Here is a 115343-nt window from a genome sequence, read left to right as displayed (position 1 = left end):
GTTGCGCTGCTCTTGCACAGCGACACAGCCAATCTGATGAAGCAGGCCGATAACCAGGCCTTCTTGAGCCGCAGTGTGGAGTTCCCGCTGGATGTCGAGCGTGAGCTGGCGCAATTCGCCAGCTGGTACGAGCTGTTTCCGCGCTCGATCACGGATGACAAGGCCCGTCACGGCACCTTCAATGACGTCCACTCGCGCTTGCCGATGATTCGCGACATGGGCTTCGACGTGTTGTATTTCCCGCCGATTCACCCCATCGGTCGTGCGCATCGCAAGGGGCCGAACAATTCCCTGACCGCCGGGCCGGATGATCCGGGCAGCCCTTATGCCATCGGCAGCGAAGATGGCGGCCATGAGGCTATTCATCCGCAACTGGGCAGCCGCGAAGACTTCCGTAACCTGGTGAAGGCCGCGGCTGAACACGGCCTGGAAATCGCCCTGGATTTCGCCATTCAGTGTTCGCAGGACCACCCGTGGCTCAAGCAGCATCCAGGCTGGTTCTCGTGGCGTCCGGACGGCACGATTCGTTATGCGGAAAACCCGCCGAAAAAGTACCAGGACATCGTCAACGTTGATTTCTACGCGCCCGATGCGATTCCGGGCCTGTGGCTGGAGCTGCGTGACATCGTGCTCGGCTGGGTCAAGGAAGGCGTTAAAATCTTCCGTGTCGACAACCCGCACACCAAACCGTTGCCGTTCTGGCAGTGGATGATCGGTGAGGTGCGCAGTCAGCACCCTGAAGTGATGTTCCTGGCGGAAGCGTTCACCAAACCGGCGATGATGGCGCGCTTGGGCAAGGTCGGTTACACCCAGAGCTACACCTATTTCACCTGGCGCAACAGCAAGGCCGAGCTGTCGGAGTATTTCACCGAGCTGAACGAAGTGCCGTGGCGCGATTGCTACCGCCCGAATTTCTTCGTCAATACACCGGACATCAACCCGCGCTTCCTGCATGAGTCGGGTCGCCCGGGCTTTTTGATCCGCGCGGCACTGGCAACCATGGGTTCCGGGCTGTGGGGCATGTATTCCGGCTTTGAATTGTGCGAAGCGGCACCGATTCCGGGCAAGGAAGAGTACCTGGATTCAGAGAAGTACGAGGTTCGTGTCCGGGACTATGCGGCCCCCGGCAATATCATTGCCGAGATCGCCCAGCTCAATCGCATTCGCAGGCAGAACCCTGCGCTGCAGACGCATTTGGGGCTGAAGCTGTACTCCGCTTGGAACGACAATATTCTGTACTTCGGCAAGCGCTCGGCGGATGGCAGCAACTTCATTCTGGTGGCCATCAACCTGGACCCATTCAACGCACAGGAAGCGGATTTCGAGCTGCCACTGTGGGAAATGGGCCTTGCGGATGACGCCGCGACGTCTGGCGAAGACCTGATGACCGGGCACCGCTGGACCTGGTACGGCAAGTATCAGCACACCCGTCTCGACCCGTCGCAACCTTTTGGAATCTGGCGTATCCAGGCCGCGCACTAATACTCCCAAGGAGTCAGCAATGGCTAAGAAGCCCGATGCCGCGACATTCATCAAAGACCCGCTCTGGTACAAGGATGCGGTGATCTATCAGGTTCATGTGAAGTCGTTTTTCGACGCCAACAATGATGGCATCGGCGACTTCGCCGGCCTGATCGAAAAGCTCGACTATATTGCCGCGCTGGGGGTCAACACGATCTGGCTGTTGCCGTTTTACCCGTCTCCGCGCCGGGACGACGGCTACGACATTTCCGAGTACCGCGACGTCCATAGCGATTACGGCACCATGGCCGACGCCAAGCGCTTCATCGCCCAGGCGCACAAGCGCGGCCTGCGGGTGATCAGCGAACTGGTCATCAATCACACGTCCGACCAGCATCCTTGGTTTCAGAAGGCGCGCAACGCCAAGCCTGGCTCCAAGGCCCGTGATTTCTACGTGTGGTCGGACACCGACCAGAAGTACGACGGCACGCGCATTATCTTTCTCGACACCGAGACATCCAACTGGACCTGGGACCCGGTCGCCGGCCAGTATTTCTGGCACCGGTTCTACTCGCACCAGCCGGATCTGAACTTCGACAACCCGCACGTGCTGGATGCGGTGCTGGAAGTCATGCGGTTCTGGCTGGACCTGGGTATCGATGGGTTGCGCCTGGATGCTATTCCGTACCTGATCGAACGCGATGGCACCAACAACGAGAACCTGCCGGAAACCCATCAGGTGCTCAAGCGTATCCGCGCCGAGATCGATGCCAATTACCCGGACCGCATGCTGCTCGCCGAGGCCAATCAATGGCCGGAAGACACGCAGCTGTATTTTGGTGACAGCAAGGGGCCGGACGGTGACGAATGTCACATGGCGTTTCACTTTCCGCTGATGCCGCGCATGTACATGGCGCTGGCGCAGGAAGACCGCTTTCCGATCACCGACATTTTGCGCCAGACGCCGGAAATTCCGGAAAACTGCCAGTGGGCGATTTTCCTGCGCAACCACGATGAACTGACCCTGGAAATGGTCACGGATCGTGAGCGTGATTACCTGTGGAATTACTACGCGGCCGACCGGCGTGCGCGGATCAACCTCGGCATCCGTCGGCGTCTTGCGCCACTGGTCGAGCGTGACCGTCGCCGCGTCGAACTGCTGAACAGCATGTTGCTGTCGATGCCCGGTACACCGACGTTGTATTACGGTGACGAAATCGGCATGGGCGACAACATTTATCTGGGCGACCGCGACGGTGTGCGCACGCCGATGCAGTGGTCGATTGACCGCAATGGCGGTTTCTCGCGTGCCGATCCGGCCAGCCTGGTGCTGCCACCGATCATGGACCCGATGTATGGTTTCCAGTCGGTCAACGTCGAAAGCCAGGAGCGTGACCCGCATTCGCTGCTCAACTGGAACCGCCGCATGCTTGCCGTGCGCAAGCAGCAGAAGGCGTTCGGCCGCGGCACACTGAAAATGCTTTCGCCGTCCAACCGGCGCATTCTGGCCTACACCCGTGAGTACACTGCGCCAGACGGTCACAGTGAAGTGGTGCTGTGTGTGGCCAACGTGTCCAGTGCGGCCCAGGCGGCAGAGCTGGATCTGTCGGGCTACGCCGGCACGGTCCCGGTGGAAATGCTTGGCGGCAGCGCCTTTCCGCCTATTGGCCAGTTGAATTACCTGCTGACACTGCCGCCGTACGGCTTTTACTGGTTTCTATTGGCTACGGAGAATCAAATGCCCAGCTGGCACGTTGAACCGGCGCAAAGCATGCCGGACTTTCCGACCCTGGTGCTCAAGAAGCGTCTTGAAGAGCTGCTCGAAGAGCCGCTGCGCAGCACCATGGAAGACACCTCGCTGACGGTCTATCTGCCCAAGCGCCGCTGGTTTGCGGGAAAGGACAAGGCCATCGAGAAGGTCAACATCGCCTATGCAGTTCGTTTTGGTGACGAGGCGCACCCGGTGCTGCTCAGTGAAATAGAAGTGACCGCTGGCGGGCAGACTGATCGCTATCAACTGCCGTTCGGCCTGCTGGGCGAAGACGACATCAGCAGCGCATTGCCGCAACAACTGGCACTGGCCCGCGTGCGTCGCAGCCGCGATGTAGGGCTGATCACCGATGCCTTCACCCTGGAAACCTTTATTCGTGCAGTAATTCAGGGTATGCAATCTGACACGGTCATCCCGTGTGCCGACGGCCAATTGCGTTTCGAGCAAAGTTCGCAGCTTGCGCCGCTGGGCCTGACCCATGAGTCCGAGGTTCGTTATCTGTCTGCCGAGCAGTCCAACAGTTCGGTGGTGGTCGGCAGCAGCCTGGTGCTCAAGCTGATTCGCAAAGTCAGCGCCGGCACGCACCCTGAGCTGGAAATGGGGGCATTTCTGACCCATGCCGGCTTCAAGAATATCTCGCCATTGCTGGGTTCACTGGTGCGCGTCGGCAACGACGGTCAGCCGAATCTGTTGATGATCGCTCAAGGCTACCTGAGCAATCAGGGCGATGCGTGGGAATGGACGCAGAACAACCTGGAACGTGCGGTGCGCGACGAGTTGGCGCACGGCGTTTCCGGTCAGGAGCAGCATTACAACGCGTTGCTTGAACTGGCGGACTTTTCGCGCAGCCTGGGTCAACGCCTGGGGGAAATGCACCAGATTCTCGCATCGCCAACCGATAACGCAGATTTTGCGGTCGAAGTCACCAGCGCTCAGGACAGCAAAGCCTCCGCCACCAGCGTCAACGCTCAGCTTGAGCGAGCCTTGCAGCTGCTTGAGCAGCGCAAGGGCGATCTGGACAAGGACGATCAGCAACTGGTCAGCGACCTGCTTGCGCACCGCAAGCAGATTCGCCAGCGTGTCGAAGGCCTTGCCAAACGCTCGGCCGGTGGCCTGCGCATTCGTGTGCACGGTGACCTGCACCTGGGCCAGGTGCTGGTCGTGAAGGGTGATGCCTACCTGATCGACTTTGAAGGCGAGCCCGCCCGTGCGCTTGAAGAACGCCGCGCTAAGCACAGCCCGTTCAAGGACGTCAGTGGCGTGCTGCGTTCATTCGACTACGCTGCCGCGATGGCCGTGCGCAGTGCGCAAAGTGTCGATACCTCGCCGCAAGCTGCAGCTGCCCGCAAACAAGTCGCCGAGACGTACCTGTCGCAGGCCCGAGAAGCGTTTATCGAGGGCTATCGCTCGGCAACCTCCGGCATCGCGCACGCCTGGAAAGATGCAAAAGGGGAAGACGCCGCACTGGAGCTGTTCACCCTGGAAAAAGCCGCTTATGAAGTGATCTACGAAGCCGAGAATCGTCCAGCCTGGTTGGCCGTTCCTTTGCAAGGCTTGCGTGGGTTGCTGCAACCGTCTGATGGAGAACCGATATGAATGCGCCTGACAAAACCGGCACGGATCGCCGTGCGGTTCCCGCTGCTGTGGACCTTGATGCGCTGATTCGTGCAGAACACCGTGACCCGTTTTCGATTCTTGGCCCGCATGACGACGGCAAAGGCGGGCAATATGTTCGTGCCTATCTGCCCGCAGCGCTGAGCGTACGCCTGCTGGCCAGAGATGACGGCCGCGAACTGGCCGAACTGTACATGAGCGACGTGCCGGGTTTTTTCGTCGGTCATCTTGAGCAGCCACAGCCGTATCTGTTGAAAATCAACTGGGCGGGCGGCGAGCAGATCACCGAAGACCCCTACAGCTATGGTCCGCTGCTGGGCGAAATGGACCTTTACCTGTTTGCCGAAGGCAATCACCGCGACCTGAGCAGTTGCCTGGGCGCGCAAGTGACCAGCGTTGAAGGTGTCGAGGGTGTGCGCTTCGCTGTCTGGGCACCGAACGCCCGCCGGGTTTCCGTGGTCGGCAGCTTCAATGGCTGGGATGGCCGTCGCCACCCGATGCGTCTGCGTCACCCGACCGGCGTGTGGGAGATCTTTGTTCCGCGTCTGCAACCGGGCGAGGTCTACAAATACGAGATTCTGGGTGCTCACGGGATTCTGCCGCTCAAGAGCGACCCGATGGCCCTGGCCACTACGCTGCCGCCCGATACGGCGTCGAAGATTTCTGCGCCACTGAAGTTCGAGTGGCATGACCAGGACTGGCTGCAATCCCGGGCCGGGCGTCACGACGTTGCTGCGCCATTGTCGATTTATGAGCTGCATGCCGGTTCGTGGCAGATGGAACAGAACGATGAAGGCCAATGGCGTCAGTACAACTGGCGTGAGTTGGCTGACCGCCTGATTCCGTACGTCAAAGAGCTGGGTTTCACGCACATCGAGCTGATGCCGATCATGGAGCACCCGTTCGGTGGTTCATGGGGCTATCAATTGCTCGCCCAGTTCGCGCCGACCGCCCGCTACGGTTCGCCTGAAGATTTCGCCGCATTCGTGGACGCCTGTCACCAGGCAGAAATCGGCGTCATCCTCGACTGGGTGCCTGCGCATTTCCCGACCGATACCCACGGGCTGGCACAATTCGACGGCACTGCGCTGTACGAATACGCTGACCCCAAGGAAGGCTTTCATCAGGATTGGGACACGCTGATCTACAACCTGGGGCGGACCGAAGTGCATGGCTTCATGCTGGCCTCGGCGCTGCACTGGCTCAAGCATTACCACATCGACGGCCTGCGTGTGGATGCGGTGGCGTCGATGCTGTATCGCGACTACTCGCGCAAGGCGGGCGAGTGGGTGCCCAATCGCTTCGGCGGCCGCGAGAACCTGGAGGCCATCGACTTCCTGCGTCACCTCAACGACGTCGTTGCGCTGGAAGCGCCTGGCACTATGGTCATCGCCGAAGAATCGACGGCCTGGCCGGGTGTCAGCGAATCGACGCAAAAAGGTGGTTTGGGCTTCAACTACAAGTGGAACATGGGCTGGATGCATGATTCGCTGCAATACATGGAAGAAGACCCGATCAACCGCGAGCATCATCACGGCAAACTGAGTTTCAGCCTGGTATACGCGTGGTCCGAGCGCTTTGTGCTGCCGATTTCCCACGATGAAGTGGTCCACGGCAAGCACTCGCTGATCGACAAGATGCCGGGTGATCGCTGGCAGAAATTTGCCAACCTGCGCGCCTATCTGGCGTTCATGTGGACGCATCCGGGTAAAAAGCTGCTGTTCATGGGCTGCGAATTCGGTCAGTGGCGTGAATGGAACCACGACCAGCAACTGGACTGGTACCTGATGCAATACGCCGAGCACGTGGGTGTGAAGAAGCTGGTCGGTGACTTGAACCGCATTTACCGCGAAGAAAAGGCTCTGCACCAGCGCGATGCCGACCCCACTGGTTTTCAGTGGCTGATCGGTGACGACAAGGCCAACAGCGTGTTTGCCTACCTGCGCTGGAGCAATGATGGCGAACCGCTGCTGGTGGTCGCCAACATGACGCCCGTGCCGCGTGAAGGCTATCGCGTTGGGGTGCCGTTGCAGGGCGCGTGGACAGAACTGCTGAACAGCGATGCAGAAACCTATGCCGGCTCCAACATCGGTAACGGTGGGGAAGTAATCAGCGAAGACGAGCCGGTTCATGGCATGTCGGCTTCTCTGACACTGAATCTGCCACCATTGGCCGTGCTGATTTTCAAGCCCAAAAAAGGCTGATAAAGCCAATGCATCATCACGTTCAACAGTGACAACCGCGTCACCACGCCAGCCTGACGCCCAGGCTGGCATTTGCTCCGCTTGAATCGTGGCTATTCAGATCACGGTTGTAGTCAGCGCCCCAGTACACGCTGGTGTCGCTGGCGACTTTGATAACCATTCCTCCGCCCAGGCTTCCCGTCGTCGATCGATGGGCTGTCCTGACGCGTTCTGTGTGATCGAATGTCACCGTGTCATGCCCGCCTGCATTGCGCCACAGGTTAACCCGAAGGTAGGGCTCGATGGGCATGCCTGCCAGTGCGTAGCGGCCCTTGAACCGTATGCCCAGACGCCCGGTGTTGTAGGGCTGACTGTCAAAACCCACGTGTGAAATACCGTCGTGCTGATCGTCAAGGTCAATGCGCTGATGAATGATTTGTACCTGCGGTTCGGCGACCCATCGCGGCGTTAGCACAAACGGGTGACCGGCTTCCACAGAAAGGCTTAGCGCATGGCCTTGCGTGTCGATGCGCAGGCCCCGGTCGGAGCGGCTATAGCCATCCAGGCGCGTGCTCATCACCAGCGCATCGACGTAGCTTGCGGTGGGCGAGGAGAGCGTCCAGTAGGCCCCGACGCTGTCGCCATGCAGTTTGATCCGCCCGGTGTGCCGCGCATGGAATCCGCCAGCAAAGCCCTGCACCTTGCCGTCCAGACGGTTTTGGGCGACGAACAGCCCTACGCGCAGGGTCTGCTGTCCATCAAGTGACCAGGCATACACGTCATGGCCAATCTGATAGCCCTTGAGCGATGCGTCCAGGCCGGGGCTCACCGTGCCTGACCATTGTTGTTTGAAGTCACTGCCGAACACCCGCGCCCAGCCAGCCGGCGCTGCCCCGGATTGTGCCAGCAGGCTCTGATCGCCCTGACGCTCGTGGAAGGTACCCAGCGAGGTCAGCGCCAGCGTCGCGGCGGCGGGCGGTACAATCGCGTAATTGGCAACTTCCGGTCGGTACAGCGGCACAGGGGTCGCGCCGCGAATCGGCTCCGGCAGCGATGGTGTGCCGATTGCCGCTACGGGAAGAGTGGTTGCCGGAAGTTGTGCAGGCGTAGGTATGGGGTCAGTTGGAGGAGGTTGGGCCGGGGGCACGGTGGGTTCGGTTGGCTCCGGTGGAGTCGAGGGCGATGGTGCCGGCTCGGGCGCAGGTTCCGGCAGCGGTGTTGGTATGGGCTCAGGCACAGGAACAGGCTCAGGAACAGGTTCACTTGGGGGCGGCGTTTCGGGCAATGGTGGTGCAATCACCGTCGAGCGCAGAAACCAGCTGTTTTCGCTGCCAGCCGTAGCGCCACCCTTGAACAGGTAATAGTCATAGGCGCCTGCGGACAACGAGTTCTGCAACGAAAATGCAGTCACCTCGCTGGTAGCGCCTTGGGTGGCCTGCACCACCTCGATGCCGTTGCCCTGAGTAAGCGCCCCCAGACCATCGACATTGCTGACCCGCATGCTGGTCGTGCCGCCGATGGTGCCCTGTGACACTACCAGTTTATCGCTGGGCGAGGTTTCGTCTCCCAGTGTCGATTGCAGCAGCAGTCGTCCTGCCCGGCCGTAGTAGTTGCCGTTGACGGTAAGGGTATCGGTCACCGAACTACCATTGCCGGTCAGGTCCAGCGTCCCGGCGTTGTCGAGGGTCGCACGCGACGAGGTGTTGAACGCGACAACGCTGCCGGAGGTTGAACGCAGGGTGCTACTGGCGTCGATATTCAGGATGCCGGTAGTGCTGACGCTGTCGCCGAGGGTCAACGCCCCGGCCATGTTCAACTGCGATGCATTGAACAGGTTGACGGTTTCCCACCGGGTGTAGTGCTCTGGCCGAGACACCACGCTGTTGCCGAACGTCAGTACGTCATCGCCAGGGCCGCCATCGAGCAGGGGGTTGCTGCTCGTCAGGTACTCGCTGAGGTTGTACAACTGCGCGGTGTCGTTGCCATCGGCCATCAACACGTTACTGCGTACGTAGCCGCCATTGAGCCACTCAAAGCTGTCGTTACCGAAGCTTGCGCGTATTTCTCCACGAACTTCGCCGCCACTGACGGTTATCCGGTCGTCACCGCCACTGACGCTGATGGCGCCACCAATGCTGCCGCCCGACACTGTAATCGTGTCCCGGCCAAACCCGGCGACCAGATTGTTGATAATGCTGCCGCCAGAAAGCTCGAAGACGTTATTGTCCAGTTTCATGTCAACCCTGCCGATGCTGCCGCCGGTCATCACTGCCCGGTCGCCGTCCTCGAAGGCGCGGAGGATTGTACCTCCGGTCATCAGAAAGGTGTCCAGCCCGTCACCCTGAGCAAGCGAACCGAGCGTGCCGCCACGCATGACAAAATCATCGGGGTTAGCGCCCTGGCTGATCTCGCCGGTGATCTCACCGCTTGAAAGGATGAATGTATCGCTGCCCGCCCCCTGATTGACGTTGCCCAGTATCCGGCCCGAACCCATGTCGATGCTGTCCGCTTCCGCCCCGTAGGTAATGGTGCCAATGACGGTGCCCGTGCCGCCCGCTGGAAATACCAGCGTGTGACTGGTAGTGCTCAAGTCGGTAAACGGGCCGCTGTTGCCGCTGTCGCAGACCTGAACGGCGTTGCCGGGCGTTGGTGCCAGGTTGCAGGCGCCTTCGGCCGGGTGCGGGAAGATTGCCAGAATGAACACTGGCAGGGCCTTGCTAGTATGACTCAGAGAATGGCGGCGAATTCTGATGACGGCTCTCCCGGTCAGGCGGACAGAGAGGCCGTTGAAAAGGGGGTAAAGCGCCAGACTGCCGCGCAGGTGACGTCGCATTCACGCGGGCGACGGCTGCTTCACGAGCCTGTTTAGAGGCTTGCAGCATCAAGTCAAGAGCCCAACAGGAGCGCCGTCAAGAACTTGACCGACCGGCGGCTTTATTTCAGCTTCAGCTACTAACTATTGGAACAATAAGCGAAAAGCTTATACCGAAAACCTGCTGTTCAAACGCTTTGCGCCTGCTGACTGGCCCGGCGTGACAACCAGAGCGTCAGGCCTAGCGCGCATACCGACAGCACTGCCGCATAGAAAAAGATCCAGTCATAACCTTGCCCCAGGGCAATCGCGCCCATCACCGGGCCTGCGATGGCCAGGGCCAGGTCGAAGAACACGGCATAGGCACTCAGGCCTGCGCCACGGCTGGGCGTCGGCACGCGTTTGATCGCTTCCACGCCAAGCGCCGGGTACACCAGCGACAGCCCGACACCGGTCAGGCCGGCCCCTGCCAGTGCGAAACCGGTGTTGGGCGCAAGCCAGAGCATGACCAGACCGCAGATCTCAACGGCCATGCACAGGATGGCGGCGTTGTAGCCACCAAGCCGATTGATGGCACCGATTAACAGCAGGCGGGCGAGGATAAAACACACGCCAAACATGCTCAGGCAATACGCCGCACCTTGCCAGCCACGGCTCAGGTAAAACAGCGTAATAAAAGTGGTCAGCGTGCCATAGCCGATTGACGACAAGGTCAGGCCCAGCCCGTAAGGTGCTATACGGCCAAACACCGACCAGTAGGGTAGGCGCTCGCCTGCAATGATGGGTACCGAAGGCTTGTTGCGGATCAGCACCAGCGCCAGGCCTGCCATCACTATCAGGGCCACACCCAGGCTGTTGAAGCCAACCGCGTCGATGACCACCACCCCCAGCGGTGCGCCGATGGCGATTGCGCCATAGGAGGCAATGCCGTTCCAGGAGATCGAGCGGGCCGTGTGTTCTGCACCGACCTTGCCGATGCACCAACTGATGGTACCAACCCCGATCAGCCCTTGAGACACACCGAGAAACAGCCGTGCCACGATCAGAATCGACAGGCTGAGCGTCGCAAAATCCTCAAGCAGAGTTGCCAGCAGTGTCATCACACCGCTGATACCGATGCCCCACAGCCCGAACACGATAGAGCGTTTGCTGCCCAAAGAGTCTGTCGCCCGACCGGCAAACGGCCGGCTGAGCAGGGTGGCGAGGTACTGCGAAGCGATGGCCAGACCGGCAATCAGCGGGCTGAAACCCAGTTGATCATGGACGTAACCGGGCAGTACCGCGATAGGCAGACCGATGCACAGGAAGGCGATGAACGTGTAGAAGACGATGGAGACGATTTGCAGGGTAATCGTCGTGGAACCGGATTGCGCGGCAGGCATTGGACTCTTCGCTGGCAGGCGGTTGGAGTGCCTCATCATGGCTCGGGCTGTCGGGAAATGAAAGCAGGCTAACGTTTTTATGCGGACTGTTTATCACGCAGTTGCTGTTATCTGAATATGGTCATAGGATGACTGATCACACTGGTATTTACATCGCTACTCGTCACACCGCTCACCTCACAAGACTCGTCCCACGGATTCACCCCACAACAATAAAAAGGTTCACCATGAGAAAAGTTCTGTTGCTGGCCGCTGCAGTTGGATGTTCGTTCGGTCTGCCTGTGCAGGCAGCTACCTTCGCTTATATTTCCAGCCCCGCAGATGGGCTCATCTCCCAATATCGCCTGGATGAGCAGAGCGGGGCGCTCAGCCTGGTCGAACAGACCAAGGCCGGTGACCAGGTCAATCCGATGGCCATTTCGCCGGACGGCAAGGCACTGTTCGCGGCACTGCGTTCCAAGCCTTATCAGGTGCTGAGTTTCAGCATAGAACCTGCAACCGGGCACCTCAAGCCGTTGAGCCAGGCACCCTTGGCGGAGAGTCTGGCGTACCTGTCGACCGATCGCAGCGGGCGCTTCCTGTTCGGTGCCTCGTACGGCGCGGACCTGCTCAGTGTTCAGCCCATCGATGCGCAACACCGCCCCAGCGACAGTATCGAAACCTACAAGACCGGCATGCACGCGCATTCGGTACGCACCGACCCGAGCAATCGCTTTGTCTACGCGGGCAATCTGGGGGTTGATCGTGTCCTGCAATACCGGCTTGAGCCCAAGGACGGCAAGCTCGTGCCCATCGGTGAAGGCTTTGTGGCTGTTCCCGACAATACCGGCCCGCGCCACCTCGCATTCTCGTCCGATGGCAGGTTTCTGTATGTGGTCGGCGAGATGAGCGGCACGGTTACCGCCTTTTTGATCAACGAAAAGACCGGCGCGTTGAAGCAGGTGAGCCAGGCAGACGGTATTCCCGCACGCCTGAAGCTTGCGCCCGGGCAGGCTCGCGATGCGCGCAACAACGACCTCAAGGATGACCCGACGCCGCGCATCTGGGCCGCAGACATACGCCTGGCGCCGGACGGCAAGTGGCTGTTCATCAGTGAGCGCACTACCAGCAGCGTGTCGGTGTTCAAGGTTGATCCGGCCAAAGGCAACGTGACGTTCGTTGAAAACTACCCGGTCGAGGAAAAACAGCCGCGCAATATCGCCGTATCACCCAATGGACGTTGGTTACTGGTCAGTGGAGAGAAAAGCGACAAGGTCGGCAGTTACGCCATTGGGGCGAGCGGTGCCCTCAAGCGGGTCAGCGAAGCGCCCTCGGGCAAGGGTGCTCTATGGATTGAAATGCTCAGCCAGCCGGACAAATAGGCTGCAATCAAAAAAGCCCTGTCGCAGGACAGGGCTTTTTGGGTACCGCAAGCCGGCGAGGCTTAGAACGTAACGCCCTGACTGCGCAGGTAGTCATCGTAGGTGCCGCTGAAGTCGACCACGCCGCTAGCGCTGAGCTCGATGATGCGGGTTGCCAGCGAGGACACGAACTCGCGGTCGTGGCTGACGAAGATCAGCGTGCCGGGGTAGTTCTCCAGCGCCAGGTTCAGCGCTTCAATGGATTCCATGTCCAGGTGGTTGGTAGGTTCATCCATTATCAGCACGTTCGGCTTTTGCAGGATCAGCTTGCCGAACAGCATGCGGCCCTGTTCACCACCGGAAATCACTTTTACCGACTTGAGAATCTCGTCGTTGGAGAACAGCATGCGGCCAAGGGTGCCGCGCACCACTTGCTCGCCGCCCTGAGTCCACTGGCCCATCCAGTCGAACAGGTTGCAGTCGTCTTCAAAGTCGTGAGCGTGGTCCTGAGCGTAGTAGCCCAGTTCCGCAGCGTCGGTCCACTTGACAGTACCGGCATCCGGGGTCAGTTCGTTGACCAGAGTGCGCAGCAGGGTGGTCTTGCCAATACCGTTCGGGCCGATGATCGCAACGCGTTCGCCCGCTTCGACCTGGAAGCTGAAGTCCTTGAAGAGTGTCTTGCCGTCAAAGCCTTTGGCCATGCGATCGACAATGACTGCCTGACGGTGCAGCTTCTTGGTTTGCTCGAAACGGATGAACGGGCTCACACGGCTCGAAGGTTTGACCTCGGCCAGCTGGATCTTGTCGATCGCCTTGGCGCGGGACGTGGCCTGCTTGGCTTTCGAGGCGTTGGCCGAGAAGCGGCTGACGAACGATTGCAGTTCGGAAATCTGTGCTTTCTTCTTGGCGTTATCCGACAGCAACTGCTCGCGCGACTGGGTCGCTACGGTCATGTACTCGTCGTAGTTGCCCGGGAACAGGCGCAACTCGCCGTAATCCAGGTCAGCCATGTGCGTGCACACGCTGTTCAGGAAGTGACGGTCGTGGGAGATGATGATCATCAGGCTGTTACGCTGGGTCAGGATGTTTTCCAGCCAGCGAATGGTGTTGATGTCCAGGTGGTTGGTCGGTTCGTCGAGCAACAGCACTTCCGGATCGGAGAACAGCGCCTGCGCCAGCAGAACGCGCAGTTTCCAGCCGGGCGACACTTCGCTCATCGGGCCGGTGTGCTGTTCGATGCCGATACCCAGGCCCAGCAGCAGTTCACCGGCACGGGATTCGGCGGTGTAACCGTCCATTTCGGCGAACTCGGTTTCCAGTTCGGCAACGGCCATGCCGTCGTCTTCGCTCATTTCCGGCAGCGAGTAGATGCGGTCGCGCTCGGCCTTGACCTTCCACAGCTCCTCGTGACCCATGATCACCGTGTCGAGCACAGTGAATTCTTCATAGGCGAACTGATCCTGGCGCAGCTTGCCCAGCCGCACGTTCGGCTCCAGCATCACCTGGCCACCCGAAGGCTCGAGATCGCCGCCGAGGATTTTCATGAACGTGGATTTCCCGCAGCCGTTCGCGCCGATCAGGCCGTAACGGTTACCGGCACCAAACTTGACCGAGACGTTCTCGAACAAGGGTTTGGCGCCGAACTGCATCGTGATGTTAGCTGTGGAGATCAATTACTTTACCTATCAATAACTTGGGCAATAACTTGAGGAGCGCTGGTGCCAGCAGGTGTCGTGTCCGAGACCCGACCGGAGCTGTTCAGCTTGCTCCGCCTGAGCATGAGCTGATCCAACGGGCATACGTCTACAGCAACAGCAGTCTGCCGTGACTGCGTTGCCGGGATATGAATGTGGGGGTTCATGCCAGACATTGGCGCGCATTGTCGCATAGGTAGGACGGCAGGGGTATGGCGGGCAGTGCCGGATTAGCGAGTTTGCGGGGTGACCTGCCACCAGCAGCGCGTCGGGGTGTCGACTCCCGGCATTACTGCGTGTCAAGGGGCGACGCGTTTGTCGGGGCGGGGTGGCACAAACAAGATGACTGTTTAATGACCGATTACTGCGTCTTGCACAGTATGGTTACGTGCGGCACGCACGATATGACGCGTTTCATCAATACTTAATCGGGGAATGACTTCATGTGGAACTCGCGAGTTTTCAGACAGATTGAATACCTCGAAATCAGCGCTGACTACATGCTTTGCCATCAATTCCAGAGACGGAAGAATCCGCGATTCGTAGTGCTGATCCAGTCCGCAGGGTGAGCATTTATCGGTAGGCGATTCATAGAAGCGACCAGCAGACTGGTTCAAATCAAAACCGACGAGAAACACTTTCTCAAAACCCAGGTGATAGGACAGTTGCAGTGCCAGGTACATGACGGTGCGCGCATCGAAGAAACCCAGTTCAAGGTTCTTGCTGAAGCCTATGTCTCGGCTTCGGCTGCTCCACAGCGACAGCTTTCTGACCAGTGCTTCTTCTCTTGAGCAAAGGGCTGCCACTGTCGAAGATCTGGGGGATTTCTTCAGCGCATAGGCGCGTCCGGCAGGCTCTGGGAGGCCGGACTGGAACTGGTCTTCCCAGAGACCGACGTTTTCGCTGCCGCGCAGGGCGGCGGCAAAGAGTTCGGGTTGCTGATTGGGGAAGTCCCGGTCAGAGCACACATAGAAGAATGGCTTGATGCCGGTTCCGGAAAACATCGAGAACGCACCGTTCATGGTGATCATGGGGACTTCGGAAAACTCCCCGATCGGGAAGTCTTTGGCCGAGCTGCCTGAGCCGATCAGGAAGACCGGGCCTTTGCGGGTGGCTTTGCATCTGCTGAAATCAAGCACGCGCGTCGGGTTCGGAGCGTGGTTTTCGACTGCTTTGCGGCGGTAGCCGGTGGCAATGATAGATGGACTAGTCATGACTACCCTGTGAGCACTAGTGGCAAATTAGTTTGTAAATTTATGCAACATGTTATGGGCTAGTGGCCATTAGTTCAACATCAAAGAGTTTCAGAAGAGTACCACACTGGAAACATCTAGCCACAAGAAGTGATTGATTTTTGAGAATCTACGTTAATCGGAGCAATAGCGGGGCTAAGTCGATACACATATTATTACAATAATATTGTTTGGCCACTAGTTGTACCCAGGTTGATACCTGGACGTGCCTGCCTATTTGAAATGGCACTAAAACCGGGCGTCAGAAACTCAAATCGATGCACATTTTTTCAGTGCGCACTTTTTTCGGGCGTTGAGTGGGGGCGCGGCAACGACATTGCGACGTGGCCATTGTGCATTTCCTTCAGATAGCCCGGAATGACCGGGCTTTCCTTGCCTTTGGGTAAGCAAACCAGCGATGAACTGGCTACTGCCCGGATTTTCGCTCCTGTTTCTTCTTCCTGAACCAGCTTCCCAGCGCATGGAAGGGGTGAATGAACATCGCGATCGCTCCAAGCAGAAAGACGATGAAAATGAAGATCAGGCCCAGGCCTTCGTGTGCAAACATCGTGATTGACTCCTGTTGTTCACTTTGTCGGTCCATGAAAGGCTAGTCGCTGAAACGTTTCAGTTTATGAAGAATTGTTAAGGAACTTTTGGCCGGGATGCGTCGGAGTGCGCAGCGCGGGTCTCGCGGCGACGTCGGTGGGCGCTGCTTTACGAGCAATACCCGTGCGCGTGGCCTGCGATTCTCACAGGTATCTTTACCGCCACCACGGAACTAGATGATGTCATCACGAGACTATAAGCACGCTCGCGTTCGGTAGATCTTCCAGCTGACCGCGCATTCTTATGATCTCGGAGGTTCATGACATGAAGTCCCTTTTTCGTCCAGGCTTGCTGCTGGCTGTCGCTTTACCCTTGTTGCTGGCTGGTTGCGGAGACAAGGAGCCTGAGCAGCGCACCGCGTTCTCTCAGTTCCTGCAAACCCGGATAATCGACAAGCCTGGCGTGCATGTTCCCAAACTGACGGACGAAGAAAAGAAAGCCTTCGGTGATTACACCTCGCACTACGCCGTGATTTCCGACTTCGGCTCGGGCATGGACACCGCTGTTCAGCCGCTCGCCGGGTTGATGCAGAAGGGCTCGTTCCGTTCGGTGAGTGATGTGATCGAACGTCGCGCTGATCTGGCCTCTGTGCAGAAAGGCCTTGATGAGGTCGGTGAAAAGCTGACGATCGAACAGGGCAAGGCCGATGCGGCGCATGCCAAGCTCAAGCAGCCTGATGACCTGAAAGTCGTCTACGACAAGGCCTATGACAGGACGGTCAGCGTGCCTGCCAACACGTTCCGCGAAGTATTGCCGCAAGTGAAGGGCACCTTTGCAAGCAGCCTGAAGGTTGCTGATTATGTGGAAGCGCACAAATCGCAAATCGACATTTCGGGTTCGGCGATCACCGTCAAGGACCCAGTGGTGCAAACCGAGCTTAACAAGCTGCTGCTGGAGCTCAATGAGCAGGGCAAAAATGCCCAGCAAGCCCAGGCTCGTCTGCAGGCGCTAATGACCGGGCGTTGATGCCGTTGCCCGGCGCTATTGCCGGGTGTGTTTGTCTGTCAGGTATGATCCGGGTTTCCCGCCACTGGCACCCGGATCAACTGCCCGATGATCACCACCCCACCTTTGACGATCACCCAGCGCGACGCATCTTCAGCAGATGCCATTTGCCTCAGCGCACTGGGCATGCAGGTCTTTCTCGACACCTACGCGACGCAGGGCATTCGGGAATCCATCGCACGCGAAGCCCTCGACGCTTTCTCTCCGCAGGCGTTTGCGCATCTGCTTGCCGAACCGGCAACGCTCATCATTGTGGCTGAATCCCAGGGGCACCTGATTGGCTTCGCCCAGCTCGCCTTGCGCACAGATCACCCGATGCTTGGCATCCCGACAGCCGCCGAGTTGCAGCGCTTATATGTACAAGAGCGCTTCACCGGGCGTGGCGTGGGGCGGCTGTTGCTCGAAGCTGCCGAGCAGCGTGCAGCCGCAGGGAATGCGACGCTGCTGTGGGCCACTGTATGGGTTGGCAACCCTCGCGCGTTGGGGTTTTATCCTCGTCAGGGCTACGAGGTGAAAGGCTCCCCACGCTATGTGTTCCAGGGCGAAACACACGAGAACTGCCTGTTTGCCAAAGCAATCGTCAAGGCGGTGCGATAGAGGCTGCGGCGTACTGCACTATGGCCGCAACGGAACTCCGTGACTCTCTACAAGCTGCCCGTTTATCCTGCCGCATCATCCTGAGTATTGTTGTCTGTAAGGAGTCGTTGCAGTGACCACCATCAAAATTACGGCCGGCGGGTATGAGTTTCTGGCTGTGGCCAATCCGGATGCACCGCAGACGGTCGAGGCGTTCCTGAAGTTGTTGCCTTATCGGCAGAAATTCATCCATGTGCGCTGGAGCGGCGAGGGCTGCTGGGTGCCGCTGGATGATTATCAACTCAAGCTCGATGACAAACTCATCGGTTTCGAGAATGCCACCAGTCATCCTTCGGTGGGCGACATTCTGTTTTATCCGGGTGGTTACAGCGAAACCGAGATTATCCTCGCGTACGGCTCGTGCTGCTTTGCCAGCAAGATGGGGCAGTTGGCGGGTAATCACTTTCTGACCATCACGGAGGGCAAAGAAAACCTGCGCAAACTGGGCGTGAAAACCCTATGGGAAGGTGCTCAGGACGTGGTTTTCGAGCTGGCTTGAGCCTGTCTTTATCGCGCAGTGGTTATTTGCCAGCATTTGTTGGAACTGCTGATCTTCGCCAGGGGTCTAGTCCACAACGCTTCCATCTCCCGGAAGCCGACCTGGAGACCAGACCGTGAATATTTTCGAAGCGCTGCGCGAAAGCCATGACCGTCAACGCGGCTATGCCGATGCACTGATCAAGACCAGCGGCGACAGTGCTGAACGCGAGCAGGCGTACAAGCAGCTCAAGGATGAACTTCAGGCCCACGAGACCGCTGAAGAGCGCCACTTCTATATTCCATTGATGGCCCACGACAATGGCGTCGACCTGAGCCGCCATGCCATTTCCGAACATCATGAAATGGACGAAATGATGGAAGAGCTCGACGAAACCGAAATGTCCAGCCCGGCGTGGCTGGCCACCGCGAAAAAGCTGTCGGAAAAAGTGCACCATCATTTGAAAGAAGAAGAGCAGAAGTTCTTCCAGATGGCCGGCAAGCTGCTTGACGATAAACAGAAAGAGAGCCTGGCTGGCGAGTACGTGAAGGAATACAAAGAGCAATTGGCCGAGGGCTGATACTCTGCTGCAATGCTAGAATCGGCTTTTTATCAGCGTGGGCATGAGATGAAGTTTCTGTTTTTGACGAGCGCTACTGTGATTGCAGCAGTAGCGCTAAGCGGGTGCGCGGCGCCATCCAGTTCGGCACGCTCGGCAGGGCCTTCAAAGGTATTGTCCAGCGCCAAGCAGGCCAGTGCCGTTGCACAGTGCATTCAGGTGACATGGCAGAACGAAGCCATGTTCGGCACCTCGTCGGATGTGTTCCTGCATGACCTGGCAGGCGGCGGCTTTACTGTGTTCACCACCGAATCGAAGTATTTCGCTGACGTGCAGAGCAAAGGCCCGGCCACCGCCGTCGAATTTTATGCCCCGCAAGGCGATGCTCAGGCAGCGTTGCGATCTGCGGCAATCGCTACCTGCCTCTGACTCCCTCCGGGCAGAAGCCTGAAAGCTCCGTGTTCCGAACTCTTCAGGACTTGTGTCGCCCTGAGCGCCCGGGCCTGCACCCATAACCGCACACACGCACAAGAGTGGGGCCATCCCACTCAGCTGTGGCAATGGGTAGCAGCATTTCCAGGGTCAGTGCTCACGCTACCGTTCACCCCCCGTTTTTCAGCCCGTTGATTTATCTCGGCTTTTTTTTGCGGTGTTTTCCGGCTACCTCTTGTGGCACACTTTCTGCTGTCTATTCCGTTGTTACATACCAGTATCCGCTATAGCGGAATAACGAATACCTCGGCGGAGTTTATGTCATGCATCGCGGACCTTCTTTTCTGAAAGCTTGTGCATTTGTGCTTGCAGCCTCATTCAGCCTCGCCAATACGGTGCAGGCGGCTGAGGGCAGCAAACTGGATGCGGTATTGAAACGCGGCAACCTGGTCGTCGGCACGGGGAGCACCAATGCGCCGTGGCACTTTCAGGGCGCAGACGGAAAGTTGCAGGGATTCGATATCGACATCGGCAGGATCATCGCCAAGGGATTGTTCAATGACCCGAGCAAGGTCGAGTTCGTGGTGCAGTCTTCTGATGCACGGATTCCCAACCTGCTGACCGACAAGGTTGACATCAGTTGCCAGTTCATCACCGTCACCGCCAGCCGCGCTCAGCAAGTGGCCTTTACTCTGCCGTACTACCGCGAAGGCGTGGCGCTGCTGTTGCCTGCCAACAGCAAGTACAAGGAAATCGATGACCTGAAAGCCGCAGGTGATGGTGTCACCGTCGCTGTGCTGCAAAACGTCTACGCCGAAGAACTGGTCCATCAGGCGCTGCCCAAGGCCAAGGTCGATCAGTACGACAGCGTCGATCTGATGTATCAGGCGATCAATTCCGGTCGTGCCGATACCGCCGCCACCGATCAGTCTTCGGTGAAATACCTGATGGTGCAGAACCCTGGCCGCTACCGCTCACCGGCGTTTGCCTGGAGCCCGCAAACCTACGCCTGTGCCGTCAAACGTGGCGATCAGGACTGGTTGAACTTCGTCAACACCGCCTTGCATGAAGCCATGACCGGTGTCGAATTCCCGGCATATGCCGCGTCGTTCAAACAGTGGTTTGGTGTGGACCTGCCCGTGCCGGCAATCGGTTTTCCGATGGAATACAAATAAGTCCATTCAGACCTTCAAGGGCAGGGCAGGCCGCTGGGCCTACCCTGCCAGGTACGGGCAAGCATGAATTATCAACTGAATTTTGATGCTGTATGGCGCGACTTTCCCAACTTGCTGGCCGGGTTGGGGCTCGGTCTGGAACTGGCGCTGATCTCGATCGCCATCGGTTGTGTGATCGGCTTGATGAACGCCTTCGCATTGTTGTCGCGTTACCGGGCGCTGCGAATTGTGGCCTCGATCTATGTGACGGTGGTGCGCAACACGCCGATTCTGGTGTTGATCCTGCTGATCTACTTCGCTTTGCCCGGCCTGGGCATTCGCCTGGACAAACTGGCGTCTTTTGTCGTCACGCTGTCGCTCTATGCGGGCGCGTATCTGACCGAAGTGTTCCGCGCCGGGTTGTTGAGCATCCACAAGGGGCAGCGTGAAGCAGGGCTGGCCATCGGTCTGGGTGAATGGCAGGTGCGGGCCTACATTATCGTGCCGGTGATGTTGCGCAACGTGTTGCCAGCGCTCTCCAACAACTTTATCTCACTGTTCAAGGACACATCGCTGGCGGCTGCCATTGCCGTGCCGGAGCTGACCTATTACGCGCGCAAGATCAACGTCGAAAGCTACCGGGTGATCGAAACCTGGCTGGTCACTACCGCGTTGTATGTGGTGGCCTGCTACGTGATCGCCATGCTGCTGCGCACCCTCGAACAACGTCTGGCGATTCGCCGCTAGGAGGCTGTCATGTATCAACCCCCTGGCTGGTTGCAGGAATTGTGGACTGCGCGGGAAGTGCTCTGGGCCGGCTTTCTGACCAGTATTCAGTGCTCGGCGCTGGCGATTGTGGCGGGCACGCTGATCGGCATGCTGGCCGGTCTGGTGCTGACCTACGGCGGGTTTTTCGCACGCTTGCCGATCCGGCTGTACGTCGATCTGATTCGCGGCACGCCGGTATTCGTTCTGGTGCTGGCGGTCTTTTATATGGTGCCGGCGCTGGGTTGGCATATCAGCGCGTTTCAGGCCGGGGCGATAGGCTTGACCCTGTTCTGCGGCTCACATGTTTCGGAAATCGTGCGCGGTGCGTTACAGGCCATCCCACGTGGGCAAATCGAGGCGGGCAAGGCGATTGGCCTGCGCTTCAATCAGACGCTGCGCTATGTGCTGCTGCCTCAGGCCATGCGCCAGATTCTGCCGACCTGGGTCAATTCCTCGACCGAGATCGTCAAGGCCTCGACCCTGTTATCGGTGATCGGCGTGGCCGAGTTGCTGCTGAGCACCCAGCAGGTGATCGCCCGCACGTTCATGACCCTGGAGTTCTACCTGTTCGCAGGTTTTCTGTTTTTCCTCATCAACTACGCCATCGAGCTTCTTGGGCGACACATTGAAAAACGGGTGGCCTTGCCATGACACAGACTCATACCGCAACCCCCGGCCCGGCGCTGCTGAGCATCGAGGGCCTGCATAAATCCTATGGCGAAGTGGAAGTGCTCAAGGGTGTCGATCTGCGTATGCAGAAAGGCAATGTAGTGACCCTGATCGGCTCCAGTGGCTCGGGCAAAACCACCTTGCTGCGCTGCGTCAACCTGCTGGAAGAGTTTCAGGGGGGGCGCATTCAGCTGGAAGGCCAGGACATCGGTTACAGCCATGTGGATGGCAAGCGCACCCGCCACCCCGAACGTCTGATCGCGCAGCACCGGGCCATGACCGGCATGGCGTTCCAGCAATTCAACCTGTTTCCGCACCTCAGCGCCCTGCAGAACGTGACCTTGGGCCTGCTCAAGGTCAAGAAGATGCCCAAGGATCAGGCGATTGCGCTGGCCGAAAAGTGGCTGGACCGGGTCGGGCTGCTGGAGCGGCGCAATCACTTTCCCGGTCAATTGTCCGGTGGCCAGCAACAGCGAGTGGCCATTGCCCGCGCGATTGCCATGAACCCCAGCCTGATGCTGTTCGATGAAGTCACCTCGGCGCTTGACCCGGAACTGGTCGGCGAAGTACTGAACGTCATCAAGGACCTGGCCGAGGACGGCATGACCATGCTGCTGGTGACGCACGAAATGCGCTTTGCCTACGAAGTCTCGGACCAGATCGTATTCATGAACCAGGGCCGCATCGAAGAGCAGGGCGCACCGAAAGCCCTGTTCGAGCAGCCGAAGTCAGCGCGCTTGAGCGAATTTCTCAAGAACATCCGTTTTTAACCGTTCACACTCACGTTTCAAACCAGGGAGAACCTCATGACTATTACCCGTTATGGCGCAGGCAGCACCGCAGGTGGCGGTCAGCCGCGTCCATTCGCCCGAGCAGTCGAGGCAGACGGCTGGCTGCACGTTTCCGGCCAGGTTCCGGCGCTGGATGGCGAGATCATCGTGGGCGGTATCGTCGAGCAGACGCACCAGACCATGCGCAACCTGATCGCCATTCTCGAAGAGGCCGGTTACGACATCAAGGACGTGGTACGCGTCGGTGTATGGCTGGAAGACCCGCGGGACTTCTGGAGCTTCAACAAGGTATTCGGCGAATACTTCAGCCCTGAACACGCCCCGGCACGCGCTTGCGTACAGGCCAGCATGATGGTCGACTGCAAGGTCGAAATCGACTGCATAGCTTATAAGCGTAAGTAGCAGCGGCAAGCTACAAGCAGCAAGCTATAAGCCAGATCAAATGAGGCTTTTGGCTTGAAGCTTGAGGCTGCAGCTTCCCAAGGAACCTTTCATGACCGAAGACTTGATCAAGCGTCGGGCGCGCGGGTTGGACCGGGCGTTCGATATTCTGGATTTTCTCAAGGAAAAGGCCAGGCCCATGCGCCCCAATGAAATTGCCAGCGGGATTGGCAGCCCCAAATCGACTGTCTATGAGCTGGTGGCGTCGTTGCTGGAGCGGCGGATTCTGGAGTCGGTCGGCAAGGACGGGCATGTCTACCTGGGCCGTCAGCTGTATTTCCTCGGCCAGGCACACTTGCGGCATTTCGATTTGACCCGCGAGGCCGAGGCCTGTCTGGGCGATATCGTCAGCCAGACCCGGGAAACCGCGCAGATGTGCCTGCTTAACGGGCGCAAGTACACGGTGGCGCTGATGAAGGAGGGCGAGCGACATTTCCGGATTTCTTCGGACATCGGTGAAAACGCGCCCATCCCCTGGACGGCTTCCGGCCGCTTGCTGCTCAGCCACCTGACCGATCAACAGATCGTCGACCTGATCGACCCCGATGACTTCATTTTGCCGGGTGGCGAACGCCTGCCGCTGGAAACCTTCCTGCGGGAAATCCGCACGGCGGGCGAAGAGGGCTTCTTTTCGTTCGATAGCGTGGCCGACACCTTCACCCATTGCTTTGCCGCGCCGGTCAAGAATGAACAGGGCCAGTGCATTGCAACCCTGTGCATCGTCGCGCCGCGTGCAGACGCCAAAACCCATTACAACGACTATCGGCGGGTGCTGATCGACAGCGCCAATGGCCTGGCTCGCCGAATCAACGAATAACTGCAAGGGGCTACCGAATGAGCACCGTCGTCATGGACACCGCTGTTATGAACATCGCGGTTATGGAAAAAGGGGCTGCTCAGCCGGGTGACCGTCTGCTCAGTGATGTCAGTCTGCCTGCACTGGTCATCCACAATCAGGCGCTGGAGCACAACATTCGCTGGATGCAACAGTTTGTCACCGACAGCGGCGCCGAGCTGGCGCCGCATGGCAAGACCAGCATGGTCCCCGCGCTGTTTCGTCGCCAACTGGACGCGGGTGCCTGGGGCATGACGCTGGCGACGGCCATCCAGACTCAGGCCGCGTACGCCCACGGTGTGAAGCGCGTGCTGATGGCCAACCAGTTGGTGGGTGCGCCCAACATGGCGGTGATCGCCAGTCTGCTGGCCGATCCGATGTTTGAATTCCACTGCATGGTCGATCACCCCGACAACGTCGCGGCGCTGGGCGAGTTTTTTGCGGCGCACGGGCTGCGCTTGAACGTGATGATCGAATACGGCGTGCCAGGTGGGCGCTGCGGGTGCCGCAGCGAAGCCGAGGTGCTGGCCCTGGTGGATGCCGTTCAGGCGCAACCGGCGCTGGCGCTGACCGGAATCGAAGGTTACGAGGGCGTCATTCACGGCGATCAGGCGATTGCCGGCATCAAGGCCTTCGCGGCATCGCTGGTCAGCCTGGCGGTCAACCTGCAGGACAAGGGCGCGTTTGCGCTTGATCGCCCGATTGTCACTGCGTCGGGCTCGGCCTGGTACGACCTGATCGCCGAAGCATTCGACGCCCAGGCGGTTCGCGATCGGTTTCTCAGCGTGCTGCGCCCCGGCAGCTACGTGGTGCATGACCACGGCATCTATAAAGACGCGCAATGCTGCGTGCTGGACCGACGCGCCGAGTTGAGCGAAGCGCTGCGTCCGGCGCTGGAGGTCTGGGCGCATGTGCAGTCCATGCCTGAGCCGGGCTTTGCCGTGATTGCCATGGGCAAGCGCGATGTGGCCTACGATGCAGGCTTGCCCAACCCGTTGTTGCGCTACACACCGGGCGTATCGTCAGCACCGGGCGATGACGTCAGCGCCTGCAAGGTCACGGCGGTGATGGATCAGCACGCCTTCATGACGGTCGCTGCGGATTGCGAATTGAAGGTGGGTGACATCATTTCCTTCGGCACCTCACACCCGTGTCTGACCTTCGACAAGTGGCGTTCAGGTTGTCTGGTGGATGATGACCTGCGGGTGATCGAGCCTTTTCATACCTGTTTCTAGTCCAAGCGTACGCAGGAGTCATCGCGCCATGAGCCTTCCACGTATCGCCCTGATAGGCGAATGCATGATCGAATTGCAGCAGCATGCCGACGGCAGCCTGCACCAGAGCTTCGGTGGCGACACGCTGAACACGGCGGTCTACCTTTCCCGCCTGCTGGGTGAGCGGGCCAAGGTCGATTACGTCACGGCGCTGGGTGACGACAGTTTCAGCGATGCCATGTGCCGGGCCTGGGCGGACGAGGGCATTGGTCTGGGCAAAGTGCAGCGTATGCCGGGTCGGCTGCCTGGGCTTTACTGCATCCAGACCGATGCCAGCGGTGAGCGGCGTTTTCTCTACTGGCGCAACGAGGCCGCCGTGCGTGACTGCTTCATGACGCCGGCTGCCGAGCCAATCCTCGCAGCACTGGCCAGCTACGACGTGCTGTACTTCAGTGGCATCACCCTGGCAGTGCTGGGTGAACAAGGCCGTGCCCGATTGCTGGAAGCGCTGGGCCGCGCACGCTTGCGCGGGGTTCGGGTGGCCTTCGACAACAATTACCGCCCACGGCTGTGGGCCAGTGTCGAGCAGGCGCGTGAGGCCTATCAGGCGTGCCTTCCGCATGTGGATCTGGCGTTGCTGACCGAGGACGATGAGCAGGCCCTGTATGGCTACGCCGACAGTGAAGAATTGCTGGCGGCCTATCGGGACCGTGGCATCGGTGAAATAGTGGTCAAGCGTGGCGCGCAGAGCTGCCTGATCGAGGCGGGCGGCGAGCGCTTCGAGGTGGCCCCACTGAAGGTAGAACAGGTTGTCGATACCACTGCGGCAGGTGACTCGTTCAGCGCAGCGTACCTGGCTGCAAGGTTGATGGGCGAACGCCCGCAGCAGGCCGCCGAAGCCGGGCATCGCCTGGCCGCTGTGGTGATACAGCACCCCGGTGCGCTGATCGCAAAATCCGTCATGCCGGTTTGATAGCACTTGCCAGATTGCATGCAGTTGATCGGCTAACGCACTGACCGCAAAGCATTTCGCTGGAACCTGCGGTCGAATGCGGCCACCATAGGCGCCTATTCTGCCTGCAAGCCACCCAACGGAGTCTGCGTGCCCGACGATCTGCCCTCTGCGCTTCCTCATGACCTGGATGTCGATCTCACCCCCCCGCGCCAATTGCCATTCATCAGGCGGTTGTTGGCACGCCTGATAGGGCGTGGCCTGACCCGGCTGGGCTCGCAGCACACTCCGTCGTGGTCCCAGGGGCATGCCGACGGTTATCTGAACGGGCACATCGAAGGCGTCCGCGAAGGCTACGCCGACGGTTTTCTCGACGGCCAGGAGCAGGGCCGTCACGTGCTGGTGATCAACGACACGCGCCCGACCCTTCATCGCGGACCCAAGGTGGATGATCACCTGTTCGATGACTGGCGATTGGCCCTCACGCCCGAACTGAAAAAACGCATCAAGAGCGACGTTGGCGAGAAACTGCCAGCCCACGCACAGCCCAGTGCTGCGCAATGGAAGATGATTTTCAGCGACACGCCCTCCACCTACGTGATTGCCGGGGCCGGCGCGGGCAAATCCACCTCGCTGGTGTTGCGCATTCTGCTGCTGCATCACTACCTGGGCTTTGAACTGAATGCGATGACCGTGGTGACCTTCACGCGCGAGTCGCGCAAGGACTTCATCAACAAGTTGATCGACGTCATGGCGCTGTGGGGCCACACGCTGGAGCAAAAGCAGGCCAGGGACTTGGTGCGTACCTTCCACTCACGCATTCTGCCGCTGGTGCGCAGCCTGCCTGGGTATGAACAACTGCGAGCGTTCGAGAACCTCAGCAGCCAGTCATCGGGCCAGGAAGACGCGGACAGCAACCCGTTCGATTTACGCATCAACGATGCGCAACGTCAGCAATTGAACCTCTGCTACCGTGATCTGTACGCCAGCAATGAGCGTTTTCGCGAAGTCATGGCGCCGCTGTATCGCCATGCCTTGCAGCTCAAGGAACTGGACCGCGATCACCCCGACGTGCAAAAACGCGTTGCCGTGACCGAGCTGTCCTCGAAACGCGATGAAGAGTGGTGCGACACCGTCGAAGACCTGTGGATTCGCGCTGGCGTGTGGCCTATAAAAGGCATTGAGCCTATGCGCCAAACCGTTGAAATAAATGGATTTCCTTTCCATTTCCACGGTTATATCGCCGAGCTGGATGCTTGGGTTGTACTGGGTCTGGATGCCAGTGAAGACCAGCAACTCAAGCGTCCAGGTGCCAAACTGCCGGTCTGGGCTGAAGGCGTCATAAAGCGCACCCTGTTTCAAGCTTTCTGCAATAAGCCGTTGATATGGATGGATAATTATCAATCGGCTGGCAAGGTCTTGCAGTCGTTGTCAGGCTCGGCTGTGGCCGGGCCGGGTTTCGATTACCGGGTCAAGGGCGAGCTGGGTGCCGCGCCCTTGCTCGACTGTTTTGTCACCGCCGCAAGCTTCATCGAAAACCTTGGGCTCGACGTGCCGAATGCGGTGGCCGACATGAGCTTTGCCAGCGACGACCCGGACCGCTTCTTTTTCGAAGGGCTCAGCCTGTTCTGGAAAGCCTTCGAAAGTCACCTGCTGGCCCAGACCCCACCGATCATGACCTACAACCGGATGTTTGCGCTGTTCGGTGAAACATCACCGGAAAACCTCAGGCAGGTCAGCGATCCGATGTTGAGGCCGTTGTCGCATTTGATGATCGACGAGTTTCAGGACGTGTCGCCACAGATCGTTTCCTGGATTCGCGCCAGCCTGCGAGAAATCCGTCGGCGGGGGCCTGCCCTGCACGTGGGACGTATCGCGCAGCGCTCATCGTTGCTGTGTGTGGGTGACGACTGGCAGTCGATCTACGGCTGGCGTGGCAGTTCGCCGAAGTACTTCATGGAGTTTGCCAAGGAGTTTTCTTCACCGGCGACCACCAAAGTCATGCTCAGCGAGAACTTTCGCAGTCATCAGCACATCATTGACGCCGCCGAGCATATTGTTCGCGCGGCCCCGGCCATTGCCGGCAAAAAGGCTCGCGCCAGCGGCGCACCTCAGGAGCTGCTGGCGGTCAAGGTGCTGGACCGCGACGAGGATGAGCTGGCCGAGCGCGTTGCCGAGCACTACAACGACGGTGACTCGATTCTGCTGCTGTACCGCAAGGGCAGCGAGAAAGCCCGTTTTGCCGAGCGGCTGCAAGCGCTGATCGACTCCGACGCAGCAAGGGGCGCGCAGGGTCGCCGGATCAGAACGCTGACCTATCACAGCTCCAAGGGCTTGCAGGCCGATGCCGTGTTCTTGCTGGGCGACTGTCAGCACCTGACCGTCTCGCCTTACAAGAATCAGGTCTACCGGCTGGCAGGGTTGGGTGATGCGAACGATCTTCAGCCGTTTGACACGGCACAGAAAGATGAAGTCTTGCGGCTGGCTTATGTGGCCATCACTCGCTCGGCGCGGCACTGTTATTGGTATATAGACGAGAATGCCGGCGCGGGAGAGAGTGCTCACATGCCCAAGGCATCGGACCGGGTTGCCCGTGACAAGCCTTTTTTCGAAGACCTGCGCAGCAAGGCCCGGATGGGCTGACGCTGTCAGTTCAGGAAAAGCCGGCGACCTGCTGAGGCGTATGAGCGCCAAACAGCTCCAGCTCATCTTCGATCGCTTCGATGATGCGCTCCACGTCTGCGGCGTTCATGACGGTGGAACAGGGCAGGCCGGCAATGGCGACCACTGTTTCACCGCTGGCGCGATCAAACAGGCGCGCAATCATGCTGCCGGGCGCATCCATCGTGGCTTCGAAACCCACCGGGTGGAAATGCCAGCGCATGAGTTGGCAGGCGTTGGGGAACGTGACTTTGGTCATAGCAATGGCCCACCTGAATCAATCGAGCACTTCCTTTGCTCCAAGGGGTAGGCAGACCAGACAGAATTCATTCGGTAAAGCAGGAATGACAAGGCGATGAACCCGTAAACTCACCTGTCGAGTCGTGCTGCTTTCCAGCAGGATTGCCGAGCGGTCTGACGAGTAATGAAAATAGCACTTGCCAGCACTTTTCTGGAAAAATTTTTTATGACGCTGCATGAAAAAATCTATTACATGATCTGCATCATTAAAGGGTATTCATAGGCACATTTCGTGCTGTCGCCAATCAATGGGTGAAGCGCTTCTACAGACCTTATTTGCTTAAAACGAAGGTGGTTTTCATGCACGCTCTGGCGCAAGCTGTCGGCATTGACCCGAGGAACTGCGCATGCTGAAAAAATCCCTTGCCGCACTGATGTTGCTGGCCTCGACCAGCCATGCGGCAGAGACGGTCAATATCTACAACTGGACGGACTATATTGCTCCGGACACCTTGAAAAATTTCGAAGCAGCCAGCGGTTTCAAGACCACTTACCAGACCTATGAGAGTAACGAGGCGCTGAACGCCAAACTGATCGCTGGGCATTCCGGCCACGATCTGGTCTTCCCGTCCATTCACTTCATGGGGCGGCAGATCGAAAAGGGCCTGCTCAAGACGCTCGACAAGAAACAGCTGCCCAACTGGAAAAACCTCAATCCGGTCTTGCTCAAGGCGCTGCAGGGCAGCGACCCCGGCAATCAGCATGGTTTTCCTTATTTGTGGGGCAGCACCGGGATCGGCTACGACGTGGCCAAAGTCAAGGCGGTGCTGGGCAAGGATGCACCGCTTGATTCCTGGGACCTGGTTTTCAAGCCGGAAAACATGAAAAAACTCGCCCAGTGCGGCGTCGCCTTTCTGGACAGCGCGCCCGCGCTGCTGCCGATCACTCTGAATTACCTGGGCCTGCCGCCGCACAGTGAAGTGCCGGACGATTACACAAAGGCCAAGGCGGTGCTTGATGGCGTACGGCCGTACGTGCGCAACTTCAGTTCCTCCGATTACATCAACGACCTTGCGGCGGGCAAGATTTGTGTAGCGGTAGGCTACTCCGGCGATATCTCTCTGGCGCAGGAGCAGGCACACAAGGCCGGGAGCAGCGCGAGGATCAATTACGTGGTTCCAAAAGAGGGCGCACCCATGTGGTTTGACATGATCGCCATCCCGGCTGACGCGCCTGATACCAAGGGCGCTTATGCCTTCATGAATTACCTGCTGCGCCCGGAAGTGATCGCCAATATCACCAATAGCGTGCATTACGCCAACGGTAACGAAAAGGCAGACGCTCTGATCAACCCGGGCCTGTGGACGGACACCACGGTGTATCCTGACGAAGACATGCTGAGCCGCTTGTTTGTGATGTCTCAGGTGCCGGTCAATATCGAATCGCTGCGTACCGGGCTCTGGGACGCAGTGAAAGCCGGCCAGTAAGATCCGGCCCTCAAATCACCTGCGCCTGATGCAGTTCAGTCAGCGCCTCGGCTTTTAGCCTGGCCAGCAGTGGATCACGACGATCCCGAGGCGTTTGCAGCCCGATTGGCAGCTCATGGGTGATGGTGCCGGGACGGCTGCCCATCACCAGCACTCGATCACTCAAATACAAGGCCTCGTCGACATCATGAGTCACCAGCAGCAGAGTGATTGCGTGGCGCTCGGCCAGTTGCAGCAGCAGGTCCTGCAGTTTCATGCGCGTGAAGGCATCCACCGCGCTGAACGGCTCATCCAGCAGCAGTATCGTCGGGTGTGAATACAGGCCGCGAGCGATCGCCACGCGTTGCGCCATCCCGCCGGATAGCGCCTTTGGCAATGCATTGGCGAAACCGGACAAGCCCACTTCTTCGATCAGTTGACTGACCCATTTGCGGTCGTAGCCGTTATCGTCACTGAAACCGATGTTCTGCTCGACAGTCAGCCACGGCATCAGGCGCGGCTCCTGAAATACGAACGCGATCTGGCCCTGAATGCGCTCAACCGAACCACGAAAATCCTGTTCCAGGCCCGCGACAATCCTCAGCAGAGTGCTTTTGCCACAGCCGCTGGGGCCGAGCAGGCTGACGATTTCGCCGGTCTGCAGCGACAGGTTTATGTCATGCAGCACCGTATGGCCGGCGAAAGCCTTGCGATCGACACGAATATCCATCAAAGAATCCGACATTGCTCAGTCCTCCCGGCTCTGGCCGTTGAATGTGTCTCGCCAGGCCAGAAAGCGCCTTTCCAGGCCCGCCAGCAGGCCGTCGCTCAGCTTGCCCAGAGTGGCCAGAACGATAATGGCCGCCAGCACGATGTCCGGACGCGAGGTTTCTCGACCGTCACTGAGCAGGTAGCCGAGGCCTTTGGTGGCCGCGATCAATTCGGCAGCCACCAGAAACATCCACGCCAGGCTCATGCCGCTGCGTAAACCGGTGAACAGACCGGGCAGGGCGGCAGGCAGCAAAATGCGCCGGGTCAGGCGGTAACGGCTGAACCCGTACATCTGGCCGACTTCCACCAGCTTGCGATCAATGCCGCGAATGGCCGCCACACCGTTGAGGTAAACCGGAAAAAACGCACCAATCGCAATCAGCACCACTTTCGAGGTTTCACCGATACCCAACCACAGCAGCAGTAGCGGCACCCAGGCCAGGCTGGGGATGGAACGAAGCCCGGCGAACGTCGGTTCCAGATAGGCTTCTGCCTCGCGACTGAGGCCCACCCAGGCGGCAAACACCAGCGCCAGACTGGCACCGATCAAAAAGCCACTGAGCACGCGTAACAGGCTGGCACTGATGTGCTTCCACAGCGCACCGTCAGCCAGATCCCGCAGCGTCAGCACGATTTCGCTGGGTGCGGGCATCTGGTATGACGGCAACCAGCCGATGCGCACGACGATTTCCAGCACGATGATGATCAATGCGGGAACCACCAGCCCCTTGAGTGGCGTCCTGTAGCGCTGCCACAGCGTGCGTTGCGCGCTGTCAGGCAAGGCTGGCTGCACGGCAGCAGGCAAGGACTCGTCTCGGCGGGTCATGGGGCTGCGATCACGGCTTTGGAGAAGTCAGGCGTGATCAGTTGGTCGATGACCTGCTCGACGTTCACGCCTTTGCGCACCAGGTCTTCAGACACCAGAATCGGCGCTGCGGACTTGGACGCTTCTACGTCTTTCGCGCTCAATTGCGGGTTGCTCAGGTCTGTGCGGGACAATTGCAGTTTGGCAACGTCCAGCGGCAGGCCTGATTCGGTAGCCAGCAATCTGGCCAGCTCATCAGGGTTTTTCACGGCCCATTCACGAGCTTTTTCGTAGGCGGTCAATACCGTTTTGATCGCCTGCGGGTGTTCCTTGGCGTAGGTTTCGGTGACGCTCAGCACGCCATAGCTGTTGAAATCCTTGTTGCGGTAAAGCAAACGAGCGCCGGACTGGATTTCACTGGCTGCCATGTGCGGGTCAAGCCCGGCCCACGCATCCACGTCACCTTTCTCCAGCGCTGTGCGACCGTCAGGATGCTGCAGGTGCAACAACTCGACATCATCCTTTTTCAAACCGGCCTTTTGCAGGGCGCGCAAGGTGAACAGGTAAGGATCTGTGCCCTTGGTGGCAGCGATTTTCTTGCCTTTGAGCTCGGCAACCGATTGCAGGGTCGAATCCTTGCGCACTACCAGTGCCGTCCACTCTGCGCGGCTATAGACGTAGACAGACTTGATCGGGCTGCCGTTGGCCCGGGCCAATACGGCGGACAGGCTGGCGGACGACGCAAAGTCGACGCTGCCGCTGTTCAGGTATTCCAGCGACCGGTTACTGCCCTGGCTCAGGACCCACGTGACCCTGGCGTCCGGCAGCGCTTTTTCCAGCCAGCCGAAATGTTTGAGCGCCAGGCTGACCGGCGAGTAGTAAGCGTAATCCAGGCGCACTTCGGAAGGTGGCTTTTCAGCTGCGTGTGCCGCGCCCTGCAAGCTCAAAGCCACTGCGCAGGCCGTGGCCATCCAGCGAAACAGGGCACGTGGTGTCTGCGACCGAAAAGAAATATGGGGTTGTGGCATAGTGAGCGTCCAGATCAGGGGAACGAGGCTGCGACGACCGATCTGTATATTTCAAAATCAGCAGTCCGAAGCATGTGAAATTCACAAATGGAATATTGCACGCTCTGTGCCAAAGCCCAGAGCACTTGGGCGACAAGGACTTGGGCCGTTTGCTGAACACGCTGTGATGTTGATCTGGCAGCAGCCTGTTGATCTGCTGTTGGCTGGGCAACAGTGGGTTGCATTACCTGTTTTTCGACGATTTTCTGGCAGTTTTCTCTGCTTGCCCGCCAGTTTTTTTCATTACGATTGCAACAGAATCGTTTTTTGACACTCCTAATGACCCACATTCTTAATTTCGAAACATGTGCGCACTAAGATTCGCGCGTGATCATGGGTGTGCGCCTACTGCACCTTTGTTCATTGATCCGCAGAAATTCTCGGGACGAACGGCGCAAGCCTGCATATTCACCAGCCAGCTGGCCGATCCCTTCAAATGCGCAACGGACTCAGAACATAATGAATATTCCAAAAATGCCTTTGACCACCCGTCTTCAGCGCCGCATCGCCTGGTTCTTCTTTCCGTCACTGCTGGTGGCTTCAGCGCTGGTTCTGTTCTCCGTGGCTAAAGGTGTGCATGCCGAGCCCAAGAATGGCACGCAAACACTGGTGTTTCTTCGTCACGCTGAAAAGCCGGCGATGGGCCTGGGGCAGTTGAATTGTCAGGGGCTCAACCGAGCCCTGGAATTGTCCGAGGTGCTGCCCAGAGAATTCGGCAAGGCTGACTTCATTTTTGCTGCCAACCCGAGCCGGCATGTGGAGGAGGGTGAAGGCGACCTGTCCTACAGCTATGTGCGTCCGCTGATGACGGTAGGGCCAAGCGCGATCAAACTGGGTTTGCCCGTCAACATCGACTTTGGTGCCAACGACACCAGCGAACTGGCCGACGAGCTGATGCGCGACAAGTACCACAACTCGATCATCTACACCGCCTGGTCTCACGGCTACCTGCCGGAGCTGATCAACAAGGTCGCTGAACAAGCATCCGGCAAGGCCGCCAATCTGGTTGATGACTGGACAGGCGACGATTTCGACTCAGTGGTGGTGGTCACCCTGAAGTGGGTCGACGGCAAGGCCACGCTCGATTACAAGAATCACAAACAGGGCCTCAACAACGGCACCGAGGCTTGCCCCAAATCGACCTGACGCCTCTCAACCGTTGAGAGATTTCATCGATTCAGCGTTGTAGCGCTCGCCTGACACGGCTCCGCTGGCCGGAAAGATCGCATCCAGCTGGGCCAGTTCATCGTGGCTCAAGGTCAGCCTGGCTGCGGCGACATTGCTTTCCAGGTACTTGCGCTGTTTGGTGCCGGGAATGGGGATGATGTCATCGCCTTGAGCCAGCACCCAGGCCAGCGCCAGTTGCGACGCGCTGATGCCCTTGGCGGTAGCCAGCCCCTTGACCTTTTCGACCAATGCCAGATTGCGATTGAAGTTTTCGCCCTGAAATCGTGGGCTGAAACGACGGTAATCATCTTCAGCGAAATCGTCCACAGTGCGTAAGGCGCCGGTCAGAAACCCACGCCCCAGCGGGCTGTAAGCGACGAAGGCAATACCCAGACGGCGGCAGGTGGCGAGCACGTCATCATGCTCCGGGTCACGCGACCACAGCGAGTATTCGCTCTGCACCGCGGCCAGCGGGTGCACCTTGTGCGCTCGCTCGATGGTCGCGGCACTGGCTTCGCAGATGCCAATGTGCCGAACCTTGCCCGCCTTGACCAGTTCGGCCATTGCACCAATGGTGTCTTCGATGGGCACATTGGGGTCTACGCGGTGCTGATAGTAAAGATCAAGGTAGTCGGTGCTCAGGCGCTTGAGGCTACCGTCGATGGACTGACGAATGTACTCCGGGCTGCCGTTCACGCCACGCGCATGCGGGTCGTCGCCCCGTACGATGCCAAACTTGCTGGCCAGATAAATCCCTTCGCGCCTGCCTTGCAGAGCCCGACCCAGCAGCGCCTCATTGGTGTGCGGGCCGTACATGTCGGCGGTGTCGAAAAAAGTGACACCCAGCTCCAGCGCACGGTGCAGCGTGGCAATCGATTCCTGCTCGTCGATCCCCGTGGTGTAAAAGTCCGACATCCCCATGCAGCCCAGCCCGATAGCCGAAACCTGCGGACCGTGGTTACCCAGTTGGCGCGTAATCACAATGAGTGCTCCTGACGTTTTAAAGAGCGGTCAAGTCTCTGCTTTTTGGTTGGCGCAATAAACCGGGTGATTGTGATTTCACTGTTGGGAAATTCCGAATAATCTAGCTGTAGCTGTAGCTGTAGCTGTAGCTGTAGGAGTGGACTTGTCCACGATCTGCCGGGAACCGGCAGCAAAACCAGCGCACAATGTACATCAGACACACCCGCGATCGCCCGTTTCAGGACCGCTTTGCCCCCCATCGCAGCCCTCGTAACCTCCGGAATCTCCTACGCTCTCCTGACAGAAGCCCCGTTTTTGGAATAACCCGAGACTGGGGGTCTTGCACGCTCCAATCCGACCAACCGCGCTAGCCACAAAACACCGAAAGGAGTACAAATGTACTCCATGAGCACATTATCTCCCCGTCGTAGCGCAATCCTTACCTTCATCCGCGATCGCATCGCGCAGCAAGGGCAATCGCCGAGCCTGGCGGAAATTTCCGAGGCCTTCGGCTTTGCTTCGCGCAGCGTGGCGCGCAAACACATTGTGGCCCTGACCGAAGCCGGCCTGATCGAAGTCGTGGCGCATCAGGCACGCGGCATTCGGCTGCTGAACAGTGAACCGCGCCCCGAACTGCTGGAAATTCCCGTGCTGGGGCGCGTGGCGGCAGGCGCACCCATCGGGCCGGATCTGGACATACACACTACCTTGCATCTGGATCGCAGCACCTTTACCCGTGTGCCGGACTACCTGCTGCGCGTGCAGGGCGACTCGATGATCGAGGACGGTATTCTCGATGGCGACCTGGTGGGCGTGCACCGCAACCCGCAGGCCAGTGACGGGCAGATCGTCGTCGCCCGTCTGGAGGGCGAGGTCACCATCAAGCGCTTGCAGCACCGGGGCGATCAGTTGCACCTGCTGCCGCGCAACCCGGCGTATCAACCGATCATCGTCACGCCCGATCAGGACTTCGCCATCGAAGGCGTGTTCTGCGGGCTGGTCCGGCGCGAATGATGGGCGCCGTCGTCAGCCTCGATGCCTTGCTGGATGAACGCAGGGTCTGGAAGGGGCGTCAGCAGAGCACGCCACAGGTCAGCCCGCACCCCAGTGGCCATGCGGCGCTGGACAACGCTTTGCCCACCGGCGGCTGGCCTGCCTCGGCGCTGACCGAAATCCTCATCCCGGCCAACGGCAGTGGCGAACTGCGCCTGCTGTGGCCGAGTCTGGCGCGGCTGTCCGCTATCGGCGAGCGCATCGTACTGGTCGCACCGCCTTACATTCCCTATCCGCAGGCTTGGCTTGCTGCCGGGATCGATCTGCGTCAACTGGTGGTGATCGAGGCGAGCACCCGCGATGCCCTGTGGGCCGCCGAACAATGCCTGCGCTCCGGCAGTTGCGGTGCGGTGCTGTGCTGGCCCGGCATGGTCGATGACCGCGCATTGCGCCGCTTGCAGGTCGCCGCCGAAACCGGACAGACCCTGGCCTTTACCTGCCGCCCTCAACAGGCTGCCGCCAACCCTTCGCCAGCGGCACTGCGCATAGCCGTCGATACCCGGCCCGCACAATTGCGGGTGCTCAAGTGCCGGGGCGGGCTTGCGCCGCCTTTGCCCATTCCATTCCCGACCGACGCTTGAGGTTCTTATGCTGTGGGCCTGTGTCTTGCTGCCGCAACTGGCGCTCGACGGCGTCATGCGTCGTCGCAATGATCCCGACGAACCTCTGGCGCTGATCAGCGGCAGTGCGCATCGGCGTGTCCTGCAAACCGTCAATCCGGCTGCACGGGCATTGGGCCTGAGGGCCGGGCAGTCGCTGACGGCGGCGCAGGCACTGGTGCCCAACTTCGCTACGGTCGTCCACGACCCTGCCGATACCGAGCACTTGCAACAGCTGCTCGCCGCCTGGGCGTACGGGTTCAGCTCCAGTGTCAGCCTCAAGTACCCGCGGGTGCTGCTGATGGAAATCGAGTCCAGCCTCAAACTGTTCGGGCCGTGGCCGGTGTTCGAGGCGCGCCTGCGTGAAGAACTGACCGCGCAGGGCTTTCGGCATCGCATTGTGGTCGCGCCCAACCCGATCGCGGCGCGAATGCTTGCCAATATGCATGACGGGCTGAGCATCGAATGCCCGCATGAACTGCGTCGCACCCTGGAGCAGATGCCGCTGGAGCGCATCGGCCTGAGCCGCGAAACAGCCACTGCCCTGACGCGCATGGGCCTGCGCAACGTGCGGCAAATACTGGCTTTGCCACGCGACACCCTGGCGCGACGTTTTCCGGCCAGCGTCCTGCAGCATCTCGACACACTGCTCGGCGAGCGCCCGGTGGCGCTGGAGTGCTACACGCCGCCTGACTTTTTTGATGTGCGCATCGAGCTGAATTTCGACGTCGAATCGCATCAGGCCCTGCTGTTCCCCCTCAAGCGCCTGACTGCCGATCTGGCCCTGTTTCTGGCCGGGCGCGACAGCGGCGTGCAGCGTTTCGGCCTGCATCTGGAGCATGTCGATGGCCCCGAGACCGTGATCCCGGTCGGGTTGTTGAGTGCCGAACGCGACCCCTCAATGCTTTTCGAGCTGGCCCGTGGCAGGCTGGAACAGGTGCTGGTGGCCTCGCCGGTGCGTGCGGTGCGCTTGCAGGCCCGCGACCTGCCGGACTTTGTGCCGGCGCACCGCGAGCTGTTCGATGAGCGCGTGCAGCAAACCCTGCCCTGGGAGCAATTGCGCGAACGCTTGCGTGCGCGGCTGGGTGACGAGTCGGTCAATGGCCTGCGCGCCCAGGCCGACCACCGCCCCGAATGTGCCTGGCAGCCGCAAAGCACCCGCAAACCGGTCCTGCCGGCGCGAGGCTGTACGCGCCCTGGCTGGTTGCTGCGAGAGCCGCAGCCGTTGCCGGTTCACGCGACGCGCATAGTCGCAGGCCCTGAGCGAATCGAGTCCGGCTGGTGGGACGGCGGCGATGTGCGCCGTGACTATTATCTGGTCGAAACCGCTAATGGTCAGCGCGCGTGGGCCTATCGCAGTGTTGGCGAGCAGGGCGAATTGTTGTTGCATGGCTGGTTTGCATGAATACCGAGTACGCCGAACTGCATTGCCTGTCCAACTTCAGCTTTCAGCGGGGCGCTTCAAGCGCCCGCGAACTGTTCGACCGCGCCTTGCGTCACGGCTATGCGGCGCTGGCAATCACCGATGAGTGCACCCTGGCAGGCATCGTCCGCGCATGGCAGGCGTCAAAAGACACCGGGTTGCCGCTGATCGTCGGCAGCGAAATGCACCTTGAAAACGGCCCGAAAATCGTCCTGCTGGTGGAGAACCTGACGGGTTATCAGGCGCTGTGCACATTGATCACGGTGGCGCGGCGCAGGGCCAAAAAAGGTGAGTATCGGCTGCTGCGCGAGGATTTCGATCACTTGCCGGGCGGTTTGCTGGCCATCTGGCTGGCCGACATCGAAGGCGACGCTCAAGCCTGTCTGGCCCAGGGCAACTGGTTGCGCGAGCGTTTTGCCGAACGCCTGTGGCTGGGCGTGGAGTTGCATCGCGGCGCGGATGACGAGCAGCGTCTGGCCGACCTGCTGGCGTTGGCGCAGTCATTGGCCATTCCAGCAGTGGCCAGTGGTGATGTGCACATGCACGCCCGGGGTCGGCGCGCGCTGCAGGACTCCATCACTGCCATTCGCCACCACACCACGGTGGCCGAGGCCGGGCATCTGCTGTTTGCCAACGGCGAGCGTCACTTGCGTTCGCTGGATGCGTTGGCCGAGCATTACCCGGACTGGCTGCTGGCCGAATCGTTGCGCATCGCCCGGCGCTGCACCTTCACGTTCGATCAATTGCAGTATGAATATCCCCACGAGTTGGTGCCCAAGGGGCAGACCTCCACATCATGGCTACGCGAGCTGACCGAGCGCGGGATTCGCAGGCGCTGGCCAAGGGGATTGAGTGTGGCGGCGCGGGCGCAAGTCGAGAAGGAACTGGCCCTGATCACGGAAAAGAAGTTCGACAGCTACTTTCTGACGGTCCACGACATTGTCGAGTTTGCCCGCAGCCAGCACATCCTCTGTCAGGGTCGTGGGTCGGCAGCCAACTCGGCGGTATGTTACGCGCTGGGGATCACCGAACTGAACCCGGAAAAGAGCAACCTGCTGTTCGAGCGCTTCATTTCCAAAGAGCGCGACGAGCCACCGGACATCGACGTGGATTTCGAACATGACCGCCGCGAAGAAGTCATTCAGTACATATTCCGGCGTTATGGTCGGGGCAGGGCGGCGCTGACCGCAGTGGCCAGCACTTATCACGGTTCCGGCGCACTGCGTGACGTAGCCAAGGTGCTGGGCTTGCCGCCTGACCAGATCAACGCCCTTGCGGATGCGTTCAGTCGCTGGAGCGATTCACTTCCGTCGCCCGAACGCTTGCGCGAATACGGTTTCGATGCTGAAACACCCATCCTCAAGCGCGTGCTGGCCCTGACCGGCGAGCTGATCGGTTTCCCCCGGCACCTGTCGCAGCATCCGGGTGGTTTCGTGATTTCCGAGCATCCGCTGGACACGCTGGTGCCCGTCGAGAACGCGGCGATGGCCGAGCGCACTATCATCCAGTGGGACAAGGACGACCTGGACCTGGTCGGCCTGCTAAAAGTCGACATCCTCGCACTGGGCATGCTCAGCGCTTTGCGCAGGACGTTCGATCTGGTGCACCTGCACCGGGGCAAGCAGTGGACATTGGCCAGTCTCCCCGGCGATGATCGACCCACCTACGAAATGATCAGCCGCGCCGACACCATCGGCGTGTTCCAGATCGAGTCCCGCGCGCAAATGGCCATGCTGCCGCGCCTCAGGCCGGAAAAGTTTTACGACCTGGTCATCGAAGTCGCCATCGTCCGCCCCGGACCGATTCAGGGCGATATGGTTCATCCGTACCTGCGCCGGCGTAATAAAGAGGAAGCCATCACCTATCCGCCCAAACTAAAAAGTGTCTTTGAGCGCACCCTGGGCGTGCCACTGTTTCAGGAACAGGTCATGGAAGTGGCGATCATCGCCGCCGATTACACCCCCGGCGAGGCCGACCAGCTGCGCCGCGCGATGGCGGCCTGGAAGCGCCACGGTGGGCTGGACCCGCATCGCGAGCGCCTGCGCACCGGCATGCTGGCAAACGGCTACGATGCGGATTTTGCCGATCGGATCTTCGAGCAGATCAAGGGCTTTGGCAGCTACGGCTTTCCTGAGTCACATGCCGCCAGTTTTGCTTTGCTGACCTACGCCAGTTGCTGGCTCAAATGCCATGAACCGGCAGCCTTTACCTGCGCACTGATCAACAGCTGGCCGATGGGTTTCTACAGCCCGGATCAGTTGTTGCAGGATGCTCGCCGCCATCACATCGAAATTCGCCCGGTGGACGTGCGTTACAGCCACTGGGATTGCACGCTGGAGCCGCTCGATCACCCCGACAGCACACGTAACCTGGCGATTCGCCTCGGGCTGCGCATGCTGCGCAGCTTTCGCGAAGAAGACGCCCTGCGCATTGAAGCGGCGCGCTCGAAGCGGCCATTCGCCGATGCCACCGACCTGGCTCAGCGCGCCGGGCTGGACTCACGCGCTGCCGAGGCGCTGGCGGATTCCGGGGCCTTGCGCGGCCTGATCGGCCATCGGCACCGGGCGCGCTGGGAAGTGGCCGGCGTCGAAGCCCAGCGCCCGTTGTTCGATGACGTGACCAGCGAAGAAGTCCAGGTGACGCTGCCATTGCCGACGGTGGCTGAAGACCTGGTGGCTGACTACGCCACCCTGGGCACCACCCTCGGCCCGCATCCATTGGCGTTGCTGCGCCGGCAACTGGCGGCCAAACGCTTTCGCAGCTCGCAGGACCTGCTGGCCCTGGAAAACAACCGGACCCTCAGCGTCGCGGGGCTGGTCATCGGCCGCCAACGACCGGGCACCGCCAGCGGCGTGACCTTCGTGACCCTGGAAGACGAATTCGGCATGGTCAACGTGGTGGTCTGGCGCGACCTGGCCGAGCGCCAGCGCAAGGTGCTGGTCGGCTCGCAGTTGCTGCAGGTGTTCGGGCGGCTGGAGTCGAACAACGGCGTACGCCACCTGATCGCCCAGCGGCTGTATGACCTGACGCCGCTGCTGACCGGGCTTGAGGTGCGCAGTCGGGATTTTCAGTGATCGAATCACGCTCGCATCAGGCCCGCAACTTGCAGCGCAAACCGCCCATCCTGCCAACGAGAAGCCCTGAATGTACAAAGACTACCCAGCCGCCTACCAGGTCAGCAAAGGCGCAGCGCTGCAAGTGGACACGGCGTTTTACGAGCGCCTGCGTGCGAATGTGCAACAGCGCACGCTGGTCGAGCAGTTTGAAGTACCGATTCGTACCGGGCGTGCCTGGAAGGTCAAGGCCGGGCAAGTGTTTCGCGTCACCACACCGGCTGGCCCGCAAGTGGGTGATTTCAACGTATGGAATGCCCATGACCCTCGTGAGCGGTTGTGGGCGGCGCGTACGCGGCAGTTGCAGGGCGCGCATGTCAGCACCCATGACCGATTGTGGTCGAACCTGCCGTTTTTACGGCCATTGGTGACGATCACCGATGACAGCCTGGCCAGCTATGGCATCGACGAACATGGCGGGCGCCTGCACGACCTGTTGGGTACGCGCTGCGACCCTTATGTCAACAAGATGCTCACCGGCGAAGACTTTCATCATCATTGCCACTCGAACCTGACCCGCGCAGTGTTGCCACACGGGTTGACCGAGTTTGATGTGCACGACGTGCTGAACATCTTTCAGTGCACCGGCCTGAATCACGACGACATGTATTTCATGAAAGCCTGCCCGGCGCAGAAGGGCGACTACCTGGAGTTCTTCGCTGAAATCGACCTGCTATGCGCCTTGTCGACCTGTCCGGGTGGCGACCTGTCGTTGCCGATGTGGGGGCCGGACGCGCAGGACCCGTTGAGCGTCTGCCGGCCGTTGGGTGTCGAGATCTATAACCTTGACGCCGCGTTGCTGGAGGGCTGGCAGTCGCCCGAGCGTGCCGCGTATAACGGCCTGCATGGGTTGCAGATTGCCAAGGCTGACTGGGAAAAGTAAGCGCTCAGACCGAACGGGCCATTTTGCGTAACCCCCAGACCATCACCGCCCCCAGCCCGAGCATTGCCAGCAACAACGCCGGGTAGGCCACCCACCAGTGCAGCGGGGCGGTCATCATGCTGAATTCGGACATGCCGCCGATCCCGGCGATCAGGTTCAAGGGTAGAAACACCACGTTGATCAAGGTCAGTTTGCGCAGCAGGGTGTTGGTGCTGTTATTGACCAGATTGCCCCGCGCGTCCATCAGCCCGGCGAACACCGTGGAGTAGATTTCCGCCTGTTTGTAGCACTGGTCGTTCTCGATGATCATGTCGTCGATCAGCGCCAGGCTGGCCGCGCCGTATTGCTTGTTTTGCGCATGATTGCGCAGGCGCGTCAGCACCGCGCCGTTGCTGTGGATGGCGTTGATGTAATACACCAGGCTTTCGCTGAGGTTGAACATCTGCAGCAAGTGGCGGTTTTCCAGTGACGAGTTGAATTTGTGCTGCAATTCCCGCGCGACCATCTTGATGACCTTCAGGTGGCCCAAGTAGTGGTGAATGTTGTTGAACAGCAATTCCAGGAGGATATCCAGTGGCTGGTTCAGCGGACGATGAGCCCCCAGCGCGCTCAGGGGCTGATCGTCAGGACAGATAAGCACCAAGTGATGCTCACTCAACAGCACGCCGAATGAAGAGACGTCGAACGAGAAGCTGTCCTTGCCCGAGTAGTTTTCCGGGCGTTTCCAGATCAAAAACAGTGCATCGGGGTGAAACTCGATGCGCGAGATCTCGTCCGGGTCGAGCGCCGAGGCGACAGCGTGTTCATCAAGGTGGAACTGCTCCAGCAACAACCTGCGCTCACCGGCATCGGGTTTGCTGAACCACAGCACCTGAGCCCGTTGCGGATCACAGGCGTGCAAGCGACCGTCATCGAGTTTCAGACCTTGAATCATCGCGTCACCATGCCTGGCCGAGGCGTTTGAGCTCCAGGCGGCGAACGAACTCTTCCAGCACCAGGCTGTACAGGTCGTCCTGTAAGTAAGCGTCTTCGATACCGGCATCCAGATTCGGGTTGTCGTTGACCTCGATCACCACCACCTGCTCGCCGGACTGTTTCAAGTCCACCCCGTAAAGCCCGTCACCAATCAGGTTGGCGGTCTTGAGCGCCAGTTCAACCACCGCGCGGGGTGCTTCATGCACTGCTAGCGTGCGGCATTCGCCAATCACTTCGGCGCCAATGGCCTTGTGGTTGTAGATCTGCCAGTGGCCCTTGGACATGAAGTACTGGCAAGCGAAGATCGGTTTGCGATTGAGAATGCCGATGCGCCAGTCGTATTCGGTGTAGAAAAACTCCTGCGCCAGTAGCAAGACTGAATGCTCGAACAATTGGGTGGTGGCGGTGTGCATCTCCTCGGCCGTGCTGACCTTGATCACGCCTCTGGAAAAACAACCGTCAGGGATTTTCAGTACCAACGGGAAGCCCAATCGTTTCGCAACGTGTTGCAGCTCCTCGGGGCGGTCCTTGTAGAGGATTTCGGTACGCGGCATGCCCAGGTCATGGCTTTTCAGCAGGTCGGTCAGGTACACCTTGTTGGTGCAGCGCAGAATCGAGGTGGGATCATCCATGACCACCAAGCCTTCGCTTTCGGCTTTTTTGGCAAACCGGTAGGTGTGGTTGTCGACGCTGGTGGTTTCGCGAATCAACAGCGCGTCGTATTCGGCCAGACGGGCGTAGTCTTTCTTTTCAATCAGCTCGACATCGATGCCCAGACGCTGACCGACGCGAATGAAGTTAGCCAGCGCCTGGGCATTGGAGGGCGGCAGTTGTTCCTGCGGGTCGTGAAGAATCGCCAGGTCATAGCGTGCCAAGCGGCGAGAGCTGGGTTGTCGCCAGATCTTGCGGCTGAAACCGTCCAGCGCACTGGCAAACTCGTCCTGCTGATCATCGCGCAAACGGGGCAGGGCGCCGGCCTTGACACCGGCGATGTGCCAAGTGTCGCGCTTGCGAAACTCGACCATGAGGATCGGGCAGGGAAACGCCTCAAACAGCTGGCGGGCCAGGTCTTTCAGCGGTTCAAGTGTGGTCTGGCCGAAATACAGCGTCAGGGTAAAACCTTCGGTGTTGTCATAGGGGTGATCCTCAAGTGCGGTCTCCAGCAACTTGTCCAGGTCATCGAGTGCCAGGCCGTAGAGTGATTTTCGGGTCAACTCGCTGATGGTTTTAACCGAAGGGATTACAGTATGCTGGCGCGCTTCGGCCAGCAGCGAACAGTAATAACCGTGGCCCAGGTATTTGTAGTTGCGGCACAGGTTGATGACGTGCACACGCTTGCCGGGCGCGGCTTTCAGCGGTTTTTCCAGATAGTCCTGAGCGCTGATAAAATCTTCGCAGGGGAAGTAAGATGCCCAGTCTTCAAGCCGCTCGACAATAATCACCAGTTGCCGCTGCGTTGCAAAGGGCGTCGTGGGGTCTGCACGTTTGGTTGTTGCCGAACGTGCAAGTTGCGCCGATACTTCATTCATCTTCACCTGTGCCGCTGACATGTGTAATCGATCCGATGGGAAACAAGTCCTTTCTATTAAGCATGTGCTTTTTGAAATGTCCCGTTTCGTTACACAACTTTTACGGCGGTGCAGATGGACTTTATATTTCGTGATGCCGTGGCAGACGATGTCGAGGCGTTGCTGGTTCTGGAGAATGAGTGTTTTGAAGGCGACCGGCTGACGCCGCGCAGTTTTCACTGGATGATTCGCCGCGCCAATGCGTGCCTGATCGTTGCCGAGCACGCTGGCCAGCTAACCGGCTACGCACTGGTGCTGTTTCATCGTGGCACTTCGCTGGGGCGTCTGTATTCGCTGGCGATTGCCGACTCCGCCAGAGGCCAGGGGCTGGGCAGGCAGTTATTGCAGCGCGCCGAACAGCAGGCCGTGGAGCGCGATTGCGCCTACCTGCGGCTGGAAGTGCGCCCCGATAACGTGGCAGCCATCGCGCTTTACGAACGCAGCGGGTATCGCCGCTTCGCTCAGGTTGACGATTATTATCAGGACCATGCCCCGGCGCTGCGTTACGAGAAACGTATCGTCGAGCACGCCCGGCAAGACAGCCGTCCGGTGCCTTACTACCAGCAGACGCTGGATTTCACCTGCGGCCCGGCCTGCCTGTTAATGGCCATGAAATCCCTGCAACCCGAGCGTTCCATGAGTCGGGCCGAAGAGTTGCAGATATGGCGTGAAGCGACCACGGTGTTCATGACTTCCGGCCACGGCGGCTGCAGCCCGCAAGGGTTGGCGCTGGCGGCGTGGCGACGGGGTTTTGCCGCTGACCTGCTGGTCTCGGTGTCTGGTCCGCTATTTCTCGGCGGCGTGCGCAGCGAGCAGAAAAAGCAGGTGATTCGCCTGGTTCACGAGCAGTTCTGTCGCGAACTGGCAGACTCCAGCGTGCAGACACTGCCCAACCGCTCGCTGCACCTGCCACGCCTGCTGGCCGAAGGCGGCAGGCCGTTGGTGCTGATCAGCAGCTATCGTCTGACACGCTCCAAGGCCCCGCACTGGGTGATGGTGACCGGCTGCGACAGCGATTTTGTCTACCTGCATGATCCCGATATCGATCACAGCCTGCACCGTCAGGCAATCGACTGCCAGCACATGCCCGTGAGCCATGCCGACTTCAACCGCATGAGCTGTTTTGGTGCCGACAAATTGCGCGCCGCAGTGATTGTGTTTGCTGCGCGGGTGGATGATCATGCGCCGGTTTGAAAAGCCGCTCAAGCCGTTCACTCAAAGGATCCGGCATCCCGATGAAACCCGTCTTCACCACCCTGTGGATGCTCGGCATCACCTTCAGCCTGACGGCCTGCATCAGTGCGCCGGTCCCGCTGACGGCAGCCACTACCGAGAAGTTGCGTCAGCAGCCGCCGGTTCGCTTTTTGCTGACCTTCGACGATGGCCCGAGCGCCTCGACATTTTACAACCCGACCATCACGGTGCTCGACAGCCTGGCGGACAACCCGCTTGAACCGAACATCAAGGCACTGTTTTTCGTGCAAACCGGTGCGACGGGGGCGGGCAACAGTGATCAGGGGCGGGCGATCATGCAGCGTCAGCATGCAGAAGGTCATCTGCTGGGTTTCCATTCGGCAACGCCGCACCACACCAACCACCGCTCGCTGACCGATGAGGAACTGGAGCAATCGTTGACCCAGGGCTGCGCCATTCTGGCTTCGATCACCGGTGCACCGACGCTCTTGCTGCGGCCGCCATTCTGGAACTACGACAAACGTACATTCAGCGCCTATCAGCGGCACGATCTGCGGGTGTTGCTGACCGACCTGAGCGCCAATGACGGCAAGATATGGGGTTACAATTTCAGCCTGCGCCGCCGCTCGAACATGGTCAGCCAGCTGTCCCAGGTGCGCGAACGTATCGCCGCCGGAGAACTGCCCGCAGTGGATGGCGTGGTTCCGGTGGTGGTGACCTTTCATGACCTGAACCGCTATACCGCGCGCCATGCGCGGGAGTATCTGCAGATTCTGGTCGACAGCGCCCACCAGACCGGTGTGCGGCTGGCGAAAAAACCGTTCTACGACGACACCGCGCAATTGCAGCGCGCAGCCCTGGCGCGCACGGTCAAGGACGATGCGCAACCCGTGCAGCTACCCGGCGTGTGGAACTGGATCTGGGACCACAACGCCGACTGACGGCTGATCAGGCCAGGGTGTTCTTGTGCACATGACCACCCTGAACAATCATCGCCAACTGCTCGCCCTGGCCCACCAGGCAGCTGATATCGCTCAGCGGGTCGCCGTCCACCACCAGCAGGTCGGCAATTGCACCGGCCGCGATGCACCCCAATTCACCTTCGCGTTGAAGTATCTGCGCGGCAACAATGGTTGCACTGCGCAGCGCCGCCAGGTTACCCAGCAACTCCGCACGAATCTTCAGTTCATGGGTCTGGTATTCGTGCATTTCGCCCAAAAGATCAGAGCCATAGCCCATCGGCACGCCCGCTTCGGCGAACAGTAACAGCGCGTTGCGCCCGGCCTGACGCACGTCCTCGATCTTGGCCACGGAGTCGGCAGGCAGGCCAAAGCGTTCGCCGTATTCTGCGAGCATTTCGTAGGTCACCTGAGTCGGCACCGCAAACGCGCCTTTTTCGGCCATCAGCCGAGCCGTGTCGGCGTCCACCAGATTGCCGTGCTCGATGGTCCGTACGCCGCACTCGATGGCGCGTCTAATGGCTCGGGCAGTGTAGGCATGGGCCATGACGTAGGTGTTGGCTGCGGCCGCTTCATCGACGATTGCGCGGATTTCGGCCTCGCTGTACTGGGTATTGGCAATCGGATCGGTCGGTGAAGAAACGCCGCCCGAGGCCATGATCTTGATCTGGTTGGCACCCTGTTGCAGCTCTTCGCGCACCGCCAGGCGCACATTATCGACGCCGTCCACCACGCGGGCGATGGCTCCGGCGCGGAAGCAGCACGAGCACGGTTCGTTGAGCAACAGTTCGCCGCGTGCGCGCATGTCGCCATGCCCGCCGGTCTGCGACAGTGCCTTGCCGGAGGCAAATATTCTTGGTCCGGGAATCAGGCCCATCTGGATCGAACGTGCCAGCGCCCAGTCGGCTCCTCCGGCGTCGCGCACAGTGGTGAAACCACGATTGAGCATTGCGGCCAGAATCGGCAAGGCGCGGTACATGATGATCGCGTTGGGTTGCAACGCGTTCATGCCCAGGTTGGCGTTGGACGCCAGCACATGCACATGGCAGTCGATCAGGCCGGGCATCAGGGTTCTGCCGCCCAGATCGATAACCTGCGCATCTGCCGGGGCAGCTTCACCCTCGGCACGCACTGCTACGATCCGTTCGCCCTCGATCACGACTTCCTGCCCCGGGATCAATCGCCCCTGTTGCAGGTCCAGCAGACGGCCGTTGCGCAAAATCAGGCGGGGGTTATCAGCGGTACTCATGGGTAGGCTCCAGACAAAGGATGATGGCCAGCAGGCGCGCGGTCACGGTAAAGCAACGCGCCGATGCCGCTGACGACGGCGGCAAACATGATGTAGAAGGCCGGTGCCAGGTTGCTGCCGGTCGAGGCAATCAGCCAGGTGATGGTGAAGGTGGCGAAACCGCCGAAGAGTGTTACGGCAAAGTTGTAGGCCACCGATAGCCCGGTGGACAGCACGTGGGTCGGCAGCAACTCACCAAAGGCGGCGAGAATCGAGCCGATATAACCGGAGATCAGCAGGCCGAGCACCAGTTCGAAGATCAGCAGTGAAAACAGCCCCGGCATCTGGTTGATGAACAGAAACATCGGGTAAGCACTGAAAAAAATGGCCACCGCCGAGCCCAGCAACCACGGACGATGCCCGCTACGGTCAGCCAAAGCGCCGACAATCGGTGTGACGATGATCAACACCGCGCCGCCCATCATGCCGGCGCTGAAGCCCATCCATGACGGCAAGCCAAGCACGCGCTGGGCATAGGAGGGGATGTAGAACAGCACCGCGTACGTGCAGACGGTCCACAGCACCACCAGCGAAAAACTGATCAGGGTCTGGCGCGGGTAGGTCTTGATCACTTCGCGCAAAGGGGATTCAACAGGCCTGGCTGCCTCGTACGCCGGGCTTTCATCGACCCGGCTGCGGATGTAAAAGCCCACCGGACCGATCAACGTGCCAATCAGGAACGGCACGCGCCAGCCCCAGCTCTCAAGCTGCGCCTGAGTCAGGTAACTCGACAGGACCGCGCCCAGCGCAGAGCCAAGCAGCACGGCGACACCGATGCTGGCCTGAATCCAGCTGGAGTAGAAGGCTTTCTTGCCCGCTGGCGCGTGCTCGGTCAGAAACGCCGTGGCGCTGCCCATTTCGCCCCCCGCAGAGAAGCCTTGCAGCAGTCGCGCGAAGACAATCAGCACCGGAGCCAGGTAGCCGATCTGCGCGAAACTCGGCGTCAGGCCGATGATCAGCGTGCCCAGCGCCATGAGCAGGATGGTCAGTGATAACGCCGCCTTGCGACCGCGCTTGTCGCTGTAGATGCCCAACACGATGCCGCCCACCGGGCGCATGAAGAAACCGACACCGAAGGTCGCCAATGCCAACAGGTAGGAGGTCAGCTCGCTGCCGGTGGGGAAGAACACCTTGGCGATGATCACCGAAAAAAAGCTGTAGACCGTGAAGTCGAACCATTCCAGGCCATTGCCGATGACGGTGGCGATGACCGCCCGACGGGCTTTTTGATGATGGGTCTGGTCATGGCGGCGTGAGGCGGAGTGTTGTGTAGTGCTCACTGTTAGCTCCTGCATGCGATACACGCAGGGAAGCCCCCTGCAATGGCTGCATTGATAAAGGGGCAGAATGGTTGGGTGCAGCGCAATCAGGTCTTGTGCCCGTTTGCGTCGAGAGTAGGCGCTGGCCGGACTTTGAGAAAACGCTCATTACGCAGGTTTGCATGTGCTGAGCGCATGCAGGATTTGAGTTTATGGGGCTATTTCGTCGCTCAGCCATTTCTCGAAAGCCCGCGCTGCGCGTCGGGGCATCTTGCCGCTGGGGGTCAGCAGGTAATAGCCACCGACTGCGCCGACGCTTGTGCCACAGGCAGGCACCAGCGCACCGGATTGCACATGGCGATCAATCATCGGCTGCCAGCCGAGCACGATGCCATGCCCGGCGACCGCCAGGTCCACCAGCACCGGGTAGAGGTTGACGGTCATGCGCTGGCGTATCAGCGACGCATCGACCCCAAGGCGGGCGAACCAGTCGCCCCAGGACAGCCACTGACGCTGCCCGTCTTCGAGCATCAGCAGGCAATGGTCCAGCAGTTGTGCGGGCTCCAGCACCTGACCTTTCAGATAGCCAGGCGAGCAATAAGCGTTGACCGATTCGGCGAACAGCAAACGACTGTCCAGGCCTGCCGGCGAGGTTTCGCGCAGGAAATACAGCGCCAGGTCGAATTCGGCGCGGATCAATGAATCCAGCCCGTCGACCACCCGCAAACGGATGTCCACCGCCGGGAATGCATCACGATAACGTCCCAAAAGCGGACCGAGCCACAGGGCGGCCACGCCACTGGAGCAGGCCAGGGTCAATTGTTGCTCGCCGCTGTGGGTGATGACTTGCGCGGTGGCTTCTGCGCACAGGGTCAGCATGCGTTGAATCTGCTCGGCGTAGATCTGCCCGGCGACGGTCAGGTGAATGCGTTTGTGCGCACGGCGAAATAACGCCCGGCCAAGAAACTCCTCCAGTTGCGCCACCTGCCGACTGATTGCACTTTGCGTCAGGTTCAACTCGGTGGCGGCGCGGGTAAAACTGCCGTGGCGCACAGCGGCTTCGAAAGCGATCAGGTTTTGCAGCGGCGGCAGGGGTTCGATACGCACGGTGGCTCCTGTTGCGGGCAGGTTTTACAAAGGGTCGGGAAAGGGCGTCGACAGCAGCCAGTCTCTGAACACGCACAACGACGGCAGATTCTGAAAGCGCGTGGCATAGGCCAGATAATAATTGCGTCCGCTGTCCAGCGGCTCGAACAGGGTGACCAGCTCACCGCTGCTGAGCTCGTCCTGCACCAGAATACGCGGCACCAGGGCAATGCCGATCCCGGCGGCTACGGCCTGAATCAGGTGCGAGGTCAACTCGAAGCTCGGGCCGGGACGCATGATGTGGTGGGCCAGTTGATTGCTGTCAAACCAGTCCGACCAGGCATTGGGCCGCGACACCACGCTTAGCAACGACTGCTGGGCAACTTGCGCCGGGGTCATCGATTGATAGCCCGCAAGCGCGGCGGGGCTGGCGATGACCACCAGTTTTTCGCTGACCAGCGGGTGCGCGATATAACCCGGCCAGTTACCGTGGCCCGCACAGATGATTGCGTTCATTTCGCTGGCCGCCGGTGTGAGGTCGGCATGCACGATGCGCGAGTGAATGTGCACCACGTAGCCTGTATGTCGGGTGTAAAAGTCATTCATGCGCGGCAGCAACCACTTGGAGCCAAACGTCGGCAGTACCGCCAGATGCAGCGTACCGCCTTCGGCCTTGTGCGCAATGGTTTGCAGGGTTGCACTGCGGATACGGCCGAGGGCGGCGGCCAGTTCGTGCTGATACAGCGCACCAGCGGTGGTCAGTTCGATGCGTCTGCCGTCCCGTTTGAACAGCTCGACCTGCAGTTGCGCCTCCAGTGCCTGCACCTGGCGGCTGACCGCGCTCTGGGTCAGGGCCAGTTCTTCGGCGGCTTTGGTAAAGCTGCCATGCCGTGCGGCGGCCTCGAAAGCCAGCAGCAGTGACATGGAGGGCGTCAGTCTTCGCGTGTTCATTCATAAAACTCATGGAAAAACGGCAGGTTTTACGTTTGCACTGAAGCATGACAGGCGGGAGAATCCCTGTAACCGTTGATGACGCCATGCATTCGAGCGTTTCAAAGCATACGTGCTTTGCATATAAAACGCCTAGCCAGCCAGGAAGACCACCATGATTGCCCTGTTGAAGCCGACCACCGAGCAGGTGGGCCACTACGACCGTTTCCTCAATGCTTTGACGGAGGGTGGCTTTCGCGGCGAGATCGCCAGGGACCACGGGGCGCGCACGGTGCTGGCTACCGACAACTCCATCTATCAGCGCCTGCCACAGGCGGCGGTGTTCCCGCTGGACAGCCACGATGTGGCGATCGTCGCCCGGCTGGCAGCACGGCCCGAGCACAAACAGGTGGTGCTCACCCCTCGGGGCGGTGGCACCGGCACCAATGGCCAGTCACTGACCGATGGCGTAGTGGTCGATCTGTCGCGGCACATGAACAACATCCTCGAAATCAACGTCGAAGAGCGCTGGGTGCGGGTGCAGACCGGCGTGGTCAAGGACCAGCTCAACGCAGCGTTGAAGCCGCACGGGCTGTTTTTCGCGCCGGAACTGTCGACCTCCAACCGCGCCACAGTGGGCGGCATGATCAACACCGACGCCAGCGGGCAGGGCAGTTGCACTTACGGCAAAACCCGTGACCACGTGCTGGACCTGACGACCGTGTTGCTGGGGGGGTCGTACGTTCACAGCCAGGCGATGGGCGCCGAGCAGTTGACCCGCGAGCAGGCGCGCGTTGACCGGGCCGGTGATGTGTACCGCTGCGCGCAGCAGATTGCCGATACTCAGGCGCAACTGATCAAGGATATCTTCCCGCCGCTCAACCGTTGCCTGACCGGCTACGACCTGGCGCACCTGCGTGAGGAAGACGGGCGTTTCAACCTCAACAGTGTGCTGTGCGGTTCCGAAGGGTCGCTGGGGTTTATCGTCGAAGCCCGGCTCAACGTGCTGCCGATTCCCAGGCATTCGATTCTGGTCAACGTGCGTTACGCAGGCTTCATGGACGCTCTGCGCGACGCCAAGGCATTGATGGCGCACAAGCCGCTGTCCATCGAAACCGTCGACTCCAAAGTGCTGATGCTGGCGATGCAGGACATCGTCTGGCACGGCGTGGCTGAATATTTCCCGCAGGACCCCGCGACGCCGACGCTGGGCATCAACCTGATCGAGTTCAGTGGAGATGAACTGGAGGAAGTGGAGCAGCGCGTTCATTCGTTTGTCGCGCATCTGCAAACAGACACATCTGTGGTGCGCCTTGGCCACACGCTGGCGACCGGCAGCGCTGCCGTGAGCCGCGTCTACACCATGCGCAAACGCTCGGTGGGCTTGCTCGGCAACGTCAAGGGCGAAGCGCGGCCGCAGCCGTTTGTGGAAGACACCGCCGTGCCGCCGGAAAATCTGGCTGACTACATTCAGGAGTTTCGCGCGTTGCTGGACAGCTACGGCCTGCAATACGGCATGTTCGGCCATGTGGATGCGGGCGTGCTGCACGTGCGGCCGATTCTGGACATGAAAGACCCGGCGCAGGCGGCACTGATTCGCCCGATTTCCGACGCCGTCGCCGCATTGACCAAGCGTTATGGCGGCCTGCTGTGGGGCGAGCATGGCAAGGGCCTGCGTTCGCAATACGTGCCCGAGTATTTCGGCGAGCTGTACCCCGCGTTACAAGCGCTCAAGGCTGCCTGCGACCCGTTCAACCAGCTCAATCCCGGCAAGATCGCCACGCCTGCGACGGTGCCCGATGCGCGTCTGACGCAGGTGGATGAAGTGACGCTGCGTGGCGACCTGGACCGCACGATCGACGAGCGTGTGTGGCAGAGCTACGACAGCGCGCTGCATTGCAACGGCAATGGGGCCTGTTACAACTACGACACCGACGACGCCATGTGCCCGTCGTGGAAAGCCACCCGCGACCGCATTCACTCCCCCAAGGGCCGCGCCTCGCTGGTGCGAGAGTGGCTGCGCCTGCAAGGCGAGCAGGACGTGAATGTGCTGACCGCCAGCGCCAGAGCGCGAACTGCCAACGTGCTGAAAAGCCTGGCCGAGCGCACCGTCAACAGCGTGGCCAGAGTGGCGGGGCAGAAGGATTTCTCCCACGAAGTCTATGACGCCATGGCCGGCTGCCTGGCCTGCAAGTCTTGCGCGGGGCAATGCCCGGTCAAGGTCAACGTGCCCGAGTTTCGTTCGCGTTTTCTGGAGCTGTACCACAGCCGCTACCTGCGCCCGATCAAGGATTACCTGATCGGCTCACTGGAATTCAGCATTCCGCACCTGGCGCGCTTTCCGAAGTTGTACAACGCGGTCATGGGCGCAAAACCGGTGCGTTACCTGCTTGAGCACGTGGCCGGGATGGTCGACAGTCCATTGCTGAGCCTGATGGACTTTCGTGCCGCCTGCGCACGCTGGAATGTCGGCATCGCCACACCGCAGCGGCTGGCCGCGCTGACTGATCAGGAGCGCAAGCGCACGGTGGTGCTGGTGCAGGACGCGTTTACCCGCTATTTCGAAACGCCGCTGGCCGTCGACTGGCTGGAGCTGATCTCGCGCTTGGGTTATCAGGTCTATCTCGCGCCGTTTGCGCCCAATGGCAAGCCGTTGCAGGTGCAGGGCTTTCTGGCCGCGTTTGAAAAAGCCGCCAGCTTCAACAGCCAGTCGCTGGGCAAGCTTGCCGGGTACGGCATTCCGCTGATCGGGCTCGACCCGGCCATGACGCTGGTTTATCGCCAGGAGTACAGTAAGACGCTGGGCGAGGAAAACGTGCCGACCGTCCTGCTGCCGCAGGAATGGCTGGCGACCGGGCTTGAGACGCAGAGCGACGTTCAGTCTGGCGAGACGTATTACTTCCTGCCGCACTGCACCGAAAAGACCAACGAGCCGGGCAGCGTCAGCCTCTGGCAGAAAGCCTTCGCCCGTGCAGGCCTCAAGCTGGAAGTGCTGGCCAGCGGCTGCTGCGGTATGTCCGGCACCTATGGACACGAAACCCGAAACGCGAAAACCAGCGACACCATCTACAGCCAGTCCTGGCAACCGCTGGTGGCGCGTCACGGCGGCGAAGGCCGACTGCTCGCCGACGGCTATTCATGCCGCAGCCAGGTCAAACGCCAGGATGGCAAGGTCGTGCAGCATCCGTTGCAGGTGCTGCTGGAGCAGGTGCAGGTGCGGTAACCAGGACACGGAGCGTCCAGAACGGCATGCGACGCGGAGCGTCGCACGATAGTCGTCATGGTGAGATTATTCCAGCTCTCACACCAGGTACTTGTTGAACCACCCCAGCGTCCGCTCCCAGGCCAGTTTGGCGGCGGCTTCGTCGTAGCGCGGCGTCGAGTCGTTGTGGAAGCCGTGGTTGGCACCTGGGTAAATGTACGTTTCGTACGTCGTGCCTGCCGCTATCAATGCTTTCTCGTACGCTGGCCAACCTTCGTTGATGCGCGTGTCCAGTTCGCCGTAGTGGATCATCACCGGCGCCTTGATCTTCACCACGTCCTCAGCATTGGGCTGGCGTCCGTAGAACGACACCGCCGCGCCCAGCTCCGGGTAGGCGACTGCCGCTGCGTTGGTCACCCCGCCGCCATAGCAGAAGCCGGTTATGCCGACCTTGCCGGTGGTTGCGTCATGCTTCATCAGCCACTCGATGGCGGCAAAAAAATCATTCATGAGCTTTTCCGGGTCTACCTTCTGTTGCAACTCACGGCCCTTGTCGTCGTTGCCCGGATAGCCGCCCACCGAGGACAGCCCGTCCGGAGCCAGTGCGATGAACCCGGCCTTGGCGACGCGGCGGGCCACATCTTCGATGTAGGGGTTCAAACCACGATTCTCGTGCGCCACGACAATGGCTGGCACCTTGCCGGTGGCCTTGGCCGGACGTACCAGGTAGCCGCGAACCTGACCATGCCCTTTGGGCGATGGATAAGACACGTATTCGGCAATGATGTCCGGGTCGGTGAACTCGATCTGTGTGGCCAGCGCATAATCGGGGCTCAGCGAGGCAAGTAGCGCGCCTGCGGTCAGCCCCCCCAGCGAGAACAGCGCTGCACGGTCAAGAAACTCGCGCCGGTTGATCTTGCCGTGTGCGTAGTAGTCGTAAAGCTCAAGCAGTTCAGGCGCAAAGTCTTTCGCGGTGAGACGTTCCATCGGCGTGCTTCCTCAGGGATTGGTAGGGCCTGGCAGGGTGATCGACAGTCCGTATTAAAGCAGCCGCGGGCAGCCTTGACATCTGCTCTGAACTCGTCAGCTCGTTGATTAAATTGTGAGTCGATGTATCAAGCGGTACAGACCATTGCCGACAATTGTTCATGAATTCGTTTCGATACTCATGGTCATACCCAACCCGCACCTTCGAGAAAACGTGATGATGACCCTCCAGGCAGAAGACCGCTCCCAGTTGTTCAAGGACACGGCTGCCCAGTTCTGGACACACATCACACCGATGGTCTATCTCGCTCTCGGGATCCACTGCGTGCTGCTGGCGGTGTTCATCACGCTGGACATAACGATCCTCTGGGCAGCGAACATCTTCAGCATACTTGCCTATTGCAACTGTCTTTACCTGATTCGCAGACGCCGCTACCGGCAGACGGGCCAGTTGATGAGTTTCGAGATCATCGCCCATGCGGTACTGGCAACCTGGGTACTGGGGTGGGAAAGCAACTTCAGCTTCTACCTGTTCTGCGTGATCCCGATTATTGCATTCACCTTCCAACTGGTTACCGTCAAGCGTGTGGTGTTCAGTGCCGCGGTACTTTTGGCGGCAGCAGGGTGCTTTACGTTTCGTCGCCACATGGGGCAAGGATCCAGCTTGAGTAGCGAAATGCTGGAGGTGTTTGGCGTCGTCAACATTCTTGCCGCAACCGTTCTGGCGATCTACGCCACGGCTCTGTCAGTGCGTTTTACATCGTCCATGCAACTGAGCCTGTATCACATTGCCAATCGTGACAGCCTCACCAACCTTTTTACCCGCAGACGGGTGCTGCACCGCGTGCGTCAGTTGGAGTCGCGTCGCCAGGGGCTGTCGGCCTCGATAATCCTGCTCGACATCGATCATTTCAAACAGATCAATGACCTGCACGGTCATGAAACAGGCGATGTGGTGCTGCAACGAGTGGCTGAGGTCATCAGTTCAAGCGTGCGCAGCAGTGACATGGCTGCACGCTGGGGTGGCGAGGAGTTTTTGATCCTCATGCCCGATACAGCACTGAGCGACGGGCTGCAAGTGGCTGACCGCATATGGCTGTCCATCCGGGAAAAAGCCGGTCTGATCGACACGCTCGACATTGCTGTAACCGCAACCCTGGCAGTGGTTGCCGTCGGCGAGGGCGAAGCCTTTCAGATCGCCCTCAACCGTGCCGACACCTCGCTTTACCTGGGCAAGCAGCTAGGCCGAAACCGGGTCATGGTCGCTGGGTGAGCCGTCCGTTCACAGCATTCCTCGCGAGCGTGTAGACTTTCGCGCTTTGAGCGGCGGACATCCGTGCGTCGCTCCCTTATCGATTGTGTATTGATCAAGGCATGCTTATGGATCTGCGTCAGCTCGAAGCCTTCGCGGCGGTCATGTCGGCGGGCAGTGTCACTGCCGCCGGGAAAATGCTCGGCCGCTCTCAGCCATCGGTCACTCGGGCCATTCAGGAGCTTGAGCAGGGACTGGGCTTTGCGCTTTTCGAGCGCAGCGGGCCGAAGGTCACGCCTACCCACAAGGCGTTCATGATGTATGGCGAGGTGGAAAGCGCGCTGCTGGGCGTGCGTAATATCCGCCAGCGTGCGCAACACATTGCGCAGGAAGAAAACCATCAGATCAAGCTGGTGGCAATCTCGGCCCTGGCTGCCGGGCTGTTGCCCACGGCCTTGTCCCGGCTGCCCGAGCCGCTGCGCCCGCAGCAGATCCAGTTGCAGAGCATGTCTCCGGAGAATGTGGTTCAGGCGGTTCTGTCGAAGACTATGGATCTGGGGGCTGTAAGCCTGCCGCTGGAGCATCGCGGCCTGCAGATTCACTGGATCGGCGAAGCGTCCTGCGTGGCGGTGTTGCCAGCCGATTCGCCGCTGGCCGCCCATGACGTGCTTTCAATGGAGCTGCTGCGCCAGCAAACGCTGATCACCATGGCCAACCCTTATCGTTTTCGTCGGCGTATCGACAAGGCGTTTCACGATGCCGGCGGCGAGCCACCGCGCATGCTCGATACCAATACCTCGCTGATTGCCATGCAAATGGCCAGAGTGGGGCTGGGCATTGCGCTGGTCGACCCGTTCACCGCCATAGGCGTACCGCTGCAAGACGTAGTGGTCAGGCCGATTGCCTGTTCCATTCCGTTTTTCTTCGGCCTGATTTCAGCTTTCGCCAGCCCGCTATCGGAGGTCGCGAGTGCGCTGGTGGAGGAAATTGCCGTCTGCGCGAAAGTCCTCCTGCCGGAGATGATCATGCACGAAGCCAGTGCTCACGATGCGCTGTTGCAGAGCATTTATGCAGAGTGAGCGCAGCTAAGTTCAGACTATGTAGGAGCGGACCGGGCGACACTTCGCTTGTGTGGGAGCGGACTTGTCCGCGAACTGCCGGGAACCGGCAGCAAAACCGGTGCATACGGTACATCAGGTGCGACCGAGGTAGCCAATTTCAGGGCCGCTGCGCCGCTAACGTTCTAAACACCTCCATAAATTCCATTAAGGAATATCATTATTCTTTTTTGCGCGTTGCGAGAATAAAGAGCGGCTTTTACTATTCGTATTAAGCATTCAATAGCTTTAAGAATTCATTTATTGCGACATTGGAATGATTTTTGAAGTGATTTGAATCAGGCTCGGGCTTTGCGCCTGATCATCTTTCCGGGTACCGATCAATGTCCGATGTAAACGCACCTGCCGGTCTCGCGGCGCTGGAAGCTCGCCTGCAGCAGGATCTGGCGTGGCTGGATCTGCCCGCCAAGCCTTGGGTCAAGCCGAGAACGAACGCCGGGCAGGCTGTGCTCGATGTAGCAATCATTGGCGGCGGCATGGCAGGGCTTGCGCTGGCGGCAGAGCTGCGACATCTGGGCGTGGCGGCGGTGATTTTCGATCAGTCGCCAGCCGGTTTTGAAGGCCCGTGGGCGACCACGGCGCGGATGGAGACTCTGCGTTCGCCGAAACAGTTGACCGGTCCGGCGCTCGGTTTGCCGGCCCTGACCTTTCGCGCCTGGTACGAAGCGCAATTCGGTGCCGACGGCTGGGCAGCGCTGGATAAAATCCCGCGCCTGCAATGGGCCGAGTACCTGCGCTGGTATCGCAAAGCGCTGGCGCTGGATGTGCGCAACGAACACCGGGTAAGCCGCGTCGCGCCGCGAACGGACGGCCTGGTCGAACTGGACATCATGACGCCTGGGCAAACCCGCTTCATGCTGGCGCGCCATGTGGTGCTGGCGACGGGTCGTGATGGTCTGGGCGGCCCCTGGGTGCCGGATTTTGCCCGGCAACTGCCAGATCATCTGTGGACACACTCGGCTGCCGGTTTGCAGGATGACTGGTTCGAAGGCAGGCGCGTCGCGGTGATCGGCGGCGGTGCCTCGGCGATGGACAGCGCTGCCACCGCGCTGGAAGCAGGTGCACAGCGGGTAGATCTGTTGATTCGCCGCGCCGAGCTGCCACGGGTCAACAAAGGCAAGGGCGTCGGCAATCCGGGCATGGTCCACGGCTACTGGCGCCTGCCGGATATCTGGAAATGGCGCATCCGTCACTACCTGAATAGGCAGCAGGTGCCACCCCCACGCGGCAGTACGCTCAGGGTGTCCAACTCGGGCAGGGCGCGCTTTCTGCTCGACAACCCAGTGCTCGCGGTCGAAGCAAACCCGGCGGGCGGGGTCTGGCTGCAAACATCAAAAGCGCGCGTCGAGGCGGATTTTGTGGTGTTCGCCACCGGTTTTCGGACCGACTTCGAGCTGCGCCCGGAATTTGCGCCGTTCTCGTCGCATATTCGTGTCTGGCAGGACCGCTTTGAGGCGCCGGAAGGCGAAGCTGATAGCGAGCTGGAGGTATTGCCAGACCTGGGCAATTGTTTCGAGTTTCAGGAAAAGACCCCCGGCGCCTGTCCGGGCCTGAACCACATCCACTGTTTCAGCTACCCGGCGGCGCTGAGCTATGGTGCGGTGTCGGGGGATATTCCGGCCATCAGCGAAGGCTCCAAACGCCTGGCCCACGCGCTGGTCGGGCTGCTGTTCAACGAGGACATCGCGCTGCATTTTGAATCGATGCGCAGCTATGCCGAGCCAGAGCTGCTGGGCGATGAGTGGGTTGCGAGCGAGCCTGGCACCGAAGAGTTGCGCCCATGATCGGCTGGGCGCTGCGTCGCTTGACCCAGTCGCTGCTGGTCATTTTGCTGATGACGGTGGTGGTGTTCGTCGGCCTGAATGCCATCGGCAACCCGATGGACATTCTGGTCGGTGAAGACCTCAATCAGGCCGAACGCCTGCAAGCCATCGCGCACCTGGGGCTGGACCAGCCGCTGTGGCAGCAATACCTGATCTTTCTCAAAGGCGCCATGCACGGCAATCTGGGCCAGAGTTTCGTTTATCACGAAGACGCCATGCGCCTGATCCTGCAACGCCTGCCCGCCACCTTCGAGCTGGCGTTCAGCGCGCTGTTTCTGGCCGTGGTCATCGGCGTACCGCTGGGGATGTTTGCCGGTATGTACCCCGATCATCCGCTGTCCCGACTGATGATGGCGGCGAGCATCGTCGGCTTTTCGCTGCCGGCGTTCTGGGTGGCGTTGATGATGATCATGCTGTTCTCGATCACGCTCGGCTGGCTGCCAGCCAGCGGTCGCGGCGAAACCCGAGAGTGGCTCGGCGTGCAATGGTCCTGGCTAACCCTCGACGGCTTGCAACACCTGCTGTTGCCTGCGCTGAACCTGGCGCTGTTCAAAATTTCGCTGGTGCTGCGCCTGACCCGGGCGGGCGTGCGCGAGGTCTTGCCGCAGGAGTTCGTCAAGTTCGCCCGCGCCAAAGGCCTGTCGCCGATGCGCGTGATGTGCATGCACGTCATGCGCAACACCATGATCCCGGTGGTGACGGTGCTGGCCATGGAGCTGGGGTCGACCATTGCCTACGCCGTGGTCACCGAAAGCATTTTTGCCTGGCCGGGTGCCGGCAAGCTGATCCTCGACAGCATCAACATGCTCGATCGCCCGGTGGTGGTCGCTTACCTGATGGTGGTCGTGGTGATTTTCGTGGTGCTCAACCTGATCGTTGACGGCCTGTATTACCTGCTGGACCCACGTGTCCGTATCGAGGCATCACGATGAACGTCATCGCAAAGGTCGCGCCTGCCAACACGCTGTTGCAGGCCCAGTCGCCCTGGCGTCGGGTAATGGTCGAATTCATGAGTTCCAGCACCGCGGTGGTCGGTTTGCTGCTGTTGCTGATCATCGTGCTGGTGGCCGCGTTCGCACCGTGGATCGTGGTGCAGAACCCTTACGACCTGATGCAGCTCAACGTGATGGATGCGCGCATGCCGCCCGGCAGCCTCAATATGGACAGCGGCTATTCCTATTGGCTGGGCACCGACGGGCAAGGCCGCGATCTGGTCTCGGCGATTATCTACGGTCTGCGCATCAGCCTGTGGGTCGGCATCGGTTCGGCGTTGATCGCCGCGGTCATCGGCACGTTGCTGGGGCTGGTGTCGGCGTACGCCGGTGGCTGGGTCGATGCCTTGTTGATGCGTCTGGTCGATCTGCTGTTGTCGTTTCCGGTGATTCTGATGGCGCTGATGATTCTCGCCTGGCTGGGCAAGGGGGTCGGCAACGTGATGCTCACCCTGATCCTGCTCGAATGGGCTTATTACGCCCGCACTGCGCGAGGCCAGGCGCTGACTGAAAGCCGCCGCGAATACGTCGATGCGGCGCGCGGGCAGGGCGTTGGTCCGCTGCGCATAGTCATCGGGCACATCCTGCCCAACTGCCTGCCGCCGCTGATCGTGATCGGCGCGTTGCAGATCGCCCGTGCCATCACGCTGGAAGCGACTCTGTCATTTCTCGGCCTGGGCGTGCCGGTGACCGAGCCCTCGCTGGGGCTGCTGATCGCCAACGGCTTTCAGTACATGCTCAGCAATGAATACTGGATCAGCCTGTTTCCGGGGCTGGCTCTGCTGATCACCATCGTCGCGATCAACCTGGTCGGTGACCGTCTGCGCGATGTCCTCAACCCGAGGTTGCAGCGATGAGCCTGCCTGACGTATCGCGCGTGACATCCTCGGTCGAACCGACCCTGGAAGTGCGCGACCTGTGCACCTCGTTTTACACCCGCGCCGGTGTCTTGCCTGCGGTGCGTAATGTCTCGCTGCGCGTGCAGCCGGGACGCATTCTGGGGCTGGTGGGCGAGTCGGGGTCAGGCAAGTCGGTCACCGGGTTCTCGATTCTCGGTCTGGTGGACGAACCGGGGCGCATCAGTGGTGGCCAGGTGCTGTTCAAAGGCCGCGACCTGACAAAACTCTCCACCGAGCAACTGCGCGACATCCAGGGCAATCGGGTGGCGATGATTTTTCAGGACCCGATGATGACCCTCAATCCAGTGTTGCGGGTCGACACGCAAATGATCGAAGCGGTGCGCGCGCACAGTACGCTCGGCAAACGCGAGGCCCGTGAGCATGCCAGCCGCACCCTGGCATTGATGGGCATTGCCAGCCCCGAAGAGCGTCTGCGCGCCTACCCGCATCAGCTGTCCGGCGGCATGCGCCAGCGAGTGGCAATCGCCATTGCGCTGTTGCACGCCCCGGACCTGATCATCGCCGACGAGCCGACCACCGCGCTGGACGTGACCATTCAAGCGCAGATTCTCAGCGAAGTGCAGAAACTGGTGCGCGAACAGGGCACCTCGCTGATCTGGATCACCCATGACCTGTCGGTGGTGGCTGGCCTGGCCGACGACGTGGCGGTGATGTACGCCGGGCGCATTGTCGAGCAAGGCTCGGTCGCTGACGTGCTGGATCGTCCGCAACATCCCTATACACAAGGCCTGATCGACAGCCTGCCGAGCCGCAACAAACGCGGTCAGCGTCTGCGGCAGATTCCCGGCATGGCACCGGACCTGCTGTCGATGCCTGCGGGCTGTGCGTTTGCCGCACGCTGCGCCAAAGCGGCACCGGCGTGCGCGCAAGACCCCGAACCACGCGAGATTCTGCCGGGCCATACGGTTCGCTGCTTTTATCCAGGAGCTGGCGCCGATGTCCAGTAATCAGATTCCCCTCATCGAACTGCATCAGGTCAGCAAGACCTTTGGCAAGCCGGTAGACGAACGTTCTTTTCAAGGCCTGTTGCAGCGCCTGCACCTGGCCCGCCCAAAACCTGTGACCCACGCAGTGGATCGCGTCGATCTGCGCATCCTTCGTGGCGAAGTGGTCGGGCTGGTGGGCGAATCGGGCTGCGGCAAATCGACCCTGGGGCGCATGGTGGCCGGGCTGCTGCCGGTGTCCGCCGGCAGCACCTCTGTGGACGGCAGGCCGCTCGACAGCCTGACCCCACAGGAACGCCGTGCGTTGCGCCTCAAGGTGCAGATGATTTTTCAGGACCCCTCGTCGAGCCTCAATCCGCGCTTGCGGGTCGACCGGATCGTCGGCGAGGGCGCGCTGCTGCATGGCCTGACCGACCGCAAAGGCGCGGATGATTATGTCAGCGCCCAATTGCAACGCGCCGGGCTCAGCCCGCAATTGCGCCAGCGTTACCCGCATCAGTTCAGCGGCGGCCAGCGCCAGCGTATCGGCATCGCCCGTGCGCTGGCGGTGCAGCCGGAACTGCTGGTCTGTGACGAGTCGGTAGCAGCGCTGGACGTGTCGATTCAGGCGCAGATTCTCAACCTGTTCATGGACCTTCGCGATGAGCTGGGCCTGACCTATCTGTTCATCAGCCACGACCTGGGTGTGGTGGAACACCTGTGTGACCGCGTGGTGGTGATGTACCTGGGCCGGGTGGTCGAGACCGCATCGGTCGATGACCTGTTTGCGCGGGCCAATCACCCGTATACCCAGGCGCTGCTGGCGCAGATCCCGCGCTTCGATATTCGCAGCACCCGTTATGACGCGATCAAAGGGGAAATCCCCAGCCCGCTGAACCCGCCTGCCGGGTGTCATTTCCACCCTCGCTGCCCGCGCGCTATGGCGCGCTGCCGTGAGGAAGCTCCAGCGCTGAGGGAGGTTTCGCCGAACCACCAGAGCGCGTGTCACCTAAATGATCAGAGCTGAACGACCAAAGCTGAACGAGCACCTCAAACTCGTCAATTTTTCGCCATTGCGTACAAGGAATCACCCATGAAACCACTCGTTCGTTCGTTACTGGCCTCGGCGCTCGTGCTGGCCGCCGGCAGTGTTTCGGCGCAGGACCTGCGCATCGGTTATGCCGACCCCGTCTCGTCGCTCGACCCGCAACTGAACAACTATGCCGGCGACCGCTCGGTGGCGCTGCACGCCTTTGAATCGCTGGTCAGCCGCCGTGACGACAAGACCTTGCCGGGCCTCGCGAAAAGCTGGAAAGTCACTGACGACACCACTTGGGAGTTTGCCCTGCGCGAGGACGTGAAGTGGCAGGACGGCGCACCGCTGACCGCCGACGACTTGGTGTTCTCTTTCGAGCGAGCGCGCAGCGTGCCCGGTAGCGTCGCGTCTTACGCAGGTGCCATGCGCACGGTCGAATCGGTCAAGGCCAAGGATGATCACACTCTGATCATCAAGACCCGCCTGCCCAACGCCAACCTGCTGCCGGACGTCGATTCCATCTACATCGTCAGCCGCCATGCAGGCGCCGCCGCCAGCAGTGCCGATTACAATTCGGGCAAAGCCCTGATCGGCACCGGGCCTTATCGTTTTGTCTCGTTTGTACCGGGTGATCGCACGATCTTTGCCCGCAACGACAGCTACTGGGGAGCGAAACCGACCTGGGACAAAGTCGATTTCCGCTTTATCGCCAACGCCGCCAACCGCACTGCGGCGTTGCTGGCGGGCGATGTGGATGTGATTGACAAGGTGTCGCCAACCGACGTCGAGCGTCTGCGCAAAACCCCGAGCGTCAATGTCTTCGCCTATCAGGGCTTGCGTGCGCTGATCATTCAGCCAAGCTTCCGTGCAGGTTCCAACGAATTCATTCGTGACAACGCCGGTAAACCGCTGGCTGAAAACCCGTTGTTGGACGTGCGGGTGCGCAAGGCGTTGTCCCTGGCGATCAATCGTCCGGCCATCGACGAGCGCATCATGCAGGGCACCGTGACCGAGGCCAATCAGTGGATGCCGGCCAATACCTTCGGTTACAACCCCGGCATCAAGAACATCCCGTATGACGTCAAGCAGGCCAAGGACCTGCTGGCACAGGCCGGCTTTCCCGAAGGCTTTCAGTTGACTGTGCACGTACCGGGCGACCGTTACCCGCAAGCGCCAGAAGTGATGCAGGCCGTTGCGCAGTTCTGGACACGAATCGGCGTCAAGGTGCAGCTGGAAGTGCTGCCGTGGGCAGTCTACGCAGGCAAGGCCAACAAGAATGAGCTGGCAATCAGCGTGATTGCCTGGGGCAACGGCACCGGTGAAGCGGCTTATGCACTGACCAATATTCTGACCACAGTGGACAGCAGCAAAGGGCAGGGCGCGTCCAACTGGGGGCACTACAGCAACCCGCTGGTGGACAAGGCGCTGGCCGATTCGACGGCTGAATTCGACGAGGCCAAACGCCGCAAGATCCTGGAAGACTCGGTCCAGGTGGTCAGCGACGACGTTGGCATCATCCCGCTGTTCCATTACCAGAACATCTGGGCTGCGCGCAAAGGCCTGAAAGTCGAGCCGCTGGTCAGCGACCGCACTGCGGCGACTATGGTCACCGAACAGCAGTGATCTTCCTTTGTTCGCGTAGCTGCTTTTAAAAGCGGCTGCGCGAGTGTCACGACAGCATTGCAGGACATTTCATGACGACCGAGCATTCAAAAACACCGGACTTGCTGGATAACCTGTTGGGCATCGAACCTGGCAGCCCTTTGCACACAGTGCGCCATGCCCGTGACAAGGTTGCCTCGGCAACCCAGGGCAGCCAGGCGCTTTTTTTCGACCCGGCATTGGCAGATAACCTGCCGCTGAGCGAGCGTCTGTGGGTTGCCTATTACGCCACCCAACTGAGTGCGCAGCCAACCCTGACCGCGTATTACCTGCAGCAACTGCGCGAAGTGAGCGTAGCGGACAGTGTGCTGGCGGACGTGGACGCCAACCGGATCGACCTGCTTGAAGACCCGCGCCTGGCGGCGATCCTGCGTTTTACCCGCACCTTGATCGAGTCTCCGGTGCATGGCGATCAAAGCGCCTTGCAGGCGCTGCAACTTCAGGGCTTGAGCACTGCTGAAATCGTGGTACTGGCGCAGCTGATTGCGTTCCTGTCCTACCAGGTGCGTCTGGCCGCAGGGCTGACTGCCATTCAATCTGCCGGAGCAGCCTGATGAGCGAGCTTATTGAAATCGAAGGTTTCACCAATCAGGTGCTGGGCTGGAAAGCCTGGTTACCGACCGTGGACCTGAACAACGCCACTGCCGAGCAGACCGCTGTGCTCGAAGAGAGCCATCCGCAGGCCAAGACCTCGGATTACTACCTGACCCTGGCGCACCACCCGGACATCCTTCGGCAACGCTCGCAGGCCTTCAACGCCATCATGTACGCGCCGGGCGGCCTGTCCCGTGCCGAGCGAGAGCTGGCCAGCACCGTGGTCTCGCGCATCAACCGCTGCGTGTATTGCGCATCGGTGCATGCACAGCGTTTCGAGCAACTGGCCAAGCGCAATGACGTGATCGCACAGGTCTTCGCCGACCCGGCAACGGCAGGCACCACGGCACGCGAAAAAGCCATTGTGCAGTTCGCCATCGACCTGACCCTTGAGCCTGCCTCGCTCAACGCCGCGCACATCACAGCGTTGCGTGAGCAGGGCCTGGACGATGCGCAGGTGCTGGATTTGATTCACGCCATCGCGATCTTCGCCTGGGCCAACCGGCTGATGCTCAATCTTGGCGAGCCGGTGTTTCCCGAAGCTGAATAGGCCCGTTGCTGAACGGTGGAATGTTGTACGGCACATTCCGCTGTTCCCGATCAGACAGTGGCTTGGCTGAATGTCACCCATCACTTTTCATGGTTTGTGCCAGGGTCAGCGGTGCCACGGTAACGTTCGAGCCCGGCGCACGCATCGCCTGGCATGCCCATCCATTGGGTCAGACCCTGATCGTCACCGCTGGCGCGGGGCAGGTCTCGGATGCCGAATACGCCTCAGGTTTTGCGCCGCAGCCCTGACCACATCAGCGCTGGCAAAGCCCGCGATGGCAGGAGTTTTTCGTCTTTGCCAACGGCACTGGGCAAGGCGTGCCAGGGGATGCTGGCCGTGCGGTGATGCTGCAGGTGCAGGTTGATGTGGTAAGGCCAGATGAAAAACCGTCCCAGCCAGCCGACGCGCCAGGCGTACGTCCATTCCTGCCAGCCGGGCGTGACGCCGGGGCCGCCGCTGTGTTCGGCAATGCTGCGGATTTTCTGTAGCAGGGTGCCGACGGTGACCAAGGGGATGAACCACAGCATTGCCAGCATGCCCACTTCCCGGATCGAGCATTGCCAGACAAGGCACGCCACAATCATCAGCCACACCAGCGCTGCCGAAATCAACGGTCGGGTGATCTTTGGCGGCGCGCCACCGGCAGCCTTGTAGGCCGCGATGTTGCGCAGCGTATTGACCATCAGCAGGTCACCCAGCAGTTGCCTGAGCAGTAGCTTCGCGCTCAGCGGCTGGAAACGCCACGGCTGACGGTAATAGAGAAACCGGCGCTCCGGGTCCTGCTCGGTCCCGGCGTGCTGATGATGATCCAGGTGCAGCGGGCGATAGAATTCGATGGGCACCAGGCCCGGAACACCGATCGCCAGGTTGATCAGGAAGTCGTTGGTGCTGCGTCGGCGGGTCAGGTTGTAGTGGGTGGCGTCGTGGTACAGCACGAACAGCGCGTGCTGGCGTGCTGCAACGATGAGCATTGCCAACAGGTAGAAACGCCAGTCTGCGAGATAAAGCGCAACGCGGATCGTGACCAGGATGCACAGCCATTCAAGCAGCAGCGCAGACAGGGTGCGCAGGTCTACCGCGCAGCGCTTGAAGATCAGCGTCGCCGCGCCGCAGGCGACACCGATGGCTGCGCCATAGGCCATGTCGGTAAACACATGCTGCCCGGTGGTCATCACCGTCAGCATCAGCACCACACTCCAGACGGCAAATACCCAGGCCTTTTGCAGTCGCAGGCCAGCCATTGCAACGCTGATGGCCACAGGCAATGCCACGTGCCCGCTGGGCGAGGCGGCCAGTGGTGCATCTAGCCGGTACAGCCAGTCGAGCCAGGCAGCGCCGGTTTCAGGACGCAGGATCATGGTGGGCCAGAACAGATGACAGACCAGACACAGGCCCGCCGCCAGAGCACCGGCAAAAAACGTCGGCAGCAGCCATGACGACTGACGCCCCATGTACACGAGCAGCGGCATGACCAGCGTGTAACTGAGGTACAACGGCAGCGTGAACGGGAGCAGGGGAACATGGGCGTCGACACCTGAGGGCTGCACAAGGCGCACAGAACCCATGGGCACATGCGTAACCAGAAAGTACAGCAGGCCGGTGACCAGCAGGTACATCGCCAGCCAGGCGAAGGGCCGATCGACGCTGGAATCTGCGGAGTGAGGAGGGTGCATGTGGACAACCTGTGTGGATAAAGCCTGTAGCATCCGATACGTGCGCAAGCGGCCATTCAGCCACGCTGACAGGCGCGCAATGATGATTGCAGAGCGGCGGGGCATTGAATTGAACTGACAGATTCATTGCCCTCAGCGGCCCGGCCATTCAGAATCCGGTCATTATGTTTCCATACATCGAAGGCCTCCATGAGTTTGTGCGCGACCGCTCTACAGCGCTCCGATCTGCAACCGAATGATATCGATCGGATGTTCGAGATTTATTCCGCCTGCTATCAGGATACCTGTCGGGTACGATTCAAGCAGGATCTTGACGACAAGACCCATTGCGTCGTTCTGCGTGACGCCTGCGACACAATCATGGGCTTTTCGACGCTGAAACTGTTTGAAATGCACTGGGATAACCAGCCCGGCAGGTTCATTTTTTCCGGCGACACCATCATCACCCCTGAACACTGGGGCAGCCAGCAGCTCGCGTTCGCCTGGTCCCGACTGGTTGGCGACCTGTGGCGTCAGGCGCCTGATGTTCCGCTGTACTGGTTTCTGATCTGCAAAGGGCACAGGACTTATCGTTACCTGCGGGCGATGGTACTGGATTACGCGCCCCGTGCGGGGCATTTGACCGAACCTCACGTGCAGGCGTTGATGGATCACCTGGCGCACACGCGTTTTGGCGATGCCTACAACCCGGCAACCGGCCTGCTGTCCTTCAAGACGCCGCAGGGGCGGTTGACGGCAGAGCTGGCGCAGGTGTCGGAAAATCATGCCAGGTTGCCGGACGTTGCCTACTTCCTGGAGAGAAACCCTGGTTATGCTCAGGGCGACGAGCTGGTGTGCCTGTGCCGCTTCACGCCGGAAAACCTGCGGCCTCTGGCGCGCCGCCTGATCATGGCCGAGCAGCTCTCGACGTGCTGATTCGTCAGGCCGGCCCTGCGGACAACGCGCAGCTCCTCGACTTTCAACAGCGTTACGCCATGCGCGGCAGCATGCCGCTGCGCTTCGATCGCAGCCCGGATTACTTTGCCCTGCATCACTGCCATGCCGCCGATCACCGCACCTGGATCGCCCAAAGCCCGGAAGGCGAGCTGCGCGGCTCGGCCAGTCTGGTGGTACGCGACGGCTACCTGCAAGGTAGCGCTGAGCCGATTGCCTATCTGGGCGATTTGCGGCTGATGCCCGACCGCAGGCTGTCGCGCTCATGGATGGCAGAGGTTCAGACGCGACTCGCCGATCTTTCCCTGCAAACCGGCGCGCAGCATGCCTATTGCTGCATCATTCGTGACAACCCGCTGGCCATTCAGTCGCTGCTGGGACGGCGGCGGGCAAACCCGCTGAAACTTGCCCACTGGCGTGGCTACAGCCATGTGTCGGTGTATGGCCAGCGTGGCTTGAGCAGTGCACCGCGCACGCACGGCGGAGTGCGAGTAGTGCGCGCCGAGCCGCGGCATCTGGACGCGCTCAGGGCGTTTCTCGACAGTGAGTCGTCCAGGCAATCGTTCGGTTGCGTGTTCACCGAAGCGGAATTCGAGCGCAGGCTCAGCCACTGGCCGGATTTTGCCATTGGCTCGTTTCTGCTGGCGGTGGACGAGCGCGAGAACCTCCTCGGCTGTGTTGCGCCCTGGGATGCCGGAAAGATAAAACGGATCGTGGTCGAGCAAATGCCCATGGCCCAGCAGTTGCTGCGCATGGGCTACAACGCGGTCGCGCCGCTGGCGGGTCGGCCGGGCATTGCCTCGCCGGGTAACCCCCTGCGGGACATCTACCTGACCCATCTACAGGTTCGGCAGCGCGATCCCGAGGTATTTGCCGCCTTGCTGGACGTTGCCTGGGCGCAGGTGCGCAAAGACTATTCGCTGATGCAGTTATGCCTGTATGACCAGGATCCGCTGTGGCTGGCAATGCGCCGTTACCGAAGCGTGTCCCTGCCGATGGACCTTTACACCGCGCCCTGTGGCAGCAATACCCCGGTGTTTACCGAGGCTTGTGCGGCGGGTGTTCCGGGGTTCGAGATCTACCTGGTGTAACCGGTCCTGCCCGGCCGGGTCTGGTGCAGCACTTCCAGCAACGTCCGCCAGAACCTCGCCGGGTCAAATCCGGCGCCGCCCAGTATCGGCTGGCCATGGTCCACATCCGGCAGGCAGATTTGCGGCAGGCCCGGCAGTGACAGGTCTTGCATATAGAACTGGCCGTCGTGTGCATGCCCCGGACGCACGGCGTTCAGGCGTTGATGGTGGGTGTCGAAACGGGAGCGTCGCACCGCAGACCAACTGACCACATGCACGCAGTGCAGCGTGTCGGGCAGGGCGGACAGCATGCTCGCGACGTGCGGGTCGCGCTGGCTGCTGATATCCCGAGTGCCTTCGGCGAGCAACGCGCGGGTGACCATCGCCTGACGGAACCTGTCCATGCGATAACCCGGACCCGCGTCAGGAACGCGGTAGCCCAGCACGTCATCGATGATCGGTGAGGGGCCAACGGGCGGTTGCACCAGCGCAATGCCATCACAGGCGTCGAGCAAGGCCGGGGTCTGCGTCAGCGCTGCGAGTGTGTCCAGGCTGCCCTTGCTGTGTGCCAGCACCACGAATCGCTGCCCTGGCTTGAGCCGGCTGCCGAGCACCGTCGCAATGTGTTCGCCCTGCGCAATTATCCCTCGCGAGGAGCGCACCGGCATGCGCAGGACCTCGTAGCCCTCGGACTTAAGCGATCGCGCACAGGCACGGTTGCAATAGAGTATGAACTCCGAATAAAGCCCGGCGACCAGCACCACCAGCGTGTCCTTCGGCAGGCCGAGGCGCGGTGTTCGCCAACGTTGCAGGAACAGCTCGGTCCAGTCCAGTGCGGCGGGCGGGCGCACGAAGACGGTAGCCAGAAAATGACGTTGCCACTCGTCAAAGCCCTCGGGCGTCCAGATCGTCGTCATGCAGATCGGCCCTGAACACTGCACTTAACGCTGTTCATCGAGGGCCTGGCGAGCGCTGTCGAGCAGCGCGCGGGTGTCGATGCGGTTGGGGTGAAAGCCGGGCACAAACCAGAACAGCCCGGCAGGCACGATGCGCGAAAGCAGGCCCGGATTGACGAACAGCCACCACTGCAAGCGCAACCATTCACGCCAGTTGCGGTGCTGTTTGTCACCGCGCACCAAGTGATAGGTGAAGTAGCACAGATCGAAGGTGAAATACACCGAAAGACTGAGCATCGCCACGCAGCGAAGCAGGTAACGCCACAGCGGGTTGCGCTCGACGGTGCACAGCACGTCATAGGCAACCGCCTTGTGCTCGATTTCTTCCAGGGCGTGCCAGCGCCATAAACGGGCCATGGTCGGATCGGCACCGGCCAGAAACGCGGGGTTACGCAAAAGCTGATCGGACAGTATCGCGGTGATGTGTTCCAGGCTGGCGGTCAGTGCCAGTCGGAAGCTGGCCGGCAGCCGCGCGCTTTCCTTTCTGCGTCTGAGCAGCATGCGCTCCAGCGTTTCTACCGGCGCGCCTTGTGCACAAAGGCGCTGGTTGTAGGCGCGGTGCTCGCGCATGTGTGACGCTTCCTGATAGATGAAGTCGTCGACAGCCTTGTCGAGCGCGCTGTCCTTGTCGAGCTTGTGGCGAAAATGCACCACGCTTTCGATGAAGATTTTCTCGCCCTGGGGAAACATGAACGACAGGCAGTCAAAAAAGCGCGTGGTGTGTGCCCGGCCTGCGTGCCAGTAGCGGGGGATGCTGTCATCGAAGGTAAAGCGTATCGAGCGGTGAGCGATAACCTGCGGGGGAAGCTGCGCCGCCGAGCGTCGGGACAGGATGCGTTTGAACAGCGACATTGTGCTCGGCTTACCGTGATGATCAGGGCCGACAGTGTGCCAGAGTCCGGCAGGCTTGAAACGGCCAAATAACCGTCCTGACGCGCAGGCAGGTATACTCCGCATTTTTACACATGGTTACTTATGAGCACGTATAAGGATATTTTGCCGGCACGCCGCTTCGACACGGCGAATCTGGCGGTGCTGGCCCTGCAGACGCTGCTCTGGGGCGCGACCCTCACCTGGCTGTCACACACCGACGCAGGCGCCTGGAAATGGCTGATCCTGATTCCGTTTTGCCTGGTCATGCAAGGCGTGTTTTCGATGATGCACGAGGCGTTTCACAGCCTTGCGCACAGCAACAAGACCACCAATTACCTGATGATGTGCTGGGCCTCCACCCTGTTTGGCGCCTCCGCAACGCTGATCCACATCAACCACCTGGGGCACCACACGCGAAACCGCACCCGTGCCGAACTTGCAGATTTCGCCATGCCGGATGAATCGCTGCTGCGCAAACGCCTGGAATACTACTTTGCGGTGCTCGGCGGTATCTGGCTGGCGGCGTTCATCGGCAGCCTGCTGTTGCCTTTGCTGCCACCGCGAGTGGCCGATCGCTGGTCGCAGAGTGGCGAGGTCAACACCTATGCGGCGGCGTTCAAGGACTTTTCCATCAGCGACTTTCGGCGTATCCGCAAGGAAGTCATCGCAGGCATCATCGTGTGGCTGGCGTGCGCGTACCTGTTTGGCTGGACCTGGGAAGTGGTGCTGATAACCTACATCGCCTTCGGTTTTTCCTGGTCGTCACTGCAGTGGGTGTACCACATGCGCACCCCGATCGATGTTGTCGAAGGTGCCTACAACATGCGTGCGCCGCGTGTGGTTCGCTGGGCGTTTCTCAACTTCAACTACAACCTGACTCATCACCGCCATTCGCATATGCACTGGCAGCACATGCATGCGGCCTCCAACCTCAAGGAAACCCGGCCTTTGTGGTTCGGCTGGCTGCAAGTGTTCACGCCGCCGCAGCGCCTGCCCGATGACCTGTCCACGCTCGACAAGACCTACTTTTGATGCAGGCCGATGGCGACGTGAAAAGAGCCCTGTGGCAGTCATTCATTGACAGCACGCACGCCACGCTGGACGACTGGCAGACGCATTTCGAGCACCCCGAGCAGGCTCAGGAGCGTTTGTTGCGGGGTATGTTGTCGGCCAATAGCGACTGCGCGTTTGGCCGTGCCCACGACTTTGCCGGGATCCACAACGCCAGCGACTTTCGCGATAAGGTGCCGATGCACACTTACGCTCAGTTGCAGCCCTGGATCGAACGCGCCCGGCACGAAAGCGGCGCGGTGCTGACCACTCGCCCGCCATTGTTTTTCGAGCGCAGCAGCGGCAACAGCGCGTTGCAGAAACTGATCCCCTACACGCCGGAATTTCTTGCGCAGTTGCAGGGTTCACTGACGGTATGGCTGGCTGATATGTACCTCCAGGTGCCAGAAATCAGCCACGGCAGCGGCTATTGGTCGATGTCGCCGCCTTTGCAGCAACCGGCGGTGAGCGCCAATGGCATCCCGGTGGGCAGTGTCAGCGATCTGCAATACCTGCAAGGCAGTGCAATTGCCGGGCTGGCGGGCACGTTGCTGATCCCCGATTTGGCCCAGGACGCCGCGCACTGGCGCAGGCAGACACTGCTGGCCTTGGTTGCCGATGCCGACCTGAGCTTTATCAGCGTGTGGAGCCCGACGTTTCTGACCAGCCTGCTGCAACCGCTGTTCGACACCGAAACTCCGGAAAGCCGGCAGACCTGTGCCTGGCTCGAAGCGATGCTGCCAGCATCGCGCAAACTGGCCCTGCGCCATGCACGCGCGCAGGGCGTCTTCACCGAGTTATGGCCGCGTCTGGCAGCGGTCAGTTGCTGGATGGACGGACCGAGTCATGGGTACGCCGTGCAATTGGCGGCGCTTTTTCCTCAGGCGCGCTGGTTGCCAAAAGGCTTGTTCGCTACCGAAGGCGTGGTCAGTGTGCCGTTTGGCGAAGGGCAGGGCTGTCCACTGGCGATTGGCAGTCATTATCTGGAATTTGTCGGTGACGATGGGCTGCCGAGAGGCGCTCACTCGTTACGCATGGGCGAAACCGCGCAAGTCTTGCTGACCACCGGGGCGGGGCTTTACCGGTATGCCTTGGGTGATCGGGTGCGCATGGTCGGCAAACATGCAGGTACGCCGCGCGTGGTGTTTGTCGGGCGCAGCGCAAGTGCCTGCGATCTGGTGGGTGAGAAACTCGATGAACAACTGGTCGAGGGCGTTCTGGCGCAGTGCATCGACAGTGCAGACAGCGCCTGCCTGATCCCTGACTCCAGAAATACACCGCCGCATTATGTGGCTCTTGTGTCGACATCAGCGGTTACACCCGGCCAGGTGTTGGCAAACAGCATTGAAACAGTGCTGCAAGGCTCCTTTCACTATGCCCATGCACGCACGCTGGGCCAGTTGGGGCCAGTGCGCGTGCGCTTTGTCAGTGGCGGCGCGCAAACACTGGCAGCGCTGCTGCAACGCGCAGCGGAGGCAACCGGCGTTCGTGCGGGCGACGTCAAGCCGCGCGCACTGATCAGTCGTCTGGACACGGCCAATGCGCTCCTAGCAATCACGGAAGAATTCGAATGCCCGCACCTCTGACCGACACACCTGAAGACGGTACGCGTGAGCAATGGTATGTGGCGTGCACACAGAAGCAGTTGCGCCAAGGCAAACCTTACCGGGCGACGATTCTTGGCCTGAACATCGTGCTTTTTCGCCAGCGCAGCGGCCAGGCGGCGGCGCTGCTCGACCAGTGCGTGCACCGTGGCACTCGGCTGTCGGCCGGCAAAATCACGGATGATTGCCTGGTGTGCCCGTATCACGGCTGGCGCTACGACGCGAACGGGCATGTGGTGCATATTCCCAGCGTGGAGGCCGGGCAGGGCGAACCGAAGTCGCCCGGTTATCGCTATCGGCAGCGTCATTTTGCAGTGTGCGAGCAGGATGGGTTGGTCTGGGTGTACACCGGCACAGGCGATGCTCATGACACCCCTATCTTCCGGCTTCCTGCCTATGGCGAGCGTCCGTGGCAATCCTATTTCATGATCAACACCTTCGACGCCGATGTGGGCAGTCTGGTGCAGAACTTTCTCGATGTGCCGCATACGGTGTTCGTTCATGAGGGTATTTTTCGCTCAAGCAGCGGTCGGGCGATGGAGGCGACGCTGGCCTGCAAGGCGCAGAGCATCGAGGTGGTTTACCACGATGAAGTGGACGAGATAGGCCTGATGCAATGGCTGACCAACCCGGACTGCGAACCGCTGGTGCACACGGATCGCTTTCTGGCGCCGAATGTGACCTTTTGTGACTACCTGTGGGGCGCACGCTCCGGCTTTCTAATCGTCAGCCAGATCACTCCGGTCAATGCTCGCCAGTCACGCGTCTACACCTACATCGCCTACCGGTTTCCGATGCCCCGCTGGGTGTTGAGAATGCTGCGCCCGTTCATTCATCTTTACACGCACATCGTGATTCAGCAGGACGTCAAGATCATTCGCGCGCACCGCGAAGGTCTCGACAACGTGGCGAATTTCAAACCGTGCAACGTGCCTGCCGACGCCATACATGTGGGCGTCGAGCAGTTGCTGGCGGCGGTCCGACGCGGCGAGGCGCTGCCGGAAGCACAGCGTCGCGAACGGCGGATTCGATTCGAGCTTTGATAGCCGGGTATTTCAACCGGCTTTAAGCCTGGGCTGCACTGAATCTGCCAATTGCGTCAGTATCAGGCAGCACGACACCGCCCCCGCATCCAGCACACCCACCGAGCGTTCACCCAGACGGCTGGCGCGGCCGATTTTTGCCATCAGGTCCTTGGTCGAGTCGCGCCCCTGTGCTGCGGCGTTTTTCATTGCATCAAGGGCTTCATTGAATGAGGCGCCATTGGCGTGTGCCTGCTCGAAGGCTTCGACTGCCGGAATCAACGTGTCCATCGGGCATTTGTCGCCGACACCGGCTTCGGTAATGTCCTGCAATCAGGCGCGGCTGTCCGGCACCGTCGGCGACATGAAGGGTTACGATTTCATCGACATTCATGGCCAGCCAGCGGTCAACGCCATTCAGGGCAGGGTGATCGGCCTGACCGTGCAGGAGCTGTTTCGCATCCCGGACGTGGTGGCCATCGCCAGTGAAAACACCAAGGCGGCGACATTAGGGGCTTTGCGCTCGGGCGTGATCAACACACTGGCGACAACGGTCACCAACGCCCACACCATTCTTGCCCTGGATGACGCGACGCACAAAGGCTGATGAACCGGCGCAGCATTGCAGTAAGGGGGGCGTTACGGCTTGATTGAAGACAGAAGGGCTGAGCGAAAAAGGCCGGGTATGGCCCTTTCTGTTATTCGGCTGTTTTGTTTCACGTTATTTCAAGACTTGAACGCCAGCAGACACAGGTGACGCTTCGCAACCCGAAAGCCTCAGCCACCCGCCATCCAGCGTGCCAGCCCGTGCCGCCCACTGACCCCCAGTTTGGCGGTGGCGCGCTTGAGGTAGGTTTCCACCGAGCTGTTCTTGACCTTCAGCCGCGCAGCCATTTCAGCCACGGTTCCGCCTGTCAACAGGCCCAGGCAAACCTCCTGTTCGCGTGCGGACAGCGTGATCGAATCCTGCGCCAGTCGGCCGCTGAACGCCTGATCCAGAGAGCCGGGCTCCGGCTCTTGGCGTGCGCCCCGGCTGCCAGCCTGGACGAGGCTTTGTGCGTGATGCTCGACCAGCGGCAACAAGGTGTCAGACAGGCTTTTGAGCAACGACAGTTCGCTCAGGGAAAACGCGCGCAGGGTCGTCAGGCGGTAAAAGCAGATGATCCGCCGACGGTCGCCCTGGCTTGAAACCAGATTGCACTGGTGGGTGTTGCGCTGCGGGTGTTGTTTGCTCAGCGGGGTCTTTAGCTGCACCAGCAAGGGGTCCTGCATGTGCAGGATGCTCGGCAGCAGCGGATGGTTCGGCGCTCCAGTGGTGGGCGGGTCGTATTGCAGGCCGGCACCGCCGAGCAGGTTGATACGGCTGATGCTGCTCTGGCGCAGGTCCAGCGTCCATTCACTGAGGCCAAGCCCGTGAATGGGCACCAGTGCATCCACCAGTTGCAGCATGTGCCCGGCAAATGTAGCGCAGCCGGTGCTGGAGACGAGTTGAGCCAACTGCTGATAAAAACGCGGATCGCTACTGTATTCGGGGTATTGCGCCGTGTTCATCCTGAGCTTTCCTGATTCCGACCGCGCAACAAGGCACCATGGTCGGCTCGTGCGCGGCAACTGCTGTTTGCAATGACTGATAAGTCTGATTGTGACACTGGGTCTTTGGGTATTCAGCCTAAGCTTTTATCCTGCGTCTGTAGCGGAAAACAGGGACAGAGTAGCAAGCGGATACACATGCTGCTGCCACGATTGATGGCTATACGCCAGTGTCCGGGTTTCAGGGGCCATACATCGGCCAGTTGGCAGTGCCTAATCCGCGGATTATCTGCCAAGAAGGACCTTGAGCCATGCGTGCCTCTGTCGCCCCAACATTCTCCCTGACCGCCGCCCAGCGTGACATCTGGCTTGACCAGATCAGCCGTGGCGATTCTCCGCTCTACAACATCGGCGGCTACCTGCAGATAACCGGACCGATGGATGCCCAGGCCCTGCAGCGTGCGCTGGCGCAACTGGTTGCAGCCCACGAAGGCTTGCGCACCGTGTTGATGCCGGGGGCCGGCGCGGATGGCTTGCCTCTTCAGACTTACGCGGCGTCCATACCCATGCCGCTGGCAGTGCACGACTTCAGCGATCACCTCGATCCGGCCAGCTCAGCCTTGGCGCTGATCAGCGAGCAGATGCAGCGTCCGTGTGTTTTCGATGGCCGTCCCTTGGTCGAGTTTTGCCTGATTCGTCTGGCCACGGATCGTTACTGGCTGGCCATCCAGGCCCACCACCTGATTCTTGACGGGTGGGGTTTCGGGCAGATGATGAAGTCACTGGGTGAGCTGTACACCGCGCAGGTTGAGGGCCATAGCCTTGAACTCGACGCGCCGCGCTACAGCGATTTCATCGTCGACGACGTCCGGTATCACGCATCGCCACGCTTCGCCAAGGACAAGGCCTACTGGCTGGATAAATACCAGAATCTGCCCGAGCCATTGCTGGTGTCTCGCTATCACAACCGCCGGTCAACCGATCCGGCACCGTCGCATGCCTGGGTGCAGGCGCTGCCCGAAGCGCTGCATGCGCGCATGAAAAAATTCGCCGAACGCCACAATGCCTCGACGTTTCATGTGTTGCTGGCGGCCTTGCACGTCTACTTCACGCGCACGACGCAACGCAAGGAATGGGTGGTCGGGTTGCCGTTGCTCAACCGCACCGGCGCGCACTTCAAGGCCACACTGGGCCACTTTGCCCAGGTAAGTGCCGTGCGTATGGCCTTCGCCGAAGGGCTGGACTTCGGCGCGCTGGTGATCGAGGTGCGTGACGCGCTGAAACGCGATTTCCGTCATCAACGCTTTCCACTCAGCGAGCTGAATCGCAGCCTGGAATTGTCCCGTGAAGAGCGCGCGCAGCTGTTTGAAGTCTCGGTCTCCTACGAGCTGGAAGACCATGCCTACCGCTACGGCGAGGCCCAGGCAAAAACGGTGAAAGTCTCCAATGGTTTTGAAGCGACGCCTCTGGCCATTCATTTGCGCAGCAACAGCCTCAACGACGACGCCTCGCTGCACATGGTCCACCATCGGGCCTGGGTCGACGATGCCGAAGCACAAGCTATCGCAGGGCGCCTGCTGCATATTCTGGAACAGGGCGTTGAAAGCCCGGCGCTGCAAATCGATGATTTCCAACTGCTGACACCTGCCGAGCAGCTGCACCTGCAGCACTGGAACCAGACACAAACAGAACCCGGCGATGAACCGTTGATTCATCTGCGCATCGAGCAACAGGCCCATGCGTTCCCACATGCCGTGGCAGCCGCGTTTCAGGGACAAAACCTGACTTACGCACAACTCAATCGGCACGCCAATGCCTTGGCCCGGCGCCTGATCGACCAAGGCGTGCGCCCGGATGATCGCGTCGCTGTTGTTTCGCGCCGCAGCCTGGAAACCTTGATCGGTTTGCTGGCGATTCTCAAAGCGGGGGCAGCTTATGTGCCCATCGACCCGTCGCACCCCCGCGAACGCCTGAATTACTTGCTGAGCGACAGCGCGCCGGTGGCCGTGTTGACACTATCGTCGCTGGCGGATCGCTTACCGCCGTTGGCGGTGCCGCTGATCGAGCTGGATCACTGCGCGCATAGCCAGGGCGATGACAGCAATCCGCAGGTGTCGGGCCTGAGCCGTGACAACCTGGTCTACGTGATCTACACCTCGGGTTCCACCGGCCAGCCAAAGGGCGTGATGGTCGAGCACCACACGCTGGCCAGTCTGGTGGACTGGCACTGCGCGGCGTTTGACGTGAAGGCGGGCAGCCACACCTCCTGCCTGGCAGGTTTCGGCTTTGACGCGATGGCCTGGGAGGTCTGGCCAACCCTGTGCGCGGGTGCAACCCTGCATCTGGCCCCGGTCCAGGAAAGCGGCGAAGACATCGAAGCCATGCTCAACTGGTGGCGCGCCCAGCCGCTGGATGTCAGTTTTCTGCCTACCCCGGTGGCTGAATACGCGTTCAGCCAGGACGATGAACACCCGACCCTGCGCACCTTATTGATCGGCGGCGACCGCCTGCGTCAGTTTGCCCACAACCGCCGTTACGCCGTGGTCAACAACTATGGCCCGACCGAAACCACGGTGGTTGCCACCTCCGGCCAGGTATTTGCCAGCGGTTCGCTGCACATCGGCGTACCCATCGCCAATACACGGGTTTATGTGCTTGATGGGCACTTGCAGCCCCTGCCGCCGGGCGTCCCCGGTGAGCTTTACATCGGCGGTGCGGGTGTGGCGCGTGGCTACCTGAACCAGCCGCAACTGACCGAAGAGCGCTTTATTCACGACCCGTTCAGTGACGTCGCAAGCGCGCGGATGTACCGCAGCGGCGACCTGGTGGCCTGGAACGCCGACGGCACACTGGATTACCTGGGCCGCAACGACGACCAGGTGAAGATTCGCGGCATGCGCATCGAACCGGGTGAAATCGAGGCGGTGCTGACCCGCCAGCAAGGCGTGAAAGACGCCGTGGTGCTGGTCCGCGATTTCCATCTGCTGGCCTGGTTCACTGAAACGTCTGCGGTCGATACCGATGCACTGAATCATGCGCTGCGAGCACTTTTGCCCGGTTACATGGTGCCGCGAGCCTTCACGCGCATGCCTTCGCTGCCATTGACTGCCAACGGCAAACTTGACCGCCGTGCGCTGCCCGACCCGGATCCTGCGTACTTGCTCGGTCACGCTTACGAGGCGCCACTGGGCGAGGTGGAAATCGCAATGGCGGCCATCTGGGCGCAGGTGCTCGGCGTGGAACGGGTAGGGCGGCACGATAACTTCTTCGAGCTGGGCGGCCATTCGTTACTGGCGGTCAAGCTGGTCGAGCAGTTGCGCAAGGCAGGTTTGCAGGCCGATGTGCATGTGCTGCTCAGCCAGCCGACACTGGCTGCGCTGGCCGCGTGCAACACTGCCGCAAGCAACACAGAGACGTTCCAGATACCCGAAAACCGCGTTCCGCCAGGCTGTACGCGAATCAGTGCGGACATGTTGAGCCTGGTGTCGCTCGAACAAGCCGCTATCGACCAAATTGTTGCCAGCGTGCCGGGCGGTGCCGCCAACGTGCAGGAAATCTACCCGCTGGCACCCTTGCAGAAGGGCATCCTCTATCACCACCTGACCGCCGGGCAGGGCGATCCGTACCTGCTGCAATGGCGTCTGGCGTTCGACAGCCTTGAGCGTCTTCACGCCTGGGCCGCGGCCTTGCAACAGGTCATCGACCGCCACGACATTCTGCGCACCTCGGTGGTCTGGGAAGGGCTGGAAAGCCCGCAGCAAGTGGTCTGGCGCCGTGCCGAACTGACGTTGCAGGCCGTCGATTTCGAGGCCGAAGACTCACAGATTTCGGTCATTGATCGCCTCCAACGGCGGTACGACGCCCGAAGCCACCGGCTGGACCTGGCCCAGGCCCCCTTGATGCGTCTGGTGCATGCCCGCGATTCGTCGAGCGGCGAAACAGTGGCGATTCTGTTGTTTCATCATCTGGTGCTCGATAACACCGCGATGGAAGTGGTCAGCCGCGAAATGCAGGCACTGCTGTCCAGGCAGCATTCGGCGCTGAAAACGCCAGTGCCGTACCGCAACTACGTTGCGCAAGTGAACCTGCGCAACGACGACGCGCGCCACAAGGCGTTCTTCAGTGAAATGCTCGCTGATGTCGAAGAACCTACCCTGCCTTTCGGTATACATGAGGTGCCTGCCGATGGCAGCGGTATCGAAGAAGATCGGCGCACACTCGACAACGATCTGGCGCTGCGGCTACGCGAGCAGGCCCGCCAACTCGGCGTGAGCGCCGCCAGCTTGATGCACGTCGCCTGGGCCCGGGTGCTCAGCGTGCTCGCCAACCGCCGCGACGTGGTGTTCGGCACCGTTTTGCTTGGGCGCATGAGCGGCGAGGGTGCCGAGCGGGCGCTAGGGGTGTTCATCAATACGCTGCCGTTGCGGGTCGACACCGCGCTTGCCACCCGTACAGCGGTGAAAGCTGTGCATTCAAGGCTTGCTGAGCTGATCGCCCATGAACAGGCGTCGCTGGTACTCGCTCAGGGTTGCAGCGGCGTGGCCTCGGGTACGCCGCTGTTCAGCGCCTTGCTCAACTACCGCCACAGCGCCGAGGTCAAGCCGCACGACGGCGAAGGGCTATGGCAAGGCGTGCGGGTGCTCGGCGGTGATGTGCGCAGCAACTACCCGCTGACCCTGAGCGTCGATGACTTGGGCGAGGACTTCGACCTGCACGTGTTGGCCATGCAGGGCATGGGCGCCGAGCGTGTGGCGGGCTGGATGCAAAATACCCTGGAGCAACTGGTTCAGGCGCTGGAACGGGCCTGGCCGTTGGCGCTGGACAACGTTTCGATCCTCGACGCAGACGAGCGCCTGCACTTGCTGGAAGACTTCAACCCTGCCAGACAGGCGTTCCCGGAGCGTCTCACCGTGCACGCGCTGATTGAAGCGCAGGTTGCCAGAACGCCACAAAGCCCTGCGCTGATTCAGGATGGCACCAGCCTTTCCTATGCCCAGCTCAACCAGCAGGCCAATCGCCTCGCGCATCACCTGATCAGCCTGGGAGTCAGGCCGGACGAGCGGGTCGCGCTGTGCCTGCACCGTGGGCCGCAACGCCTGATCGCCATGCTCGCCGTACTCAAGGCGGGTGCCGCCTATGTGCCGGTAGATCCGGTGTACCCGGCCGAGCGTATCGCCTACCTGCTGCAAGACAGCACGCCGCGTCTGGTGCTGACCGAGCACGCGACCCTCGCTCTGGCGGGCGATATCGCTCAGGTGAACATCGAGCAGGCCGAGGTGCATTCGCACCCCGACAGCAATCCCCAGGTGCAGGGCCTTGATGCGCAAAACCTCGCCTACGTGATTTATACCTCAGGCTCCACCGGCCAACCCAAAGGCGTGATGGTCGAGCACCGCACGCTGGCCAATCTGGTGCATTGGCACTGTCAGGCGTTCTCTCTGCATGCAGGCAGCCATACGGCGAGCGTGGCTGGTTTCGGTTTTGATGCAATGGCCTGGGAAGTCTGGCCAGCGTTGTGTGCCGGTGCCGTGCTGCACCTGCCGCCCGCGCAGGTGGGCAACGAACACGTCGATGAACTGCTCGACTGGTGGCTGGAGCAACCGCTGCAGGTCAGTTTCCTGCCCACGCCGGTGGCTGAACAGGCGTTCAGACGCCCTCGGCAGCACCCGACGCTGCGCACGCTGCTGATCGGCGGCGACCGTTTGCGTCAGTTCGACAGCGACCCCGGCTTTGCGGTGATCAATAACTACGGCCCGACTGAAACCACAGTGGTAGCGACCTCCGGGCCGGTAACGCCGGGCGGCCCGTTGCACATTGGCGGTCCGATCGCCAACACCCGCGTCTACGTGCTGGATGAGCAACTGCAACCCGTTCCGGTCGGGGTCATCGGCGAGCTGTACATTGGCGGCGCAGGCGTTGCTCGTGGCTATTTGAACAAGCCACAAATGACCGAAGAGCGCTTTGTCGCCGATCCGTTCAGTGACAAAGTGCAGGCGCGCATGTATCGCAGCGGCGATCTGGTGCGCTGGAATGTAGACGGCAGCCTGGATTACCTGGGCCGTAACGACGATCAGGTAAAGATCCGCGGCATACGCATCGAGCTGGGCGAGATCGAGGCAGTGCTTGCCCGCCAGGCCGACGTCAAAGACGCCGTGGTGCTGGTGCGCGGCGAGCGCTTGCTGGCCTGGTACACCGAAGTGTCCGCTGTGGAACCCGAAACCCTGCGCGAGGCGCTACTGGCTTGTTTGCCGTCGCACATGGTGCCGCTGGCCTTCACCCGCCTGCAATCGTTGCCGCTGACCAGCCACGGCAAGCTGGATCGCAACGCACTGCCAGACCCGGATCTGCAAGCGCTGACCGGGCAGGCCTACGAGGCACCGCAGGGCGAAACAGAAACCGTTATGGCGCAGCTTTGGGCGCAAGTGCTCGGCCTTGCGCACGTCGGCCGCCACGACAACTTCTTTGAACTGGGCGGTCATTCGCTGCTGGCGGTCAGCCTGGTCGAGCGCCTGCGCACCATCGGCCTGAGCGTCGATGTACGGGTGTTGCTGGGCCAGCCCACCGTGGCTGCACTGGCTGCCTCCGCGGGCAAGGGCCGCGAGATCAGCGCACCGGTCAATCGCGTGCCGACGGGCTGCACGCACATCACCCCTGAGCTGTTGAGCCTGACCCGGCTCGACCAGCCGACTATCGACCGCATTGTCGCCACGGTGCCAGGCGGGGCGGCCAATGTGCAGGAAATCTACCCGTTGGCACCGTTGCAGGAAGGCATTCTTTATCACCACCTGACGGCCGAACAGGGCGACCCGTACCTGCTGCAATTACGCATCAATGTCGACAGCCTGGAGCGGTTGAACGCTGTCGCCGCTGCCTTGCGCACGGTCATCGCGCGCCACGACAGCCTGCGTACCGCAATTGTCTGGCAAGGGCTGGAAGTGCCGCAACAGGTGGTCTGGCGGCACGCCGATCTGACAGTCGAGCATGTTGCGTCGGCGCAGATTGACGCCGAACCGGGCACGGCACGCATGGACCTTGCGCGTGCGCCGCTGATTCGCCTGCTCTACAGCCCGGACGCAACCGGCGCTGGCCTGTCGGCAACATTACAGTTCCATCACATCGTGGTGGATGCCACGGCCCTTGAAGTGATGCGCGAGGAAATGCTCGCTCATCTGCGCGGCGAGCCCGGCCCTACGCTGCCCGCCGTGCCGTATCGCAACTATGTGGCGCAGGCACGTCTGGGCGTCAGCGAAGCCGAGCACGAAGCGTACTTTCGCGAACAGCTGGGCGACATCGACGCGCCAACCCTGCCGTTCGACCTGCGCGATGTGCAGGGTGACAGCCGTACCATTGAGGAAGCCCGGCAGGTAATACCCGACGCACTGTTGCGCGGGCTGCGCAGTCAGGCGCGGCAACTGGGGATCAGCGTTGCCAGCCTGCTTCATCTGGCATGGGGGCGCGTACTGGCCGCTGCCACCGGTAACCCGCGCGTGGTTTTCGGCACGGTGCTGCTGGGTCGCTTGCAAGGCGGGGCGGGTGCCGACCGAGGCATGGGCATGTTCATCAACACCCTGCCGCTGCGTATCGATCTGGACAACGTCGGCGTGCGTGACGGTGCCCGCGCCACACATGCCCGTCTGGCCCAACTGCTCGGCCACGAGCACGCGTCGCTGGCCCAGGCGCAGCGCTGGAGCGGGGTGGCCGCGCCGCTGCCGTTGTTCAGCGCAATCCTCAACTATCGGCATGCCGCAGGCCAGGCGCGCCAGGATGCACAGCAGGATGCCTGGCAGGGCCTGGACATTCTTGCCAGCGAGAAACACACCAACTATCCACTGAGCCTCAACGTCGATGATCTGGGCGACAGCCTGCGCCTGAGTGTCACGGTGCCAGCCGAAATCGGCGCATGGCGTATCTGCGGCTTTGTGCAACAGGTGCTGGCCGGCATGCTCGACGCACTGGAAAACCAGCCGGATCTGCCACTTCAGCGCCTGCCGGTGCTGCCTGCCGACGAGCGTCAGCGTTTACTGGTCGATTTCAACGCCACTGACGTGCATCACGACTTGCAGCAAACCCTGCAGGGCCTGTTTGAAGCCCAGGTTGCGCGCACCCCGCAGGCGGTCGCTGTGCGCGCCGGACGCTCGCAATTGAGCTTTCGGCAGCTCAACGAGCAGGCCAACTGCCTGGCTCATCACCTGATCAAGCTGGGTGTACGTCCTGACGACCGCGTAGCGATTTGTGTCGAGCGCGGCGTTGGTATGGTGGTCGGCCTGCTGGCGATCCTCAAGGCCGGTGGTGCTTATGTGCCGCTGGACCCGAGTTATCCGCGCGAACGCCTGCACTACATGTTCAAGGACAGCGCGCCCATCGCACTGTTGACGCAGGCGACCACCCGCGCACTGCTCGACGATGAAGGTACACCGCGTGTCGATCTGGACAGCGCCGACTGGGACATGCAGCACTTTGCCAATCCACGGGTCGCCGACCTGACGCCGAACCATCTGGCGTATGTCATCTACACCTCCGGCTCCACCGGCACGCCAAAAGGGGTTATGGTCGAGCATCGCAACGTCAGCAACCTGGTGCAGTGGAGCTCACGGCTGTGCCCGCCGACCTCGGGTTCGGCGCTGCTGCACAAAACCCCCATCAGTTTCGACGCGTCGGTCTGGGAGATTTTCTGGCCGTTGAGCAGCGGCATTGCGCTGGTGCTGGCACGCCCTGATGGCCAACGCGATCCGGCTTATGTGGCCCAGGTTATTCAGGAACGCAGGATCAGCGTGGTGCAGTTCGTGCCCGTGCTGTTGCAGCAGTTTCTCGACCTGCCGCAAAGCCGCGATTGCCACAGCCTGACCGACATTGTTTGCGGCGGTGGCGAATTGACCGTCGCGCTGGCCGAACAGTTACGCCAGCGGCTGCCGCAGGTGCGCCTGCATAACGTCTATGGCCCGACCGAAACCACGGTGGATTGCAGCGTCTGGACACTGGAGCCTCATCAGCCCGTGCCAGGCAGCGTGTTGCCCATCGGTCGGCCGATCAGCAACACCCGCATGTATGTGCTCGATGCGCAAGACCAGCCCGTGCCGCAAGGGGTGAGCGGTCAGTTGCACATTGGCGGGGCCGGTGTGACACGCGGTTACCTGAACCTGCCGCAGGCGGATGCCGAGCGCTTCATCGACAGCCCTTTTGTGAGTGGCGACCGCTTATACCGCAGTGGCGATCTGGTGCGTCAGCGGGCGGACGGCCTGCTGGAGTTTCTGGGGCGCAACGACGATCAGGTGAAAATCCACGGCCTGCGTATCGAGCCGGGTGATATTCAGGCCTGCCTGACCGCCCACCCAGACATTCAACAGGCCGTGGTGCTGGTGCGTGATGAGCCGCCGGGCGGCCAGCGACTGGTTGCCTATTACACCGGCACGCTGCTGCCCATCGAGACCTTGCGCGAGCTGTTGCGCGCGCAACTGCCCGATTACATGGTGCCGGCCCTTTATGTGCACCTGCACGAGATGCCGCTGGCCCCCAACGGCAAGCTGGATCGCAAGGCCTTGCCTGCACCGGGCGTCGACGCGCTGCTGACCCGGCCTTACGAAGCCCCGCAAGGCGAGACAGAAACCCTCTTGGCCAACCTCTGGGCCGACCTGCTCGGCGTGGAGCAGGTCGGGCGGCACGACAACTTTTTCGAACTGGGCGGCCACTCGCTGCTGGCGGTAAGCCTGACGGCGCGCTTGCGCCAGGAAGGCATCGAGGCCGATGTCCGGGCGCTCTTCGAACAACCTACGCTGGCGGGCTACGCAGCCATCACAGAAAACATGGAGATTATCCTGTGAGCATCAACGAACTTCTGGCAACACTCAAAGCTCACGATATCCAGCTGACGGTCAAGGATGGACAACTGGTGGTGCAGGGCAATCGCCGTGCCTTGAGCGACAACGGCTTGCTGGACCATTTGCGCGCCCACAAGCCAGCGCTGATCGAACTCATCGAACAGGGCGATTACCGCAGTGGCAAACGCGGGGCGCTGGTATTGCCGGCCAATGGCATCGTGCCGGGCTGCGAGCGGATCACGCCCGGGATGCTGACGCTGGTCGAGCTTGACCAGGTCGCGATTGATCGTCTGCTCGATCTGATACCGGGAGGGGCTGCCAATGTGCAGGACCTTTATCCGCTGGCGCCCTTGCAGCAGGGCATTTTGTATCACCACGTGACCGCCACTCAGGGCGATCCGTATGTCATGCAGGTGCAGTTCGCTTTTTCCGATCAGCCACGTCTGGAGGCGTTCGCCCAGGCATTGCAAACGGTCATCAATCGCCACGACATCCTGCGCACCTCCGTGCATTGGGACGGGCTGGACACCCCGGTGCAGGTGGTCTGGCGTCACGCTGAACTGAAGGTCGACAGCGTATCGACTGGCGCAGGCGTCACGATGGACCTGGGCCAGGCGCCGTTGATGCGTCTGGTCTGTCATGAATCCGCGCCTGCGGACGGTCATGGGGTGAAGGCCACGCTGCTGTTCCACCACATCGCGATGGACCACAGCGCCCTTGAAGTGGTGCGGCATGAAATACAGGCCTGCCTGCTCGGCCAGGCCAACGCGCTGGGTGTGCCGGTGCCGTTTCGCAACTACGTGGGGCAGGCGCTGCTGGGTGTCAGCGAAGAAGAACACGAAACGTTTTTCCGCGAGATGCTCGCCGACCTCGACGAGCCGACGCTGGCTTATGGCCTGCAAGACCTGAGCGGCGACGGCGATGACCTTGAAGAGCACAGCATTACGCTTGACCTGCTGCTGTGCCAGCGTTTGCGCGCCCAGGCGCGAACCCTCGGGGTCAGCGTCGCCAGCCTGTTCCATCTGGGCTGGGCACAGGTGCTGGCAGGCCTGACCGGGCAGCCGCGCGTGGTGTTCGGCACCGTACTGATGGGCCGCCTGCTGGGCGCCGAGGCCACGGAGCGGGCGCTGGGCATTTTCATTAACACATTGCCGTTGCGTCTCGATCTGGACAACCAGGACGTGCGGGGTGCGGTGCGCACCACCCACCAGCGCCTGACCGCCCTGATGCGCCACGAACATGCACCGCTGGCGCTGGCCCAGCGTTGCAGCGGCGTACAAGCGCCGACGCCGCTGTTCAACGCCTTGCTCAATTATCGCCACAGCGCACCGGCGCAGGCATCCGGCGAAACCTGGCAGGGCATTGAAGTGCTGCAGGCGCAGGAGCGCAGCAACTACCCGCTGGTGCTGAGCGTCGATGACTTGGGCGAGGCGTTCGGCTTCACTGCGCAAACGTCCGCGGGCATCGAGCCGCAACGCATATGCGCCTACCTGCAACGGGCGATGGAAAGCGTGATTGATGCGCTTGAGCAGACGCCGCAGATGCCGGTCGCGCAGCTTGATATCGTGCCCGCCAGTGAGCGTACGCAATTGCTGCAGGGCTTCAACGACCACCATGCCGAGTACCAACGCGCACTGACCCTCCAGCAGCGCATCGAACAACAGGCCCAGGCGCGCCCGGACGCCATCGCCGCGCAAGTGGGCGAGCACTGCCTGAGCTACGCCGAGCTGAACCAGCGCGCCAACGCCCTTGCGCATCACCTGATCAGCCTCGGCGTACGCCCGGACGACCGCGTGGCGGTGGTCGCCCGGCGGGGTCTGGAGACACTGGTCAGCCTGCTGGCGGTGCTCAAATCCGGTGCTGGCTACGTGCCCATCGACCCGGCGCACCCTGACGAGCGTGTGGCCTACCTGCTGACCGACAGCGCGCCAGTGGCGGTACTGACGCAACCGGCATTGCTGCCCCGTCTTGAAGGGCTCAGCCTGCCAGGGCCCAAGGCACTGCTGATCGATCTTGAACGCTCGGACTGGCCAGCAAAAACGGGCAACCCACAGCTCGCCGACTTGACGTCAAGCCATCTGGCCTATGTGATCTACACCTCCGGCTCGACCGGGCAGCCCAAGGGCGTGATGGTCGAACACCGCACGCTGAACAACCTGATCGACTGGCACTGCGAGGCGTTTGATTTGCGTGCCGGCAGGAATACCGCCAGCGTGGCGGGGTTTGGCTTCGACGCGATGGCCTGGGAAGTCTGGCCAGCCCTGTGTGCCGGGGCCACGTTGCATCTGCCGCCGGCTGACATCGGCAACGAACAGCTTGATGCGCTGCTCGACTGGTGGCTGGCGCAGCCGCTGCAGGTCGCGTTCCTGCCGACCCCGGTCGCGGAATACGCATTCAGCCGTGACCTGCGTCACCCGACGTTGCGCACGCTGCTGATCGGCGGCGATCGTCTGCGTCAGTTTCATCGCGATCCGGGCTTTGCCGTGATCAACAACTATGGCCCGACCGAAACCACCGTGGTCGCCACCTCAGGCCGTTTACTGCCCGATGGCAGCCTGGACATCGGCAAACCGATCGCCAACACCTCGGTGTACCTGCTGGACAGCAAGCACAAGCTGGTCCCGTTCGGGGTGGCCGGCGAGTTGTACATCGGCGGCGAGAGTGTTGCGCGTGGCTACCTGAACCAGCCGCAACTGACCGCCGAGCGCTTTCTGCGCGATCCGTTTGCCGAGCAGCCTCAAGCCCGTATGTACCGCACCGGCGATCTGGCGCGCTGGAACCCGGACGGCACCCTGGAATACCTGGGTCGTAACGACGATCAGGTAAAGATTCGTGGCGTGCGCATCGAACTGGGTGAAATCGAAAGCCAGTTCAGCCAGCTTACGGGCATCGAAGAAGCGCTGGTGCTGGCGCGCGAAGATGAGCCAGGCCAGCCGCGTCTGGTCGGTTACTTCACCGAACGCGCAGACGCTACACCCTCCCGCCTGGATGACCTGCGCACGGCACTGGCCGCCCGATTGCCCGCTTACATGGTGCCCGGCGCACTGGTGCGGCTAGACAGCTGGCCATTGACGGCCAACGGCAAGGTCGATCGCCGGGCCCTGCCGGTGCCTGACCGCAGCGCGTTGTCCACCGGGGAATACCAGGCACCGCAAGGTGATCTGGAAAACGCACTGGCCGCCATCTGGAGCGAATTGCTGCAGGTCGAGCGGGTAGGGCGTCAGGACCGCTTTTTTGAACTGGGCGGCCATTCGCTGCTGGCCATGCGCATGGTGTCTCAGGTGCGCCAGCGTCTCTCGCTTGAACTGACACTGGGCGACCTGTTCGCCGACAGCGCGTTGAGCGCCGTGGCCCAGTGCCTGGCCGCCGCTGCGCGAAGCCAGTTGCCGGCCATCGATGTGCAGCCGCGCAATGGCCCGGTACCGTTGTCGTCTGCGCAACAGCGCATCTGGTTCATGGCGCAGATGGAAGACGCCAACAGCGCCTACAACATTTCGTTGGGCCTTAAACTGACCGGCCCGCTGGACAGCCGTGCCTTGAAACGTGCACTGGAGCGCATCGTGGCCCGTCACGACAGCCTGCGCAGCCGCTTCAGCCAGGAAGACGATATCGCCTGGGTGCAGGCGGCGCCCATCACTTCAGTGCCGGACATCTGCTGGCAGGATTTGCGTGGTCACGGCGCCGATGCCTTGCGCGCGGTAGCCCAGGAAGAAGCCGCGCAGCCCTTCGATCTGCGCCACGACCTGCCTGTTCGCGGTCGTCTGCTGTGCCTGGCCGAAGAACGCCACGTACTGTTGCTGACCGTGCACCATATCGTTGCCGACGGCTGGTCGCTGGGTGTACTGACCCGTGAACTGACCGCGCTGTATCAGGCGTTCAGCCAAGGGCTGGCTGATCCGCTGCCCCCGCTGGCGCTGCAATATGGCGATTACGCTGTGTGGCAACGCACCTGGCTGGACGCCGAACGCTTGAGCCATCAGGCTGATTACTGGCAGCAGGCGCTGACGGGCGCGCCGGTGTTGCTGACATTACCGACCGACCGACCACGTCCTGCGCATCAGGACTACTCCGGGGCCAGCGCCGCGCTGACTCTGGATGCGCGCCTGAGCACTGACATCAGAACGTTCTGCCAGGCCCAGTCGGTGACACCGTTCATGCTGTTCATGGGGGCTTGGGCGGTATTACTGTCGCGGTTGTCCGGCCAGGAAGAGGTCGTTGTCGGCATGCCGGTGGCCAACCGTCGTCGCGCCGAAATCGAAGGCTTGATCGGCCTGTTCGTCAATACCCTGGCCGTGCGTGTGGACACGTCCGGCGAGCCGGATGCCGTGACGCTGCTGGCGCGCATCAAGGCCCGCGTGGTGGCAGCGCAGGACCATCAGGACCTGCCTTTCGAGCAAGTGGTGGAGCGCCTGCGGCCGCCGCGCAGCCTGGCGCACAGCCCGTTATTCCAGGCATCACTGACCTGGGATGGCAGTCAGGGCCTGGACTTGCAACTGGGCGATCTGCAACTGGAACCGCTGGATGAGCAGGCGGCTTTCGCAAAGTTCGACCTGGCGCTCAGCGTCGGCGACAGCACCGAACATTTCCGCTGCATCGTGGAATACGCCACCGCGCTGTTTGACCGCAGCACCGTCGAGCGCTATCTGGGTTATCTGGAGGCGATACTGCGTGGCATGGTCGCTGATGGCCAGACGGTGGTGAACCACATTGCGCTGTTGTCGGAGGCCGAGCGTCGGCAGTTGACCAAGGGCTTCAATGCACCCGACGTGGTTTACCCGCAAGGGCAGACCCTGCACAGCCAGTTTGAAGCGCAGGTGCAGCGCACGCCAGATGCGATTGCCGTGAGCTTTGCAGACCAATCGTGGAGCTACGCGACGCTTAACGCCCAGGCCAACAAAATCGCGCATCGCCTGATTGGCCTGGGCATCGGTGAGGATGACCGTGTCGCCATCTGCACGCATCGTGGCCTGGAAATGATCGCGGGCCTGCTGGGGATTCTCAAGGCCGGTGCCGCCTACGTGCCACTGGACCCGGCTTACCCTCTGGAGCGCATTGCCTACACCCTCGGCGACAGCGCGCCGGTAGCGTTGCTGAGCCAGCGGTCAGTGCAGGCCGCCTTGCCGGTGTCGCAAGTGCCGGTGATCAGCCTCGACGATGCCGGTTTGCAGGACGAATCCGAGCGTAATCCGCAGGTGTCGGTCAAGCCCACGAGCCTGGCGTATGTGATCTACACCTCCGGCTCCACCGGCCTGCCCAAGGGGGTGATGATCGAACACCGCAATGTTGCGCGGCTGTTCTCGGCCACCGAAGACTGGTTCGGTTTCAACGAACAGGACGTCTGGTCGCTGTTCCACTCGTTTGCCTTCGACTTCTCGGTCTGGGAAATCTGGGGCGCGTTGCTGCACGGCGGGCGTTTGTTGATCGTGCCGCAACTGGTCAGCCGCTCGCCTGAAGACTTCTACGCGCTGCTGTGCAGCGCCGGGGTGACGGTGCTCAACCAGACGCCGAGTGCGTTTCGCCAGCTGATTGCTGCCCAGGGCGAGAATCCGCAGGCGCATTCGCTGCGCCAGGTGATTTTCGGCGGTGAAGCGCTGGAAACAGCGATGCTCAAGCCGTGGTACGCCCGCAACGTGAACGCCGCCACCCAACTGGTCAACATGTACGGCATCACCGAAACCACCGTGCACGTGACCTATTACCCGGTGCAGCCCGAAGACGCCCAGCGTGTCGGCGCCAGCCCGATCGGCAAGCGCATTGCCGATTTGCAACTGTATGTCCTCGACACCCGCGGCGAGCCGGTGCCGCTCGGTGTGGTCGGCGAGCTGTATGTCGGTGGTGCCGGAGTGGCACGCGGCTACCTGAACCGTGAAGCACTGACCGCCGAACGGTTCCTCGATAACCCGTTCAGCCACGCCGCAGATGCGCGCATTTACCGGACCGGTGACCTGGCGCGCTGGATGGCCGACGGCAGCCTGGAATACCTGGGCCGTAACGACGAGCAAGTCAAGATTCGCGGTTTCCGTATCGAGCTGGGTGAGATCGCGTCTCGCCTGAATGATCATCCACAGGTTCTCGACGCTGTGGTCGTGGCGCGCGAGGATGTGCCCGGAGACAAGCGTCTGGTGGGCTATTACACCTGCGCTGAAGACCAGACCGGGCTGGATATCGAGCAGTTGCGCGCCTGGCTGTCGGGGTTGCTGCCTGATTACATGGTGCCTGCGGCCTTTGTCCGGCTTGCCGGCCTGCCGATAACGGCGAACGGCAAACTGGACCGCAAAAGCCTGCCAGCACCGGATCGTGACAGCCTCGCCAGCCGGGCTTATGAAGCGCCGCACGGCGCGGTCGAAATCGCCCTCGCCAGCCTCTGGGCGGAGCTGCTGCAAGTAGAGCAGGTCGGTCGGCAGGATAATTTCTTTGAACTGGGCGGTCATTCGCTGCTCGCCGTGACCCTGATTGCGCGCATGCGCCGTCTGGACATGAGGGCGGACATTCGCGTTCTTTTCGTTCAGCCAACGCTGGCCGCGCTGGCTGAGGCAGTTGGTCGCGACAGCGAAATCCAGGTGCCGGCCAACCTGATCGATGCGCACTGCCAGCACATCACCCCCGAACTGCTGCCTTTGGTAGCGCTGGATCAGGCGGCCATTGACCGCATCGTCGCGCAGGTACCGGGCGGGGCCGCCAATGTGCAGGATATCTATCCGCTGGGCCCCTTGCAGACCGGTATTCTTTATCACCACCTGACAGCCGGGGACCGCGATCCCTACCTGTTGCAGCCGCAATTCGCGTTCGCCGACGCGTCGCGTCTGGACGCTTTTTGCCAAGCCTTGCAGCGGGTGATCGAGCGCAACGACATTCTGCGCACCGCGTTGTGCTGGGAAGGCCTGCAAGCGCCGGTTCAGGTGGTCTGGCGTCAGGCCCCGCTGCGCATTCAAGAGACGCCCTTGCCAGAGCTTTTCAATGCGCCGCGCATGGAGCTGACGCAGGCGCCGCTGCTGCATCTGGTTTATGCCCATGACCCGGACAACCAGAGGATCACCGCGGTGCTGCGTTACCACCATGTGATCATGGATCACATCGCTCTTGACGTCTTGAGCCACGAGTTACAGGCCATACTGCTGGGCAACGAAGCCGGGCTCGCCGCCCCCGTGCCGTACCGCAACTATATCGCCCACGTCCTGCAAGGGCCTGGCGATGACGCCCATGAAGCGTTCTTCCGCGAGCAACTGGGCGATGTCGATGAGCCGACCTTGCCATACGGTCTGGCAATGACCTCCGCCGAGCAGATTCCTGGTGAGGCCCGGCTCAAACTGGACAGCGCCCTGTGCAGTCAGGTGCGCGATCAGGCCAGGCAGTTGAGTGTCAGCGCCGCCACCTTGATGCACCTGGCCTGGGCCCAGGTGCTGGGGCAATTGTCCGGGCGCGACAGCGTGGTGTTCGGCACCGTGCTGCTTGGGCGCCTGCGCGGCGGTGAAGGCTGTGAGCGCGCTCTGGGTGTGTTTATCAATACCTTGCCGCTGCGCATGGACCTGGCCGGGCATAGCGCGCGCAGTGCGGTGCTCGATCTGCACGGGCGTCTGGTCGGCATGCTCGCCCACGAGCATGCTCAGTTGGCGCTGGTCCAGCGCTGTAGCGCCTTGCCAACGGGCGCGCCGTTGTTCAATACGCTGCTCAATTACCGCCACAGCGCGGTGTCGCAGGTCGATGACCCGGCGAGCAGCGCTGCATGGCAAGGCATTGCGGTCATCCACGCAGAAGAGCGCAGCAACTACCCGCTGACCGTGTGTATCGATGACTTCGGCGATGATTTCGGCCTGACGGTCCAGGCGGCACCGGGTATTGATCCACAACGGATCTGCGCTTATCTGCAACAGGCCCTTGTGCATCTGGTGCAGGCACTGCAGCAGCCACCGAAAACCGCCCTGATCGAATCGTCGGTGCTGCCGGAGGCTGAGCACGAGCAACTGCTGACCACGTTCAACGATACCCACCGTGAATACCCCCGCGAGTTGCCCGTGCACCGCCTGTTCGAGCGTCGCGCGGCACTTCATCCGCAGGCCATTGCGGCCGTGCATGGCCGTCGTTCGCTGACGTACGGCGAGTTGAACGAACGCGCCAACCACCTTGCGCATTACCTGCTGGGGCAGGGCGTACGGCCTGATGAGCATGTGGCGATTCTGCTGCCACGCTCGCTGGAACTGCTGATCAGCCAGTTGGCGATCGGCAAATGCGCGGCAACCTATGTACCGCTGGATGTCAATGCACCCGCCGAAAGACAGCAGTACATGCTTGGCGACTGCCAGGCGAAATGCGTGTTGACGCAGAGCGCCATGTCGATTGCCACGTCGGTGCAGCGCATCGATCTGGACCAGTTGAATCTGGACGACCAGCCCGCGCATGATCCTGGCTTGCCGCAAGGCGCGGACACAGCGGCTTACGTCATGTACACCTCGGGCTCCACCGGGGCACCAAAAGGTGTGCGCGTCGGCCATCGCGGCATCGTCCGGCTGGTGTTGAACAACGGTTATGCCGAGTTCAACGAACAGGACAGCATCGCGTTTGCGTCCAACCCGGCGTTTGATGCCAGCACCATGGAAGTCTGGGGTGCCTTGCTGAACGGCGGGCAGTTGGTTGTGATCGAACACACCACGCTGATCGACCCGGCGCGCTTCAGCGCAGCCTTGCGGCACGGCAACGTCAGCGTGCTGTTTCTCACTACGGCGCTGTTCAACCAGTACGTGCAAATGATCCCCGAAGCGCTCGGCGGCTTGCGGGTGCTGATTTCAGGTGGCGAACGCGCTGACCCTGTCAGCTTTCGGGCAATGCTGGCCCAGGCGCCGGGCCTGCATTTGTTGAACGGTTACGGCCCGACCGAGACCACTACCTTCGCGACTGCTTACGATGTTCGGGCGCTGGCAAGCAGCGCCGAATCAGTGCCTATCGGCCGACCCATTGGCAACACTCGGGTTTACGTGCTGAACGCTCAGCAACGCCTCGCGCCGCTGGGTGTGATCGGCGAGCTGTACATCGGTGGCGACGGCGTTGCACTGGGGTATCTGAACCGCCCGGAGCTGACCGTCGAGAAGTTTATTGCCGACCCTTTCAGCGATCAGCCCGGCGCCATGATGTACCGCACGGGCGATCTGGGGCGCTGGCTGGAAGACGGGCAACTGGAGTGCCTGGGGCGCAACGACGATCAGGTCAAGATCCGTGGTTTTCGTATCGAACTGGGCGAAATCGTCAATTGCCTGCACCAATTGCCGGGGATCAGGGAGGCGGTGGTGCTGGCCCGCGAAGACGAACCGGGCAATGTGCGCCTGGTCGCCTATTTCACCAGCCAACAAGACGTCGAAGCACCCGCGCCGGAACAGATGCGTGCGCACATGCAGGCCAACCTGCCGGATTACATGGTCCCGGTGGCCTTCATCGAGCTGACCGCGCTGCCGCTGACCGCCAATGGCAAGCTGGACAGCCGCGCATTGCCTGAACCGGACCACTCGTCGCTGCTGGGGCTTGCCTACGAACCACCGCAGGGTGACATTGAAATCGCCCTGGCGCAGATCTGGGCCGAAGTGTTGCAGGTCGAGCGGGTCGGCCGCCACGATCACTTTTTCGACATGGGCGGGCATTCCCTGCTGGCCATGCGCATGGTTTCTCAGGTTCGCCAGCAACTGGGCATGGAATTGCCACTGGGTGAACTCTTTGCGCTGGGTGAACTGGCAGCCGTTGCTGCCGCGCTGGCCGGTGCCGGACGCAGCGAGCTGTCGCTGATCCTGCCTGCGCCGCGTGACCAGTCGTTGCCGCTGTCGTTTGCCCAGCAACGCCTGTGGTTCCTGGCCCAGCTCGAAGGCGGCAGCGAGGCGTACAACATCTCGCTGGCCCTGAGCCTGCGTGGCCCGCTGGATGTGAACGCGCTGACCGCCGCGCTGGCGCGGATCGTCGAGCGCCACGAAACCCTGCGCAGCCGCTTTATTGCCTGCGAAGAGGGCGCCGAGGTGTTTTTTGCCGAGTTGCCTGGCAGCTCGCTGCTGCACGTCGAAGACCTGCGCCTTTGCCCGGAAACGCTGGCCGAACGCGTGGTGAGCGAGGCCGCAACACCTTTCGACCTGACGCGCGGACCGCTGATACGTGGCAGCCTGTTGCAACTGGAGGACGAACGTCACGTGTTGCTGCTGACCGTGCACCACATCGTCGCCGACGGCTGGTCGATGGGCGTGCTGACCCGCGAACTGCTGGCGCTGTACCCGGCCTTGCGCCACGGCAAAGCCGATCCGTTGCCCGCGCTGGCCATTCAGTACGCAGACTATGCGGTCTGGCAGCAAAGCTGGATGAGCGGCGAACGCCTGCAACACCAGGCCGCCTACTGGCGCCAGACGCTGGACGGCGCGCCGACGCTATTGACCCTGCCAACCGATCGGCCACGCCCGGCGCAACAGGATTTTGCCGGTGCCAGCCTGGCGGTCCGCCTGAACAGCCAACTGACCGCAGGCTTGCGTGCACTGGCGCAGCGCCAGGGTGTGACGCTGTACATGACCTTGATGACTGCCTGGGGAGCGCTGCTGGCGCGTCTTTCCGGGCAGGCCGAAGTGGTTATCGGCAGCCCGATTGCAGGGCGGGGTCGTGCTGAACTGGAAGGGCTGATCGGGCTTTTCGTCAATACCCTGGCCGTACGCATCGACACCTCGTCCGCCGCGACCGGTGAAGCCTTGCTGGCCCAGGTCAGAACCCGGGTGCTGGAGGCTCAGGATCACCAGGACCTGCCGTTCGAGCAGGTGGTGGAAATCGTTCGCCCGGCACGCAGCCTGGCGCACGCGCCGCTGTTCCAGACCACGCTCAACTGGCTGGCCGGGGACAGTTCACTGCCGCAGATGGATGGACTGTCGCTGGCCTTGGTCGAGCAGAGCGCTCAAACCTCCAAATTCGACCTGTCGCTGAACCTCGGCGAGCACGGCGATGCGCTGGTCGGCACGCTGGATTACGCAACAGCACTGTTCGATGACACCACCGTGCAGCGCTATTGCGGTTATTTCGAGCAGTTGTTGCAGGCACTGGTGAATGACCAGCAGACGGTGCTCGCACAAGTTCCGCTGGTGGGCAGGCAGGAGCGCCAGTACCTGGTTGAGACGCTTAACCCCACCGGCCTGAGCTTTTCGCAAAACCAGACCGTGCATGGCTTGATAGAGGCTCAGGCAACCCGTTTACCTACAGCGATTGCGGCGCAGGTCGGCGAGCAGTCGCTGAGTTATGCCGAGCTGAAGCGCCAGGCCAACAGCCTTGCTCATTATCTGATCAGCCTGGGCGTGCGCCCGGATGAGCGTATTGCAGTGGTGGCGCGTCGCGGGCTGGACACGCTCGTGGGCCTGCTGGCGGTGCTCAAGGCCGGGGCCTGCTATGTGCCGGTGGATCCGGCGCATCCGGGCGAACGCATTGCCTACCTGCTGAGCGACAGCGCGCCGGTTGCGGTGCTGGCGCAACAGACCTTCATCGAGCGTCTGCCCGCGCTGGGCGTGCCGGTGATCGCGCTGGATCGGCCGCACTGGCCCGAGCAGGCGCACAACCCCGTCGTGGCAGGGCTGACCGCCAAAGATCTGGCCTATGTGATCTACACCTCGGGCTCGACCGGGCAACCGAAAGGCGTGATGGTTGAACATCGCACCCTGGAGAACCTGGTGCATTGGCATTGCCAGGCATTCGACCTGCACGCAGGCAGCCACACCGCCAGTGTTGCCGGCTTCGGGTTTGACGCGATGGCCTGGGAAGTCTGGCCAGCGCTGTGCGCGGGGGCAACCTTGCACGTGCCACCGGCAGAGATTGGCAACGAACAGCTCGACGCACTGCTCGACTGGTGGCTGGCGCAACCGCTGCAGGTCGCGTTCCTGCCGACCCCGGTCGCCGAATATGCCTTCAGCCGCCAGTTGCGTCATCCGACCCTGCGCACGCTGCTGATCGGCGGCGACCGGCTGCGGCAGTTTCATCGCGAGCCGGGCTTTGCCGTGATCAATAACTACGGCCCGACCGAGGCCACGGTGGTCGCCACCTCGGGACGTTTGCTGCCCGACGGCAGCCTCGATATCGGCAAGCCGATCGCCAATACCCGTGTGTATCTGCTGGACGAGCAACAGCAACTGGTGCCGCTGGGCGTCGCCGGTGAGTTGTACATCGGCGGCGAGGGCGTGGCGCGCGGTTACCTGAACCAGCCGCAATTGACTGCCGAGCGCTTCCTGCTCGATCCTTTCTCCGAGCAACCGCAGGCGCGCATGTACCGCACGGGCGATCTGGCGCGCTGGAACGCCGATGGCACGCTGGATTACCTGGGGCGTAACGACGATCAGGTGAAGATTCGCGGTGTGCGCATCGAGCTGGGCGAAATCGAGGCGCAACTGGCGCAGTTGCCGGGCATCGAAGAAGCGCTGGTCATGGCCCGCGAAGACGAGCCGGGCCAATCGCGTCTGGTGGCGTACTTCATCGAACGTGCCGACAGCGCCACGGTGGCAGCGGCGCAGCTGCGCAGCGACATGCTCGCCCGTCTGCCGGGGTACATGGTGCCCAGCGCCTTTGTGCGCCTGGATGCCTGGCCGTTGACCGCCAATGGCAAAGTGGACCGCCGCGCCTTGCCGGCGCCGGATCGCGAGGCCTTGCCCGGACGCGACTACGAGCCGCCGCAAGGCGAACTGGAAACCGCGCTGGCCGAGATCTGGAGCGACCTGTTGCAGGTCGGGCAGGTGGGGCGGCACGATCACTTTTTCGAACTGGGCGGGCATTCGCTGCTGGCCGTCACCCTGATTGCGCGCATGCGTCGCCGGGGCATGGACGCCGATGTGCGCGTGCTGTTCGCTCAGCCGACCCTCGCCGCCCTGGCCAGCGCGATTGGCAGCGGCAGCCAGGTGAAGATTCCGGCCAACCTGATTGGCGCGGATTGCACCTCGATCACGCCGGACCTGTTGCCACTGGTCAAGCTGGATCAGTCAGGCATTGATCGCGTGGTTGCCAGCGTGACCGGCGGCGCGGCCAATATTCAGGACATCTACCCGTTGGGGCCGTTGCAGGCCGGTATTTTCTATCATTACCTGTCGGCCGGCGACGATGATCCCTATCGCCTGCAAGCGCGTTTTGCATTTGCCGACCGCTCGCGGCTGGACGCCTTCTGCCAGGCGCTGCAACAGGTCATCGCCCGTAACGATGTGCTGCGCACCTCGCTGTATTGGGAAGGGCTCGAAACACCTGTGCAAGTGGTGTGGCGCCATGCCCTGTTGCCGGTCATCGAGCTGCCGCTGGCCGCGCTGCACGACCCGGAACCGCTGAACCTGCTAGACGCGCCGCTGCTGCGCCTGGTGCATGCCGAGGACCCGGACAACCAGCGCATTGTCGCCGTGCTGCTGTTCCATCACCTGATCATGGACCACGTCGCGCTCGACCTGTTGAGCCATGAGTTGCAGGCCGTGCTGCTCGATCAGCAGGCGCAACTGCCGGCACCGGTGCCTTACCGCAATTACATCGCGCACACCTTGCTGGGGCCGGGTAACGACGCTCATGAAACGTTCTTCCGCGAGCAACTGGGCGACCTTGAGGAGCCGACCCTGCCTTATGCTCAGGCCACCTTGCCAGGGCCTGAGGTGCCCGGCGAAGCCAGGTTGCGTCTGGATGCCGCGCTGAGCCAGCGCATTCGCAATGAGGTGCGGCAACTGGGCGTCAGCCCGGCGAGCCTGATGCATCTGGCTTGGGCTCAGGTGCTGGGCCGCCTGTCCGGTCGCGACACAGTGGTGTTCGGCACCGTGCTGATCGGTCGGCTGGGTGGTGCTGAAGGCGCGGAGCGCACGCTGGGGGTGTTCATCAACACCTTGCCGCTGCGTATCGACCTTGCCGAGCAGACCGCCCGCGACGCCGTCCTGCAGACCCATCGGCGCCTGACCGGCTTGCTCGCTCACGAACACGCTTCGCTGGCCCTTGCCCAGCGTTGCAGCGCGCTGCCTGCGGGGGCGCCGTTGTTCAGTGCGCTGTTGAATTATCGCCACAGTGCAGCGCCCGGCAGTCATGACGAGGCCGCGAGCACGGCCTGGCAGGGCATCGAACTGTTGCAGACGGCCGAGCGCAGCAGCTATCCGTTGACGCTTAGCGTCGATGATCTGGGCGAGGTGTTCGACCTGACCGCGCTGACCTCGGCGGGCATTGATGCGCGGCGGGTCTGCGCGTATCTGGCCTGCGCCGTGGAGAGCCTGCTGGTTGCGCTGGAGCACGCGCCACTGACGCCGATTCAGGCCTTGAACACGCTGCCGGTAACTGAGCGCAGCGAGCTGCTGCACGGCTTCAATACCGAGTCGAACAGGCCCGAAAGCGCGCTGACTATTCACCAGCGTATTGAGCAGCATGCTCTGCACCAGCCCGATACTGTGGCGGTACAGGTGGGCGATCAGCGCCTGACCTACGGCGAGCTGAATCATCGCGCCAATGCGCTGGCCCATCACCTGATCGGGCTTGGTGTGCGCCCGGACGACCGGGTGGCGGTACTGGCGCGGCGCGGGCTGGAAACACTGTGCGCAATGCTCGCGGTACTCAAAGCCGGAGCCAGCTACGTGCCGGTCGATCCGGCGCACCCGGACGAGCGTATCGGTTACCTGCTGGAAGACAGCGCACCGGTGGTGGTGCTGGCCCAGTTCGACCTGTTGGCGCGGGTACCTGATCTGCATGTGCCGCGGGTTGCGCTTGATCGCCCGGACTGGCTGCAGCGTGATGACACGCCGCACGTGCCAGGCCTGACCGCTGAAAATCTGGCCTACGTGATCTACACCTCAGGGTCTACCGGGCAGCCCAAGGGCGTGATGGTCGAGCACCGCACGCTCAACAATCTGGTGGACTGGCACTGTCAGGCCTTCGACCTGCGCGCCGGCAGCCAAACCGCCAGTGTGGCCGGCTTCGGCTTTGACGCGATGGCCTGGGAGGTCTGGCCTGCATTGTGTGCCGGCGCCGTGCTGCACCTGCCGCCTGCCGATATCGGCAACGAACAGCTTGATCTGCTGCTCGACTGGTGGCTGGCGCAACCGCTGCACGTGGCGTTTTTGCCCACGCCGGTGGCCGAATACGCGTTCAGCCGCGAGCTGCACAACCCGACCCTGCACACCCTGCTGATCGGCGGCGACCGCCTGCGTCATTTCAAACGGGACCCGGGCTTTGCAGTGGTCAACAATTACGGGCCGACGGAAACCACCGTGGTGGCCAGTTCCGGCCTCATGCTGCCGCAAGGGGTGCTGCATATCGGCAAACCGGTTGCCCATGCGCGGCTTTACGTGCTGGACGCGCACAGTCAGCCGGTGCCGCTTGGCGTGCCGGGCGAGTTGTACATCGGCGGTACCGGCGTGGCACGCGGCTACCTGAACCGCCCTGACCTGACCGCCGAGCGCTTCCTCGACGATCCGTTCAGCAACGTGACGGCTGCCAGGATGTACCGCACCGGCGACCTGGTGCGCTGGCTGGCTGACGGCACGCTTGAGTACCTGGGGCGTAACGATGATCAGGTGAAAATCCGTGGTGTGCGCGTCGAGCTGGGCGAAATCGAACAGCAGCTTGCCCAGTGCCCTGGCGTTGCTGAAGCCGTTGTGACCACTCAGCGTCTGGAAGATGGCACTTTGCGGCTGGTGGCCTATTTCACCCGACGCGATGCGGCTCTCGACAGCGCCACATTGCGCTCGCAGTTGCTGGGGCGATTGCCGGAATACATGGTGCCTGCGACCTATGTCGGCCTGGATGCACTGCCGTTGACCCAGAACGGCAAGGTCGACCGCAAGGCCTTGCCGGCACCGGACATGGACGCGCTGGCGACGGCCATCTATCAAGCGCCGTCCAGCGTGCTGGAAGAACGCCTGGCGCAGCTGTGGGCCGAGGTTCTGGAAGTCGGGCGAATCGGCCGACACGACAGCTTCTTCGAACTGGGCGGGCATTCGTTGTCAGCGATCCGTCTGGTCAGCCTGCTGCAAAAGGCCGGGTTGCCGCTGACCCTGGCCGAATTGTTCCAGCACCCGAGCATTGCGGCGCTGGCCGGGCTGCTCGATCAGCGTCCGCTGCCCACCACCGACGCTCAGGAAGTGATCACGGTGCGGGCGGGCGGCAGCGAGCCAGCGTTGTTCCTGATTCACGACTTCACCGGGCTGGATGCGTATTTCCCGGTGCTCGGGCAGCATCTGCAAGGCGACTTCCCGATCTACGGCCTGCCGGGCATCGGGCTGGGCCAGCAGCAGTTGCGCACCCTCGAGTGCCTGGCAGCGCGACTGGTCGAGCGCATTCGACAGGTCCAGCCACGCGGTCCCTACCGGCTGGCGGGTTGGTCATTCGGCGGGGTGCTGGCTTATGAAGTGGCCACGCAATTGCTCGGCATGGACGAGGCCGTTACGTTCCTCGGCCTGATCGACAGCTATGTGCCGCGCCTCACCGATCAGGGCAAAGCGCGCTGGCAAGGGCCGGACCTGCTGGAGCGGCAGCTGCTGTCGCACTGCATCGCGCATTGGCAGGCACAGGACGAAACGGTCTCGACCGCGCTGGCGCGTCTGCACTCACTGGGCGAGCAGGCGGCGTTGCCAGACTTCGAAACCCTATTGCAGCTGTGTCGCGACGAGCAGTTGTTGTACGAAGAACTGGCTCAGGCGGACGACCGGCAATTGCGCCACTATCTGGAGCGCGAAGTGGCACATGGTCATGCGCTGGCTCATTACCAGGTGGAGCCGCTCAGCCTGCCGATCCACCTGTTCTGTGCCGATCAGCGGCCGATGGCACCGTCGGGCGCCAGCGCGACGCTGGGTTGGGCCGAGATCTTGCCCAAAGGCGCGCTGCAGTGCGTCAGCGTACCGGGCGATCACATGAGCATGATGCAGGCTCCCCACGTGAACACCCTCGGCCAGCGTATTGGTCAGGCGTTGCAAGACGCACCTGCCACGGCGCATTCGGCACCGGCTTATCAGTCGCTGCTGGCCATCCAGAGCGGGCGCGATGGGCATGCGCCGTTGTTCTGCGTACCGGGTGCTGGTGACAGCGTCACCAGTTTCATCGGCCTGGCCGAAGCACTGGGGCCGGACTGGCCGATCTATGGCCTGCAACCACGCGGTCTGGACGGCCGCAGCGTTCCGCACAGCCGGGTGGAAGCGGCAGCGCAGAGCCATGTGCTGGCGATTGAGGCGATGTACCCGCAAGGGCCATTGCATCTGGTCGGGCACTCCTTTGGCGGCTGGGCAGCACACGCCATGGCGGTCAAGCTTCAGGCACGTGGCCGCGAGGTCGCGTCGCTGACCCTGATCGACAGCGAAGCGCCCGGCGGTGATGGCTTGAGCAGCAAGCCTTACACCGCCACGGCAGCGCTGGAGCGGCTGATCGAGGCGTTGCAGCTGTCCAGCGGTAAAAGCCTGGAACTCGACCCGCTGACGTTCGCTGATTGCGATGGCGACACCCAATTGCATCTGCTCCAGAGCGCCATGGTGCGCATCGGCCTGTTGCCGCAACGCCTTGCACCGCAGGCGCTGCAAGGCATCGTTCGCACGTTTGCCAGTGCAGTGCGCACTGTTTATCGGCCAGATCCGGGAAGCTACAACGGCAAGGCGAGTCTGGTGCTGGTAGATGATCCGCAACTGGATGCGCTGGACAACCAGCTTGAACAGGCTTCGTCTGCGGCAGGTTGGCAGCAGTTGTTGCCGCAGCTTGCGCTGTGGCAGGGGCCAGGTAATCACTTCAGCGTGCTCAAGGCACCAGACGTCTACAGCCTGGCGGCATGGTGGTACGACGGCCTGACGATCGGCGTGGAGGAAACCCAATGAAACGGCCCGGATTGCGCAAGGCAGGTTGGGGCGGCGCGCTGCTGGCGGTGGCCTGTGCGGTGTTTTACGCCGTCGAAGCGCCGGCCAGAGCACCGGTCTACATCACCGCTCAGGTTGAACGAAGCGACATCGAAAACGCCGTGCTGGCCACCGGGGTGCTGGAGGGCATCAAACAAGTGGACGTCGGCGCTCAGGTGTCTGGGCAGTTGAAGTCACTCAAGGTCAAACTGGGCGACAAGGTCAAGAAGGGCCAGTGGCTGGCCGAGATCGACCCGCTGGTGCTGCGCAACACCCTGCGCCAGGCCGAGGTGGACGAGGAAAAACTGCAGGCCGACCGGCATTCGGCGAAAGCCCAGATGAAACAGGCCGAACGGCTCTACAAACGCTACAAGGATTTACAGACCGATCAGTCGGTATCCCGGCAGGACTTTGAAAATGCCGAATCCGACTACGAGATGCAGCAGGCCAACGTGCGCGCACTGGATGCCCAGATAAAGAGCGCACAGGTGCAGATCGACACGGCGAAGGTCAACCTGGGCTACACGCGAATCATCGCGCCAATCGACGGCGATGTGGTCGGTGTCGTGACTCAGGAAGGCCAGACCGTCATCGCCCAGCAACTGGCGCCGATCCTGCTGAAACTGGCTGATCTGGACACCATGACCATCAAGGCTCAGGTATCGGAAGCCGACGTCATTCACATCGGCGCTGGCCAGGAGGTCTATTTCACGATTCTCGGCGAGGAGAAACGCTATTACGCCAAACTGCGCGGCACCGAGCCCGCGCCACAGGATTATCTGGAAACCGAGAGCAGCGGGGGGGCTTCCCGGCAGAACTCGGCGGTGTTCTACAACGCGCTGTTTGAAGTGCCCAACCTCGACCACCGCCTGCGCATTGCCATGACGGCCCAGGTGCGCATCGTGCTGGGCACCGCCAAAGGTGCCTTGAGTGTGCCGGTGGCCGCACTCGGGCCGCGTAACGCCGACGGTTCTTACGCCGTACGGGTGCTGGATAACAAGGGTTTCGCCGAGCAACGAAACGTTCAGACCGGCATCAACAACAACGTTCAGGTCGAAATAACCGGCGGGCTTGCCGAGGGCGAGCGGGTGGTAATCGGTGATCCGGCATCGGTTGCGGCGGGGGCCTGAACATGAACCAGAAGGTAGACATCGAAGCGTTGCACGAAACGTCGATCAACAGCGACCAACCGCTGCTGCGCCTGCAACAGGTCAGCCGCAGCTTCATGGCAGGCGACCGCGAATTTCAGGTCCTCAAGCACATCGACCTGGCCATTCACACCGGCGAACTGGTGGCGATCATCGGTGCATCGGGCTCGGGCAAATCAACCCTGATGAACATTCTCGGTTGCCTGGACCATGCCAGCGCCGGCAGCTATCAGGTCAACGGGCAGGAAACCCGCGAGCTGGATGACGATGCGCTGGCAGCGCTGCGCCGCGACCATTTTGGCTTCATTTTCCAGCGCTACCATTTGTTGCCGCACCTGGATGCGGTTCGCAATATGGAGATTCCGGCCATTTACGCCGGCACCGCGCAGACCACGCGCCATGAGCGTGCTCAGGCATTGCTCACGCGCCTGGGACTGGGCGGGCATCTGCAGCATCGGCCCAGCCAGATGTCCGGCGGTCAGCAGCAACGCGTGAGCATCGCCAGAGCGTTGATGAACGGCGGGCAGGTGATACTGGCCGATGAGCCGACCGGCGCACTGGATACCGCCAGCGGCAAGGAAGTCATGCGCACGCTGCTGGAACTGCATGCCGCGGGCCATACTGTGATTCTGGTAACGCACGACCCCAAGGTGGCTGCCAACGCCGAGCGGATTATCGAAGTCAGCGACGGCGAAATCATCAGTGACCGACGCACGGCGCAGACAACGCAGCCCGCGCCCGAAGCGCAGCCAGCCACGCCGCCAGGTCCCGCGCCCAGGCGTCTGTTGGCCAGCCTGGGGCTGTTCCGTGAAGCGTTCAATATGGCCTGGATCGCGCTGATATCGCACCGCATGCGCACCTTGCTGACCATGCTTGGCATCATCATCGGTATCACCTCGGTGGTCTCGATCTCAGCCATTGGCGAAGGCGCCAAGCGCTATGTGCTCAAGGACATCCAGTCCATCGGCAGCAACACCATCGACATCTATGCCGGCGCCAACTTTGGTGACAGCCGGGCCAAATCCATCGAAACGCTGCTTCCCTCAGACGTTGCCGCGCTCAATCAGCTGTATTACATCGACAGCGCCACCCCCGTGGTCGGTCGCAGCATGCTGGTGCGCTACCGCAACGTCGATGTGGACGCACAGCTCAATGGCGTCAGCAGCCGCTATTTTCAGGTGCGCAACATCCAGCTGGCGGCGGGCATCACGTTCAGTGATCAGGACGCCCGGCGTCAGGCTCAGGTAGTGGTGCTTGATCACAACACTGCTCAGCGCCTGTTCGGGCCGGGCGTCAACCCGCTGGGACAGGTGATTCTGGTCGGCAAACTGCCGAGCACGGTGATCGGCGTCACTAGCGACCATAAAAACCTGTTCATCGCCGGTAACACGCTCAACCTGTGGATGCCTTATGAAACGGCGGCGGGGCGGGTGCTGGGGCAGCGACATCTGGACAGCATCAGCGTGCGGGTCAAGGACGGTATGCCGAGCAAGGCGGTGGAAGAGCAGATCAAGGCACTGATGCTGCAGCGTCACGGCACCAAGGACTTCTTCACCAACAACCTCGACAGCGTCATGCAGACCGTACAGAAAACCAGCCGCTCGCTGACCCTGTTGTTGTCGCTGATTGCGGTTATTTCCCTGGTGGTGGGCGGAATCGGCGTGATGAACATCATGCTGGTGTCGGTGACCGAGCGCACTCGCGAAATCGGCATCCGCATGGCCGTCGGCGCGCGTCAGTCGGACATTCGCCAGCAATTTCTGGTCGAGGCGGTCATGGTCTGCCTGATGGGCGGGGTAATCGGTATCGGCCTGTCCTACGCCATCGGCTATCTGTTTACCTTGTTCGTCCAGCAGTGGGAAATGGTCTTTTCACTGGCCTCGGTGGTGACCGCATTCGCCTGTTCGACCTTGATCGGCGTGCTGTTCGGCTTTGTGCCTGCACGCAATGCCGCCCGTCTGGACCCTATCGAAGCGCTGGCGCGGGACTGATGCCCTCAGCAGGGCGAATAATTGCTCTCGGACGACGCATACATCCAGCGCATCAGCGAATGCCTGCCACTGATGCCCAGTTTGATCGCGGCACGGCGTTGGTAACTGCCGACGGTATTGACCTTGAGCGCCAGACGCTCGGCCTGTTCGATAGCGGTGTGGCCTGCGAGCAGGCCGAGACAAACCTGCGTCTCGCGTTCGGAAAGGGTCAGCCCGGTCTCACGCAGGCGCTCATGGAAACGCTCTTCGAAACTCTCCGTCCTGGCGGACTCGGTTCCGGGCATCGCAAGTTGCAAGGCATTCACGTGTTTTTCAAGTATCGAGAACAGAAGCGGAGAAAGATCATTCAGCTGGCGGCGCTCTTCTTCAGAAAACTCATGGGCAGGAAGCGCCCGGAAGACCGATATTTTGCAACTAAAGTTTTCAGAAGCCTGCGCAGGGTAAAGATGAATCGAATCATTGAGCAGCAACGTGCCGCGCGCGGACGTCACCGTCTCGTTGAACACCGTCGGCGCCGAGGCGGGCGGGGTCTGCCAGGCCTGCGGCAGCGAGGACAGGTGCGTGGCATCCACGGCAAGCTGAGTGACGATCAACTTGTGAAACATGCTGGAAAAATGGCCGCTGCCAATGCTGGCGATGGCCCTGCCAATCTGCGGGAGTAGTGAATTGGGCATAAAGTCATCCGTGATTTCAGAACTGCTGACAAGAGCTTGGACGCCGAAAGGGCGGAGTAGTCACATGAACTTTTTCAGGCGGGCTTTCGCAGATCGTACGTGGCGTTAGATGCCATCTAGATGATCTATTAGAGCGCGACTAGTTTCAATTACAGCAAAGGGTACAGGCCTGATGTTACCTAAATACTTCATCATCACAAGGGGTTATTGTTGTTGATCGGGGGAGTCGGGCGCGATGGGCTTGAATCGGGGGGCGCAGGTGCATGCGTTTTTTGTGACCGGCCGGTAGGGCATACTCGGCAGGCTCGTGATGCCATGCATCGCACGACATGGCCCCACGCAAGCCAATGTTGGTTTCAAGCCTTTTCCCTACAGGATGCCTGCACATGTTTTGTTCCACCATTCTGAACGGTCGGCATTTGCCGGCAGAGCATTCAGACGTGGTTGTACCCTGGTGGAGCTTTACCAAACCGGTGCTTGCTACCGCGGCACTTTCGCTTGTTCGTGACGGTTTGATACAGCTGGACGACCCCGTACAGGAAGGCCCATTTACGCTTCGGCAACTGCTCAAACACCAGGCAGGACTTGCGGACTACTCGGAGCTGCCGGAATATCACGCTGCCGTTGCTGAAGGCCAGATTCCGTGGCCAGCAGCCGAAATGATGCGCAGGCTTGACGCCACGCGATTGCGTTACGCGCCAGGAACTGCCTGGCGATACTCGAATGTGGGCTACTTGCTGGTCGCCAGGCTGATTGAACGCATTACCGAGCTGAGCCTGGAGGACGCCTTGGCCCGCCGCGTACTTTTGCCCCTCGGTGTCACACAGGTCCGATTCGCCAAGACACAGGAAGACCTTGCTGAGGTGCATCCGGCAAGTCTCTCTTCGTACCACCCTGGCTGGGTCTACCATGGCTTGCTGGTCGGCCCACTTTCAGAGTCGACCATTTTGCTGGATCGCTTGTTGACCAGCCAGCTTCTCCCTATCTCTTTGCTACAAGACATGCAGGATGCAATAGCGCTCGGCGGCCCAATACAGGGAAGGCCGTGGGCCACTCCGGGTTATGGACTGGGCCTGATGATAGGTGGCACAAACGGTGGGCTTACACTTACCGGGCATACAGGCGTGGGGCCTGGCGGTGTAATCGCAGTGTTCCATTGCTCAAGTGGCCACAACGTGGCGACCTGTTCGGTTTTCGATGAACACGGTGATGAGGGGCAGGTCGAGGCGAAGGTTCTGGCGCAGCTTTTGATCGCTGTCGGTGCGCAGCGGGCGATTGGCGACGTTCGATAAGGCGCAGGGCTAGCCGGCGAGTTCGATGTAACTTGACTCGCCATCGCCATCCGCACCAAGTCATCCGCCCAACCTCAAGCCCAACGCCGCCGCAGACCGCCCCCCCCAGATTCACAAGCCATAATCCACATACCGCGCCATAAGATTCGGGCGGCTAAACGTATCAATCGCATAAACCCGCTGCCACATGGCATCAACCTCGGCCTTGAACGTGGCGTCATCCATATCGATCCAGTAGCGAGGGTTACGGCCGCGTTGCTGATCGTAAATGGCGGTGACCGGGTCGAGGTGCCTGTACGGTTCGAACAGCGGAATGTCCGGAATCGGGCCGCTGGTGTCCATGTAATTTTGTAGGAAGTCCCAGAGTGCGCAGGGGCGTTGCTGGAAGTCGTCGGCGTTTATAAGCATATGGAAATTGATCTTACGGTGTTCATAGCGGTGCTGAAGCAATAGCCCGTATGTAGGGCCGTGGCGATTATTGGTGGTGGTCATGTAGGCGTCGAACTCATAAAAAGGCGCAATGAATTCGTCGATTACCCCTTCTTTTCGATGGCGTGTGTAATCGAAGATCGTGACCAGACCGGTTCTGCGATTAAGCTCCCAGTCAGGGCCTTTTGGGGGACGAAACCACAGGTGGGGGAAGTGGTTCACGACGGTATGGCTGATAAGCCAGAGGAGTAGCGGGATACCCACAAATATTGGATAAACTTCAGTTAGCAGCTTAATAGTGGTTGCTTGCCAGCTTTTGCGGGATGCCGAAATTATTAATGGATGTGTCAATAGAAGCGCTGCAAGAAAAACAAAAAAACTGCCTTTTCCGAACTGCAGCATAATGATAAAAAATTGAGAGCGAAATGGAAGCGGTGCAAACCTGAAGCATTCATTGTCGCATTTATTGTGAAGATCGACCCCTTCAAAGATAGCCGGAACAAAGGTCCCACTTGCCTTTTTTTCCTCTTTTTCTTTTACCACTTCCTCCCAGAATCTCATGCTTTTCGGGGTGGAATCCTCAAAAAGTTTCATTGAAGCTGTCTGTTGGGTGCTACCCCAAGGCATAAGTCTGGAACACGCTGAAGATAAAGCCGCTCGTAAAGGTGATCTCTGTTTAGGGATGTTGTCAGGCCGGAAAGCCTGCAACTCGTAATAAGGTTTCTTATTCGCATCAGTCATTCGAAAGCGCCTCCTTATGAGCTTTTTCATCGGCCCAGAACGGCTGGTTGATTTTGTTGAAGCTGGGCGTGACTATCGTGCCACTATGCGTTGGTATGCATTTTTTGACGCTCTGCGTCATAGATCGGACGCCACATCTCATGATCCGTAATCCACATACCGCGCCATAAGGTTCGGACGACTAAACGTGTCAATCGCATAAACCCGCTGCCACATGGCATCAACCTCAGCCTTGAACGTGGCGTCATCCATGTCGATCCAGTAGCGCGAGTTGCGGCCGCGCTGCTGATCGTAAATGGCGGTGACCGGGTCGAGGTGCCTGTACGGTTCGAACAGCGGAATGTCCGGAATCGGGCCGCTGGTGTCCATGTAGTTTTGCAGGAAGTCCCAGAGTGCGCAGGGGCGTTGCTGAAAGTCGTCCGGGCCGAGTAGCGCATGGAAGTTGATGCGCTGCTCCTCGTAGCGATGCTGTAGCAGCAGGCCGTAATACGATCCATGACGATCATGCGTGGTGATCATGTAAGCGTCGAACTCGTAGAACGGCGCAATGAACTCGTCGATCACCCCCTCTTTTCGATGACGTTTGTAGCCAAAGATCGTGACCAGACCGGTTCTGCGATTGAGTTCCCAGAGTGGGCCTTTGGGAGGGCGGAACCAGATGCGAGGGAAGTGATTGATTACGATATGGCCGATGATCCAGCAGAGTAGAAATGGGAGTGAAATAAAGTAACTACCACCAATGAAAGCCTCAAGGAAATCGACTTTTGTGTAAGAGCTTTTTGAGGCTACGTGCATTGCCAACGAGATCAGTGCATAAAAAGGTGTGAATATCAGAAAAATCCACTTCCCTCCTAGGTTTATGTAAATCCAGAATTTAGAGTACGCAGGTAATTGTGCAAAACGCATGCACTCTTGATCATACTTTTGATGAAGGTTTACCCCTTCAAACGGTGCCGGGACATAGGCTCCACTGTTTGTTCTCTCCTGCTTTTCTTGTCTGAATTTTTCCCAAAAACGCATCTCCGCTGGAGTCGGTTCGTCCAAAATACTGTCTGGCACTACGGCCTGTGTGTGCCCCCAGGCCAAGCGCAAATCCTCAAAATTATAAGCAGATTGTGCAGGTTGATCGGGTGTGCTGTTTGGTAGGTAAGCGCTTTCGCCGTAGTAGGCGTTACTTTCGGAATTAATCACTAGACGAAGCCCCGTGCGTGACTTCATCAGCCCAGAACGGCTGATTGTTTTTTTCAAAGTCAGGCGTTGCCCATTTTTGGCTGTACTGAGTGGAATCCTTGACACCCGGGGCGGGAAAATAATGTTCTTCTCTTCCGCGCGTCAGGATAAACTGAGCCCTTATCGCCCATTTATAATAATATCTGCGGCTACCTGTCGAGGAGATCTGACTGATTTTAGTTGTGAAAAAAAGCTCCAGTGCATCAGGGTGCAGCCGTTGTGCCTTCGGCGTTTCAGGTCTTTCACCTATTTTACTTTCTGCTCGATAAGGAACGCCCTGATTGTTGGTTATTTCAGTGATACGGCACTGCCGGCACTCGGCTTGAATACTGAGACTGTCGAGACGACCTATAAGGCCCGGCAAGCGGCTTTGAAGGCGAATGATCGTGTCTGCGCTACGGATGGCGTGAGGTATATCGGCGCGAGTATTAAATGTAGCGTGCTGTTCGTAAGCCGGATTTTTTTCGATGGAAATGCTGATGCCGGCAAGCAAGCTCGTCAGCCGATAAAACGCCTCTGCCGGGTCTTGTAAATATCGGTCGATTGAATGAGGTTCGCCAAATGGGCCGTTTGCTAACCAAGACTCCAACGGAGTTGAACTCATCACGATCACCAAACCCACGCCCACTGTGATCAGCAGCAATGCGGTCCAGCCCAGTGCAGTAAGTCCAAGCAGCTTTGTAGCCGCTCCGAATAACGTTCCTAACGAACCCGCTACCCCTCCCATAGATAGCATGAGATAACCGTACATAGCACCATCGTTCCACTGCCAGGCCTGCCCTGCATCAATGATATTGACTGCGGACAGAATCCAGCCAGAAAAGAAAAAACCTAGCAGTCGGCCCGTGACTTTTTCGGTGAGCTTTCTGGCCAGTGCCTCACCGAAGAAAACAGCGGCTTTTTTCGATGAAATAGTGAACAAGGTTATTCTGGCCACGGAGATTGCTGATTGCTGGCCTGCCAGTTTGATTGCTAATGCTTCTAGTGCTATTACGAGATCTAGGCTGGCACCCAAGATACCTACACCTGTTCTAACTACGCCTTTCTCCCTAATCGTTTGCTCCCAAGCAGACACCTCCGAACTCACATTCCAAACCTCCAACATCAACACCGCCAGACAAAACGGCGTCGAACCCAACACCCGATAAGCCGCTTTGTTCTTCTCTGCATCCAGCCCCTCTATGGCCTCACTTAATCCGCTTTTCGCCCGGATATGACCCCGTTCCCCGTCACCCACCGCACCCGCCGCTTCACGCGCTTTTTTAAGCGTTCGGTTCATGTCGCCGACCACCTGCGCGGTCTTGTGCCCGCGAGGGATCACCAGCACCAGATTGTCGCCCGTGGGCAACCGAGTTGATGACGGTGGCGGTGGGGCGATGTCGCCGAAGGAGGTTCCGTCGGCGCGCAGGTATTGGCCGTAGCGTGTTTTGGGCAATGACTCCCGGCCGGGCAGGTCTTCCAGGCCGAATACGTAGTGTTGCGGCGTGACCTGATTGCGCCGGATCAGGAACGCCGCCCCAAAATGCTCGGGCATCATGCTGCGCAGTTGTTGCACGCCCCGGCCCTGGCGGTTGACGTTGATTTTGTGGGCGTTGGTGCCGAGGCGTTCCTGCATCTGGGCCAGCCGGTCGTTTGCCGAGCGGACGTTGGCATGGACACTTTTTACAGTGCCCTTGGTGGAGGCGAGTGCCTGGCTGGCTTTGTCGACTGCATTGGCAGCGCCATCCGAGGCGCTCTGCAGGTTTTCAAAGATCCCGACCAGCGCCGCCGTCGTGGCCTTGCCGTTGTTGATAAGGAAGAAGTTCTGCAGGCTTTCGCCCGCCAGCAAATTAGCGAGGGTGGTGGCGTCCAGTGTGACCTGGGCGATGGGGTCAGGCGCTGGCCGAGTCTCGAAACGGGCCAGTTCGGTGGCGCGAAAACGGCCGTCGCCTTTGTTTTTTTCATCGGAAACCGGCACCACATAAGGCGCGCAAGCGGTCTGTAGATCGCACTCGGGCCAGAGCATGAGGTGTAGAGGCGAGGTAACATCGCTGGCGATCTGATTCAAAAACTTCTGCCCAAGGCTCACGGCCTGATCCCACATCCCGACCCCCGTGACCGCATCCACCATGTCGCCGCCGGGGGCCAGCAGATCGACGTTGGAAGGCAGCAGCGCGAGAGTCGCCAGCGTCCTGCTCAACTCATACATCGCTGCCACGTAGTCGAAACCCTCAAGGCTCAGGTGATCCGCCAGCATTTGCTCCGTGGCGCTCTGTTTCAGGCTGGCGACCAGCGCGTCCTGAGCACTGAGCATGTGCCGCCAGACCACCGCGCGCTGGACCGTGGCCGTGGATTGGTTGATCGCTCGTCTGCCCGGCTCATGCAGCTTGGCCATCGCCGCGTGCAGCGGGTTTTCCTGACCGCGAATACTGCGCGGCACCACCAGTTGCTGCACCAGTAACGCGCTGGCATGGTGTGGGTGAAGAACTGCGTGTCGGGCGCACAGCGCGAACAGTTGCTGGCACGTATCAACCCGTTGCCGCAGATGGCGCAGTCGATAACAGGCATCGTCCAGCAGCACGCCGCAGACCTGCCGCTGCCGCGCTTTGTGCAACACATCGACGACACCGGCCTGCGCTTCCCAGAGCACGCCCGCATCGACGGGCTCGGCATCCGCTTCGACCGGCAAACTGGCGAGCAGCGCGTCAGCCATCGCCGTCAACTCCAGGTGCCTGACATCCCGCACTGCAATGCCTCTGGCAGCCTCGGCCAGAAATACCTTGGCCTGCCTGAAAGACTCGACCGGATACTGCCCCGACAGGTCACACAGATACCGCGCCGGATGATCGAGCAGCCTTTCAAAACCGGGCTGGCGGGCGCGCTGCGGTGCAGCCAGGCTGACCGGAAACACGTTGTATTGCAGATTCAGCCGGGTCGCCTTGATCGGGGCGATGAGTGCCTGGGC

Annotated in this window: 74 protein-coding genes and 2 pseudogenes (1 of these 76 running past the window's edge); 51 read left to right on the top strand and 25 right to left on the bottom strand. The window is 60.9% G+C overall.

From position 1 onward, the window contains the following. The 3 genes in view from QRN38_RS12495 to glgB are tightly spaced (at most 19 nt apart) and all read left to right on the top strand, a layout consistent with a single transcriptional unit that may run on beyond the window. On the top strand, nucleotides 1–1482 hold the 3' portion of the coding sequence (locus tag QRN38_RS12495; RefSeq protein ID WP_007243982.1) for an alpha-1,4-glucan--maltose-1-phosphate maltosyltransferase. 537 nt of this gene lie to the left of the window's left edge; only the last 1482 of its 2019 coding nucleotides appear in the window; its start codon lies off the left edge, out of view; its stop codon occupies nucleotides 1480–1482. Between the two features lie 19 nt (nucleotides 1483–1501). Then, nucleotides 1502–4828, top strand: a complete 3327-nt coding sequence (treS, locus tag QRN38_RS12490; protein ID WP_007243981.1) for a maltose alpha-D-glucosyltransferase — start codon at nucleotides 1502–1504, stop codon at nucleotides 4826–4828. Further along, nucleotides 4825–7050, top strand: a complete 2226-nt coding sequence (glgB, locus tag QRN38_RS12485) for a 1,4-alpha-glucan branching protein GlgB (protein ID WP_057419346.1) — start codon at nucleotides 4825–4827, stop codon at nucleotides 7048–7050. Before treS ends, glgB begins: the two co-directional genes overlap by 4 nt. Before the next feature lie 40 nt (nucleotides 7051–7090). Here glgB and QRN38_RS12480 read toward each other — a convergent pair whose 3' ends face one another. Together QRN38_RS12480 and QRN38_RS12475 are read right to left on the bottom strand one after the other, a co-directional pair. Then, on the bottom strand, nucleotides 7091–9733 hold the full coding sequence (locus QRN38_RS12480; protein ID WP_057419361.1) for an autotransporter family protein: 2643 nt from the start codon (nucleotides 9731–9733) through the stop codon (nucleotides 7091–7093). Nucleotides 9734–10029: 296 nt separating this feature from the next. Next, complete coding sequence (locus tag QRN38_RS12475) at nucleotides 10030–11223, bottom strand: MFS transporter (RefSeq protein ID WP_057419347.1); 1194 nt, start codon at nucleotides 11221–11223, stop codon at nucleotides 10030–10032. Nucleotides 11224–11450: 227 nt separating this feature from the next. On the opposite strand from QRN38_RS12475, the gene QRN38_RS12470 reads away from it, so the two are divergent. Continuing rightward, nucleotides 11451–12584 (top strand): lactonase family protein, encoded by a 1134-nt coding sequence (locus QRN38_RS12470; protein ID WP_007243977.1) that lies wholly within the window; start codon nucleotides 11451–11453, stop codon nucleotides 12582–12584. A gap of 62 nt (nucleotides 12585–12646) precedes the next feature. Here QRN38_RS12470 and QRN38_RS12465 read toward each other — a convergent pair whose 3' ends face one another. Both QRN38_RS12465 and QRN38_RS12460 read right to left on the bottom strand, forming a co-directional pair. Beyond that, complete coding sequence (locus QRN38_RS12465) at nucleotides 12647–14236, bottom strand: ABC-F family ATPase (RefSeq protein ID WP_024666072.1); 1590 nt, start codon at nucleotides 14234–14236, stop codon at nucleotides 12647–12649. Nucleotides 14237–14607: 371 nt separating this feature from the next. After that, on the bottom strand, nucleotides 14608–15471 hold the full coding sequence (locus QRN38_RS12460) for a WaaZ-like lipopolysaccharide core biosynthesis protein (protein WP_011104183.1): 864 nt from the start codon (nucleotides 15469–15471) through the stop codon (nucleotides 14608–14610). A 436-nt stretch (nucleotides 15472–15907) separates the two neighbouring features. Between QRN38_RS12460 and QRN38_RS12455 the strand changes: the two genes are divergently transcribed. The 15 genes from QRN38_RS12455 (at nucleotide 15908) to QRN38_RS12385 (ending at nucleotide 28675) form a co-directional block, all read left to right on the top strand. Further along, nucleotides 15908–16066: a hypothetical protein gene (locus tag QRN38_RS12455; RefSeq protein WP_162236255.1), complete on the top strand. Its 159-nt coding sequence runs from the start codon at nucleotides 15908–15910 to the stop codon at nucleotides 16064–16066. Between the two features lie 296 nt (nucleotides 16067–16362). After that, the gene (locus QRN38_RS12450; RefSeq protein WP_005762491.1) at nucleotides 16363–17064 is read left to right on the top strand and encodes a DUF3053 domain-containing protein; all 702 of its coding nucleotides are present in this window, start codon (nucleotides 16363–16365) and stop codon (nucleotides 17062–17064) included. 87 nt (nucleotides 17065–17151) lie between these two features. Next, the gene (locus QRN38_RS12445) at nucleotides 17152–17700 is read left to right on the top strand and encodes a GNAT family N-acetyltransferase (protein ID WP_057419348.1); all 549 of its coding nucleotides are present in this window, start codon (nucleotides 17152–17154) and stop codon (nucleotides 17698–17700) included. Nucleotides 17701–17812: 112 nt separating this feature from the next. Continuing rightward, the gene (locus QRN38_RS12440) at nucleotides 17813–18238 is read left to right on the top strand and encodes a DUF3830 family protein (RefSeq protein WP_005762487.1); all 426 of its coding nucleotides are present in this window, start codon (nucleotides 17813–17815) and stop codon (nucleotides 18236–18238) included. A 115-nt stretch (nucleotides 18239–18353) separates the two neighbouring features. After that, nucleotides 18354–18797, top strand: coding sequence for a hemerythrin domain-containing protein (locus tag QRN38_RS12435; protein ID WP_044389727.1), 444 nt, complete (start codon nucleotides 18354–18356; stop codon nucleotides 18795–18797). A gap of 48 nt (nucleotides 18798–18845) precedes the next feature. Continuing rightward, entirely contained in the window at nucleotides 18846–19205 is a 360-nt protein-coding gene (locus QRN38_RS28020; protein WP_044389725.1) for a hypothetical protein, read from the top strand. A gap of 326 nt (nucleotides 19206–19531) precedes the next feature. Next, on the top strand, nucleotides 19532–20383 hold the full coding sequence (locus QRN38_RS12425; protein WP_004396234.1) for a transporter substrate-binding protein: 852 nt from the start codon (nucleotides 19532–19534) through the stop codon (nucleotides 20381–20383). 63 nt (nucleotides 20384–20446) lie between these two features. After that, the gene (locus QRN38_RS12420; protein ID WP_024666074.1) at nucleotides 20447–21109 is read left to right on the top strand and encodes an amino acid ABC transporter permease; all 663 of its coding nucleotides are present in this window, start codon (nucleotides 20447–20449) and stop codon (nucleotides 21107–21109) included. Between the two features lie 9 nt (nucleotides 21110–21118). After that, nucleotides 21119–21781: an amino acid ABC transporter permease gene (locus QRN38_RS12415; RefSeq protein WP_005762480.1), complete on the top strand. Its 663-nt coding sequence runs from the start codon at nucleotides 21119–21121 to the stop codon at nucleotides 21779–21781. Further along, entirely contained in the window at nucleotides 21778–22569 is a 792-nt protein-coding gene (locus QRN38_RS12410) for an amino acid ABC transporter ATP-binding protein (RefSeq protein ID WP_057419349.1), read from the top strand. Before QRN38_RS12415 ends, QRN38_RS12410 begins: the two co-directional genes overlap by 4 nt. A gap of 36 nt (nucleotides 22570–22605) precedes the next feature. Further along, entirely contained in the window at nucleotides 22606–22992 is a 387-nt protein-coding gene (locus QRN38_RS12405) for a RidA family protein (RefSeq protein WP_005762476.1), read from the top strand. A gap of 91 nt (nucleotides 22993–23083) precedes the next feature. After that, the gene (locus QRN38_RS12400) at nucleotides 23084–23848 is read left to right on the top strand and encodes an IclR family transcriptional regulator (protein ID WP_007243971.1); all 765 of its coding nucleotides are present in this window, start codon (nucleotides 23084–23086) and stop codon (nucleotides 23846–23848) included. A gap of 17 nt (nucleotides 23849–23865) precedes the next feature. Then, the gene (locus QRN38_RS12395) at nucleotides 23866–25101 is read left to right on the top strand and encodes an amino acid deaminase (RefSeq protein WP_057419350.1); all 1236 of its coding nucleotides are present in this window, start codon (nucleotides 23866–23868) and stop codon (nucleotides 25099–25101) included. Nucleotides 25102–25129: 28 nt separating this feature from the next. After that, on the top strand, nucleotides 25130–26053 hold the full coding sequence (gene kdgK / locus QRN38_RS12390; RefSeq protein WP_011104189.1) for a 2-dehydro-3-deoxygluconokinase: 924 nt from the start codon (nucleotides 25130–25132) through the stop codon (nucleotides 26051–26053). 129 nt (nucleotides 26054–26182) lie between these two features. Next, nucleotides 26183–28675: a UvrD-helicase domain-containing protein gene (locus QRN38_RS12385; protein WP_057419351.1), complete on the top strand. Its 2493-nt coding sequence runs from the start codon at nucleotides 26183–26185 to the stop codon at nucleotides 28673–28675. 10 nt (nucleotides 28676–28685) lie between these two features. Here the strand turns inward: QRN38_RS12385 and QRN38_RS12380 are convergent, their stop codons facing one another. After that, entirely contained in the window at nucleotides 28686–28952 is a 267-nt protein-coding gene (locus QRN38_RS12380; protein ID WP_005762465.1) for a DUF1652 domain-containing protein, read from the bottom strand. A gap of 388 nt (nucleotides 28953–29340) precedes the next feature. Here QRN38_RS12380 and QRN38_RS12375 point away from each other — a divergent pair, with 388 nt between their 5' ends. Further along, a complete protein-coding gene (locus QRN38_RS12375) occupies nucleotides 29341–30420 on the top strand; it encodes a polyamine ABC transporter substrate-binding protein (protein ID WP_057419352.1) in 1080 nt (359 codons plus the stop codon). A 10-nt stretch (nucleotides 30421–30430) separates the two neighbouring features. On the opposite strand, the gene QRN38_RS12370 is transcribed toward QRN38_RS12375, so the two are convergent. The 3 genes from QRN38_RS12370 to QRN38_RS12360 are packed head-to-tail and all read right to left on the bottom strand — an operon-like array spanning nucleotide 30431 to nucleotide 33003. After that, nucleotides 30431–31144, bottom strand: coding sequence for an ABC transporter ATP-binding protein (locus tag QRN38_RS12370; RefSeq protein ID WP_057419353.1), 714 nt, complete (start codon nucleotides 31142–31144; stop codon nucleotides 30431–30433). A gap of 3 nt (nucleotides 31145–31147) precedes the next feature. Continuing rightward, on the bottom strand, nucleotides 31148–31996 hold the full coding sequence (locus QRN38_RS12365) for an ABC transporter permease (protein ID WP_024666081.1): 849 nt from the start codon (nucleotides 31994–31996) through the stop codon (nucleotides 31148–31150). Then, on the bottom strand, nucleotides 31993–33003 hold the full coding sequence (locus QRN38_RS12360; protein WP_011104192.1) for an aliphatic sulfonate ABC transporter substrate-binding protein: 1011 nt from the start codon (nucleotides 33001–33003) through the stop codon (nucleotides 31993–31995). Before QRN38_RS12360 ends, QRN38_RS12365 begins: the two co-directional genes overlap by 4 nt. 498 nt (nucleotides 33004–33501) lie before the next feature. Between QRN38_RS12360 and QRN38_RS12355 the strand changes: the two genes are divergently transcribed. Beyond that, nucleotides 33502–34188, top strand: coding sequence for a hypothetical protein (locus QRN38_RS12355; RefSeq protein WP_024666082.1), 687 nt, complete (start codon nucleotides 33502–33504; stop codon nucleotides 34186–34188). Nucleotides 34189–34194: 6 nt separating this feature from the next. Here the strand turns inward: QRN38_RS12355 and QRN38_RS12350 are convergent, their stop codons facing one another. Next, nucleotides 34195–35190: an aldo/keto reductase gene (locus QRN38_RS12350; RefSeq protein ID WP_057419354.1), complete on the bottom strand. Its 996-nt coding sequence runs from the start codon at nucleotides 35188–35190 to the stop codon at nucleotides 34195–34197. Nucleotides 35191–35568: 378 nt separating this feature from the next. Between QRN38_RS12350 and lexA the strand changes: the two genes are divergently transcribed. The 5 genes from lexA to QRN38_RS12325 all read left to right on the top strand — a co-directional run bounded on the left by lexA (nucleotide 35569) and on the right by QRN38_RS12325 (nucleotide 42243). After that, nucleotides 35569–36186, top strand: a complete 618-nt coding sequence (lexA, locus tag QRN38_RS12345) for a transcriptional repressor LexA (protein ID WP_010203307.1) — start codon at nucleotides 35569–35571, stop codon at nucleotides 36184–36186. After that, on the top strand, nucleotides 36186–36806 hold the full coding sequence (gene imuA / locus QRN38_RS12340; RefSeq protein ID WP_057419356.1) for a translesion DNA synthesis-associated protein ImuA: 621 nt from the start codon (nucleotides 36186–36188) through the stop codon (nucleotides 36804–36806). Before lexA ends, imuA begins: the two co-directional genes overlap by 1 nt. A gap of 7 nt (nucleotides 36807–36813) precedes the next feature. Next, complete coding sequence (locus QRN38_RS12335) at nucleotides 36814–38229, top strand: Y-family DNA polymerase (protein WP_057419357.1); 1416 nt, start codon at nucleotides 36814–36816, stop codon at nucleotides 38227–38229. Beyond that, entirely contained in the window at nucleotides 38226–41321 is a 3096-nt protein-coding gene (locus QRN38_RS12330) for an error-prone DNA polymerase (RefSeq protein ID WP_057419358.1), read from the top strand. Before QRN38_RS12335 ends, QRN38_RS12330 begins: the two co-directional genes overlap by 4 nt. A 70-nt stretch (nucleotides 41322–41391) precedes the next feature. Then, complete coding sequence (locus QRN38_RS12325) at nucleotides 41392–42243, top strand: urea carboxylase-associated family protein (protein WP_057419359.1); 852 nt, start codon at nucleotides 41392–41394, stop codon at nucleotides 42241–42243. A 4-nt stretch (nucleotides 42244–42247) separates the two neighbouring features. Here QRN38_RS12325 and QRN38_RS12320 read toward each other — a convergent pair whose 3' ends face one another. Both QRN38_RS12320 and QRN38_RS12315 read right to left on the bottom strand, forming a co-directional pair. Then, nucleotides 42248–43177 (bottom strand): magnesium transporter CorA family protein, encoded by a 930-nt coding sequence (locus tag QRN38_RS12320; protein WP_054091119.1) that lies wholly within the window; start codon nucleotides 43175–43177, stop codon nucleotides 42248–42250. Between the two features lie 4 nt (nucleotides 43178–43181). Further along, nucleotides 43182–44768, bottom strand: coding sequence for a RimK family ATP-grasp domain-containing protein (locus QRN38_RS12315; protein WP_057419360.1), 1587 nt, complete (start codon nucleotides 44766–44768; stop codon nucleotides 43182–43184). Nucleotides 44769–44861: 93 nt separating this feature from the next. On the opposite strand from QRN38_RS12315, the gene QRN38_RS12310 reads away from it, so the two are divergent. After that, nucleotides 44862–45980, top strand: coding sequence for a GNAT family N-acetyltransferase/peptidase C39 family protein (locus QRN38_RS12310; protein WP_007243953.1), 1119 nt, complete (start codon nucleotides 44862–44864; stop codon nucleotides 45978–45980). Nucleotides 45981–46021: 41 nt separating this feature from the next. Beyond that, nucleotides 46022–46921 (top strand): polysaccharide deacetylase family protein, encoded by a 900-nt coding sequence (locus QRN38_RS12305; RefSeq protein WP_007243952.1) that lies wholly within the window; start codon nucleotides 46022–46024, stop codon nucleotides 46919–46921. A 7-nt stretch (nucleotides 46922–46928) separates the two neighbouring features. Here QRN38_RS12305 and QRN38_RS12300 read toward each other — a convergent pair whose 3' ends face one another. From QRN38_RS12300 to QRN38_RS12285, 4 genes are all read right to left on the bottom strand, one after another. Beyond that, nucleotides 46929–48188 carry a metal-dependent hydrolase family protein gene (locus QRN38_RS12300; protein WP_007243951.1) on the bottom strand — a complete coding sequence of 420 codons (1260 nt, stop codon included), beginning with the start codon at nucleotides 48186–48188 and terminating at the stop codon, nucleotides 46929–46931. After that, nucleotides 48185–49507: an MFS transporter gene (locus tag QRN38_RS12295; RefSeq protein ID WP_057418205.1), complete on the bottom strand. Its 1323-nt coding sequence runs from the start codon at nucleotides 49505–49507 to the stop codon at nucleotides 48185–48187. The genes QRN38_RS12300 and QRN38_RS12295 overlap by 4 nt, the downstream gene beginning before the upstream one ends. A gap of 189 nt (nucleotides 49508–49696) precedes the next feature. Continuing rightward, complete coding sequence (locus QRN38_RS12290; RefSeq protein ID WP_054069244.1) at nucleotides 49697–50593, bottom strand: LysR substrate-binding domain-containing protein; 897 nt, start codon at nucleotides 50591–50593, stop codon at nucleotides 49697–49699. Between the two features lie 24 nt (nucleotides 50594–50617). Then, nucleotides 50618–51523 carry a LysR substrate-binding domain-containing protein gene (locus QRN38_RS12285; protein ID WP_007243948.1) on the bottom strand — a complete coding sequence of 302 codons (906 nt, stop codon included), beginning with the start codon at nucleotides 51521–51523 and terminating at the stop codon, nucleotides 50618–50620. Between the two features lie 154 nt (nucleotides 51524–51677). Here QRN38_RS12285 and ydiJ point away from each other — a divergent pair, with 154 nt between their 5' ends. Further along, nucleotides 51678–54725, top strand: a complete 3048-nt coding sequence (gene ydiJ, locus QRN38_RS12280) for a D-2-hydroxyglutarate dehydrogenase YdiJ (RefSeq protein ID WP_285362416.1) — start codon at nucleotides 51678–51680, stop codon at nucleotides 54723–54725. Between the two features lie 78 nt (nucleotides 54726–54803). Here the strand turns inward: ydiJ and yghX are convergent, their stop codons facing one another. Further along, entirely contained in the window at nucleotides 54804–55691 is an 888-nt protein-coding gene (yghX, locus tag QRN38_RS12275) for a YghX family hydrolase (protein ID WP_057418189.1), read from the bottom strand. 181 nt (nucleotides 55692–55872) lie between these two features. On the opposite strand from yghX, the gene QRN38_RS12270 reads away from it, so the two are divergent. The 11 genes from QRN38_RS12270 to QRN38_RS12220 all read left to right on the top strand — a co-directional run bounded on the left by QRN38_RS12270 (nucleotide 55873) and on the right by QRN38_RS12220 (nucleotide 66809). Further along, nucleotides 55873–56964, top strand: coding sequence for a diguanylate cyclase (locus QRN38_RS12270; RefSeq protein ID WP_057416868.1), 1092 nt, complete (start codon nucleotides 55873–55875; stop codon nucleotides 56962–56964). A 107-nt stretch (nucleotides 56965–57071) separates the two neighbouring features. Then, nucleotides 57072–58022, top strand: a complete 951-nt coding sequence (locus tag QRN38_RS12265) for a LysR family transcriptional regulator (protein WP_057418348.1) — start codon at nucleotides 57072–57074, stop codon at nucleotides 58020–58022. A gap of 362 nt (nucleotides 58023–58384) precedes the next feature. Then, a complete protein-coding gene (locus QRN38_RS12260) occupies nucleotides 58385–59845 on the top strand; it encodes an NAD(P)-binding domain-containing protein (RefSeq protein ID WP_057418349.1) in 1461 nt (486 codons plus the stop codon). Beyond that, on the top strand, nucleotides 59842–60816 hold the full coding sequence (locus QRN38_RS12255) for an ABC transporter permease (protein WP_057416866.1): 975 nt from the start codon (nucleotides 59842–59844) through the stop codon (nucleotides 60814–60816). Before QRN38_RS12260 ends, QRN38_RS12255 begins: the two co-directional genes overlap by 4 nt. After that, entirely contained in the window at nucleotides 60813–61733 is a 921-nt protein-coding gene (locus QRN38_RS12250) for an ABC transporter permease (RefSeq protein WP_024668132.1), read from the top strand. The genes QRN38_RS12255 and QRN38_RS12250 overlap by 4 nt, the downstream gene beginning before the upstream one ends. After that, complete coding sequence (locus QRN38_RS12245; protein ID WP_057418350.1) at nucleotides 61730–62743, top strand: ABC transporter ATP-binding protein; 1014 nt, start codon at nucleotides 61730–61732, stop codon at nucleotides 62741–62743. The genes QRN38_RS12250 and QRN38_RS12245 overlap by 4 nt, the downstream gene beginning before the upstream one ends. After that, nucleotides 62733–63746, top strand: a complete 1014-nt coding sequence (locus QRN38_RS12240; protein ID WP_057418351.1) for an ABC transporter ATP-binding protein — start codon at nucleotides 62733–62735, stop codon at nucleotides 63744–63746. The genes QRN38_RS12245 and QRN38_RS12240 overlap by 11 nt, the downstream gene beginning before the upstream one ends. Nucleotides 63747–63812: 66 nt before the next feature. Further along, on the top strand, nucleotides 63813–65378 hold the full coding sequence (locus QRN38_RS12235; protein ID WP_057418352.1) for an ABC transporter substrate-binding protein: 1566 nt from the start codon (nucleotides 63813–63815) through the stop codon (nucleotides 65376–65378). A gap of 71 nt (nucleotides 65379–65449) precedes the next feature. Beyond that, nucleotides 65450–65971, top strand: a complete 522-nt coding sequence (locus QRN38_RS12230; protein WP_057418353.1) for a CMD domain-containing protein — start codon at nucleotides 65450–65452, stop codon at nucleotides 65969–65971. After that, nucleotides 65971–66561, top strand: a complete 591-nt coding sequence (locus QRN38_RS12225; protein ID WP_054068886.1) for a peroxidase-related enzyme — start codon at nucleotides 65971–65973, stop codon at nucleotides 66559–66561. The genes QRN38_RS12230 and QRN38_RS12225 overlap by 1 nt, the downstream gene beginning before the upstream one ends. A gap of 89 nt (nucleotides 66562–66650) precedes the next feature. Then, the gene (locus tag QRN38_RS12220; protein WP_230854185.1) at nucleotides 66651–66809 is read left to right on the top strand and encodes a cupin domain-containing protein; all 159 of its coding nucleotides are present in this window, start codon (nucleotides 66651–66653) and stop codon (nucleotides 66807–66809) included. Here the strand turns inward: QRN38_RS12220 and QRN38_RS12215 are convergent. Then, complete coding sequence (locus QRN38_RS12215; protein ID WP_057418363.1) at nucleotides 66786–68234, bottom strand: fatty acid desaturase; 1449 nt, start codon at nucleotides 68232–68234, stop codon at nucleotides 66786–66788. The genes QRN38_RS12220 and QRN38_RS12215 overlap by 24 nt on opposite strands. 249 nt (nucleotides 68235–68483) lie before the next feature. Here QRN38_RS12215 and QRN38_RS12210 point away from each other — a divergent pair, with 249 nt between their 5' ends. Both QRN38_RS12210 and QRN38_RS12205 read left to right on the top strand, forming a co-directional pair. Further along, nucleotides 68484–69149: a hypothetical protein gene (locus tag QRN38_RS12210; protein ID WP_057416860.1), complete on the top strand. Its 666-nt coding sequence runs from the start codon at nucleotides 68484–68486 to the stop codon at nucleotides 69147–69149. Continuing rightward, nucleotides 69143–70258 (top strand): hypothetical protein, encoded by a 1116-nt coding sequence (locus QRN38_RS12205; RefSeq protein WP_057418354.1) that lies wholly within the window; start codon nucleotides 69143–69145, stop codon nucleotides 70256–70258. Before QRN38_RS12210 ends, QRN38_RS12205 begins: the two co-directional genes overlap by 7 nt. On the opposite strand, the gene QRN38_RS12200 is transcribed toward QRN38_RS12205, so the two are convergent. Together QRN38_RS12200 and QRN38_RS12195 are read right to left on the bottom strand one after the other, a co-directional pair. After that, nucleotides 70246–71154, bottom strand: a complete 909-nt coding sequence (locus tag QRN38_RS12200) for a hypothetical protein (RefSeq protein ID WP_057418355.1) — start codon at nucleotides 71152–71154, stop codon at nucleotides 70246–70248. The genes QRN38_RS12205 and QRN38_RS12200 overlap by 13 nt on opposite strands. A gap of 24 nt (nucleotides 71155–71178) precedes the next feature. After that, nucleotides 71179–72045, bottom strand: a complete 867-nt coding sequence (locus QRN38_RS12195) for a metal-dependent hydrolase (protein WP_057418356.1) — start codon at nucleotides 72043–72045, stop codon at nucleotides 71179–71181. Between the two features lie 123 nt (nucleotides 72046–72168). Here QRN38_RS12195 and QRN38_RS12190 point away from each other — a divergent pair, with 123 nt between their 5' ends. From QRN38_RS12190 to QRN38_RS12180, 3 genes are read left to right on the top strand one after another with little or no spacing between them, the layout of a single operon-like run. Beyond that, nucleotides 72169–73098, top strand: coding sequence for a fatty acid desaturase family protein (locus tag QRN38_RS12190; RefSeq protein ID WP_010203275.1), 930 nt, complete (start codon nucleotides 72169–72171; stop codon nucleotides 73096–73098). Beyond that, nucleotides 73098–74702, top strand: a complete 1605-nt coding sequence (locus QRN38_RS12185; RefSeq protein WP_057418357.1) for a GH3 family acyl-acid amido synthetase — start codon at nucleotides 73098–73100, stop codon at nucleotides 74700–74702. Before QRN38_RS12190 ends, QRN38_RS12185 begins: the two co-directional genes overlap by 1 nt. Beyond that, nucleotides 74687–75763, top strand: a complete 1077-nt coding sequence (locus QRN38_RS12180; protein WP_057416854.1) for a Rieske 2Fe-2S domain-containing protein — start codon at nucleotides 74687–74689, stop codon at nucleotides 75761–75763. The genes QRN38_RS12185 and QRN38_RS12180 overlap by 16 nt, the downstream gene beginning before the upstream one ends. 12 nt (nucleotides 75764–75775) lie before the next feature. On the opposite strand, the pseudogene QRN38_RS12175 reads toward QRN38_RS12180, so the two are convergent. Continuing rightward, nucleotides 75776–76075, bottom strand: a pseudogene (locus QRN38_RS12175) (dihydroxyacetone kinase family protein); the annotation flags it as partial. Between QRN38_RS12175 and QRN38_RS12170 the strand changes: the two are divergent. Then, nucleotides 76026–76349: pseudogene (locus tag QRN38_RS12170) on the top strand (sugar-binding domain-containing protein); the annotation flags it as partial. The pseudogenes QRN38_RS12175 and QRN38_RS12170 overlap by 50 nt on opposite strands. Before the next feature lie 170 nt (nucleotides 76350–76519). Here the strand turns inward: QRN38_RS12170 and QRN38_RS12165 are convergent. Then, complete coding sequence (locus tag QRN38_RS12165; protein ID WP_010219829.1) at nucleotides 76520–77293, bottom strand: helix-turn-helix transcriptional regulator; 774 nt, start codon at nucleotides 77291–77293, stop codon at nucleotides 76520–76522. Between the two features lie 290 nt (nucleotides 77294–77583). Here QRN38_RS12165 and QRN38_RS12160 point away from each other — a divergent pair, with 290 nt between their 5' ends. The 4 genes from QRN38_RS12160 to QRN38_RS12145 are packed head-to-tail and all read left to right on the top strand — an operon-like array spanning nucleotide 77584 to nucleotide 108033. Continuing rightward, the gene (locus QRN38_RS12160) at nucleotides 77584–87090 is read left to right on the top strand and encodes a non-ribosomal peptide synthetase (protein WP_057418359.1); all 9507 of its coding nucleotides are present in this window, start codon (nucleotides 77584–77586) and stop codon (nucleotides 87088–87090) included. Further along, nucleotides 87087–104876: a non-ribosomal peptide synthetase gene (locus QRN38_RS12155; protein WP_057418360.1), complete on the top strand. Its 17790-nt coding sequence runs from the start codon at nucleotides 87087–87089 to the stop codon at nucleotides 104874–104876. Before QRN38_RS12160 ends, QRN38_RS12155 begins: the two co-directional genes overlap by 4 nt. Then, the gene (gene macA, locus QRN38_RS12150) at nucleotides 104873–106024 is read left to right on the top strand and encodes a macrolide transporter subunit MacA (protein WP_010216538.1); all 1152 of its coding nucleotides are present in this window, start codon (nucleotides 104873–104875) and stop codon (nucleotides 106022–106024) included. The genes QRN38_RS12155 and macA overlap by 4 nt, the downstream gene beginning before the upstream one ends. Before the next feature lie 2 nt (nucleotides 106025–106026). Beyond that, a complete protein-coding gene (locus QRN38_RS12145; protein WP_057418361.1) occupies nucleotides 106027–108033 on the top strand; it encodes a MacB family efflux pump subunit in 2007 nt (668 codons plus the stop codon). Between the two features lie 5 nt (nucleotides 108034–108038). Here the strand turns inward: QRN38_RS12145 and QRN38_RS12140 are convergent, their stop codons facing one another. Continuing rightward, nucleotides 108039–108707, bottom strand: coding sequence for a helix-turn-helix transcriptional regulator (locus QRN38_RS12140; RefSeq protein ID WP_005762344.1), 669 nt, complete (start codon nucleotides 108705–108707; stop codon nucleotides 108039–108041). Between the two features lie 386 nt (nucleotides 108708–109093). Between QRN38_RS12140 and QRN38_RS12135 the strand changes: the two genes are divergently transcribed. Then, a complete protein-coding gene (locus tag QRN38_RS12135; protein ID WP_057418362.1) occupies nucleotides 109094–109999 on the top strand; it encodes a serine hydrolase domain-containing protein in 906 nt (301 codons plus the stop codon). 111 nt (nucleotides 110000–110110) lie between these two features. Here the strand turns inward: QRN38_RS12135 and QRN38_RS12130 are convergent, their stop codons facing one another. The 3 genes from QRN38_RS12130 to QRN38_RS12120 form a co-directional block, all read right to left on the bottom strand. After that, on the bottom strand, nucleotides 110111–110989 hold the full coding sequence (locus QRN38_RS12130) for a hypothetical protein (RefSeq protein WP_057418364.1): 879 nt from the start codon (nucleotides 110987–110989) through the stop codon (nucleotides 110111–110113). Between the two features lie 318 nt (nucleotides 110990–111307). Continuing rightward, nucleotides 111308–112189 carry a hypothetical protein gene (locus tag QRN38_RS12125; protein WP_057418365.1) on the bottom strand — a complete coding sequence of 294 codons (882 nt, stop codon included), beginning with the start codon at nucleotides 112187–112189 and terminating at the stop codon, nucleotides 111308–111310. Between the two features lie 163 nt (nucleotides 112190–112352). Continuing rightward, nucleotides 112353–115343, bottom strand: a 2991-nt coding sequence (locus QRN38_RS12120; protein WP_285362415.1) for a hypothetical protein, incomplete at its 5' end; no start/stop codon positions are given.

Source organism: Pseudomonas sp. CFBP2511, assembly GCF_030209255.1.
GTDB lineage: Bacteria > Pseudomonadota > Gammaproteobacteria > Pseudomonadales > Pseudomonadaceae > Aquipseudomonas > Aquipseudomonas avellanae.
Note: the sequence above shows the minus strand (reverse complement) of the source record. Positions and strands in the feature narration are given on the sequence as shown.

What these genes read in the sequence shown, in the direction of transcription:
- treS (WP_007243981.1), top strand. Translation starts at nt 1,502, where the DNA reads ATGGCTAAGAAGCCCGATGCCGCGACATTCATCAAAGACCCGCTCTGG.
- glgB (WP_057419346.1), top strand. Translation starts at nt 4,825, where the DNA reads ATGAATGCGCCTGACAAAACCGGCACGGATCGCCGTGCGGTTCCCGCT.
- QRN38_RS12475 (WP_057419347.1), bottom strand. Translation starts at nt 11,223, where the DNA reads ATGCCTGCCGCGCAATCCGGTTCCACGACGATTACCCTGCAAATCGTC.
- QRN38_RS12470 (WP_007243977.1), top strand. Translation starts at nt 11,451, where the DNA reads ATGAGAAAAGTTCTGTTGCTGGCCGCTGCAGTTGGATGTTCGTTCGGT.
- QRN38_RS12460 (WP_011104183.1), bottom strand. Translation starts at nt 15,471, where the DNA reads ATGACTAGTCCATCTATCATTGCCACCGGCTACCGCCGCAAAGCAGTC.
- QRN38_RS12455 (WP_162236255.1), top strand. Translation starts at nt 15,908, where the DNA reads ATGAACTGGCTACTGCCCGGATTTTCGCTCCTGTTTCTTCTTCCTGAA.
- QRN38_RS12450 (WP_005762491.1), top strand. Translation starts at nt 16,363, where the DNA reads ATGAAGTCCCTTTTTCGTCCAGGCTTGCTGCTGGCTGTCGCTTTACCC.
- QRN38_RS12445 (WP_057419348.1), top strand. Translation starts at nt 17,152, where the DNA reads ATGATCACCACCCCACCTTTGACGATCACCCAGCGCGACGCATCTTCA.
- QRN38_RS28020 (WP_044389725.1), top strand. Translation starts at nt 18,846, where the DNA reads ATGAAGTTTCTGTTTTTGACGAGCGCTACTGTGATTGCAGCAGTAGCG.
- QRN38_RS12425 (WP_004396234.1), top strand. Translation starts at nt 19,532, where the DNA reads ATGCATCGCGGACCTTCTTTTCTGAAAGCTTGTGCATTTGTGCTTGCA.
- QRN38_RS12420 (WP_024666074.1), top strand. Translation starts at nt 20,447, where the DNA reads ATGAATTATCAACTGAATTTTGATGCTGTATGGCGCGACTTTCCCAAC.
- QRN38_RS12415 (WP_005762480.1), top strand. Translation starts at nt 21,119, where the DNA reads ATGTATCAACCCCCTGGCTGGTTGCAGGAATTGTGGACTGCGCGGGAA.
- QRN38_RS12410 (WP_057419349.1), top strand. Translation starts at nt 21,778, where the DNA reads ATGACACAGACTCATACCGCAACCCCCGGCCCGGCGCTGCTGAGCATC.
- QRN38_RS12405 (WP_005762476.1), top strand. Translation starts at nt 22,606, where the DNA reads ATGACTATTACCCGTTATGGCGCAGGCAGCACCGCAGGTGGCGGTCAG.
- QRN38_RS12400 (WP_007243971.1), top strand. Translation starts at nt 23,084, where the DNA reads ATGACCGAAGACTTGATCAAGCGTCGGGCGCGCGGGTTGGACCGGGCG.
- QRN38_RS12395 (WP_057419350.1), top strand. Translation starts at nt 23,866, where the DNA reads ATGAGCACCGTCGTCATGGACACCGCTGTTATGAACATCGCGGTTATG.
- kdgK (WP_011104189.1), top strand. Translation starts at nt 25,130, where the DNA reads ATGAGCCTTCCACGTATCGCCCTGATAGGCGAATGCATGATCGAATTG.
- QRN38_RS12380 (WP_005762465.1), bottom strand. Translation starts at nt 28,952, where the DNA reads ATGACCAAAGTCACGTTCCCCAACGCCTGCCAACTCATGCGCTGGCAT.
- QRN38_RS12375 (WP_057419352.1), top strand. Translation starts at nt 29,341, where the DNA reads ATGCTGAAAAAATCCCTTGCCGCACTGATGTTGCTGGCCTCGACCAGC.
- QRN38_RS12370 (WP_057419353.1), bottom strand. Translation starts at nt 31,144, where the DNA reads ATGTCGGATTCTTTGATGGATATTCGTGTCGATCGCAAGGCTTTCGCC.
- QRN38_RS12365 (WP_024666081.1), bottom strand. Translation starts at nt 31,996, where the DNA reads ATGACCCGCCGAGACGAGTCCTTGCCTGCTGCCGTGCAGCCAGCCTTG.
- QRN38_RS12360 (WP_011104192.1), bottom strand. Translation starts at nt 33,003, where the DNA reads ATGCCACAACCCCATATTTCTTTTCGGTCGCAGACACCACGTGCCCTG.
- QRN38_RS12355 (WP_024666082.1), top strand. Translation starts at nt 33,502, where the DNA reads ATGAATATTCCAAAAATGCCTTTGACCACCCGTCTTCAGCGCCGCATC.
- lexA (WP_010203307.1), top strand. Translation starts at nt 35,569, where the DNA reads ATGTACTCCATGAGCACATTATCTCCCCGTCGTAGCGCAATCCTTACC.
- imuA (WP_057419356.1), top strand. Translation starts at nt 36,186, where the DNA reads ATGGGCGCCGTCGTCAGCCTCGATGCCTTGCTGGATGAACGCAGGGTC.
- QRN38_RS12335 (WP_057419357.1), top strand. Translation starts at nt 36,814, where the DNA reads ATGCTGTGGGCCTGTGTCTTGCTGCCGCAACTGGCGCTCGACGGCGTC.
- QRN38_RS12330 (WP_057419358.1), top strand. Translation starts at nt 38,226, where the DNA reads ATGAATACCGAGTACGCCGAACTGCATTGCCTGTCCAACTTCAGCTTT.
- QRN38_RS12325 (WP_057419359.1), top strand. Translation starts at nt 41,392, where the DNA reads ATGTACAAAGACTACCCAGCCGCCTACCAGGTCAGCAAAGGCGCAGCG.
- QRN38_RS12320 (WP_054091119.1), bottom strand. Translation starts at nt 43,177, where the DNA reads ATGATTCAAGGTCTGAAACTCGATGACGGTCGCTTGCACGCCTGTGAT.
- QRN38_RS12315 (WP_057419360.1), bottom strand. Translation starts at nt 44,768, where the DNA reads ATGTCAGCGGCACAGGTGAAGATGAATGAAGTATCGGCGCAACTTGCA.
- QRN38_RS12310 (WP_007243953.1), top strand. Translation starts at nt 44,862, where the DNA reads ATGGACTTTATATTTCGTGATGCCGTGGCAGACGATGTCGAGGCGTTG.
- QRN38_RS12305 (WP_007243952.1), top strand. Translation starts at nt 46,022, where the DNA reads ATGAAACCCGTCTTCACCACCCTGTGGATGCTCGGCATCACCTTCAGC.
- QRN38_RS12300 (WP_007243951.1), bottom strand. Translation starts at nt 48,188, where the DNA reads ATGAGTACCGCTGATAACCCCCGCCTGATTTTGCGCAACGGCCGTCTG.
- QRN38_RS12285 (WP_007243948.1), bottom strand. Translation starts at nt 51,523, where the DNA reads ATGAACACGCGAAGACTGACGCCCTCCATGTCACTGCTGCTGGCTTTC.
- ydiJ (WP_285362416.1), top strand. Translation starts at nt 51,678, where the DNA reads ATGATTGCCCTGTTGAAGCCGACCACCGAGCAGGTGGGCCACTACGAC.
- yghX (WP_057418189.1), bottom strand. Translation starts at nt 55,691, where the DNA reads ATGGAACGTCTCACCGCGAAAGACTTTGCGCCTGAACTGCTTGAGCTT.
- QRN38_RS12270 (WP_057416868.1), top strand. Translation starts at nt 55,873, where the DNA reads ATGGTCATACCCAACCCGCACCTTCGAGAAAACGTGATGATGACCCTC.
- QRN38_RS12265 (WP_057418348.1), top strand. Translation starts at nt 57,072, where the DNA reads ATGGATCTGCGTCAGCTCGAAGCCTTCGCGGCGGTCATGTCGGCGGGC.
- QRN38_RS12260 (WP_057418349.1), top strand. Translation starts at nt 58,385, where the DNA reads ATGTCCGATGTAAACGCACCTGCCGGTCTCGCGGCGCTGGAAGCTCGC.
- QRN38_RS12255 (WP_057416866.1), top strand. Translation starts at nt 59,842, where the DNA reads ATGATCGGCTGGGCGCTGCGTCGCTTGACCCAGTCGCTGCTGGTCATT.
- QRN38_RS12250 (WP_024668132.1), top strand. Translation starts at nt 60,813, where the DNA reads ATGAACGTCATCGCAAAGGTCGCGCCTGCCAACACGCTGTTGCAGGCC.
- QRN38_RS12245 (WP_057418350.1), top strand. Translation starts at nt 61,730, where the DNA reads ATGAGCCTGCCTGACGTATCGCGCGTGACATCCTCGGTCGAACCGACC.
- QRN38_RS12240 (WP_057418351.1), top strand. Translation starts at nt 62,733, where the DNA reads ATGTCCAGTAATCAGATTCCCCTCATCGAACTGCATCAGGTCAGCAAG.
- QRN38_RS12235 (WP_057418352.1), top strand. Translation starts at nt 63,813, where the DNA reads ATGAAACCACTCGTTCGTTCGTTACTGGCCTCGGCGCTCGTGCTGGCC.
- QRN38_RS12230 (WP_057418353.1), top strand. Translation starts at nt 65,450, where the DNA reads ATGACGACCGAGCATTCAAAAACACCGGACTTGCTGGATAACCTGTTG.
- QRN38_RS12225 (WP_054068886.1), top strand. Translation starts at nt 65,971, where the DNA reads ATGAGCGAGCTTATTGAAATCGAAGGTTTCACCAATCAGGTGCTGGGC.
- QRN38_RS12220 (WP_230854185.1), top strand. Translation starts at nt 66,651, where the DNA reads ATGGTTTGTGCCAGGGTCAGCGGTGCCACGGTAACGTTCGAGCCCGGC.
- QRN38_RS12215 (WP_057418363.1), bottom strand. Translation starts at nt 68,234, where the DNA reads ATGCACCCTCCTCACTCCGCAGATTCCAGCGTCGATCGGCCCTTCGCC.
- QRN38_RS12210 (WP_057416860.1), top strand. Translation starts at nt 68,484, where the DNA reads ATGTTCGAGATTTATTCCGCCTGCTATCAGGATACCTGTCGGGTACGA.
- QRN38_RS12200 (WP_057418355.1), bottom strand. Translation starts at nt 71,154, where the DNA reads ATGACGACGATCTGGACGCCCGAGGGCTTTGACGAGTGGCAACGTCAT.
- QRN38_RS12195 (WP_057418356.1), bottom strand. Translation starts at nt 72,045, where the DNA reads ATGTCGCTGTTCAAACGCATCCTGTCCCGACGCTCGGCGGCGCAGCTT.
- QRN38_RS12190 (WP_010203275.1), top strand. Translation starts at nt 72,169, where the DNA reads ATGAGCACGTATAAGGATATTTTGCCGGCACGCCGCTTCGACACGGCG.
- QRN38_RS12185 (WP_057418357.1), top strand. Translation starts at nt 73,098, where the DNA reads ATGCAGGCCGATGGCGACGTGAAAAGAGCCCTGTGGCAGTCATTCATT.
- QRN38_RS12180 (WP_057416854.1), top strand. Translation starts at nt 74,687, where the DNA reads ATGCCCGCACCTCTGACCGACACACCTGAAGACGGTACGCGTGAGCAA.
- QRN38_RS12165 (WP_010219829.1), bottom strand. Translation starts at nt 77,293, where the DNA reads ATGAACACGGCGCAATACCCCGAATACAGTAGCGATCCGCGTTTTTAT.
- QRN38_RS12160 (WP_057418359.1), top strand. Translation starts at nt 77,584, where the DNA reads ATGCGTGCCTCTGTCGCCCCAACATTCTCCCTGACCGCCGCCCAGCGT.
- macA (WP_010216538.1), top strand. Translation starts at nt 104,873, where the DNA reads ATGAAACGGCCCGGATTGCGCAAGGCAGGTTGGGGCGGCGCGCTGCTG.
- QRN38_RS12145 (WP_057418361.1), top strand. Translation starts at nt 106,027, where the DNA reads ATGAACCAGAAGGTAGACATCGAAGCGTTGCACGAAACGTCGATCAAC.
- QRN38_RS12140 (WP_005762344.1), bottom strand. Translation starts at nt 108,707, where the DNA reads ATGCCCAATTCACTACTCCCGCAGATTGGCAGGGCCATCGCCAGCATT.
- QRN38_RS12135 (WP_057418362.1), top strand. Translation starts at nt 109,094, where the DNA reads ATGTTTTGTTCCACCATTCTGAACGGTCGGCATTTGCCGGCAGAGCAT.
- QRN38_RS12130 (WP_057418364.1), bottom strand. Translation starts at nt 110,989, where the DNA reads ATGAGATTCTGGGAGGAAGTGGTAAAAGAAAAAGAGGAAAAAAAGGCA.
- QRN38_RS12125 (WP_057418365.1), bottom strand. Translation starts at nt 112,189, where the DNA reads ATGCGTTTTTGGGAAAAATTCAGACAAGAAAAGCAGGAGAGAACAAAC.